The sequence below is a fragment of the Vibrio sp. 378 genome (assembly GCF_033339435.1).
Window position 1 is genome coordinate 115343 of record NZ_JAWOUO010000002.1, and the last position, 115343, is coordinate 230685.

General features: G+C 44.3%; 107 protein-coding genes and 1 pseudogene (1 of these 108 cut by a window edge). 51 read left to right on the forward strand and 57 right to left on the reverse strand.

The annotated features are described in order from the left end of the window. Positions 1–133 precede the first annotated feature (133 nt). A complete protein-coding gene (locus R7Q48_RS03910; protein ID WP_005375388.1) occupies positions 134–427 on the forward strand; it encodes an ArsR/SmtB family transcription factor in 294 nt (97 codons plus the stop codon). Between the two features lie 108 nt (positions 428–535). On the opposite strand, the gene R7Q48_RS03915 is transcribed toward R7Q48_RS03910, so the two are convergent. After that, positions 536–1885, reverse strand: coding sequence for an alpha-amylase family protein (locus R7Q48_RS03915; protein WP_213885932.1), 1350 nt, complete (start codon positions 1883–1885; stop codon positions 536–538). Positions 1886–2405: 520 nt separating this feature from the next. Here R7Q48_RS03915 and R7Q48_RS03920 point away from each other — a divergent pair. Continuing rightward, on the forward strand, positions 2406–2762 hold the full coding sequence (locus R7Q48_RS03920) for a MerR family transcriptional regulator (RefSeq protein WP_005375386.1): 357 nt from the start codon (positions 2406–2408) through the stop codon (positions 2760–2762). Between the two features lie 58 nt (positions 2763–2820). Continuing rightward, a complete protein-coding gene (locus R7Q48_RS03925) occupies positions 2821–3198 on the forward strand; it encodes a carboxymuconolactone decarboxylase family protein (protein WP_005375385.1) in 378 nt (125 codons plus the stop codon). 77 nt (positions 3199–3275) lie between these two features. Here R7Q48_RS03925 and R7Q48_RS03930 read toward each other — a convergent pair whose 3' ends face one another. Next, on the reverse strand, positions 3276–3506 hold the full coding sequence (locus tag R7Q48_RS03930) for a PAS factor family protein (RefSeq protein ID WP_005375384.1): 231 nt from the start codon (positions 3504–3506) through the stop codon (positions 3276–3278). A 282-nt stretch (positions 3507–3788) separates the two neighbouring features. Next, positions 3789–6215 carry a M9 family metallopeptidase gene (locus R7Q48_RS03935; protein WP_085569320.1) on the reverse strand — a complete coding sequence of 809 codons (2427 nt, stop codon included), beginning with the start codon at positions 6213–6215 and terminating at the stop codon, positions 3789–3791. A gap of 448 nt (positions 6216–6663) precedes the next feature. On the opposite strand from R7Q48_RS03935, the gene R7Q48_RS03940 reads away from it, so the two are divergent. After that, a complete protein-coding gene (locus R7Q48_RS03940) occupies positions 6664–7641 on the forward strand; it encodes a hypothetical protein (RefSeq protein WP_005385090.1) in 978 nt (325 codons plus the stop codon). Between the two features lie 31 nt (positions 7642–7672). On the opposite strand, the gene accD is transcribed toward R7Q48_RS03940, so the two are convergent. Then, on the reverse strand, positions 7673–8536 hold the full coding sequence (accD, locus tag R7Q48_RS03945; RefSeq protein ID WP_005385089.1) for an acetyl-CoA carboxylase, carboxyltransferase subunit beta: 864 nt from the start codon (positions 8534–8536) through the stop codon (positions 7673–7675). A 141-nt stretch (positions 8537–8677) separates the two neighbouring features. Between accD and R7Q48_RS03950 the strand changes: the two genes are divergently transcribed. Further along, on the forward strand, positions 8678–9577 hold the full coding sequence (locus R7Q48_RS03950; RefSeq protein WP_005385088.1) for a LysR family transcriptional regulator: 900 nt from the start codon (positions 8678–8680) through the stop codon (positions 9575–9577). A gap of 148 nt (positions 9578–9725) precedes the next feature. Here R7Q48_RS03950 and R7Q48_RS03955 read toward each other — a convergent pair whose 3' ends face one another. Both R7Q48_RS03955 and R7Q48_RS03960 read right to left on the reverse strand, forming a co-directional pair. Then, on the reverse strand, positions 9726–11285 hold the full coding sequence (locus R7Q48_RS03955) for a methyl-accepting chemotaxis protein (protein WP_031778895.1): 1560 nt from the start codon (positions 11283–11285) through the stop codon (positions 9726–9728). A 549-nt stretch (positions 11286–11834) separates the two neighbouring features. Continuing rightward, positions 11835–12911, reverse strand: a complete 1077-nt coding sequence (locus tag R7Q48_RS03960; RefSeq protein WP_005385086.1) for a nickel/cobalt efflux protein RcnA — start codon at positions 12909–12911, stop codon at positions 11835–11837. Positions 12912–13046: 135 nt separating this feature from the next. Here R7Q48_RS03960 and rcnR point away from each other — a divergent pair, with 135 nt between their 5' ends. After that, positions 13047–13319 (forward strand): Ni(II)/Co(II)-binding transcriptional repressor RcnR, encoded by a 273-nt coding sequence (rcnR, locus tag R7Q48_RS03965; protein ID WP_031780939.1) that lies wholly within the window; start codon positions 13047–13049, stop codon positions 13317–13319. Between the two features lie 266 nt (positions 13320–13585). On the opposite strand, the gene R7Q48_RS03970 is transcribed toward rcnR, so the two are convergent. From R7Q48_RS03970 to ltnD, 6 genes are all read right to left on the reverse strand, one after another. After that, the gene (locus R7Q48_RS03970) at positions 13586–15079 is read right to left on the reverse strand and encodes a GntP family permease (protein ID WP_318132175.1); all 1494 of its coding nucleotides are present in this window, start codon (positions 15077–15079) and stop codon (positions 13586–13588) included. Beyond that, the gene (gene denD / locus R7Q48_RS03975; RefSeq protein WP_017635260.1) at positions 15079–16038 is read right to left on the reverse strand and encodes a D-erythronate dehydrogenase; all 960 of its coding nucleotides are present in this window, start codon (positions 16036–16038) and stop codon (positions 15079–15081) included. Before denD ends, R7Q48_RS03970 begins: the two co-directional genes overlap by 1 nt. A 61-nt stretch (positions 16039–16099) precedes the next feature. Then, positions 16100–16876, reverse strand: a complete 777-nt coding sequence (gene otnI, locus R7Q48_RS03980; RefSeq protein WP_005385080.1) for a 2-oxo-tetronate isomerase — start codon at positions 16874–16876, stop codon at positions 16100–16102. Beyond that, positions 16876–17523, reverse strand: coding sequence for an aldolase (locus R7Q48_RS03985; protein WP_005385078.1), 648 nt, complete (start codon positions 17521–17523; stop codon positions 16876–16878). Before R7Q48_RS03985 ends, otnI begins: the two co-directional genes overlap by 1 nt. 11 nt (positions 17524–17534) lie before the next feature. Then, positions 17535–18791: a 3-oxo-tetronate kinase gene (otnK, locus tag R7Q48_RS03990; protein WP_031780938.1), complete on the reverse strand. Its 1257-nt coding sequence runs from the start codon at positions 18789–18791 to the stop codon at positions 17535–17537. Between the two features lie 25 nt (positions 18792–18816). After that, positions 18817–19725, reverse strand: coding sequence for an L-threonate dehydrogenase (ltnD, locus tag R7Q48_RS03995; protein ID WP_005375356.1), 909 nt, complete (start codon positions 19723–19725; stop codon positions 18817–18819). 274 nt (positions 19726–19999) lie between these two features. Between ltnD and R7Q48_RS04000 the strand changes: the two genes are divergently transcribed. Beyond that, positions 20000–20758: a DeoR/GlpR family DNA-binding transcription regulator gene (locus R7Q48_RS04000; RefSeq protein WP_005375354.1), complete on the forward strand. Its 759-nt coding sequence runs from the start codon at positions 20000–20002 to the stop codon at positions 20756–20758. Positions 20759–20935: 177 nt separating this feature from the next. Here R7Q48_RS04000 and R7Q48_RS04005 read toward each other — a convergent pair whose 3' ends face one another. The 6 genes from R7Q48_RS04005 to ppiC form a co-directional block, all read right to left on the reverse strand. After that, positions 20936–22690 (reverse strand): ABC transporter permease subunit, encoded by a 1755-nt coding sequence (locus tag R7Q48_RS04005; protein WP_395233907.1) that lies wholly within the window; start codon positions 22688–22690, stop codon positions 20936–20938. 4 nt (positions 22691–22694) lie between these two features. Next, positions 22695–24209 (reverse strand): ABC transporter substrate-binding protein, encoded by a 1515-nt coding sequence (locus tag R7Q48_RS04010; protein ID WP_005441857.1) that lies wholly within the window; start codon positions 24207–24209, stop codon positions 22695–22697. Next, positions 24199–25047, reverse strand: a complete 849-nt coding sequence (locus R7Q48_RS04015) for an ABC transporter ATP-binding protein (RefSeq protein WP_256902603.1) — start codon at positions 25045–25047, stop codon at positions 24199–24201. The genes R7Q48_RS04010 and R7Q48_RS04015 overlap by 11 nt, the downstream gene beginning before the upstream one ends. A 20-nt stretch (positions 25048–25067) precedes the next feature. Continuing rightward, entirely contained in the window at positions 25068–25829 is a 762-nt protein-coding gene (locus R7Q48_RS04020; RefSeq protein ID WP_256902806.1) for an ATP-binding cassette domain-containing protein, read from the reverse strand. Between the two features lie 172 nt (positions 25830–26001). Next, positions 26002–27306 carry an MATE family efflux transporter gene (locus tag R7Q48_RS04025; RefSeq protein ID WP_017821233.1) on the reverse strand — a complete coding sequence of 435 codons (1305 nt, stop codon included), beginning with the start codon at positions 27304–27306 and terminating at the stop codon, positions 26002–26004. Positions 27307–27649: 343 nt separating this feature from the next. Continuing rightward, a complete protein-coding gene (gene ppiC / locus R7Q48_RS04030) occupies positions 27650–27928 on the reverse strand; it encodes a peptidylprolyl isomerase PpiC (RefSeq protein WP_318132177.1) in 279 nt (92 codons plus the stop codon). A 278-nt stretch (positions 27929–28206) separates the two neighbouring features. On the opposite strand from ppiC, the gene R7Q48_RS04035 reads away from it, so the two are divergent. After that, positions 28207–29121, forward strand: a complete 915-nt coding sequence (locus R7Q48_RS04035) for a chemotaxis protein (protein ID WP_033906782.1) — start codon at positions 28207–28209, stop codon at positions 29119–29121. Positions 29122–29201: 80 nt separating this feature from the next. Here the strand turns inward: R7Q48_RS04035 and R7Q48_RS04040 are convergent, their stop codons facing one another. The 4 genes from R7Q48_RS04040 to hutW all read right to left on the reverse strand — a co-directional run bounded on the left by R7Q48_RS04040 (position 29202) and on the right by hutW (position 32329). Further along, positions 29202–29738: an ATP:cob(I)alamin adenosyltransferase gene (locus R7Q48_RS04040; protein WP_005375333.1), complete on the reverse strand. Its 537-nt coding sequence runs from the start codon at positions 29736–29738 to the stop codon at positions 29202–29204. Positions 29739–29835: 97 nt separating this feature from the next. Further along, entirely contained in the window at positions 29836–30366 is a 531-nt protein-coding gene (gene hutZ / locus R7Q48_RS04045; RefSeq protein ID WP_017635270.1) for a heme utilization protein HutZ, read from the reverse strand. A gap of 56 nt (positions 30367–30422) precedes the next feature. After that, positions 30423–30926: a heme utilization cystosolic carrier protein HutX gene (gene hutX, locus R7Q48_RS04050; RefSeq protein WP_318132178.1), complete on the reverse strand. Its 504-nt coding sequence runs from the start codon at positions 30924–30926 to the stop codon at positions 30423–30425. A 32-nt stretch (positions 30927–30958) separates the two neighbouring features. Further along, positions 30959–32329 (reverse strand): heme anaerobic degradation radical SAM methyltransferase ChuW/HutW, encoded by a 1371-nt coding sequence (hutW, locus tag R7Q48_RS04055; protein ID WP_115386759.1) that lies wholly within the window; start codon positions 32327–32329, stop codon positions 30959–30961. Between the two features lie 160 nt (positions 32330–32489). Between hutW and R7Q48_RS04060 the strand changes: the two genes are divergently transcribed. Genes R7Q48_RS04060 through R7Q48_RS04085 form a run of 6 tightly spaced genes read left to right on the forward strand, consistent with a single transcriptional unit; the run spans position 32490 to position 37071 of the window. Next, entirely contained in the window at positions 32490–33236 is a 747-nt protein-coding gene (locus tag R7Q48_RS04060; RefSeq protein ID WP_064354554.1) for an energy transducer TonB, read from the forward strand. Then, entirely contained in the window at positions 33236–33934 is a 699-nt protein-coding gene (locus R7Q48_RS04065) for a MotA/TolQ/ExbB proton channel family protein (protein ID WP_017821236.1), read from the forward strand. Before R7Q48_RS04060 ends, R7Q48_RS04065 begins: the two co-directional genes overlap by 1 nt. Beyond that, positions 33931–34344: an ExbD/TolR family protein gene (locus R7Q48_RS04070; protein ID WP_005375322.1), complete on the forward strand. Its 414-nt coding sequence runs from the start codon at positions 33931–33933 to the stop codon at positions 34342–34344. Before R7Q48_RS04065 ends, R7Q48_RS04070 begins: the two co-directional genes overlap by 4 nt. A gap of 28 nt (positions 34345–34372) precedes the next feature. After that, entirely contained in the window at positions 34373–35242 is an 870-nt protein-coding gene (locus R7Q48_RS04075; protein WP_213893295.1) for a hemin ABC transporter substrate-binding protein, read from the forward strand. Positions 35243–35251: 9 nt separating this feature from the next. Continuing rightward, complete coding sequence (locus R7Q48_RS04080; RefSeq protein ID WP_005375318.1) at positions 35252–36289, forward strand: FecCD family ABC transporter permease; 1038 nt, start codon at positions 35252–35254, stop codon at positions 36287–36289. Continuing rightward, positions 36289–37071 (forward strand): heme ABC transporter ATP-binding protein, encoded by a 783-nt coding sequence (locus R7Q48_RS04085; RefSeq protein WP_053303821.1) that lies wholly within the window; start codon positions 36289–36291, stop codon positions 37069–37071. The genes R7Q48_RS04080 and R7Q48_RS04085 overlap by 1 nt, the downstream gene beginning before the upstream one ends. 112 nt (positions 37072–37183) lie before the next feature. Here the strand turns inward: R7Q48_RS04085 and R7Q48_RS04090 are convergent, their stop codons facing one another. Beyond that, on the reverse strand, positions 37184–37645 hold the full coding sequence (locus R7Q48_RS04090) for a TetR/AcrR family transcriptional regulator (protein ID WP_005385033.1): 462 nt from the start codon (positions 37643–37645) through the stop codon (positions 37184–37186). A gap of 607 nt (positions 37646–38252) precedes the next feature. Between R7Q48_RS04090 and R7Q48_RS04095 the strand changes: the two genes are divergently transcribed. Beyond that, positions 38253–38552, forward strand: coding sequence for a YfcZ/YiiS family protein (locus tag R7Q48_RS04095; protein ID WP_005375307.1), 300 nt, complete (start codon positions 38253–38255; stop codon positions 38550–38552). Positions 38553–38640: 88 nt separating this feature from the next. On the opposite strand, the gene R7Q48_RS04100 is transcribed toward R7Q48_RS04095, so the two are convergent. After that, positions 38641–38913, reverse strand: coding sequence for a YnjH family protein (locus tag R7Q48_RS04100; protein ID WP_005375306.1), 273 nt, complete (start codon positions 38911–38913; stop codon positions 38641–38643). 319 nt (positions 38914–39232) lie between these two features. On the opposite strand from R7Q48_RS04100, the gene R7Q48_RS04105 reads away from it, so the two are divergent. Next, entirely contained in the window at positions 39233–39832 is a 600-nt protein-coding gene (locus R7Q48_RS04105) for a hypothetical protein (RefSeq protein ID WP_005375305.1), read from the forward strand. Positions 39833–39905: 73 nt separating this feature from the next. Here R7Q48_RS04105 and R7Q48_RS04110 read toward each other — a convergent pair whose 3' ends face one another. Next, positions 39906–41015, reverse strand: a complete 1110-nt coding sequence (locus tag R7Q48_RS04110) for a 1-acyl-sn-glycerol-3-phosphate acyltransferase (protein ID WP_005375304.1) — start codon at positions 41013–41015, stop codon at positions 39906–39908. A 191-nt stretch (positions 41016–41206) separates the two neighbouring features. Here R7Q48_RS04110 and R7Q48_RS04115 point away from each other — a divergent pair, with 191 nt between their 5' ends. Next, a complete protein-coding gene (locus R7Q48_RS04115) occupies positions 41207–41815 on the forward strand; it encodes an AraC family transcriptional regulator (RefSeq protein ID WP_256902600.1) in 609 nt (202 codons plus the stop codon). 117 nt (positions 41816–41932) lie between these two features. On the opposite strand, the gene R7Q48_RS04120 is transcribed toward R7Q48_RS04115, so the two are convergent. After that, positions 41933–42415 (reverse strand): hypothetical protein, encoded by a 483-nt coding sequence (locus R7Q48_RS04120; RefSeq protein ID WP_017635276.1) that lies wholly within the window; start codon positions 42413–42415, stop codon positions 41933–41935. A 14-nt stretch (positions 42416–42429) separates the two neighbouring features. Continuing rightward, on the reverse strand, positions 42430–42963 hold the full coding sequence (locus R7Q48_RS04125; RefSeq protein WP_065275432.1) for a nicotinate-nicotinamide nucleotide adenylyltransferase: 534 nt from the start codon (positions 42961–42963) through the stop codon (positions 42430–42432). 178 nt (positions 42964–43141) lie between these two features. Between R7Q48_RS04125 and nadE the strand changes: the two genes are divergently transcribed. Further along, positions 43142–43972 carry an ammonia-dependent NAD(+) synthetase gene (gene nadE, locus R7Q48_RS04130; protein ID WP_005385021.1) on the forward strand — a complete coding sequence of 277 codons (831 nt, stop codon included), beginning with the start codon at positions 43142–43144 and terminating at the stop codon, positions 43970–43972. A gap of 100 nt (positions 43973–44072) precedes the next feature. On the opposite strand, the gene R7Q48_RS04135 is transcribed toward nadE, so the two are convergent. Then, entirely contained in the window at positions 44073–45890 is a 1818-nt protein-coding gene (locus tag R7Q48_RS04135) for a hybrid-cluster NAD(P)-dependent oxidoreductase (RefSeq protein WP_256902599.1), read from the reverse strand. A 267-nt stretch (positions 45891–46157) separates the two neighbouring features. Between R7Q48_RS04135 and R7Q48_RS04140 the strand changes: the two genes are divergently transcribed. Continuing rightward, complete coding sequence (locus R7Q48_RS04140) at positions 46158–46322, forward strand: YqaE/Pmp3 family membrane protein (protein WP_005375297.1); 165 nt, start codon at positions 46158–46160, stop codon at positions 46320–46322. Between the two features lie 155 nt (positions 46323–46477). Then, on the forward strand, positions 46478–47506 hold the full coding sequence (gene pyrC, locus R7Q48_RS04145) for a dihydroorotase (RefSeq protein WP_256902598.1): 1029 nt from the start codon (positions 46478–46480) through the stop codon (positions 47504–47506). Between the two features lie 95 nt (positions 47507–47601). Here pyrC and R7Q48_RS04150 read toward each other — a convergent pair whose 3' ends face one another. Beyond that, positions 47602–48507, reverse strand: a complete 906-nt coding sequence (locus R7Q48_RS04150; RefSeq protein ID WP_025768513.1) for a DUF808 domain-containing protein — start codon at positions 48505–48507, stop codon at positions 47602–47604. A gap of 172 nt (positions 48508–48679) precedes the next feature. Here R7Q48_RS04150 and R7Q48_RS04155 point away from each other — a divergent pair, with 172 nt between their 5' ends. Continuing rightward, complete coding sequence (locus tag R7Q48_RS04155) at positions 48680–49597, forward strand: M14 family metallocarboxypeptidase (protein ID WP_213897554.1); 918 nt, start codon at positions 48680–48682, stop codon at positions 49595–49597. On the opposite strand, the gene R7Q48_RS04160 is transcribed toward R7Q48_RS04155, so the two are convergent. After that, the gene (locus tag R7Q48_RS04160; RefSeq protein ID WP_005385013.1) at positions 49592–50380 is read right to left on the reverse strand and encodes an AraC family transcriptional regulator; all 789 of its coding nucleotides are present in this window, start codon (positions 50378–50380) and stop codon (positions 49592–49594) included. The genes R7Q48_RS04155 and R7Q48_RS04160 overlap by 6 nt on opposite strands. 98 nt (positions 50381–50478) lie before the next feature. On the opposite strand from R7Q48_RS04160, the gene R7Q48_RS04165 reads away from it, so the two are divergent. The 3 genes from R7Q48_RS04165 (at position 50479) to R7Q48_RS04175 (ending at position 52432) form a co-directional block, all read left to right on the forward strand. Continuing rightward, complete coding sequence (locus R7Q48_RS04165; RefSeq protein WP_149191610.1) at positions 50479–51384, forward strand: DMT family transporter; 906 nt, start codon at positions 50479–50481, stop codon at positions 51382–51384. A gap of 145 nt (positions 51385–51529) precedes the next feature. Next, the gene (locus R7Q48_RS04170; RefSeq protein WP_005375279.1) at positions 51530–52015 is read left to right on the forward strand and encodes an acyl-CoA thioesterase; all 486 of its coding nucleotides are present in this window, start codon (positions 51530–51532) and stop codon (positions 52013–52015) included. 171 nt (positions 52016–52186) lie between these two features. Continuing rightward, the gene (locus R7Q48_RS04175; protein WP_005375277.1) at positions 52187–52432 is read left to right on the forward strand and encodes a hypothetical protein; all 246 of its coding nucleotides are present in this window, start codon (positions 52187–52189) and stop codon (positions 52430–52432) included. Between the two features lie 367 nt (positions 52433–52799). On the opposite strand, the gene malG is transcribed toward R7Q48_RS04175, so the two are convergent. The 3 genes from malG to malE form a co-directional block, all read right to left on the reverse strand. Next, positions 52800–53690: a maltose ABC transporter permease MalG gene (gene malG / locus R7Q48_RS04180; protein ID WP_005375275.1), complete on the reverse strand. Its 891-nt coding sequence runs from the start codon at positions 53688–53690 to the stop codon at positions 52800–52802. A 12-nt stretch (positions 53691–53702) separates the two neighbouring features. Beyond that, on the reverse strand, positions 53703–55277 hold the full coding sequence (gene malF, locus R7Q48_RS04185; RefSeq protein ID WP_005375273.1) for a maltose ABC transporter permease MalF: 1575 nt from the start codon (positions 55275–55277) through the stop codon (positions 53703–53705). 79 nt (positions 55278–55356) lie between these two features. Then, positions 55357–56535: a maltose/maltodextrin ABC transporter substrate-binding protein MalE gene (malE, locus tag R7Q48_RS04190; protein ID WP_005375272.1), complete on the reverse strand. Its 1179-nt coding sequence runs from the start codon at positions 56533–56535 to the stop codon at positions 55357–55359. Between the two features lie 672 nt (positions 56536–57207). Between malE and malK the strand changes: the two genes are divergently transcribed. The 17 genes from malK (at position 57208) to R7Q48_RS04275 (ending at position 75342) form a co-directional block, all read left to right on the forward strand. Continuing rightward, entirely contained in the window at positions 57208–58326 is a 1119-nt protein-coding gene (gene malK / locus R7Q48_RS04195; RefSeq protein WP_005375271.1) for a maltose/maltodextrin ABC transporter ATP-binding protein MalK, read from the forward strand. 422 nt (positions 58327–58748) lie between these two features. Continuing rightward, a complete protein-coding gene (locus R7Q48_RS04200) occupies positions 58749–60149 on the forward strand; it encodes an undecaprenyl-phosphate glucose phosphotransferase (RefSeq protein ID WP_213893292.1) in 1401 nt (466 codons plus the stop codon). Positions 60150–60159: 10 nt separating this feature from the next. Beyond that, on the forward strand, positions 60160–61365 hold the full coding sequence (locus R7Q48_RS04205) for an outer membrane beta-barrel protein (RefSeq protein WP_054701816.1): 1206 nt from the start codon (positions 60160–60162) through the stop codon (positions 61363–61365). A gap of 12 nt (positions 61366–61377) precedes the next feature. Next, entirely contained in the window at positions 61378–61911 is a 534-nt protein-coding gene (locus R7Q48_RS04210; RefSeq protein ID WP_005375265.1) for a polysaccharide biosynthesis/export family protein, read from the forward strand. Between the two features lie 15 nt (positions 61912–61926). Next, positions 61927–64107, forward strand: a complete 2181-nt coding sequence (locus tag R7Q48_RS04215; RefSeq protein ID WP_005385847.1) for a GumC family protein — start codon at positions 61927–61929, stop codon at positions 64105–64107. Continuing rightward, positions 64085–64894, forward strand: coding sequence for a putative capsular polysaccharide synthesis family protein (locus R7Q48_RS04220; protein ID WP_005375261.1), 810 nt, complete (start codon positions 64085–64087; stop codon positions 64892–64894). Before R7Q48_RS04215 ends, R7Q48_RS04220 begins: the two co-directional genes overlap by 23 nt. Positions 64895–64896: 2 nt before the next feature. Next, positions 64897–65949, forward strand: a complete 1053-nt coding sequence (locus R7Q48_RS04225) for a glycosyltransferase (RefSeq protein ID WP_186585139.1) — start codon at positions 64897–64899, stop codon at positions 65947–65949. Then, a complete protein-coding gene (locus tag R7Q48_RS04230) occupies positions 65915–67162 on the forward strand; it encodes an O-antigen ligase family protein (protein ID WP_186585137.1) in 1248 nt (415 codons plus the stop codon). The genes R7Q48_RS04225 and R7Q48_RS04230 overlap by 35 nt, the downstream gene beginning before the upstream one ends. A gap of 15 nt (positions 67163–67177) precedes the next feature. Beyond that, the gene (locus R7Q48_RS04235) at positions 67178–68011 is read left to right on the forward strand and encodes a putative capsular polysaccharide synthesis family protein (RefSeq protein WP_005375258.1); all 834 of its coding nucleotides are present in this window, start codon (positions 67178–67180) and stop codon (positions 68009–68011) included. Beyond that, positions 68008–69039 (forward strand): glycosyltransferase family 4 protein, encoded by a 1032-nt coding sequence (locus R7Q48_RS04240; protein ID WP_017821257.1) that lies wholly within the window; start codon positions 68008–68010, stop codon positions 69037–69039. Before R7Q48_RS04235 ends, R7Q48_RS04240 begins: the two co-directional genes overlap by 4 nt. Before the next feature lie 8 nt (positions 69040–69047). Next, positions 69048–70355, forward strand: coding sequence for an oligosaccharide flippase family protein (locus R7Q48_RS04245; protein ID WP_213893291.1), 1308 nt, complete (start codon positions 69048–69050; stop codon positions 70353–70355). Between the two features lie 2 nt (positions 70356–70357). Continuing rightward, positions 70358–70753: a VanZ family protein gene (locus R7Q48_RS04250; RefSeq protein WP_318132179.1), complete on the forward strand. Its 396-nt coding sequence runs from the start codon at positions 70358–70360 to the stop codon at positions 70751–70753. Positions 70754–70820: 67 nt separating this feature from the next. Further along, positions 70821–71141, forward strand: a complete 321-nt coding sequence (gene yqfB / locus R7Q48_RS04255) for a N(4)-acetylcytidine aminohydrolase (protein WP_005385855.1) — start codon at positions 70821–70823, stop codon at positions 71139–71141. 50 nt (positions 71142–71191) lie between these two features. Beyond that, positions 71192–71791, forward strand: a complete 600-nt coding sequence (locus tag R7Q48_RS04260; protein ID WP_005385858.1) for a TetR/AcrR family transcriptional regulator — start codon at positions 71192–71194, stop codon at positions 71789–71791. A gap of 151 nt (positions 71792–71942) precedes the next feature. Then, positions 71943–72977, forward strand: coding sequence for an NADP-dependent oxidoreductase (locus R7Q48_RS04265; RefSeq protein ID WP_017821259.1), 1035 nt, complete (start codon positions 71943–71945; stop codon positions 72975–72977). Positions 72978–72991: 14 nt separating this feature from the next. Then, positions 72992–73609, forward strand: coding sequence for a glutathione S-transferase family protein (locus tag R7Q48_RS04270; protein WP_005375238.1), 618 nt, complete (start codon positions 72992–72994; stop codon positions 73607–73609). 293 nt (positions 73610–73902) lie between these two features. Continuing rightward, positions 73903–75342 carry a catalase gene (locus R7Q48_RS04275; RefSeq protein ID WP_017821260.1) on the forward strand — a complete coding sequence of 480 codons (1440 nt, stop codon included), beginning with the start codon at positions 73903–73905 and terminating at the stop codon, positions 75340–75342. A gap of 195 nt (positions 75343–75537) precedes the next feature. Here the strand turns inward: R7Q48_RS04275 and R7Q48_RS04280 are convergent, their stop codons facing one another. The 4 genes from R7Q48_RS04280 to norV all read right to left on the reverse strand — a co-directional run bounded on the left by R7Q48_RS04280 (position 75538) and on the right by norV (position 79643). Further along, complete coding sequence (locus tag R7Q48_RS04280) at positions 75538–76416, reverse strand: NAD(P)-dependent oxidoreductase (RefSeq protein WP_017821261.1); 879 nt, start codon at positions 76414–76416, stop codon at positions 75538–75540. Between the two features lie 184 nt (positions 76417–76600). Continuing rightward, positions 76601–76939, reverse strand: a complete 339-nt coding sequence (locus R7Q48_RS04285) for a DUF1971 domain-containing protein (RefSeq protein WP_033906755.1) — start codon at positions 76937–76939, stop codon at positions 76601–76603. 41 nt (positions 76940–76980) lie between these two features. Continuing rightward, positions 76981–78129 (reverse strand): NADH:flavorubredoxin reductase NorW, encoded by a 1149-nt coding sequence (norW, locus tag R7Q48_RS04290; RefSeq protein WP_033906754.1) that lies wholly within the window; start codon positions 78127–78129, stop codon positions 76981–76983. A gap of 8 nt (positions 78130–78137) precedes the next feature. Further along, positions 78138–79643, reverse strand: a complete 1506-nt coding sequence (gene norV, locus R7Q48_RS04295) for an anaerobic nitric oxide reductase flavorubredoxin (RefSeq protein ID WP_167415893.1) — start codon at positions 79641–79643, stop codon at positions 78138–78140. Between the two features lie 190 nt (positions 79644–79833). Here norV and norR point away from each other — a divergent pair, with 190 nt between their 5' ends. From norR to azu, 4 genes are all read left to right on the forward strand, one after another. Continuing rightward, positions 79834–81366, forward strand: a complete 1533-nt coding sequence (gene norR / locus R7Q48_RS04300) for a nitric oxide reductase transcriptional regulator NorR (protein WP_167415892.1) — start codon at positions 79834–79836, stop codon at positions 81364–81366. Positions 81367–81764: 398 nt separating this feature from the next. Continuing rightward, positions 81765–82283 carry a hypothetical protein gene (locus R7Q48_RS04305; RefSeq protein ID WP_005375218.1) on the forward strand — a complete coding sequence of 173 codons (519 nt, stop codon included), beginning with the start codon at positions 81765–81767 and terminating at the stop codon, positions 82281–82283. A 267-nt stretch (positions 82284–82550) separates the two neighbouring features. Next, complete coding sequence (locus tag R7Q48_RS04310; RefSeq protein ID WP_005385872.1) at positions 82551–83201, forward strand: HAD family hydrolase; 651 nt, start codon at positions 82551–82553, stop codon at positions 83199–83201. A 335-nt stretch (positions 83202–83536) separates the two neighbouring features. Then, positions 83537–83989 (forward strand): azurin, encoded by a 453-nt coding sequence (azu, locus tag R7Q48_RS04315; RefSeq protein ID WP_005375211.1) that lies wholly within the window; start codon positions 83537–83539, stop codon positions 83987–83989. A gap of 226 nt (positions 83990–84215) precedes the next feature. On the opposite strand, the gene R7Q48_RS04320 is transcribed toward azu, so the two are convergent. The 6 genes and pseudogenes from R7Q48_RS04320 to R7Q48_RS04345 all read right to left on the reverse strand — a co-directional run bounded on the left by R7Q48_RS04320 (position 84216) and on the right by R7Q48_RS04345 (position 90093). Next, a complete protein-coding gene (locus R7Q48_RS04320; protein ID WP_033906751.1) occupies positions 84216–84566 on the reverse strand; it encodes an ethanolamine utilization protein EutQ in 351 nt (116 codons plus the stop codon). Beyond that, on the reverse strand, positions 84563–85879 hold the full coding sequence (locus R7Q48_RS04325) for an NAD(P)/FAD-dependent oxidoreductase (RefSeq protein WP_005385877.1): 1317 nt from the start codon (positions 85877–85879) through the stop codon (positions 84563–84565). The genes R7Q48_RS04320 and R7Q48_RS04325 overlap by 4 nt, the downstream gene beginning before the upstream one ends. 12 nt (positions 85880–85891) lie before the next feature. After that, positions 85892–87175 carry an NAD(P)/FAD-dependent oxidoreductase gene (locus R7Q48_RS04330; protein ID WP_225452563.1) on the reverse strand — a complete coding sequence of 428 codons (1284 nt, stop codon included), beginning with the start codon at positions 87173–87175 and terminating at the stop codon, positions 85892–85894. After that, positions 87164–87325: pseudogene (locus R7Q48_RS04335) on the reverse strand (rubredoxin); the annotation flags it as partial. The pseudogene R7Q48_RS04335 and the gene R7Q48_RS04330, both read right to left, overlap by 12 nt. Positions 87326–87467: 142 nt before the next feature. Further along, entirely contained in the window at positions 87468–88904 is a 1437-nt protein-coding gene (locus R7Q48_RS04340) for an aldehyde dehydrogenase family protein (RefSeq protein WP_053303840.1), read from the reverse strand. Between the two features lies 1 nt (position 88905). Continuing rightward, a complete protein-coding gene (locus R7Q48_RS04345) occupies positions 88906–90093 on the reverse strand; it encodes an aromatic ring-hydroxylating oxygenase subunit alpha (RefSeq protein ID WP_053307899.1) in 1188 nt (395 codons plus the stop codon). A gap of 319 nt (positions 90094–90412) precedes the next feature. On the opposite strand from R7Q48_RS04345, the gene R7Q48_RS04350 reads away from it, so the two are divergent. Further along, positions 90413–92149, forward strand: coding sequence for a BCCT family transporter (locus R7Q48_RS04350; RefSeq protein ID WP_021035854.1), 1737 nt, complete (start codon positions 90413–90415; stop codon positions 92147–92149). Positions 92150–92241: 92 nt separating this feature from the next. Here R7Q48_RS04350 and R7Q48_RS04355 read toward each other — a convergent pair whose 3' ends face one another. From R7Q48_RS04355 to R7Q48_RS04380, 6 genes are all read right to left on the reverse strand, one after another. Continuing rightward, the gene (locus R7Q48_RS04355; RefSeq protein WP_005392445.1) at positions 92242–93168 is read right to left on the reverse strand and encodes a LysR substrate-binding domain-containing protein; all 927 of its coding nucleotides are present in this window, start codon (positions 93166–93168) and stop codon (positions 92242–92244) included. A 247-nt stretch (positions 93169–93415) separates the two neighbouring features. After that, the gene (locus R7Q48_RS04360; RefSeq protein ID WP_318132180.1) at positions 93416–94780 is read right to left on the reverse strand and encodes a TrkH family potassium uptake protein; all 1365 of its coding nucleotides are present in this window, start codon (positions 94778–94780) and stop codon (positions 93416–93418) included. A gap of 1 nt (position 94781) precedes the next feature. Continuing rightward, on the reverse strand, positions 94782–95435 hold the full coding sequence (locus tag R7Q48_RS04365; protein WP_169628844.1) for a potassium channel family protein: 654 nt from the start codon (positions 95433–95435) through the stop codon (positions 94782–94784). Between the two features lie 151 nt (positions 95436–95586). Continuing rightward, positions 95587–96285 (reverse strand): response regulator transcription factor, encoded by a 699-nt coding sequence (locus R7Q48_RS04370; RefSeq protein WP_169628843.1) that lies wholly within the window; start codon positions 96283–96285, stop codon positions 95587–95589. Next, entirely contained in the window at positions 96282–97316 is a 1035-nt protein-coding gene (locus R7Q48_RS04375; RefSeq protein WP_169628842.1) for a DUF4118 domain-containing protein, read from the reverse strand. The genes R7Q48_RS04370 and R7Q48_RS04375 overlap by 4 nt, the downstream gene beginning before the upstream one ends. A 237-nt stretch (positions 97317–97553) precedes the next feature. Then, positions 97554–99407, reverse strand: coding sequence for an ABC transporter ATP-binding protein (locus R7Q48_RS04380; RefSeq protein WP_042521744.1), 1854 nt, complete (start codon positions 99405–99407; stop codon positions 97554–97556). 145 nt (positions 99408–99552) lie between these two features. Here R7Q48_RS04380 and R7Q48_RS04385 point away from each other — a divergent pair, with 145 nt between their 5' ends. From R7Q48_RS04385 to fhuB, 4 genes are read left to right on the forward strand one after another with little or no spacing between them, the layout of a single operon-like run. After that, the gene (locus R7Q48_RS04385; protein WP_130545786.1) at positions 99553–101655 is read left to right on the forward strand and encodes a TonB-dependent siderophore receptor; all 2103 of its coding nucleotides are present in this window, start codon (positions 99553–99555) and stop codon (positions 101653–101655) included. A 51-nt stretch (positions 101656–101706) separates the two neighbouring features. Further along, positions 101707–102492, forward strand: coding sequence for an ABC transporter ATP-binding protein (locus R7Q48_RS04390; RefSeq protein ID WP_005375174.1), 786 nt, complete (start codon positions 101707–101709; stop codon positions 102490–102492). Beyond that, on the forward strand, positions 102483–103412 hold the full coding sequence (locus R7Q48_RS04395) for an iron-siderophore ABC transporter substrate-binding protein (RefSeq protein ID WP_170897555.1): 930 nt from the start codon (positions 102483–102485) through the stop codon (positions 103410–103412). The genes R7Q48_RS04390 and R7Q48_RS04395 overlap by 10 nt, the downstream gene beginning before the upstream one ends. Beyond that, the gene (gene fhuB, locus R7Q48_RS04400) at positions 103409–105376 is read left to right on the forward strand and encodes a Fe(3+)-hydroxamate ABC transporter permease FhuB (protein ID WP_256902591.1); all 1968 of its coding nucleotides are present in this window, start codon (positions 103409–103411) and stop codon (positions 105374–105376) included. The genes R7Q48_RS04395 and fhuB overlap by 4 nt, the downstream gene beginning before the upstream one ends. 95 nt (positions 105377–105471) lie before the next feature. Here fhuB and R7Q48_RS04405 read toward each other — a convergent pair whose 3' ends face one another. From R7Q48_RS04405 to R7Q48_RS04440, 8 genes are all read right to left on the reverse strand, one after another. Further along, a complete protein-coding gene (locus R7Q48_RS04405) occupies positions 105472–106320 on the reverse strand; it encodes a mechanosensitive ion channel family protein (protein WP_005375171.1) in 849 nt (282 codons plus the stop codon). A gap of 95 nt (positions 106321–106415) precedes the next feature. Next, positions 106416–107756, reverse strand: coding sequence for an HlyD family type I secretion periplasmic adaptor subunit (locus tag R7Q48_RS04410; protein ID WP_005383906.1), 1341 nt, complete (start codon positions 107754–107756; stop codon positions 106416–106418). Continuing rightward, the gene (locus R7Q48_RS04415; RefSeq protein WP_025768544.1) at positions 107731–109449 is read right to left on the reverse strand and encodes a type I secretion system permease/ATPase; all 1719 of its coding nucleotides are present in this window, start codon (positions 109447–109449) and stop codon (positions 107731–107733) included. The genes R7Q48_RS04410 and R7Q48_RS04415 overlap by 26 nt, the downstream gene beginning before the upstream one ends. Before the next feature lie 152 nt (positions 109450–109601). Then, positions 109602–110192 carry a calcium-binding protein gene (locus tag R7Q48_RS04420; protein WP_005375168.1) on the reverse strand — a complete coding sequence of 197 codons (591 nt, stop codon included), beginning with the start codon at positions 110190–110192 and terminating at the stop codon, positions 109602–109604. A 206-nt stretch (positions 110193–110398) separates the two neighbouring features. Continuing rightward, positions 110399–111055 carry a LuxR C-terminal-related transcriptional regulator gene (locus R7Q48_RS04425; protein WP_031777174.1) on the reverse strand — a complete coding sequence of 219 codons (657 nt, stop codon included), beginning with the start codon at positions 111053–111055 and terminating at the stop codon, positions 110399–110401. Between the two features lie 228 nt (positions 111056–111283). After that, complete coding sequence (locus R7Q48_RS04430; protein WP_025768545.1) at positions 111284–111952, reverse strand: LuxR C-terminal-related transcriptional regulator; 669 nt, start codon at positions 111950–111952, stop codon at positions 111284–111286. Between the two features lie 246 nt (positions 111953–112198). Next, a complete protein-coding gene (locus R7Q48_RS04435; RefSeq protein WP_005375165.1) occupies positions 112199–112399 on the reverse strand; it encodes a restriction endonuclease subunit S in 201 nt (66 codons plus the stop codon). A 56-nt stretch (positions 112400–112455) separates the two neighbouring features. Continuing rightward, on the reverse strand, positions 112456–114372 hold the full coding sequence (locus R7Q48_RS04440) for a methyl-accepting chemotaxis protein (protein ID WP_053303850.1): 1917 nt from the start codon (positions 114370–114372) through the stop codon (positions 112456–112458). 310 nt (positions 114373–114682) lie between these two features. On the opposite strand from R7Q48_RS04440, the gene R7Q48_RS04445 reads away from it, so the two are divergent. Next, positions 114683–115343 carry the 5' portion of an AAA family ATPase gene (locus R7Q48_RS04445; protein ID WP_025768547.1) on the forward strand. 296 nt of this gene lie beyond the right edge of the window, so 661 of the gene's 957 nt are visible here — the first part of the coding sequence; it begins with the start codon at positions 114683–114685; its stop codon lies beyond the right edge, outside the window.

Below are 115343 nucleotides of genomic sequence, written 5' to 3' on the forward strand. Positions count from 1 at the left end.
TGTTGTCATGAAGGCATGAGCCAGTATGAATCTCATCTGATTTAAACTGTTCTGAGATCGTAATAGTTGGCATTTACCGAGACTTTCCCTATTATCGAAACAAAATTACTGTGGTCATTCTTTAGAGGTCAGTATGGAGCTTGAAGCCGTTGCTAAAGCACTAAAAGAGTTAGGGCATCCGACTCGTTTAAGTATTTACAAAGAAGTCGTCAAAGCGGGATACAAAGGTATCGCGGTAGGCGGCGTACAAGAAAAGCTTGGCATTCCAGCATCCACTCTCTCTCATCATATCTCGAGCCTTGCTTCAGCTGGTCTTCTCACCCAGCGCCGCGAGGGTAGAACCCTTTTTTGTGTTGCAGAGTATCAGTGCTTAGATGACGTAATTGGTTTTTTAAAAGCAGAATGTTGCGTTAACGAGTGCTCATAAATTTCTAGCAAAAACGAGAGAGTTTGAGTTTCTATTGAACTTCAGCAGAACGTGAATGACGATGAAAAACATACACACCGAAGTTGCTAAGCTCGGTGTGTACATCTTCTAGTTCGCGACAAGTAACATCGACGACTTAGATGGTACGATTAACTTACCGTCAGTTGGAATGATTTGTTCTGTCATCAAATCAACCCAATTACCATCGATTTTTAATGTCAAAGACTGTTGACGCTGCGATTTATTAAGCACCACAATACCTTTGTCACCTCGCTTAAGTACGAGCATGTCATCGTTACCTTCAAGAACACTCATCGGCTCGCCATGCGTCATATTATGGAACTGGATCATTTTTGCCATTCTCGGATCGCTCCATGCACCTTGCCATCTTGGCTGACCATTTTTACCTTTAATACCGCTGGTGTTTAAGTCGGTATAAATCAACGGCACACCACCATCTCGGCCTAGAATATAGGCATAAGCTAACCATTCGTTTTCCTCGTCCATGATGAGATCAAGAAAGACATCATTGTTAGGAATATCATGTGTGATAGCAAATGTAATCGCACGACCGGGGGACAGAGCCTGACCAAAACAATAGGGATCAATCAGAGACTTGAAGCTGCCCTTTTTAGCAAACGCCTTAAACATGGTTGAGAACAAAGGGAAATCGTACGCACCTAGGCGAGTTTCCTGTAGATACGGCTCAAGAAACAGCTGATACTCTTCTTCCGTCGCACCGCCATCGGTAATAATTTCACCAAATATATGCACATCCCGCGTGATGTCGTCTGTCCAAACACGCTTAAGATGCTCTAACGTCATGTGTTTCGCAGCGTCAATACGAAAACCTTTCACACCAATAGCTTTCAGCGCCTTTAGGTACGCTCGTTGCTGCTCAACGACATGGTCACAAACACGAAGAGTTGGCAAGCCAGGGTCGGTTGGCCCACCTGTGATACGTCCATTTTGAACCTGCCACTTATCTTTCCAGTCTTTAATGCCGAATGCTTCAACAAAGTCCTCTTCATCAAAAAGTGGTTGAGATAGATCGCCAAACAACGCTAGCGACTGATATTTCTGTTTGTCGTTCTGGTATTCCTCCAAGACCTCTTGTCTTGGGTACTGAAGGTCTCTGCGAAGGTGGGCCTCATTTGCCATATGGTTAAACACTACGTCGGCATAAACCCACACACCAACTTGCTCCAGTTCACGAACCATATGAATAAAATCTTTGGTATCACCCAAGGCATTATCGATAACACGATAATCTTGTGGTTGATAACGCTGCCACCAGCGCTCATCGTGTGCGCTTTTCATTGGTGGCGAAACCAACACAGAGCCATAACCAAGCTTGCGGATTTCTTTTGCTCGTTGGGCAATGTCAGCATACTTCCAATCAAACGCATGTAAGATAACGTTTGCACCGAATGATTGTGTTTCCTGTGAGCCACTCATGTTGTTCTCCTGCTCGTTTCCACTCACGATTACTTGTTTGCATTTTTTTGTGAGTGAATTCAATAATCGAAATTATAAAAGCTATTCATCAGAGGCACTCACCCTTTTAGCACTAACTCAAGGCTGAAATCGAAGGCGTAGCGACTCATCCATTGCACAGCGATAAATCGTTCTGAGTGAATAACGGGCACACAACATACACCCCAAACAGCCCAGAACAAACCTAAGACATTGTTTTATTTAGCAAAAATATCAATCAAAAAAGATGCAACATAAGACCTACGTACGCCCTAAAATAGGCCCAAAGGATAAAAATAGCCAAGCCAACCCGTTGAGTAATCAATTGTTAATAAAACGAAACTGGCAGATGGATCACGTTTGGCGCGTTTCAAAAATCCAGTAAATCACCATACCTAGCGTTAAAAGACTAAAGATTTCTGTTTGTATCTGTCCCGAAATGACTTCAAAATGCGAAACTTAGCTTGTCTCTATGGGGTATGCTCTACCTTGGAGGATAATAATGAATATCAAAGAATTTTCTGACCTCGTCGGGCTATCTGCTCATACACTTCGATACTATGAAAAAATCGGTTTACTTAAACATGTCCATAGAAACGCGAGTGGACATCGAATGTATAGTTCGAAAGATCTAAACTGGATAAGCTTTGTTAAGCGTTTAAAAGAAACTGCAATGCCACTTGAAGAGATTCTAGAGTATGCCAAATTAAGGGAAGTCGGCTCTCAATCTGTACCACAACGTCAAGCCCTGTTAGAACAACACCAAGAAAACCTCAAACGCCACATTGAGCAACAGAAAAAGCACTTATCGGCTCTAGAAGAAAAAATTGCCTTGTATAAAAGCGGAAAAGTTCGTTGACTTAGAGTTAACTCTAACGATTAAGGTGTGTTTACGTTTATTCACTAGGAACATACCGATGGAACAATCACGCTTTAACAAAGGATTAGAACTACTCTCTCAAATTGATGGCGACGCTGGTCATAATGTCATCGAAACCTTACAAGATATTTGTCCAGATTTAGCTCAGTACACCATTGAGTATCCGTTTGGCGATATTTATGCTCGCCCGGGCTTAGACCTAAAATCGAGAGAAATCGCAACCGTCGCCGCGCTAACGGCAATGGGGAATTGCGCGCCGCAACTAAAAGTGCACTTAAATGCAGCGCTGAATGTAGGCTGTAGCGAGGATGAGATTAAAGAGATCATTTTGCAGATGTCCGTCTACGCAGGTTTTCCCGCGGCATTAAACGGCATGTTTGCATTCAAAGAAGTGCTAGCGGAAAGAGCAGAGTAATAACGACGTTGAAATCAATTTAACCGCAATTAAAAACGGCCCTTGGGGTTCGGGCCGTGATTAAAACAACGAGTGAATTAGCGCTCAGGAGTTTCAAGCAGTTTAACCGCGCAATCTACCGCGTTGTTAATGCCTTGACTGCTCTCCAACTTGCCTGAACTTGCAGGACCAAGGGCACAAGAATACAAAGCCAGCTGCTTATCGAACGGCAGATCCAACTGTTCATAGAGATTTTGTCGGATTCTTGCATGTTGTTCTGGTTCTTGGTTAGCAAGGCTAATCAACGTTTCATAAATAAGCGTTTTCATGTCTTTCCCTTTTCACTTTATTGCACGGGGTGCATATATATTGTATCCATTTGGGAAGCACAAATCAGAAGCTAGGTCACAGAACGCGTCGCTAAAAAAGTTTATGTGCGCGGTAAATTGCAATACAAACCTAAAGCCGTTTAGAAAAAGGGCAACTGATAACTCGATAAACCAGCCGATTAACTAGCATTCGCCGCTGTTTGTTTATAATCGTGTCCGATATAAACAAAAACGTCGCTGTATCAGCGACGTTTTATCTCGACTTTAGTTAATCGAACCTGTTTAGTTGAAGTGCACTAGCATTTCAACGTCATCGCCTTGCTCTGGAGCCTGAAGAGCGAAGTGCACGTACCCTGCTTCAGTAACAGGAATCGCAAGGTATTCATTGCTGCCTGCATAGTTGGACGCATACTCGTGCTGCTCTACTGTAGGCCAATGCTCCCTACTCGCGTATAGATCGACATTACCAGTTTGAGAGTGAGCCGTTAGCCATACACGAACCTCTTCAACACCTTCAGGCACATAAACTGCTGCATAACGCTGCTTGTGAACGGTAAGCATTTTGGCTTCACCAGACTCTAATACCACAGGTGCTAAATCATCTTGCACTTGGGTTGGCGGTGTTTGCGCTTCCACTTCTAACGCAGCCACAAGATTCACTGAGTCATAGCTATCACGTCCAGTTAAGCTGATGTAGTAACGACCCGCTTTAACGTAACCATCTTGCTCTGGTTCAAACACAATCTCTTCATTGCTGCCATCAGCATAATGACTCATTTCGAAATCATAGTAATGCGCGACTTTGTTGTAGCTCATGTAAAGATCCGCATCACCCGCACCCTCAATAGATACATTGAAGTTAACGGTGTTGGCTGGAACATCAACGTAGAACAGTTTTTCGCTGTATGCTTCGCCACTGAGCTGAAGGCTTTGGTTCGCCGTCAATTCAGTCACTTGTGCTTCAGGGCTTGTTGGTTCTGTTGGCTCTTCTGGGTCTGTATCAGGTTGCTCAGGTTCCACTTTTAATGTGTCCAACCAACGTTCAAACTCAGCATCGTATTGTTGACCTAAAGACGTCACCTGCTGTGCCCATTGTTCGAACTGGCCAGAGCGCGACAATGCCAACAAGCTTTCGACGTCTTGTGGATGATTTTCTAACATGAATCGAACAGCTAGATAACCCCAACGATAGATACGATTGGTATCGTGAGAGTACGTGGTATCAAACACAGTGGAAAGGCTCAGTTTACCATCTGCAATCAGCTCAATCGCAGCTTGGTAACCTTGCTTGTAATGCATGTATTCAGCAAAACCTTCTAGCCACCAAACAATATGACCATGAGCCAAGTTATCGCTGAACGAACCGTATTGGTTAAATCGTGCATCTAAATAGTGCGTGTATTCATGTTCTAGGTTCAAGATAGAGAGATCTTCACCATTCGCGTAGCGATAAGCGACGAAACGCGCAGTATTGTCCGCTTTTGAAGGGTCACCTTCTAGGTACTGACCACCGTTGTCCGTTGTATTACCAAATAGGAATGAAGAGTAATCAACGTAACTAGTGTTACTCGCGAATACCGCCACTTCAACACGATCATTCAAATCATCAGCGACAGGTTGATTACCCGTATTCGCAACTCGATGGAAGTCGGCTTCTTTTGCCGCTAGCACTTCACACGCTTTCGCTGCTTGAGCATCGGTCAGATCCTCAGAGCGAATAATGGCAGGTCCCTGACATTCAAAACGATTTGGCATTACACGTGCAGCTAAATCTTGCTTGGCTTGCTCAATATTCAGACCATTTAGGCCTTCTGGTGCGTAGTAGCTCATCATTTCAACGGCAGCAAGCCATAGTTTGTCATGCTCACTACCCAGTGGATAACGCTGCATCACCTGTTGCATTACTGCCAATGCTTTGCGTTTGGTCTCCTGATCTGGGCTCGCGAGCAAACGACCAGTTTCACGTAATGCATTGAAAACGATAAAGCTTGCATCCGTATCTAATGCCCAAGCATTATCAGATGCGAATTTCACCAACGTATCAATATGGTGTGTATTGTTTGCCATGTATCGGTAGAACGCATCGTTCGCCGCATGGCCTGCCATAGAGCGGAACAAGTTGTTTAAACCATCGACCCATTGCGTGTCCTGCGCGGTTTCACGATTAAAGTGCATCAACGCGGCCATCATGCTATCCATGGTCAGCGGCAACTGCTTAACGTTATCAACCATCAAAGTCAGGCTCTTCATTGCACCAACTTGTTCACGACCTTGATCCAAAGCATGAGGGTTGTTTAGGAATAGGTTCGTCGACTGAGCAAAACGCTGACTCAACGCTTGCGAAAACTCGGGTGTACCAGTACCAGCGTTGTAGCGAACGTAGTAGGCCGCTCGAATAAATTCGCCTAGGTTCTCTAGAATACGAGCTTGATCTGCTTCACCACGATAGCGAGCGATTTCTTGATCCAGCGCGACTTGGATACGGCTTAGGCTCGCTTCACTATAGATATCATTCAGCGTTTCTGAAGGTGCTGAAAACCAAGCGTGGTAGCAATCATACTCAGCACCAGAAACGGCAGTAGCCAGATCTCGCGATTGTTGTAAATCAGCAACAGCACACTGATTTTGTGCAAAAGAGAAGCCAGACACACTCGCTAGCATACAAGCAAGCGCCAAACGATGGCGCGGGAAAAAACGGATATGAGACATAACAACACTCATTGATTATTAACATACATTGAGTGGGGGTTTATATTCTTTACAGCTCAAACAGTGAAATCAGTGTCATAAAATTTATGAAACCGCTCCCAAAAATAGGTCTTTTACTCTAATTAAATGGGAGCAATCCCACTCCCAAAAAACTCACAATTATCAATAAAAACATTAATTTACCTTTTTCTAAATAACGACTTTATGAGGAAAATTGCCCTTAAACGCCCCCCTTAACTCTTCCAGATAGAGTTCACGACAATCAAAGGTTCTAAATTAAATTTTGATGCTTGATACCATCTATTTTTATTTGTGACTCATTCCCAATAAGTCATAGAGTGCATATCAAAAGGTTGGCATTAATGGTAAATTCTCCGCCAAATCAAACACATTTACTCCTCCAGTCATTGATGAGTGAATAAAGCAGATATTTGGCTAGGGATAATACATGTCACTTTGGGGATTTTTGGGAGCGGGGATTGCCTACTTCATGACAACGTTTGCCTTTGTTTTTGGCGGCATTTTTTGGTTATGTGCTGAAGGTAATACATTAAGAGAAACAAAGCGCCAATCATCAATAATGTCCGGGGTTATTGCTTGTACTATTGGAACTTGGGTGCTTGCTTTTGGTGTTTACGTTTACGGTTACTTTTGGGATAACTCTTCTCACTATTATTTTTATTTGCTCGCTCCATGGGGACTTGCCATTTTTGGGGTAAAACTTCGTAACCGCTGGGTTAAGCAATACGCGCGTGTAAAACACGCAAAAGAAGAACAGTGGCAAAAGCGCTGGCGAGAATTATTAGGGGAAGATACTGAAGAGCTTCAACCATATACACATGATTACGAGCTCTACTCGGGCATTTGGCAAGCCAATGAAGCGCTCCAAGAACAGTGTTTTGCAGCCCTTCCTCACGGGAAAGCAGTCTACGAGAGAGTGAAAGCCTTCCAAACGATGGCCTCCCCCGCTGGTGACATAAACAATCAAGTTTTGCTGAGTAAACTCGATCAACTAGAGGATGAAATCATTCAAGTTCTTGAGCAACACTCGCAAAAGAAAGTAAGCATTGAAACTGGCGCAGGTACTTTACACAAAGAGTCAAAACGCAATGTTTATCACCATGAGAATGGCCCAACAGAAGAGCAACTGTACGACTCAATCAACCTCCAACATGATTTGGATCGAGAGCTACGCAACATTATCTATGATCGGCTCGGTTACGATGGCGAAGATGAGTACTTTTTCCTCCAAGCGCCACTCGAAGAGCTTACCGAGAATGAAACCGCAATCAACTGGATGCTCTGGGGGTTAGTAAGCGACCATTTTGCTGTTGACCCATACCAAACGGCGTTGGATCTCAGCCTAATGAATGCGGAACCAAGATGGGGGCAAAATGAACGGTTTGTAATGATTACGGCTCAATAAACGCAAGTACTAAGTCTAACTTTAATATAACCTATTCTGAGACCACCCTCGCGTTGGTTAACTTAGCCAGTAAGCGGCCAACGCGATCGCGCATTTCACGTCTATCGACAATCATATCTAGCGCACCATGCGCTAGTAAAAATTCACTTCGCTGAAACTCGTCTGGTAACTTTTCACGTACCGTTTGCTCAATGACACGTCTTCCCGCAAAGCCAATACTTGCTTTAGGTTCACCAATATTGATGTCTCCTAACATGGCTAAACTCGCCGAGACGCCACCATAAGTTTGGTCCGTCAATACTGAGATATAGGGTAATCTGTGCTCAGATAAGTGGTTTAACGCGGCGCTGGTTTTTGACATTTGCATTAGTGCCACCAAAGACTCTTGCATGCGCGCCCCTCCGCAAGCGGAAAAACATACTAACCCAGATTTTGTATTAATTGCGCTTTCAATTGCTCGGACAAACTTCTCGCCAACCACTGCGCCCATCGAGCCTGCCATGAAAGAGAATTCGAATGCACACGCAACAACAGGCAGCCCCAATAACTTGCCCTGCATCACCACCAACGCATCTTTTTCTCCAGTCGTTTTCTGCGCTAAAGCAATTCGCTCTTTATATCGCTTTAAGTCTTTAAAACCCAAAATATCTTGTGGCTCCAACTCACTTGCCAACTCTTGTTGTGTTCCATGGTCCAGAAAAGAGATCAACCTTTGACGCGCAGCCATTCTCATGTGATATGAGCATTTAGGGCATACTTCCAAATTTTCTTTTAACGCGGCACGATAAAGTATTTGTTCACACTCAGGACACTTTGTCCAAACGCCCTCAGGGATAGACGCTTTGCGCGAACCTATTATATTTTTATTCTCAAATAACCGTTCTAACCAGCTCATAAATTCACCACTATTGATTACGTTCTAGCGCGATATCTCGTTGTTTGTTCGCTTAAACTTGTAAATAAAATTGTATGTAACTTAGTACAGGGATAAAGTGCGATATGCTGGCTTGATAATCCAATAAGATGGGATAATGAAATGTTTGATAACGTTGACCAAATCTGGTTAAAAAGTTTTCACTGTGTTTATGAGAACAACAGCTTTAAGCGAGCCGCTGAGTGTTTGAATATACCAACATCAAATGTCAGCCGACACATTGCCCTGCTTGAAGAAAAGTTAAACATTAGGTTGTTCAATAGAACAACAAGGCGAATGACGCCTACCGAGGCTGGAGAAGAGCTCTATAGCAGCACTCGTCCGTTATTGGAGCAACTCAACGCCGCACTAGAAACGGTAACGCGCCACTCACACACGGTAACAGGGGAACTGCGAATTCTTATGCCAGACACACCTGTACTGGCCAAAGCGGTTGTCACCTTTTGCACGCAATACCCGTCAATCTCTTTGTCTTGCGATACAACGCTAAACCCTAAAGATGATGTTATTGATAGCTTTGATGTCATTTTGAGTTTTCATAGAGGGACTTTGTCAGACAGTAACTGGGTGGCGAGAGAGATAAAACGCTGGCCCAGTGCCATTTTAGCCGCGCCTCAACTAATTGAGAAATACGCCACCCCTTACAAAATTACGGATCTAAGTCATGTTCCCTGCATCACGACGCTTACCGCAGTAAATGGTGCACCATGGGTATTCAGAAACCCTGTTGGGGGCCATATTACTCAAACTGTGCAATCTTCATTCAAAGTAAACAGCGGTCATCTCGCCAGATATGGCGCGTTATCAGGGCTTGGATACGCAATATTGCCAATTGAGTCATGCCAAAATGAGATCAAAAATGGTGAGCTAGAAATCGTCACTCTAGAGTACGAACCTGAGGATTTAGTGCTTTACGCCTTTTACTCGTCTAGAAAACATGTAGCTAAGAAAATATCTATGTTTGTTGAACATTTAAAGCAAAATGCGAAACTTAACGCTTAGCTAAGCTTTACTCAACTAATTTATCATATTTTGTTTTATCGTCTAGAAAGGACAGACACCGCTAAGCGATTTGAGACTCGATTTTTTCAAATAAAAAAGCCAGCAATTAACATTTACTGGCTTTTTATTAAAGAGGGTCAGTTGGCGTTTAGATTCTAAACGCTCCCACGTGACGATCGAGTGTTCGCGATAGCTCCGCGAGTTGTTGACTTGATGCTTCTAGTTGCTCACTCGCTGTTAGCGCACTTTTCACTGAGTGGCTGACGGTATCCATGTTCATATTAATTTCGTTTGCTACCGTTGATTGCTGTTCTGTTGCGGTTGCTACTTGAGTATTGATATCTGAAATAGTCGTCACTTGTGCAGCTATTGCTTCTAAAGCCTGTCGAGCTAACTCAGTTTCTGCCGTTCCTTCTTCAATAAGAGTCTTACTATTACTCATTGAATTCACCGCACTTTGAGCTTCAGTTTGTAGCTGGTGAATCATATTGTCAATTTCATCGGTAGAATGAGCCGTTTTAGTCGCTAGGTTGCGAACTTCATCAGCAACTACTGCAAAACCTCGGCCGGCATCACCAGCGCGTGCCGCTTCGATAGCCGCATTGAGAGCCAATAGATTGGTTTGCTCCGAAATACCTCTAATCACCTCTAGAATACTACCAATCGACTGAGTATTTTCAGCAAGACTCACGATAATGTTGGAAGTGCTGTTCATCTCGTTTTCAAGATTAGTCATCGCCGTTTTGGTTCTTTCTAGCGTCGTGTAGCCATCTTGCGCTTCATTACTTGCTGCACTCGCAGCATTTGCCGCTCCGGCAGCATTGGAGGCAATTTCATTGACCGTCGCAATCATTTCGTTCATGGATGTAACAACCAGCATGGTTTGCTCGTTCTGCTCTTGCCCTCTTGTGAGCGCTTGTTGAGATTGCCCACGCAAAGCGACAGCTGAACTATTAAGCTCCACACCAGTATTTACAACTTGTGTAATAATCTCATGTACTTTCCCAACAAAAACGTTGAAAGCAGAAGAAATTTGCGCGACTTCGTCATTACCTTTCGCTGGCAAACGAACGGTTAAGTCTCCGTCTCCTTTTGAGATGTCTTGTAGAGCGTCTTTAAGCGCAGAAAGCGGTCTCATCAGTTTATTTAGCAGAAGTGACAGAATCAAAACACACATAACGAAGATCGCCACCATAGAGATCAACTGGTAAGTAATAATTCCATTCGTCGCTTGGCTCACTTCGGTAATAGGAATACCAATATCAAAAGTACCGTATAACTGACCATCCACATAAATTGGTGCCATGATGTCAAACACCCATACTTTCTGGACATCGGCATACCACTTTGAGTACTGTTGAACACCTCTCGTCGCGCCTTCAACAGTATATTCATCGTTATAGGTTTTGTTCAGCTTGTGCTTATCACTGTGGGCTACTGCCGTTACGTTACGGTCAATTACAACGGCATAGCTCACGTCTGAACGTTGTTTCAGCCCCTCAACAAGCGATTGTAAATCTTGCATTGGATTGGCTGAGTTCTCCAAAATATAACTCGCATTTCCCGCTAGAAACTCAGCTTGAACTTGGGATTTGTTTAAGATGATGTCATCGATTTTCTGACTCGAAATTAGGTACGTTGATGCCATACTCGCCACGACAGCAATACCAAACATGGCGCAGACTGCTAATAAGATGATTCTTTTCATTATAATTGTCTCAATACAATTCAATTGATGCTCATTAATCGAGCGCTAAGCCTTTCTTCTCCAAAACCAACCAAACTGCATTTTGGGTCTGTTTGGCAGAGCAAGACATAACTTTATAACTATGTATCTGCTTGGTTCCCGATTACTTTAGACAGAAGGAAAAAAAGTCTTCAAAACGTCACATTTCTACGAGGTTTGGCGAAGGGACGAGTACGCAAAAGGAAACGTTTGCATAGTTAAATTTAACTATGCGACCAAATTGGTATCGAACATTAAAGAAAAGAGTTCTAATTAGCGTTTTGCCGTCGGGAGCGCTGTGGTCAGTGCTCCCGTTTTATCATTTAGTATCTCAGATTCAGATATTAGAGCCACAATTGCAGCGGTTGTAATCCGAGATGCTTGGTGAAGCGAGAATGACTTGGTTTGTAGATATGGCAGCGATGTCAGATCGAGTGATTCTCAATCAAGAATCGGCAGCAAAATATGCAAACCAAGGCATGAAGCCATTACCCATGCAAAAAGAAAGGAAAAGAATCTTTACCACAGAGTTTAACTCGTCAGCGATATGTATCCATGCATACCCATGTATAAACCAACTGCACTGATCAAGACGCCCGATAAGTAGGGAGCTCGACGTGCAACATCATTCAAACCGCTCCATTTAGATGTCGCTTTTTGCACGCCCACTGCTGCCACAACGCCAACAGCAACCAGAGTCAAGGCTAAGCCAATACTGAATGACACAACTAAAGTCGCACCAAGAGTCATTGCCTTAAGCTGCAAACAGATAAGCAAAACCGTTACCGCAGCAGGGCATGGAATCAAACCGCCCGTTAATCCAAACAGCAGAATTTGCCCATTCGTCACGTCTCGATTCTCAAAGCGCTTTTGAATGTCTAAAGCGTGAGCGCGCTCGTGAGCATCTTGATATTCCTTATCTTCGCTTTCTAAATGAGAACCAGGACGGAAATGCACATCAAAGTCATGGGTATGATCATGGTGCCCGATGATCAAAGTGACAGAAAGTCCATTAGAGACTTCAATGCAAGACGCCGATTCCAAGTATCCATCACGCTCTATAAAGTGATAGATATCAGAAGGTTGATAACCATCACTCGATACCGAAACCTTGATACCTTCAGCAGTTAAAGGTTTACCGCTGAGTGTTCGCAACTGGAAACGGTGATGCTCCCCTTCCTCTGTAATCGAAAGCGAAACATGCCCATGTCCTGTATCCACAACTTGCGTCGTCCAATCGCGAGCATGATCCTGAGCTTTGTTCCAAGCTCGCTCATCGCTCCATGTCCGCCAAAACATCCATACGCCGGTTGTCACGATAATGACCCCAGAGATAAGTTGCATCCATGGTTCAGCCGCTTCAGCGGTGAATTTCTGGCTAATATACATCCCGCCAACAGCGATTAACCATACAATTGCAGTGTGAGAAAGTGTGGCAGCTAAACCCAGCATCACGGCTTGTTTGACCGTTCCTTTCACAGCGACAATGAACGCCGCCATCATCGTTTTAGAGTGCCCAGGTTCTAAACCATGCAAAGCGCCAAGCAAAATGGCACTGGGAATAAAGAACCACCCATTACCTTGTTGTAGTAACGCGACAAAATCCATTGTTGTTCTCTGTTGTTGATTCTAATTTATCGCAAACTATACTCCCCCCTAGTATTAAATACTACCCCCCAGTATAAATTGAGTGCTACATTATCAGTTAGAATAACTCGGCCCGTAACTTAAAGAAGATAAGACATGTCGCATACAACCAGAGATCAAAAGAAGCTCAACACTCGAGTCAGTAAAATACAGGGTCAGGTGAATGGACTTAAAAAAATGCTGGAAGAAGAGCATGAATGCCAAGATGTGTTGCAGCAGATTGCCGCTATTCGGGGAGCAGTAAATGGTTTGATGCGAGAAGTAATTAAAGGTCACTTAATTGAGCACGTTGTACTTGAGGAAGACAAAACTCAACGTGAAAAAGATATGGAAGTCGTATTAAAAGTACTGGACTCTTATATAAAGTAACCCTACTTCGCTAGAGTAAAGTCACTAGGGTTAAACTCGAATAGATCCTTTATAGGTAATCGCTTACTAAGCGGGAAATAACAATTCCATTTCATATTGATTAAGTTGAAAATGGAACCTATATCGGTTCGAGTTAAATAGTTTATTTATAAGAACTAAAACGGCCCAAACATAGGGCCGTTCATATTATTAACAATCTCTAAACCATCTGATAAAAATACATGTTGTGATAGGCTTTTACTTTATGGAAGAGTACAAATAAACCTTTATACCTCTTGTAATTCGACGTGCTTAGCGCTGTAAGATTTTGTAAATGCGACACATCCCAAAAGTACAGCAAGTGGTAACACGGGATCAAAGATTGAACCATGAGATCCGAAGAATAAGTTAAGAATCATGACTAATGAACCACCAATAGCCCAAGCAATTGTTGTTGGAATAGTCCAAATAATGAGTTGTTTCTTAACCTCAGTCACCCCCATTAATCGATTAACAATATGGAATAGCGAGTCATTAAAGTAGCCAGCAAATAGAGATCCCATCGTAGCTGCCGTCGCTGCGAATAAAAGGTTAACGTCAGGAATATTTACTAAAACTGGGGCAGATATAGAAGCAGCGGTTATCATGGAGACTGTACCAGATCCCTGAATAATACGAACTAACGTCGCGATAATAAATGGAATCATAACCGCAGAAATAGGAAGCCCTGCAACTTGGTTAGCAATCTCTGCGCCCGCACCCGTTTCACGCAATACGGCACCTAACGCGCCACCAGCTCCTGTTACTAACAAAATGATGCCACAAGTGGAGATTCCTTGTTCCATCTTTTCATTCGCTTCTTCTTTGGTAAGGTTATTACCCAATGTGTAAACCGCTAATAACGTCGCTATTGATAGTGCAATAGTAGGGCTGCCGATAAAAGCGATAAATTGACCAAATGTTGTTGCAGTCAGCCCTTCGAAACCGAAAGTCCCCTCTAATAAACCCATCACTGATTTCGCAAGTATAAGTAAAATAGGGATAATAATTGGAGCGATAGATTTACTTAAAGATGGTAGGTCTTTCGCTTCTTTACTTGCAATGTACTCTTTGTGATCAGTAATCAGTTGCTCACTAGGCTTCGAGAAATGTTCGGTTGGAATGAATTCAGGAAACTGCTTTTCTAACCATCTTGCATACCAAACAATACCCATGACACAAGGCGCTGCGATCATCAAACCAAAACCTAACATGCTGGCAAGATCGACACCAAAGATACCAGCAACGCCCAAAGGCCCTGGAGTCGGCGGAATAGCGTGATGCGCTACGACCAAGCCGCCCGCCAGAGCAACCGTAAGCGTTAAAATCGAGCGATTGGACGTTTTTGACAAAGACTTCGCAATTGGATAAAGAATGATAAGCGCGCTATCCACAAAGATTGGGATGCTAACAATATAGCCAGTTACAGCAAGAGCGGCCTCTTCTTTCTTTTTTCCTAACCACTTTATAAAATTATAGGCAATACTTTCTCCTGCTCCAGAAGCCTCTAAAATAGCCCCCATCATAACGCCGAGACCGATGACAATCCCTATACCGCCTAATGTTCCACCAAATCCTTTGCTAACGGTCGCAATCGTGTCGTCAACACTTAACCCACCAATAATACCTGCGATACATGCCGCAATTAACATCGCAATTAACACATGTACTTTTGTACGTAATACAAGAAAAACAAGGACTGATACGGCTACTATTAGTCCAATTACTGAGGTTGGTAACATTAGACAATCTCCATATTGTTAACAGAAATAAATTGTTGTAATACATCCTTGAAATTACTGTCTGCTTTAAATCCAAGCTCCAGTTCTTTAGTACAATCAATTTTTTGTGGCCAACTACTCACAATACGATCAATACCCGCATCATGCTCATAAGTAATATAATTAGAAAGTTGTTTACCCATTAGAGTGTCCATTGTTTGAATCATCTCAGCTGGTGTAGTTTGAATACCAGGTAAATTAAGCGTTCTATAGGACAGATTATTTAACTGCTCATAAGGCATTAGCCCTGCATATTGAATATTGTCCACTACTCTAGACGGGCTCGATATCCAAAGTTTTAGCGTAGGGTCTACAGGACAATTTGATTCTTGAGCATTCAAAGGCTCACGAATAATTCCGCTTACGAAAGAGCTAGCGGCAAGGTTTGGTTTCCCAGGGCGAATACAAATAGTCGGTAAACGTACGGATACAGCTTTAACAAAGCCTTTACGGGCATAGTCGTTCACCAATAACTCACCTATAGCTTTTTGCGTCCCGTAGGATGACTGAGGATGAAGTGCTGTTATTGGTGTAATCGTTTCCGGAAGATCACCACCAAAGACAGCTAAAGATGAAGCAAACGTAAAACGAATATTAGGGTTTACTTTACGGCAACGCTCAAGCAATAACTGTGTGGTCGTCAGGTTTACAGCTACGCCTAAATCAAAATCTTGCTCAGCATGGCTCGATACAATTGCCGCTAAATGAAAAATGTGTGTCGTTTCGGCAGTAATAACTTGGTCTATATTTTCTCGCTTTGTCATATCCATGACTAAAGAAACGACTCGGTCATCAATGCCCTCTAAGCGCGACTTTTGAATGTCGACAATAGTAATACTTTCAGCTTTGTTTTCTTTTAGTAGTGATTTGGCAAGTAGGGTTCCGAGAAAACCCGCCCCTCCAGTTATGATAATATTCATAGTCACGACCCTTTGTTTTTGTAATTGGTTTCAAGTTATTTATGGATAGAAATTAAAATTGTTATAGGTATGGTTTAACCCAACTAAGGCCCAGCTGCGTGCTATGCCTTGGGTTGTATTCACAACCGATCCAGCCTTGGTAACCAGAGTCATCCAAAACATTGAATAGGTGTGGGTAATTCAGTTCGCCTTCCGATGGTTCGTGCCTTTCAGGCACAGAAGCAATTTGAATATGGCCTGTGTATGGCGCCACATCGCGAATCAACGTACTCAGATCACCGTCCATAATTTGTGCGTGATAGAGATCGAGCTGCAATTTCACGTTTGGACGAGCCACTTGTTTGATGAGTTCCACCGCTTCACGTTGATGTACAACAAAGTAGTTCGGTACATCACGATTGTTGAGTGGCTCAATCATCAGCTCAACACCATGTTCGGCAAACTTATCCGCTGCATAACGAATGTTTGAGATAAAGGTTTCAATATGCTGATCACGAGTGAAGCGTGAATCAACAATGCCAGACATAGCGTGAACCTTTTTACAGTTCAGTGCCTTGGCGTACATCAGCGCAGTCTCGACGCTCGTTTTAAATTCATCCTCACGCCCCGGAATAGCTGCAAAACCTCGTTCACCTGCATCCCAATCACCTGGAGGCATGTTGAATAACGCTTGCTCAAAACCAAACTGCTGTATCTTGCTTGCTAGTTCTTGCGCTTCGAATGCGTATGGGAAAAGGTATTCCACCGCTTTGAAGCCCGCTTGGTGTGCTTTTTCGAAACGATCTAGAAAAGGAACTTCTGTGAATAACATTGTCAGATTTGCCGCGAATTTAGCCATTACTTACCTCTCCCTTTTAGGTCTTGAATCTCAGTATCCGTTAAGTAGCGGATGTTGCTGTCTTTAAGAATGAACGCTAGCTTCGCTGTCTCTTCTAGCTCTTCTGCGTTATCCACTGCATCTTCAAAGTCCGTACCCGTGATCACTGGACCATGGTTCGCCAGGAGGAAAGCTCTGTAGTCACTAGCCCGCTGCGCAAGTTCTTCAGCAATCTGAGGGTCGCCCGGGCGCAGGTACGGAATCACTGGCAGTTCGCCAATGCGCATTACAAAGTAAGGTGTGAAAGCTTTGATGGCATTCTCGCGATCTAGACCTTCAAGACAAGAAAGCGCCGTCAAGTAAGTAGAATGCAGATGCACAATCGCATTACACTTTGAGTTATTTCGATAAATCGCCAGATGAAAAGCGACTTCTTTTGATGGCTTTTCACCAGAGATATGGTTGCCATCAATATCCACAACCGAAAGCTCTTCAGCAATCAAGCGGCCGAACGAGGAACCAGTTGGCGTTGCCAGAAAGTGTCCATTAGGCAGCTTTAGAGAAAGGTTGCCAGCGCCGCCAGTCGCATAGCCACGTTCAAACATAGAGCGAGCCATAGTGACCATTTGCTCTCGCAGTTGTTGTTCTGTCATCAATTCTTTATTCATCACAACCTCACCTATTCAAAAAACGACTGTGCTTTGGCAAAGAAGTGTTCATCGCCGAAGTTGCCCGATTTCAGAGCCAAAGAAAGCTCGCCTTCAAGTGACTTCACCCAAGGTACACCAGGTGCGATTTGAGGACCGATATGAAAACCTTTTACGGCTAGGCTTTGGGTTACAACCCCTGAGGTTTCCCCACCCGCAACGATGAAATTTTTCACACCGTGCTGCTGAAGTTTAACTGCAAGTTGGCTAAAGAACTGTTCAACCGCGTGACTTGAAGCATGCGCGCCAAACTCTTGTTGAATCGCTTTTAACGCCGTTGCATCTGCGGTTGCGTAAACCAGTGGTGCGAACTCGCTTTCGATGTTGGTCATGACCCAATCAAACACTTGATTTGAGTAGTCTTCTTCCGTCAGACACGCCTTCACATCAATAGCAAAGTGTGGCGCTTTTTCTTTGTAAACAGCGACCTGTTGGTTGGTCATGACAGAACAAGATCCAGATAACACAACGGTTGGTGCCTTTTTAGGGTTCCCCTCTTGCTTCGCATCACTTTGATCTTCAAGGTTCTCTATCCAGTTCTTAGCAATACCCGCAGCCAAACCAGAACCACCAGTTACCAGTTTTAGAGACTTCGCTGCTTGGCCAAGTGTGACGAGATGCTCTGCATTGAATGCATCAACCACTGCGTAGCGGTTGCCTTGTACTTTTAGCTCTTCAAAGCGCTCAATTACCGCTTTTGGACCTTGTTCAATTATTTGGAAGTTCACCAGGCCAGATTTGCCTTGAGATTGAGCATCCATCATACGAACTAGGCTTGAATCAGTCATTGGTGTCACAGGGTGATTACGCATACCTGAGTCGCTTAGCAAGTCTTGGAATACAAATAGATGGCCGTTGAAAACTGTGCGACCATTCACTGGTAATGATGGGCATACAATGGTGAACGCTTCACCTAGCTCTGCAAGCAGTGCATCCGTTACAGGACCAATGTTACCTTCTGCTGTGCTGTCAAACGTTGAGCAGTACTTGAAGTAAAACTGCTGACAGCCATTTGCTTGCAGCCACTTAAGCGCTGCTACTGAATCCTCGATTGCCTCATCTACAGGACAAGAGCGAGATTTAAGACTGATCACGACCGCATCTGCGTTTACATCAATCTCTTCTTTTGGAATACCGTTAAGCTGAACTGTGCGCATGCCGTTTTCTACAAGAAAACCTGCGATGTCTGTTGCGCCAGTAAAGTCGTCTGCGATAACGCCTAATAACATCATTTTTTCTCCGTTTTACGTGCGCTTATTTCTGTTTGTTTTCTACACCTGGAAGCTCAATACCATCAAAAATCTTGATAACGGCACTGTCGTCCTCCTGCCCAAAACCAGCATTGCTTGCACTCAAAAACATGTTTAGTGCTGTGCTTGATAGAGGAAGTGGAAATTTGAGATCTTTTGCTGTGTCCGATACGAGGTTTAAATCTTTCACAAAGATGTCGACCATAGATTTAGGGGAGTAGTCACCATCAACTACATGCTTCATGCGGTTCTCAAACATCCAAGAGTTACCCGCTGCATTCGTCACCACGTCGTACATCAGGTCAAGAGGAATGTTTGCACGTGCCGCTAATGCCATTGCTTCAGCACCAGCTGCGATATGAACACCTGCTAGCAATTGGTGGATAATCTTCACAGTTGCGCCTAGGCCAATCGCTTCACCGATGTTGTAGACTTTAGCTGCCGTTGCGTTGAGTACTGGTTCAAGTGCATCAAATGTGCTTTGCGCTCCCGACGCCATAATAGTCATCTCACCTAATTCTGCTTTTGCAGCACCACCAGATACCGGTGCATCAAGCATCACAAGATTGTGTTCTGCCAATTTCGCTTCAATTTGTTTTGCGTCTTCTGCTGAGATGGTTGCTGAAACCATTACTGGCGTATTCGGCTTAAGCGCTGTAGCAAGACCGGTTTTGAACAAGACCGTGTTAACTTGAGCTGCGTTCACAACAAGAACTAGAACCGAATCAAGCTTATCTGCAAACTCAACTGCATTTGTAGAAACAGCTTTTGCACCGAATGAACCTAACTCTTCAAGCGCTTGAGAATTTAAATCGAAACCATAGACATCTAGGCCTGCACGCACACATGACTTTGCGGCGCCCATTCCCATAGAGCCTAAACCGATAACACCTACAGATTGAACTTCACTCATAAAAACAATGCCTTCTGGTCTATTAAACTTTGTTAATTCTTGTTTGGTTGATGTGATTATATGTGAAGATTAATACTAAGACCTCGCTTTGAATCACATTTTTTCACACAAATTAACAATGTCGTGATATATACCTCTTTATGGGCAGAGATATTCCGAGCAGTTAACACAAGCGAAGGCTGTTCTTACAACGTTGAGAACATAATTCACAGATATTCACAACAAATGAAAAGATTGGTAGGATACTGAAAAACAAGAATATAGAAGTGAAACTATGATCCCAGCAGAACGTCAAAGAACCATATTATCCCTGTTATCACATCAAGAAGTGTTAAGCATTTCAGATTTAACCGACCACCTTGGCGTATCACATATGACCATTCGTCGTGATATCGTGAAGCTTGAATCCTCAGGTAAAGTCGTTTCTGTTTCTGGTGGAGTGCAACTCGCTCAAGCTCTACATTCCGAACTTTCCCATGATGCGAAGGTCGAGCAACAAGCGGATGAAAAGATTCAAATTGGTAAGCTGGCGGCTACGTTAATTGGTCAAGACGCTACGATTTACTTGGATGCGGGAACAACCTCTCTAGAAATCGCCCATCAAATAGCAAATCGTAATGATCTTTTAGTGATCACCAATGACTTCTCTATTGCTGCTTTCCTTATGACGCACAGTGAATGTGAGCTTTACCACACAGGGGGAAAAATTGACCGCGAGAACCAATCCACCATTGGTGGAAAAGTCGCAGAGTTCTTGAATGGGCTAAATATTGATATCGCCTTTATTTCGACTTCATCTTGGAGCTTGAAAGGCTTATCAACACCTAATGAAAATAAAGTTCTCGTTAAAAAAGCAATCATCAAGGCGGCACAAACCAATTATCTGATCTCAGACTCAACTAAATACGGTCAGATAGCGAGCTTTCATGCATTAGACATCGAGCAATTGGACGGAATTATTACCGATCGAAACCTATCCGAAGTGGTCACTCAAGAATTAACGGATAAAGGATTACGTGTGTATAAAGAGTAATACTACCTAAACATCTGAGTTCGCGTAACTTTTATACTCGTTAATTTATAGGTGCTTCCAATATACGTAGACCGTGCTGTGTACTTTCTGGCAGAAAACACATCCTTTTGTTTTCTAAATTACCAAATTACTGATTACATCTGGATATGGAAGCTCACTTCGCTTTATCGCTGCTCGTCACTTGTCATCAAAAGTCAAATTCACCGCAATTGCCATCAAAACTAAGCCTGAGATTGGTAGCAAGACACCCAATGGTGAGCGCTCTATGTAAGGCAAGTTTTCAGCAATCAATAAGCCCCACTCAGGTTCTGGCGGCTTAACGCCAAGTCCGATAAAACTCAGAGACGTCAGGCTGAGCGTAATGTATGGCAAACGCAGAAACGCGTGACGAATCAATGGCGGCAGCACATAAGGCAACAAGTAGTAACGAAGTACTCGCCACTGACTGGTTCCCCAAATGGGCGCAAGATGCGTGTAAGGCAGCGCTTTGGCTTCCATCAACAAGCTCGCACAGTGCGCCGCTAATGGTGCCCATGACACCATAACAATCGCAATCAAGGCACTGTTTGGGTTCATTCCCGTTAGACCAGCGATCAGCAGACCCGCCACAATGTATGGCACACCTTTGGTGATCTCAATTAAGCCTTGGCTATAACGAGTCACAAAGCCGAGCAGCAAACCAATCACCAAACTTAGGAACGTCGCGATGATGCCCATTTTGATTGTCGACATCATACCCCCGCCAACACGAGCAAGCAGATCTCGCCCGACCGCATCGGCACCAAACGGGGCTGCTAAGCTTGGCGATTCAAGGCGAGTAAATTGGATGGTGTAAGGATCGCGCATTAACGCCCATCCCGCACAACCAATCAGCAAGGCAAAGATTGTGGCACTGACGATGCGTTTGGTAGTGCTTTGGGTAAAACGGAACGTACTGTGACTGCTGATCAACTTGCCACTTGTGACACTGTGTCCGAGTAACCAGCGTTGCAATAAAATACTCGCACTGCTGATCAATATCGAGAACACCAGTAACACCAACAAGCCACCTTGCAGCATCGGCAGATCTTGTGACTTCGCTGCACCTAAGATTAGTCGTCCGATGCCCGGAATGGAAAACACTTGTTCCACAGCAACCGCGCCGCCGGTTAAACCAATCACCGTCATTGCGATTTGAGGAATCAAGTTACTAACGGCACGCCACAAGGCAAAGCGTAAGATTTGAAACTTACTGACGTTTGCCGATAGCCAAGTGATCACCCAAGGCTCATCTAATACTCGCTTGAGGCTGTCATTGAGCAAGCGCCCGAACAAACCAGCAGCAGGCAATGCCATTGCCAAACTTGGTAGCCAGAGGTTTTGCACGCCTTGCCAACCATAAGGCGGGAACCAGCCCAACCAAATGGAAAACACCATGATCAGCAACGAAGCAATCACGTATTCAGGCAGTGAGACCAACACCGAACTGAGCGTGTCATGATGTTTGTCTAAACGATTCTGTTGCCAACGACGCACAGTGTAAAGGACGCTCGCCATACACATTACAAATGCCATACCTAACGCTGTAAGCATCAGTAATAGCGACGTTTTTGCGGTTTGTTGAACGCTCTCCATCACGGATGCGCCGCTCACCCAAGAGACACCTAAGTCTCCTTGCATGGCAAGCGTCAGCCAATCCCACAATCGCTCAGCAGCGCTGCGGTCAAGTTGAAGATCTTCTCGAATTGCTTGCAGAGCTTCTGCCGTCAGCAATTGTTGAGCACCCGCACGAGCACGGAGGATTGATTGGCTTGGGTCGATACCGGCAATATCCGGCATCAAACCCACCAACACAACCACTACCCCGAGTGACAGGAAGCGCGACAAAAAACGCGTAAACCATTCAGGCATACAAGCGCTCCAACGAGAGCGCATGTTGGCAACAGACGACATCGAGTTAGTTCACCTCAGTAAACTGGTCGATCAGGCGACGCTCACGTGGGTCACGTTGTGCATTCTTCACGCGATCACTCTCACCTTGGATTACACGCTCGTGAAGCAGTGGAATCACAGCGTATTGCTCAAGGATTTTGCTTTCTGCTTCGATGATCGCTTGTTGGCGTTTCTCACCCAACGGCTGACGATCAGCGTGTTTCAATGCTGCGTCCACTTCTTCAGAGCAGAACTGACCTAGGTTGTAAGAACCTTTACAGCTAAAGTCACTTTGCATGTACGCCACTGGGTCACCAGAATCCAACACCGTTGCACGTGACAACAAGAACGCATCGAACTTACCTGCTAGTGCATCGTTTTCGATTTGTGCGTATTCACGAACGTCTAGTTCAACCACAAAGCCAGCCGCTTCAAGTTGTTGCTTTAATAGCACCGCTACTTCTGGCAACTCAGCACGGTCGGTAAACGTACCAATGGTGATCTTCTCACCGTTCGCGTGGCGCATTTCCATGGTTTCCATACGAGGGTTCGCATCACGAATTGGTTGAGCCCATGCCAATGCAGGACCTAACAAACCTTTCGCTGAATCGGCGTGGTTCTCGTAAACCGTTTTGATGATTTGCTCACGGTTAACCGCTTGAGCCGCTGCTTTACGCAAACCGAACTGGCTAAACACATCTGATTTATTGTTTAGGTAAAGCGTGTTGGTACGTGGCATTGCGACTTCGTGCAGCTGTGAAGATTCCATCATCGCGATTTGCGAAACAGGAACCGCTTCAACGACATCCGCCTCACCGGTACGTAGTGCAGCAGCACGAGCAAAACCGTTTGGTACGTATTCAGCAAAGATACTGTCTACTTTTGCTTTTTCGCCCCAGTAACCGTCAAAACGCTTCAGTTTCGCGCTGGTTGTACCGTTGATTTCTGTCAGAACGAATGGACCGGTACCCGCATTGATTGGCACAACGCGACCATTTTCTTGATATGCAGCACCAGAAAGGATCGCTAGCTGTGGGCTAGATAGACGGCTTGGCAACAGTGGATCATTAAAGGTCGTTTTGATTTCAACAGTGAAGTCGTCCAGTGCGCGAACTTGCCATTCGATACCATCCAAAATACGTGGCTTAGGTGCGGCATCTAATGCTTTTTGTAGAGAGTTCACAACCGCGTTGGCATCAAGGTCAGAACCATCGTGGAATTTCACGCCCTTACGTACCGTAAATTGCCACGTCATCGGGTCAACTTGTTCCCATTCCGTTGCCAGCATAGGCTCTGCTACCGACTGATCGTTTAGGTTTACCAACGTTTCTGCCGTGCTCCAACGTGATAGTTTGAACGCGTCATCTGAAAGTGGTGACAAACCTGTGCGTGGTGGCTGCATCATGGCAACGCGAATTTCCGTTGCTTGCGGTGCAGCTGCTTTTTCCGCTTCTGGCTTGCTTTCGCCAGAGTCAAAACAACCCGTCAGCAATGCGCTTAAAGCCAGCGACAAAGCTAACTTGGGAGTACTAAGGTGCATAAGAAACCTCTCCAATGGTTTTTGTGAATTCATTACTTTTGTGTTGAGCACTCATCAAGGCTCTCGTGATCAAGTGCGATGGGTTATTTGTCACGTTCTGTGCTGTGCCGTGCTCGACAACGCGTCCTTTGTCTAACACTAGGATTTCATCGCATAGGGTTTGTGCCGCATCGAGGTCATGTGTCACCAAAATCAGGCGCATCTGACAACTCTTTTGAATGCCTGCCAACAAGTCGAGAATCTGTTTACGACTGACGGGATCTAGGCTGCTGGTTGGCTCATCGGCAACCAACACACAAGGCTCGACAATCAAAGCTCTGGCGATAGCCACACGTTGCGCTTGCCCAACTGATAATTGCTGCGGGTTGCGATCCAGCAATGTGAGATCCAAACCGACATCCGCCAAGACCTTTTCCACCTTCTCATTGAGCTCTTGCGTCAAACCAATGTTGCTTAGCGGCTCCAGTAAGATCTGGCGAACGGTGTAATAAGGATTCAAGCTCGATTGCGGCTCTTGCGGAATCAGTTGAATGTGCTGACACAACTCTTGTCGCTGCTTAGCCGAGCTACGCGATAGCGGATAACCACACACATACACTTCACCAGATGTAGGTTTACGAAGACCAAACAGAAGCTCAATCAAAGTCGATTTACCCGCACCAGAAGGACCAACAATCGCAATGTTCTTTGTGTCGATGGAAAGATCCAATTGTTCGAGCGCTTTAAACGGTTTGCCCCCCAACCAACTTGGTTTGGAGTAATAGTGAACACTGGCTTGCTCAAAGCGAACTTCCGCCGATTTAGGCTGCGTGTGCCCACTCAAGTTGTGCTTAGTCAAAATAGGCTCCAGAGATGAGGTTAAGGCAGCAGTTGCGCAAGTTGTTGGCAGAAAGGATGCGAACTTTGCTGAATGGCTTGCCACGGTGCGCCATAAGCCACCATGGTGTTGTCCGCAATCACCAAGACTTTGTCACATGCCAAAGCCGCAGACAGATCGTGCGTGATCAACAAACCACTGATGTTGCGTTGCTGAACACTGCTGCGGAACAACTCAAGGATCTCCGCTTCGGTGATTGGATCGAGCGCACTGGTGGGCTCATCTGCGATGATCAAGTTGGCACTACCAAGCAACGCAATCGCAATACAAATACGCTGGCGCTGACCACCAGATAGCTGGCTTGGATGCTGCGCTAATGCTGCTTTTGGATCCGCAAATCCGAGCTGAGACAACAAGGCCGTCACCGTATCTCGGTTTGCTGAAGACAAGCGCGTTTTGTTGCCCGTCAATGCCAAACACAGTTGTTGTTCGACAGACGCCAATGGGTTCAGCGCTTTAAGTGCATCTTGGAAAATGACCGCGGGACGCTGTGATTGACTCCGTTGCAGCATGACAGTTTGTGCGACTTCACTGCTGTTAAGCTGGATACTTCCGTCTACCCAAATATCAGACGGCAAAAAACCTGCGACCGCTTTCGACAACATGGATTTACCAATGCCGGAAGGTCCCATAATGGCAAGAACTTCACCTTGAAACAGCTCAAAAGAAATGTCTTTGAAGAGTGTGCGCTCTGAGTCTGTAAGGCTGAGATTATTAACGGAGAGTATTGGTCGAGAAATCACGGCATCAAAATAAATGTAATAATATAACATCACAAATAATATCATGCGGGTTAAAGCAAGGAAACCAGTCGGAGGGGTTATTTCATCACCTTTTTCAGATTTATCAACAAGGGCAGATGGCTCCACCCTTGTTATAAGAACATCTAAATTAGGTCGTTTGTGACAGTGTGAATTACTGACACTTTTGTTTGACTTGTTCGAGGTATGGGAACAAGAAGACAAAGCGCCCAACGTAGAACAGAGTGAATGCCAGCCATAAACCGTGGTTGCCCCAATATTGCACCGCAATAAATTGAGTCACTAAGAACAACACCATGGTTAGAAAGGTAGAGTTACGCACTGGTCGCGTCGTCCCTGTACCGGTAAAGATGCCGTAAAACGTAAGACCAAAACCAGCAACCAACGGGAATGCCAATAACCAAGGGCTCATGTCTAGATACAGTTCAACAAGGTTTGGCAAGGTGGTAAACAACATCACCACTTGGTGTTTGAACAGCACTAACAGCAAGGTCAAGACAACAACGAACGCCGCGGTCCATTGCGTGTTTAGCTTAATCACGTTATCAAGCAATGTCGTATTCTTCTGGCCTACCGCTTTACCTGCAAAGACGCTCGACGCGTTCGCTACACCGTCGAACATGTAGCTGACGATAAAGGTCACTTGCATCATGATTGCGTTCGCAGCAAGCACATCAGAACCAAGCTGAGAGCCTACACGCGCCATCATGTTGAAGAACACCAATAGACACACAGTACGAAGCAGCAGATCCATATTGGAAGACGCAATGACTTTGAGAGCTTTACGCGTCATTTTTGCGGTCTGAATGTGATCAAACAGCGGGAAGCGACAGGTTTTCAACACCAGCACCGCACCAATAACAAACGTCGAGATTTGCGCGATAAGTGTCGCCACCGCAACACCAGCAATGCCCATATCAAAGTACAACACAAATACGATATCCAGCACGATGTTCAGAACATTACCAAACACTTGCGTGAACAAGGTTTCTTTGGCTTTCGCCTGCCCCATCAACCAACCAATCACGGTGTAGTTCAGCAGTACAAACGGCGCACCAAAGATCATGATATCGAAGTAAGTCTTAGCGTTTTCGGCCACGACTGCATCAGGGGAGATAATCAGCTCTGCCCCCATCCAAATCACGGACTGCAACGCAATGAAAATCAAGCCAAGGCAGAGCGAAAGCACGAAAGGACGCAATAAGCTACTCGCTTGATCCTCTGGGCTATTTTTACCTAATGCGATTGCACTTTGCCCGGTAGTACTGACGCGGAAGAAGCCAAACAGCCAATACAAGGTATTCATGATGACGGTGCCGATCGCTACACCACCAATCATCTCAGCCACACCGAGTTTACCGATCACCGCGGTGTCCACCGCCCCCAACAATGGTTGGGTAACAGTAGAAACAATGAAAGGAAATGCGATTTTAAAATAGTCTTTATGAGTCAGGGACATCTTAAATTATGAACGGGGTTAATTTTTATAAGGTCGCTATCATATGCGAATGGCGCCCGAACATGAACCAAAGTTCGCCAGCAAGGAATAGCATTGATAATTGATACAACCAGCAAACGTATTCTCATACCAAAGCTTGAAATAGGATAACGACTTATGAGAAAAGCCAAGTTAACTGCATATAAATGAGTTTCTAGTTTGGAAAGATTAGCGTTTGGTGGGGCATGGCAGATCAGAATGTATCTGCCATGTCATAACGGTAGTGATTGGTTAAAAGAGACCGTACAGATGATATTTAATGCTTGTGGGTTTCATCTGACAATGTTTAGGTCGATACCAAGCCTTATGTTCTGTAAAGCACCTTTACAACATGCCAACCGAACTTGGTTTTAACTAGATGCGGCGTTAACACTTCGCCAGAAAAGCACACTTTGTCGAATTGAGGTACCATTTGACCACGGCGGAATTCACCAAGGTCACCACCGCGTTTGCCTGACGGGCAAGTTGAATACTTCTTCGCTAATGTCTGAAACTTTGCGCCTTTTTTCAGTTGCTTGATTATGTCTTCCGCTTGCTCTTTGTGCTTCACAAGAAGATGTAATGCGGCTGCTGTATTTGCCATTGATCTATCTCTCACTATTCTGGTCGCGCAAGTGTACCCAATCCTTTTTAACAGACCAAACATTTCTTAATAATAGCTCAGCGGTAAAGGCCCCAATACACGAGGAATATAAAATCGTCTACATAATGAGTTTAAAATACAAACAAGTTTTGCTCAGTTAATCACTATGTCTTTAAAAGATTGTCTAAAAAGCTCACATTTGTCTCTCCGATGGTTGAAGCCTTCGTCTGATAAGATTAGATTAGACACAATTCGGTGGTGTTTATAAGGTTATTTTCATGGCAAAAGTCATTAGCAAAGCGAATCAATCTCAGGGCATGTTGATGTTTAAGCTCACCCTGCAACAGAGTTTCGCTATCGGTACGCTAAAAGTCCGTGAAATCGTCCCGTACATGCCAACGACAAAGATCCCTTACTCGCATCATCACGTCATTGGAACCGTTACGATACGTAACTTAACAGTACCAGTGATCGATATGTCAGCGGCTGTTGGCTTTCGTCCTATAAGTGAAGAAGAATATAAAAGCTGCTACTTGATCGTGACAGATTGCTTGCGAACCGTGGTAGCTTTTATGGTTCGTAGTATAGAGAAGATCATTGAGTGCGATTGGAAAGCTATTGAAACGCCACCTCCGAGCGCTGGAAAAAATATTTTCGTGACTGGAATTACTCGCTACGAGGACAAAACTGTTCAAATGCTGGATGTGGAGCTGCTACTTTCCAAAATTTATCCGCAGTACGAGAATTCAAAGATCCCAATGCTGACAGATATTGAGCGAGAACGCCTAAAAGCACTCAGTATTCTATTGGTGGATGACTCTTCCATCGCTCGTAAACAGCTGTGTGACGCACTCGATAGCATCAATATTGGGTATCAAATCTGTAAAAATGGTTTAGATGCATTGGAACTGATGAAAAGTGACGCTGCGGCTCATCGCCCAATTGATATTCTGGTCAGCGATATTGAAATGCCCGGATTAGACGGTTATGAATTAGCATTTGAAGTTCAGAATAATTCCTCTCTGAACCATTCATACCGCATTTTACATACATCGTTATCGAGCGAAATCTGTGTAGACAGAGCTCACCAAGTTGGCGCGCATGAGGCACTTGAGAAATTCAATGCAGGAGAACTAATCGAAGCGATGCTTCGCGGAGCAAAAGAGCTAGAAGCCAAAGCTATGACTTCTTAACTCTTATTGGACGAGTTGATTTGAGAATATAATGCAGTACTTGTCCTATCCCTGATGCTCACATCCGCTAATTTCTCAGCTCACTTCTTTGGCATCGCGTAACTACGAGAAACGAATTCCGTCTCTTTGACTTGGTGAGCATGATTAATATAAGAAGCTAGGCTGTAAAGTACATTCGCTAATAAGTTCGCGTAACGAAACAAAATAGGTGCGGGCTGCTTCTTACCTGTATGTTCAACGGCAACTAATGCTCGTACCGTTTTTTTAGCTTGGCAACGGCACAAATGCAATTGACTGGCTGCCGGGTGCCCTCCGGGTAGAACAAAGCCTTTGAAGCCGCCATCAATACGTTGCTTGAGCAAAGCATAATCGGCCTTTAACTCTTCAACTTCCGTCTCTGTAATCGCTAATTTTCCGCGAACCGAACCATTTAGATGATAAACATTAGGCTGCATTCTTGTCAGTATATCGCGGCTAAACTCGTCCAACTCCATAGCGAGAACAAGGCCAATACGACTACAAAGTTCATCTGCTGTAATTTCAAAGTCACAAACCGGACTGTCCTCGTAAATAAACGGATAGCAAATCTCGCTCAATTCCTTGCTTACAGGTTTCATGCTTTTGTTCCAATATAAAAAAGGGAGTCAGTATAACCTAACTCCCTTTAAACGTTCATTATGCCAAATGATCGACATTCATATGATCGGTTTACAATCAGGCACTTTCGACTTTCTTGTGACCTTCTTGAAGGTGAACAAAATCGACTAAATCATCACCAGACACTTGATACGCCTGACCAAAACCTTTAACAAATAGCCCCGATTCTGGCTTTAAGTTGAACAAAACGAAATCCTCTAGCTGGCTTAGACCATCAATAATCTCACCAAAACGCTCTTTCATTTGTTCAACAACTTGTTGCCACATCTCTGTGTCTCGCTCAACTACATTTGCTACCGCATCAAAAGTTAAGCGCTTACGAGCAAACAGCTGCTTTGAAGACTCTTCATCTTCGATCATCATCAATGAAACATTTGGATTTTCTAAAAGGTTACGGGCATGACGAGCGATTTTAGAAATGAGAACGAAATAACCTTCCTGGTTTTGGACATAAGGCGCGTAGCTTACATTCGGGCGACCTTCTGCATCGACAGTTGCAAGCTGAAGTGTACGGCGCTCCTGACGAAACTCTTTGATCTCTGGCCCTAAACGACCTTGCAAACGCTCTTGTTTAACTTGTTGATCCATATTGATACCTGACTTTACTAATTAGTATTCGAGTTAAGCCTCGATTATGTTTGTGATTACTTTTTTAATTCGGCTTGTAGGGCGCGAAATGAGGTTACTTGCTCTTCAATCAACTCGCGCTTTTCGTTACGGCCTAAATAAACCTTGAAAATATTGCTTCCGCACTCCGAGAAAAAACCAAAATAGTGACTCTCTCTACCCATAAACGGTTTACTGACTAATGCGACATTTTTAACGTTATCTAATTTAAGGTGGCCGTGTAGTTCACCTTCTCTACCCATTAAATTGTAATAGCCACGCGCCACTTTTCCTTTTGGAAACGGCGCTTTAACTTCAAAGATAGAACCAAAAGAGTGGACGATGGTCGTCACCGGGCCAAAACCAACCAAACTTTCTAGGATGCTTTGCGCTTGCTCTCCTGGTGCAATAGCCACCATTTCCTGAGGTAGAGCCGCAACAACCTCAAACTCGGAAATGCCAAGACGCTCTGCCATCGCAGCTGGCAATAATTGTGGTTCTTGCTCTAGTAATACTTCAACTTGTTGCTTGATTGGTTCCATTGTGTCTTCCGTTTTTGTTCAATTTGTTTTCATTAATTATTGGATGCTTTCGGTACGGTTTCGTTCATCTCTGATGTGAGTACCTGAATACAACTTTGAGCCAATGACACTGCCCAGAAGCTGCCTGCAAGAGTAAGGACTGCGCTACGTTCATGTAGTTGTACTAAGCCTTTCGCTTGCCACACTTTAAATAGAGGCAATAAAAACCCGAACGCGCCCTCTCCCATAAATGATGGAAGTTGATTTGCTTGAACAATGCCACAGTCAAACGCAGATTTGAGTGCAGAAAAAAGCGGTTCTAGAGGGCTTTGCTTCATCATCATCGCGATGGTGCTTTGACCTTCGTTGACCGCTTTAATATAGGTCTCTAGTGTGCGGTGTTGCATCATCCCGTAGCCACCGATATTACCTCCAGCACCACAGCCAATTGGCAATACCTCTGCATAAGTCTTGGCTAAACTATTGTATAAACTACGCTCGCGGTTATCGATTGCCCAATGGTTCACGCTAAGTTGCTTCATATGGTGTTTGGCCATAAAGTTCACACCGAGCTCGTACATTCCCGCTTTTTCTGGTGTGGTCGCAGGTGGCGGGATTTTTCCCTTTTCTACGAGGTTGAGCATGGGAGCGGACCCACCAACCACTAACTGATACAAATCCAGTCCGTGTGCACCAGTCGAGAGGAAATCATTTAAATCTTGCTCTAACACTTCTTTGGTTTGATAAGGTAAGCCATAGAGTAAATCGATAATGACCGGAATTTTGTCTTCTTTGGCGATCTCGCTCACTCGTTTGAGGACATCTTCCCTATCATCTAAACGTTTTGCGCTGCGGCGCACTTGTGTATTAAAACTTTGCACACCAAAAGAGAAACGATTAAAACCACCCTCTAAAGCGCCTTGATACAACTCATCAGAAAAACGATTGATGCGACCTTCTAAGGTGATTTCGCAGTCTGCAGCCAAAGGAAAGTGGTCTCGGATAGCCTGGCCTAACACACGAACCTGTACTGGAGATAAATCCGTTGGCGTTCCGCCCCCGATATATACGGCGTGAAAAATACCATTTTGTGTCCAAGGTAATGCCGCTTTCTCTCTAAGCTCCTGCATTAATGCTTCAAAGTACTCATCAACCAGTGTGCGACTTGCAGCATTTTGAAAGAAGTTACAAAAAGTGCAACGAACGCGACAAAACGGAACATGAATATAAAGACAGCGTTTATTGGTCGCTTTAATTGAGTTAGCCGTAATACTCGAAAAAATCGCCTGTTGTTGAGACGAGGGCACAGGTACGCTCGCTCCCCCGGCATGTGCAGAATGCTTCTTAACAAAAGCAAATCGCAATGGATCAGGACTATCACTGCCCAACACTGATTCATCAAGCTTATCGATATCGACGCTCATATATACTCGCTTAACTCCCATCATGTAAGGGATGGAAGCTGATCTTAAAAATTCTGCAAGAATCATAATTTGAGCGTAATGATAATGCAATTGATAATTGATCTTATTTCCATTGTAAGTAATAATCTGCCCAAGTTTTCATAGTTTCCCGAGATATTCCGTGAACGTACAAAGATATGTCATTGCAGGAGGTGCTTCCCTTGCCATCCATGCCGCACTTCTTTTTGTTTCTCAAGAGACAAAGGTGTTCGCGATGCCGGCTGGAAACCCAGCAAGTTCGGTAAGTCTAAATCTTGTGTCTGCTCCTCCCGCTGTCGAAAAATCTACACCAGAAAATGTAGCACCACCAAAAGAGCAGCAGCCTCAAGACCAACCTGAACCAGAAAAGAAGATTGTAAAAAAACAGGTCGTCAAGAAAGACGCTGTTAAGAAGAAGGTAGTAGAGAAAAAACCTGAACCGGTTAAACAATCTAAACCTAAAGCGGTCGAGCCCACCAAAACCGTAACAAAGCAAAAGGTTCAGCCCGAAGCGAAACCAAAGAAAAAAACGGAACCAGTGAAGAAAGAGACGGTAGCTCAACAATCCGCACCTGCGAGCCAATCCAAAGGGGCAACGTCTCAGCCTGTCTTGGTCGACAAACCAACGTTTGTGAGTCAACCAACACAACCCCGTTACCCAAGGTCTGCACAAAGACGCGGTATTGAAGGTGTAGCCTTGTATGAGATATGGCTAGATGAGAATGGTAACCAGATTAAACAGGTTTTGATTGAGTCTTCCGGCACAGAGTCGCTAGATGCCTCAGCACTTCGTGCGATCAAACAGTGGCAATTTACACCACATATTTCAGGTGGGCTAAAAGTCGCTCACCGAGTACAAGTACCTGTTCGTTTTAAGTTGGATGGATAATGGAACAACTACAAGAATTACAAACTCAATTTGGGCTGATGACATGGCCTTTGATCATTTGCTCAGCTCTAACCGTGATGATCATCGCCGAGCGATTATTCCATGTGTTAATTAGCCTTGGTGTAGGAAAGCGAGCCATTCGCCAAAAGCTCACAGGATTAGACCCAACAAATGGGAGCGAACTTGAAGCACTTGCTGAAGAGTTGTCGAATAAGCGGCCGCTTCTGTACCGTGGTGTTGCGATGTTGCTTGCTCATCATTCGTTTTCGAAATCTTTAAGAGAAGATGCCGCAGGTATTTGGCTGCAAGAAAAACGCCATCAGTTGCATTCCGGCCTTCGTTTGCTGACGCTGATTGGCGTCATCAGTCCTTTAATTGGCTTGCTTGGTACGGTACTTGGCCTAATTGACATGTTCAAAGGCATCGCGGTTTCAACGGGGAATATCACTCCGAATGATTTGGCTGACGGCCTAGGTCTTGCTATGCGCACCACTGCCGCGGGTCTCATTATCGCACTTCCTGCTATTTCAGGAGCGCAGATCATTGGTTTGTGGGCGGATCGTGTAATCGCCAAGCTTGAGCACACTTTAAACTACGTCAACTTATGGCTTGAAGGTATATCGTTACAGCATGTCTCGCCAGACCACTCAAAAGTAACACTGCGCTCTTCTGGGAAGATTGAGGCCGCAAGTCAATGATTAAAACACCACAAGAAAATAGTCGTAACGGTTTAACCCCCGATTTAACACCGCTGTTAGACATTATTTTTATCGTCATGGTTTTCCTGATGTTAACCGCAGCGGTCAAACTCGATTCATTAGACGTCAATTTACCGAGCACAGAATCTCAGGCTGTTGCAGATGTCGATAAGCAATCCATCACGGTAAATATTCTTAAAGACGAGCCTTACTGGGCTATTAACGGCAAGACATATATCGATTGGGACAACTTTACCCTCGCGCTGTTAGAAGAGAGTAAGTCAAGCGATAAACCGATTGTAATTGGAGCAGAAAAAACCGCGAATATTCAGTCGCTAGTACAACTTCTCGGTTTTTTACAAGAAAACGGAATTCAAGCAACTCAGTTACTCACTGAAGAGCCATCATAAAAATAAGTAAGATAGAGATCCTTTCAAAATGAAGAACACACGCATCACTATTCATGCTGTTGTCACGACAGCTATTTCCCTACTTGCGAGTAGTCAACTTTTTGCCAATGAAACGCCATCCTCAGAGCGCGTTGTTAGCGCAGGCAGCGCCGTCACTGAACTCTTGCTTGAACTCGACGCTAAAGATAGCTTGGTTGCTATCGACGTCACCAGTCAATTACCAAAAGAAATGGAACTGCCTAAAGTGGGCTACCATCGTCGTCTTTCAGCGGAGGGGTTGCTCGCCTTACGTCCGACAAAAGTCATTGGTTCTGATGAGATGGGGCCGAAAACAACATTGAACCAATTGAAATCGGCTGGCGTAGATGTAGAAATCGTTAATACTGATGCAAATGTCGAGGGCCTTTATCAACGTATTGATCAAATTGCGAACCTTATGGATCGCAAAGCTCAAGCTGAAAGCTTAAAGCAAGATGTCCAGGCGCAAGTACAAGCACTCAATGCAAACCAACCTGATCAAGCGAAGAAAAAGAAAGTGCTCTTTCTGCTGATCCATGAAGGGCGACCTGCAAATGTTGCGGGCTCACAAACGACACCCGATGCAATTATTCAACTCGCCGGCGGACAAAACCCAGCCGCTACACAACTCTCGTCTTACAAGCCTCTATCCACAGAAGCGATGGTAGAGATGCAGCCTGACGTGATTCTTGTTAGTGGTCGCAGCTATGAAACGTTGGGTGGTGCCGATGCAATTTTAAAAGCAATGCCGCTTCTTGCTGCAACACCCGCTGGAAAGAACAAAGACATCATAACGATTGATGGCCATGCTCTGGTAGGTGGTTTGGGCCTTAAAAGCCTTGCAGAAGCTAAACGCTTGAATGCACTGCTTTACCCATAGAGACATGACATGTTGTTAAGACGCATCCCCCTTTCAACGACGTTATCAGTGCTTAGTGGATTTTTAGCATTTATTGCTATCGCCTCTATTACCGTTGGCCCAATGAACATTAGCTTTGCTGACAGTTTGCGTAGCCTAACGGGAGGCAGTTCTGATCTCGCTCCTCACATTCAGTTGGTCATTAACGAAATCCGATTGCCTCGCACCATTTTGTGTATGTTCATCGGCGCCATTTTAGCAATTTGTGGTGTGGTTATGCAGGGCTTGTTCCGTAACCCATTAGCCGAGCCTGGTATCATTGGTGTGTCTGCTGGCGCTGCTCTTGGTGGTGCATTCGCTATTGTTGTATTTGCTGAATTTAGCCAAAACTATCCGCAACTAATGAACTTAGCGGCTCTGCCTCTTTTTGCTTTCCTTGGCGGTGCACTAACGACTATTCTCGTTTATAAACTCGGCACAAGTAAGTTTGGTACCTCAGTTACAATTATGTTGTTAGCCGGCGTTGCCATCAGTGCGCTCTCGGGTGCTGCGATTGGCTACATGAACTTTATCGCAGATGATCAGATGCTGCGAGACTTGACGCTTTGGTCGATGGGCTCATTAGCTGGTGCAAATTGGTCAGGGATTGCTCTATCTGCTGTAACACTCGTCATCCTATTACTCTGGTTCCAGAAGAAGTCGATGGCGCTGAATGCTCTGTTGTTAGGGGAATCAGAAGCAAGACACTTAGGAGTTCCGGTTCAAAAACTCAAACGTCAGCTTATTTTACTTTCTGCACTGGGTGTTGGTATTACGGTGAGCATCAGTGGTGCAATTGGCTTTATTGGGCTCGTGATTCCTCACTTAGGGCGCATGCTCGCTGGGCCTGACCATCGAACGCTATTACCAATATCTGCCTTAATGGGAGCACTGCTTCTTACTGCCGCAGATATGTTTGCTCGTGTTGCCGTGGCACCAGCTGAATTACCAGTTGGAATCGTGACCGCATTGATTGGCGCGCCCTTTTTCATCTACTTATTGTTCCAGCAAAAAGGGAAGATTTTGTAATGAACCAGATCGTTTTATCGGGGAAAAACATTTCGATGACGTATGGCAACCGTGTGGTGCTCAATGACATCAACATTGATATCCGAGCTGGTGAAGTGACCGCCCTACTCGGCCCCAATGGCGCAGGTAAAAGTACTTTGCTCAAGCTTCTATGCGGTGAGATCTCTTCGAATCATCACATCACCTACTTCGGTAAACAAAAGCATGATTGGGAGCCTGAAAAAAGCGCCAAACATATTGCAATGCTCCCGCAGCACAGCACCTTAACCTTCCCATTTCTAGCCAGAGAAGTAGTAGAGCTGGGGGCAATACCGCTATCACTGTCCAATAAAGAAACCACTAAACTGGCTTTACATTACATGGAACAAACCGACGTATTGCATTTAGCAGAAAGCCTGTACCCGTCTTTATCTGGTGGAGAAAAGCAACGACTGCATCTAGCACGAGTGATGACACAACTACATCAATCTGGCGAAAAACGAATCTTAATGCTTGATGAACCTACCTCAGCGTTGGATCTCGCCCACCAACACAACACGTTAAAGATTGCTCGTGAAACGGCAAAAGCACAAAACGCAGCGGTGGTTGTGGTGTTACATGACTTGAATCTAGCCTCTCAGTACGCAGACCGCCTTGTACTCTTGCATAACGGGAAACTAGTTTGTGATGACACGCCATGGAATGCACTAACGTCAGAGCGCATTGAGCAAGTTTATGGCTATCGATCTATTGTGACAAAACATCCGACGCTAGACTTCCCTCAAGTGCATGCCGCGGCATAAAGCGTATCTCCTCTAAGCCGTCTCTAAAACACTTCGATACGACAAAGGCCCGCAATATGAGAGTTGCGGGCCTTTGCTTTGATAGTGGCAGAATTTGGTGCTTTAAAGGCTATTACTTGCTCATTTGGATCAATGATCGACCAATCAACCACTCAAGCTCTTTGTCACCACCCGCACCAAACTGGCTTTCAACCATTTTGTATAAGCGGTCAATACCATTAGCAGCAAATTCTTGCGCATTTTCAGCGGTGACAATGTGATGGAATAGCAGTCGTAAAATCGCGAGAAACTCAGCATCTTCCAGCGCTTTAATCCAACTTTGTGAAAATGCATTTAATCCTTTATCAAACTCTAAGTGTTCAATAAACATTTTAAAGATACGGCCATCCAGTGCGGCGGTGAAGTCCGTTTTCTTAGGGAAGTGATGGCTAATACCGGTACGCGATATACCTGTCTGCTGGCTTAGCGTCGTGTACGACATTTTGTCGTAACCTAATCTGAGTAGCTGATCAATAACGGCATCCATGATCTTTTGGATAGTGATTTCGGTATCTTCTTTACTACGCTTTGGCATATTTTAAGCTCTTCTCTTTGTAAATCCATCTAACTCACTATTAAATGAGGCCAGAATGAAATCATTCTTAGCATTATACCCGGCTCGCCGATGCGGTTCGATTAGCGAAAACCTAGAAATCAGGTTGCTAAGCGCTGCACTTGAAAGCGCTTTGGGTATATGTATTGCGACTATTTAATATCATGTCGAGTTCCAAACCATAACGTCTTTACACTGCGTAATGTGTAATTTTCAGTTATGTTTTTGTCAATACATGCTACTCAAAATAAGGCGAAAAGTTAGTCTCATCAAAACCTTGCGCCAATTATTCATCGAAACTATTCAAAGACCAAGAATGATAATTATTAAAAATAATCAATCAAGAAATAGTCTTATAAATTAACCATTAGTTCAACTGGACTGAGCAAAATCTCGTCACTATGTTCGTTAATTGATTTTAAATGTTGATATATATCACATTAACGTTCTTGATGATTTAGTAATCCAATCTTTAACCCTTACTTAACAAGTGCCTATTCTGTTCCTTTTTTACGCAAAAGTCGTCATTTTTGTAGATACAGATCAAATACCTGATAGAATACCCTTAGTATTTACAAGAGGATTCGTTATGAGTGTCGAATTAGAAAAAAACCAAGTATGTGAGGCCTGCGGCTGTGCTGGCGAGATAGGCTTTATCATCAAAGAAGGTGACGAAGTTGCCGACGTAACGGTTTTCGCACAGACAAAAACAGAGCTAGAGTCTGAACTACAAAAATACATCGAGCTCGCTAAATCAGTATGTGCTGATGTTGAATACAATGTTTCAGAAATAACCGAAGAATCGAACCAAGCGACGGCTCGATTCAAATTTGAAGTAAGTGCTGAAAAACTTATCTTTGAATTAAAAACTCGCTCACTCGCGCGTTAATGAAAAAAGCGAGCATGATGCTCGCTTTTTATTTTTCCAATCTCTTAATCTTAAACCGCTCTAAATGAAACAGACAACTTCGGCGCGTTTATTTGTCTTTTTTGAACACGACCCACTTTAACGAGCCATTGGTTTCAAAATCGTTCTCAGCGGTACACATCAGTAATACGCCTTCAACATTAATCACGGCCCCTGTGGTGTAGGCTTTATCATCGTAGTAACAGATACGCTGACCTACCTTACCGTCAGCAACTATTAGCGCTTTGTTTTCTGGTGTACTGTATGATTTAGCAAAAACGGAACCCGACAGCAGTACTGCAAAAACACCAGCGGTAAAAATAGATACACTTTTTAACTTCATGAAAATCTCCCTCAAACCTCAATAATACTAACAAGGACCCTTGTGAAGTTCTTGGAAGAATCTCATATTATTCAAATATCTACTGATATTTTTCTCACCTCTACGCTTGAATCTGCTTCACATTCAATCATTTAATTTATCTCATTTTAGTAAGCTTGAAGTTACTTAGCGCAGTAAAGAAGCGCACACTTTTAACGTGTATCTCTAATTTGAATATTTAAGTTATGAATCAAAAACTGTGAGCAAAAAATGCATAATAGGTTTATTTAAGTATAAGATAAGCACCTGTCGATCTCGGTATTTAACTAACTCTTTGACTATGCGTTTTGTTTCCCTATGCCTTACTTCAATCCTGCTCTGCTCGTCTCCTTTGGCATATGAGCTAGATTACTATTCTAAGTTTGGTCACATCGATAATTACGGCAATCTTGATCTTAGAAACAAGCCTTACACCCAACTACCCTCTGGCCTAGTGGTAAAGGGCAACTTAAACATCTCACAAACCCCTATCAAAACCTTGCCTAAAGGGCTTGATGTTGAAGGCAGTCTGGAAGCAACTAACAGCGCACTCAAAGTTATTCGCTCAGGAACAAAGATAAAAGGCTATGCAAACCTACTAGGTAGTAAGATCGAAAACTGGCCTAAAGGCATCAAACTAGGCGGTTACCTAAATCTGACAGATACACCGCTAAAAGCGCTTCCAGCTAAACTTCGAGTAAAAGGTGATCTAAGTGTTATTCGCACTCCCATTTCTGATCTTCCTGAAGGATTGGTGGTTGATGGTAATCTTTATATTGGAGGATCAGCGCTGAAAGTATTTCCAGACACAATGACGGTGAAAGGGAATATCTATTTAGGTGGTAACAGGATCACAAAATGGCCCAGCAATTTAACCCTTGGTGGCGCCGTCGCACCTTAAAGAGCAGATAAACAAAAGCCCCGGCAGACCGAGGCTTTAAGGCATTCTGAATCAACGAGTTCAGTGACGAAAGTTACTCTTGGTTATTCACAGGATTAGCATAGCTCGCCACCAAATAAGGTCTTGCTCCTTCAGGTAGCTGATCCAACTTATCCGCGAGATGACGCTTAACCGCTTCCGTAATGATGCTCGAATCTTCATGCCCAGCAGCTAACAAGTTGATTGGGTACAACTTGTAGTTGTTGTGAATTTGGCGGTCGATTTCACCAGCAAGAGATTCCGGCGTTTCAAACTCTTGCTCAATCACATCACCAAACGCAACATGTACACGGCCTTTATAGCCAACGATACCTTGAATGATGCTTTCGATATCTTCAAATTCGCCTTTTTCATAGCGGCCATTTTCTGCTTTTTCGTACAGCTCTTTTGCTTTGGCAATGTCACATGGATCATTTTCATAGGCAATCGAGACAGGAACGATTTTCAGAGAACGCGTGTACTCACCAAAGCTGATCTTTTGTTTACGACCTTCAACATGGAACATTTTTAAAATCGCAGGATCAGTAAAGTCGTTTCCATCTTTAGCACGGCCTTCCTTTTGGGCAATCCAAATTGAATTGCCAGTATCAAGCGAATGTTTGATATAGCTTGACAGTTGTCCCAATGCTTTCATCATTTCTCTAGGCGCTTTAGCAGAGCGCTTAACGATGAAGCTCTTATTGAGTCGCATCAATTCTGTCGCACATGGCTTCTTCAGCAGGTTATCGCCAATCGCTATACGAACTGTACGGTGCCCACTTTGGTACAAGCCATAGTTTACGAGCGCAGGGTCCATCGCAATATCACGGTGGTTAGAAACGAATAGGTATGACGTGTTTTTATCCAGCTTATCCAAACCAGAAAAAGTGACGCCATCCGTTGTCTTATTCAATGTATCTTTCAGATACTTCTTCACTTCAATCTGAATAGCTTCGACAGAATCAAGCTTGCTCCACTTGGCTTTCAGGTAGATGCGCAGGATCGGGCTCATTAGCGTTTTGAACCATGCTGCTTTATTAGCAAAGCGATGTTCTAGGATAGCAGTGATAAATTCATCATCTTGGATTAGACGATCCAGCGCTGCTGGAATTTCTTCGTCGTTGTAAGGACGAATTTCAATATAAGGATCGATATTGGCTGTCATTGTTCATTACATATCAAAAAAAGCTGGCACATTTTACGCATAGTTTTGCTGACAAGCAGCATTTCAACCCATACTTTTAACATGGTCATACCAGTTAAGCCACCATTTATCATGCTAAAAAATTCTCTCAGCAGGTTGGAATCGTATGGGTTTAACGTTACCCTTAGCGCCAAAAAACACTGGTACTCATAATGAACTACGCAATTGAATTTCACGACGCTAAATACCCCTTTCTTGATGCAGCTGCGCGTAAAAAAGCACTGAAGCACAGTCTACTATCTGTCATCGAAGGGTTAGCCGTCATTAAATTGGGTAAGCAGGAGTATGCCATTGAACCAGGCCAATATTTTTGGATTCCTCAAGGATGTTTGAGCTCCCTCACCTTTTTACCTAATTCTCGTGTATATCGTTGTGATTTTTCTGTGCGTTTAAATGACGACTTCTCACAACAAGCGGGCTTTGTGAAGCCTTCACCGCTACTAAAAGCGCTCGTCGAGAAGCTAGCAACAACTGCCGAACGCTCGGATCTGCAAACCGATCTACTGACAGTAGTAAGACATGAAGTATTGACGCTGTCTCCTAAACTAGCGCACTCAACGTTAACGAGAACCATCAATCAATGGACTCCTGGCTGTGACATGAATATTTCTAAAGAGCTTTGCTTGGTACTAACACTACGTGAAGCAAGAAAAATGAAACTGTCGGGGAAGAAGGAAGAGCAAATTGTTGACTCTCTTTTTGCTGGTAACACCGAAGAATATGAACAGCTTTGCTTTTTAGTCTTTGGAGAAGCGCTATAACTTGCTCTTCAACAAGCTACGTCTTCAGCATTACGGACACAGAAAGTAGAGATTCAAGTAAAAGCAAAAAGGGCGTACATTGATAATGTACGCCCTTTTTTCATTTGCTTGAGGTGTCTAGAAAGGTACCTCTATCTGCATCATCCAGTCAGCGTCATAATATTCGTGCCAACGATAATCAAACCGCATTCTTGGCTGTCCGTCGGATTTATCACCAAAACCAACGCTGAACATCAACCCGTGACTACGAAGCCACTCTTCTGTATCCATTTTACTCTCTTCGTCTCGAAGCTCTTCCGGCATCCAAAAACCAAGACCAAAGTAATTCTTTTCTAAGTTTTGAGTTAGAAGTGGGGTGTCTTCCGGCTTAATCGCCCACTCCTCCCAATAGTTTTCTGTTGGTCCTTCAAGCTTCGCTTCCGCTGCATACCAAATCAATGCTTCAGTACTTAACACGCCGATGGAATCTAAAATTTCTTCACAGATTGGAAGCGTGTTATCTTCAAACACCACGGAACGATCAGAAAAATAGTTACACGCGGAATGAGCTTGTGTCACCACAAGCAGCGCACATGCACTAAATAAAACGACTCTGACCATGAAAATCTGACCTCTCAGTTCCCAGACAATGTTTCTCTGTATAAGCCTTTACTAAGTAATAAATCACGTACGGAAGGTGTTGTATAGGCGCCGATCTCTTCACCCTCGGCCAATGCTTTGCGAATATCCGTGCTTCTGACTTTTACTTTTTCAGGACATGCCATAACAGTCCAACGTTCCGTAATCTCTTCAGCTCTACTAAATTTAGCAAATTTGAAGAAATTATCAGGACCAATGACAAAAGTTATATCGGCAGTTGGGTAGATTTCTTGAATTTTTTCTAACAACGCATAGGTCGTCACACTTTGTCCAGGTTGGTATAAAGCTTGCTCTGCATCAGAACGCTGAACATTAGAAAGCCCCATATCCTTGATGAACACATCAACCATTTTGCACCGAGTTGGGTAATCAAGCATGTTCTTGCCCCAAGCGTGTGCAATGCTTGGCTCAAGTAGCACAAGATCAAAGTGGCTCAAAGACTCAATAACACTTTTATGCCCTAAACTAGGTGGGTTAAATGCACTACCAAAAATGGCGATTTTTTTCATATCCGGTGATTACCTGGTTGAAGAGAGTTTTCTAATCTGATGATTTCGGTATGATACTACTAATCTTTACAGCTTTTGACCCTAAAGTCGCGTTTAATGAGCCTCAACTGTATGGTTTATCACCATTTGAGCAAATGCGCTTTAGAGTCTGAAATATTTGCAGGAAAAGGAACCCTAAATGGAACAATCCATCCGTGACGAAATGCGCGTACTCCCTTCAATTGATCCGCATTTTGAAATTGAACGCCGTGTCGCTTTTATTAAGCGTAAATTGCAAGAAGCGGGCTGTAAGTCTCTTGTTCTTGGCATCAGCGGTGGCGTTGACTCAACGACATGTGGTCGTTTAGCTCAGTTGGCTGTAGACCAACTAAACGAAGAAGCGGGCAACAATAGCTACCAATTTATCGCAGTTCGCCTGCCTTACGGGGAGCAAAAAGATGAAGATGAGGCTCAGCTCGCTCTGTCTTTTATCCAGCCAACCCATTCTGTATCGGTGAACATCAAAGCAGGTGTTGACGGGCTTCATTCAGCTTCTCACGTTGCATTAGAAGGCACAGATCTTCTACCAACTGATGCAGCAAAAGTCGACTTCGTAAAAGGCAATGTAAAAGCGCGTGCTCGCATGGTTGCTCAATACGAGATCGCGGGCTACGTAGGCGGCCTTGTTCTTGGTACTGATCACTCAGCAGAAAACATCACTGGTTTCTACACTAAATTTGGTGATGGCGCTTGTGACATGGCACCATTGTTCGGATTAAGTAAGCGCCAAGTTCGTGAAGTGGCTGCTACATTGGGTGCACCTGAGCAACTAGTGAAGAAAGTGCCAACAGCAGACTTAGAAGAGCTTGCTCCACAAAAAGCAGATGAAGATGCCCTACGCCTAACTTACGAGCAAATCGACGACTTCTTAGAGGGCAAACCTGTTCCACAGCAAGTGAGTGACCGTCTGGTAGCGATTTACAAAGCAACGCAGCACAAACGCCAGCCAATCCCGACAATTTACGACTAAGCGATATTTTCAGCTCTCTTTAAAACTCAAAACGCTGCTAAAAATAGCAGCGTTTTTTTGTCTAGGAACAGTTTTTGTCGAAGGACAAAATTGCTCTCGCCTAGTTGGTTACTGTTACGTCCGTCTCTGGCACAGCACAACACGCCAATACGGTTCCCATTGCACGTTCCTCATCAGTCAGCGCGGGCACGTCCGGATGATGAACTTGCCCCGACGTAAGCTGAACTTTACAGGCACCACATAAGCCTGCACGACAGCTATTGCTGATGACCTTCCCAGCATCTTCGAGCTGATCTAACAACGTTTTTTGGTTGTTGCCTACGACTTTAGTTCCATTAAAGTCAATAGCGAGACTTTTCTCTGGCTTTGACGTAAGAGAAGAAACTCCAAACGCTTCTTGATGGTAGTTTTCCTCTGGCAGCCCTTTTCTTAGTAGAAGACTTTTCGCTTTCTCCATAAAACCATCAGGACCACACACAAACACTTGGCGCTGTTCAACATCTTTTATTTGCTTAATGTGTGACAAACTTAAACGCCCTTTTAACCCAAACCAATCAACGGCAGGCTGCGTCAAGCAGATTTTCACTTCTAACCCCGGGTGCTCACGCTTTAACTGCTCCAACTCTGAGCGACAAGGAATATCATTTTCGGTGCGACATTGATGGTAGAAAACCACATTATCCAACTGATTGTGATCCGCTAAGTAACGCACCATTGATAACATTGGTGTTACTCCGCTACCCGCAGAGAGTAACAGCAGAGGCTGCGCTTCATGCGTTTTAAGGTGGAACTGACCGTCAGGTTGTTCTGCCTCTAAAACATCACCGACTTGTAAGTTGTCTAAGAGTGAGTTAGAGACTCTTCCACCCGCGATACGCTTTACAGAAATAGCATAACGACCCGGGCGAGAAGGACTGGATGATAAGGTATAGCGTCGACCCACTTTCTTACCATCAATATTCACCTCTATTGGCAGGTGTTGTCCTGGCAAGTAATTAGGCAACGAACCTTTGTTTGGCTCTAACCATAAGGTCACAAAGTCTTGGGCAATTTCTTCACGCTCAACACATGTAAGCTTCATGCGCACTGGCGAGTTATCTGCGTAAAACTCCGGCTCTTTGTACTCCAATACTTCAACTTTATCGCCTTGACGAATAATGCCTTCATTTCGCGCGACAAGATTCTGGCCAAAGAACACACCACCGACATCGTTTGCACGGAACTGTTGCAAGGTTTTGAGCGGCTCTTTGCTCTCACGGAATGTGCCTCTTTGGGTATTCACCGTAGTCAGGATACAGCGCTCGCAAGGTTTGAGAGACTCAAACTCTACCTCACCGATTCGTATGCGCTTCCATGAATCTTCTTCAAATGGCTTAGTATCAGAGACAACTAAGTTAGTACGAAACTGATCCATTGAGTGTAGCTCTGAACTTCTTCGGTTCAGCTCATCAAGTGAAGCTTGGCTGATCACTAAAACCGGATAACCATCAGCAAAACTGACGTTTTGACCTAGCTTTTCACGGACACGATTCGATTGCTCACCACTAAACAACAACTCAACGCGCTGCCCCAACACACGACTAAACCAGTCATCTGCATCATCTGTCGTGGTATAGGCAGTAAACGTATCTTTCCAAACCGTTGCAGGTGTCTCCTGCATTTTGAAATCTTGGTAACGGATTTTAAGTGGCTCCATACCCAAACTACTAAACACCACTCCATCGGACAATAAGGCAGACTTAATGGTTACCATTTGCGGATACTTTCGCGCAGTGATCATCGAGCCATCAGCTTTCGCAATCATAAAGCGACGATCGAAGCTCAATCCTTGCTTCTCAACCCATACGGACGACAGCGATAATCCGCCAACTGACTTAACCGGAAAAACATTAATTTGGGATAAAACGGGTTGCGACATAGCCTTCTTCCTACGGGTGTTTTTTATTTGTTGCGGTATTGTATACTCAAATCACATTAAGTTGCAGAGTCTGCTGCCTCTTCATCCATTTCAACTTTCTCGAAACCATATTCTTATAAATTTGGTTTTAGTGACAAGTATTTACTACACTCAATATTCGCGTTTTTTAACACCGTTCTGACCAAATACCGTTTGATAAAGTGTGATACGACACACATAATTCACCCAAGTTATCACTACTCCCATTTATCGATTTGGAGCTTAATTATGGATACAAGAAAACTGGTTCTGATTTTGTTATGTATCTTTCTTCCGCCTGTCGCGGTGTTTATGGAGAAAGGTCTAAATAAAGACTTTTTGATTAATCTAATATTGACGTGTTTCTTCTTTCTACCAGGTACGATCCACGCGCTTTGGTTAACAATGAAGTAACCACTTACACTCTCACTCTTTATAAAATTGAAAAATGGGATGAAATATGAGGGCAATTCCTCTATCATCCTGTCGCCTAAGCGCAAGCGTTTGCTCAAAAGCAAATACGGCGCTTAGGCTCCAATCAGACAACTTTTCAATGGTGGGAGCAATTAATGACAACACTGACTATCACTCGTCCTGACGACTGGCACGTTCACTTACGCGATGGGGAAGTTCTTAAAGACACCGTTCGCGACATCAGCCGCTACAATGGCCGTGCGCTGATTATGCCAAATACCGTCCCACCTGTTACTACAACTGAGCTCGCCCTAGCCTACCGTGACCGAATTATTAAAGAGCAACATGGCGAACAGTTTGAGCCTTTAATGGCGCTTTACCTTACAGATAACACGACACCAGACGAAATACGTAAGGCTAAAGCAACCGGACACATTGTTGCTGCCAAGCTCTATCCTGCTGGCGCCACAACAAACTCAGATTCCGGTGTGACCAATGCGAAAAACATTTATCACGTTTTAGAAGCAATGGAAGAAGTCGGAATGTTACTTCTAGTTCATGGCGAAGTAACACATCACGATATTGATATCTTCGACCGAGAGAAAGAATTCCTTGATACTGTCCTCGCTCCTATCGTCAATGACTTCCCTAATCTTAAAATCGTTCTAGAACATATCACCACCGCCGACGCAGCAAACTTCGTTAACAACGCCTCAGACAACGTAGCGGCTACCATCACTGCCCACCATCTTCTTTTCAACCGTAACCACATGCTTGTGGGTGGTATTAAACCTCATTTCTACTGTTTGCCAATTCTTAAGCGCGGAACCCACCAGCAAGCGCTGATCGAAGCAGCAACTAGTGGTAGCAAGAAGTTTTTCCTAGGTACAGACTCAGCGCCACATGCGAAAGGGGCAAAAGAATCGGCTTGCGGTTGTGCTGGTTCTTACACTGCACACGCAGCGCTAGAGCTTTATGCAGAAGTCTTCGAAAAAGAAGGCAAGTTGGAAAACTTGGAAGCTTTCGCAAGCTTCAACGGTCCTGATTTTTACGGCATTGCACGTAACACAGATACAGTAACGTTAGAAAAATCCGCTTGGGATGTGCCAGAAACGATGCCATTTGGCAATGATATCGTTGTGCCTATTCGAGCAAATGAACAGATCGAGTGGAAAGTGAAGTAAGTACTTTACTGACGTTTCACCCATAAAACAGGGTCATGCTTTTTGTAAAAAGAAGTCATGACCCTTGTTATTATCGTCTCATGTTTTAGATGTGATTATTGACCACGAAGCTTTTCAACCATCGTCCATACCGCAACCACAACCAACCCCGCCACAAAGCCGATAATACCGTTCAGTAAAATAGGCAAAATGGCTGTAGCAACCGAATGACCACTAAAGTTCATAATAATCGGCTCTACAAAGTGATGAATGGCTGGCACGTTGTGCACCACAATTCCTCCACCCACCAAAAACATCGCAGCAGTTCCTACAATGGTTAACAACTTCATCAACTTTGGTGCAAAAGCGACCAAGGCCCCTCCGACTTTCGCCACCCAACCTTTACCGTTTGAGCGACTTTCAAGGTAAAGGCCTAAATCATCTAGCTTCACAATCCCAGCGACTAGTCCATAAACTCCAACCGTCATAATCACTGCAATTAAACTGACAACTAAAATTTGCGTAACAAGACTGGCTCCTGTCACGGTACCTAACGCAATCACGATGATTTCTGCTGAAAGGATAAAGTCTGTCCGAATCGCACCAGAAACTTTACGCTTTTCATACTCTTCTATCGACTCGCCAGTATTAACTAGCTCATCTTCTTCTTCGTGCGGATGCGAGTGAGGAAACACTTTCTCAAGTACTTTCTCTGCCCCTTCAAAGCAGAGAAATAAGCCGCCAATTAGCAATAATGGCATGATAAGCCATGGAATAATCGCGCTAATAAGTAAAGCTGAAGGAACTAAAATCAATTTATTTTTGAATGAGCCTTTTGCAACCGCCCAAACCACTGGAATCTCTCGCTCAGATGCAACACCAGACACTTGTTGAGCGTTTAACGCTAGATCATCTCCCAACACACCTGCGGTTTTCTTTGCCGCCATTTTTGACATTAAGGCGACATCATCAAGCACCGTGGCAATATCGTCCAACAGTGTGAGTAAACTTGCTCCAGCCATTTTTTGTCTCTTATATGAAATTGAGTAAGTAACAAAATGTAACACCAATGAATCACTCATCAAAGTGATGATTTTGCAAAGAATACCACCCCAAATGGTGTTTTATATTGCCGTAAAGATAAGACAGGTCTAGTCTTGTGATACCTTTCAGCAGTCAAAAGAAAAAGTATAGATGAAAAGTGGATACATTTACCCGATCGGTACTCCTGGCCAACCTTGGAACGAAGAAGAACGTAAAGCTTGGTTAGCAACGCAAGAAGTAAAACGTAGCTACCAAGATGAAGTCGTCAGTAAAATCGATGCCCTACGCGAGCGTTTTGATGTTGAACAATATGGTGCGCTCTCATACAACGAGGCACGCTTCCCTCTGTTTTGTATCAAAACACACAATTGGGATTCAACTAAACCTGTTGTGTTGGTCACAGGCGGCGTGCACGGTTACGAAACCAGCGGTGTACATGGCGCATTAAAGTTTGTAGAAACAGAAGCAGAGCGCTATGCAGAGCATTTCAATATTGTCGTTGCACCCTGCGTAAGCCCTTGGGGTTACGAGGTGATCAACCGCTGGAATCCAAACGCGATTGATCCAAACCGCTCTTTCTATAAGGATAGCCCTGCCGAAGAGTCCGCTAACCTCATAAAGCTAGTTGCAACTTTAGGCGATGTGTTAATGCACATTGATCTACATGAAACGACAGATTCTGACGAAACTGAGTTCCGTCCAGCCTTAGCTGCTCGTGATGGTATTGAGTACATTGAAGGTATGATCCCAGATGGCTTTTACACGGTGGGAGATAGTGAAAACCCTCAGCCTGACTTCCAAAAAGCGGTCATTGAGTCAGTTGCAAAAGTGACTCACATTGCACCAGCAGATGAAAACGGCGAAATCATTGGTTCACCCGTCGTACAGTTTGGCGTTATCAACTACCCAATGGTAAAACTGGGCCTGTGTGGCGGCGTAACAAATTGCGTTTACGGCACGACAACGGAAGTGTACCCAGACAGCCCAACGGTGACCGACGAAGAATGTAACGATGCACAGGTTGCAGCCGTGGTGGGTGGTTTGAATTACATAATAGCTCAGCTATAACAATCGATTCTTGTATTGCTCCGGTGTCATGCCGGAGTATTTCTTGAACATCGCGATAAAAGGGCTAGCTTGGTTATAACCTAACGTCAGAGCGACTTCTTTTACGGTCTGCCCTTTACGCAGCAACTCCATAGAATGCAAATAACGTACACGTAAGCGCCACTCAGTAAAGCTCATTCCTAATTCACTCTGGCAATGTCTCGCTAACGTGCGTTCTGTGGTATGCACTTTTGCCGCCCACTCCGCCAAACTGATCTCATCCGTCGGCGATTCTTCTACTGCTTTTAAAATCGGTTCAAGATACTTATTGTCGGTAGTCGGTAAAAAGTGATGTTCGACTTCTTGCTTTGCAAGCTGGTCCAATAACACTTGTACCAAGCGCTTGTCTTCATCAGTTTGCGCCACGTTAATGTCTCGCTGACGAAAGTCCTCAATAATAGATGACACGATTGGAGTCACTTTGATCAAGCTCGTTTTGGTAGGAAAATGCGCTGTCAATTCAGGGGCAATGTTCAAAGAACAATATTCGATTGGCTTACGGTTGTAGCTAGTGTGACGAATTCCGGCGGGAACCCAAATAGCAAGATGTGGAGGTGCTAGAAATCTTGTGTCTTCTGCATCCATCTCCAGAATCCCACCGCTGATCAGTTGCACTTGCCCCCAAGGGTGGCTATGAATTCGTGTTTCTGTATTAGAGAGAAACGCTTCGAAATTCATAAATACATCTGATGGCGCACGATCGATTGATAAGGAGGGGTGAAGATTTCTGGCGCTCTTTTTCAAAATTGTCTTCCTATCGCTTACGATGTCTTTTAAGAGATACTTTTTATTATAAAGACCTGCCAGACTAGCGCCATCAATAATTGTGCTATAGGGTTCTCATGATTTATTTACTTCCGTTTTTCACCGTTATGATTTGGGGTGGTAACTCAATTGTGAACAAGATGGCTGCGAGCGCCATTGAACCAAGTGCGATGAGTTTCTACCGTTGGTTTGTCGCAATGGTACTCCTAACGCCATTTTGCCTGCCTGCAATCATCAAACAACGACACATTATTCGACCTTACTTAGCTAAGTTGGCGTTTCTTGCGTTACTTGGTATGGTTCTCAACCAGTCACTTGGATACTATGCCGGTTTAACAACAACGGCCTCTAATATGGCTCTGATCACCTCTTTAGTTCCTTTGCTCAGTGTGTTTTTAAGTGTCCCATTACTCGGTAAATCTATATCAATGTTAAGTATCGTCGGTGGTGTCATTTCGCTCGGCGGCTTGGCATTTATGCTTGGTCACGGTGATATCACTTACTTTTTACATCAAGACTTAACGCAAGGTGACAGCTTAATGCTCGTTGCTGCCATGGTATACGCGGCTTATTGTGTTCTGCTAAAACGCTGGAAAATGCCATTCAGTAGTTTAACTCTGGTTTACATGCAGGGCTTCTTTTCTGTTTTGATGCTCACACCACTTTGGCTCTCTAGTGAGCAACTGTTACCAAGCCAAGATGCGCTACCATTAATCGCTTATGCTGGTATTGCTGCTTCCATTTTCGCGCCGCTAATGTGGGTCAAAGCGATTGATTCAATTGGTGCTGATTCAAGTGCTATGTTCATGAACCTAATGCCTGTGGTTTCCGTCATACTTGCTTCAACACTAATTGGTGAGAAAATTTACGCTTACCACATTATTGGTGGGTTGTTAGTCATCTCTGGCGTTATCCTGTCGCAAGTAAAAGTAAGACAGAGAAAACCATTATCCAATTCTGAGATTGCCTCTACCGCCAATTAACATCTACACCCCAAGCCACAGAACTACGCTGTGGCTTGTCACTTCCAGCGTTCGAATAAAAGTTAAAATTTTGTTTCATTCGCTATTCCCGAAAATTCATCTTGCTGCTAAATTGGGAAAACAATAACCCATCAAGGAAAGACAGATGAGCAGTGGTCAAAGAGACATTACCCTTCGCTTTTTAGCAGAACCCAGCGACGTAAATTTTGGCGGAAAAGTGCACGGCGGCGCCGTAATGAAATGGATCGACTTGGCAGCGTACGCCTGCTCTGCAGCGTGGAGTGGTAAATATTGCATTACCGCATATGCTGGCGGCATTCGGTTTGTTGCGCCGATTCATGTCGGCAACTTAGTCGAAGTTAGCGCGAAAGTCATTTATACCGGACGAAGCTCAATGCACATTGCGATTGACGTGCAAGCCAGTGATCCAAAGCAAATGAAAAACAGACTCACCACTCACTGTATCGTTATCATGGTTGCTGTAGATGAAAACGGAAAACCAACCGATGTACCGAAATGGATTCCAGAGTCAGATGAAGACAAAGCCTTAGAGCAATCCGCGATCCGTCTTATGAACATGCGTAAAGAGATTGGGGAAGAAATGGAAGCACACGTTAAATATCTCAAGTAACTGGCATCCGTTAAGAACACTATTAAGTACCTCAACGTTACCCAGACCCAGAGTGTGGAGCAACATCATGGTTTTGCCATTTGTTTCACGCTCGCCCTTCTCTGTCATAAATCCTTCACCTAGCTTTGCTTAAATCCATCCATTATTTTAGAGTTGGATAGAGTTTGGATCTTGAGACTAAAAGAAACGACCTTAAGTGAAGAGACGTTGACCAATTTAAAAGCGGTCGAGTACCAGTGGGTGAGAACCATGTACGTCGAGGGGTATAACGAAACAGAAATTAATCATTACATTCAAACTTGCTTTGGCGGTGACGTTACCTTTGCTAATCTATTTCGTCGCGTCGCACTGCAGCAAGAAAGTTTGTACACGCTGCTTCAATACGTTGGATGCGCACCTTCCAGCCGAGAGTTTTAATCTCTTCCTTCCCTACCTCAATTTAGCTTTTTACTAAGCTCTAGTTATTTATGTGAAGTGCTACGCAGGGCGTTATTCAAGCCCTGTGTAATCCATTGCAAAGCCGCTAATCTCTATCTACTTATTGCACAATTGCCTTTAACAGGCATAAAAAAACCTGAGTCTAAACTCAGGTTATGGTTACAAAAACTGTTAGTGATTGAATCGTAAGGAACTAAGCTAACAGCCAGCTATGCGTAACGCCAATAAAAGCCAAGATATTACTGATCGGCGGCCAAACCAAAATTGTAATATCCGTGCTAAGTATAAGGGCGACCATGTGGTCGCCCTTTTCTAGTTATTCTTATCAATCTCAGACCACAAGAGATTATCCTTTCACACCACCAGCGGTTAGACCACCAACCAACCAGCGCTGCGCAAGTAAGAATACGGCAGTGATTGGCACTGCTGAAAGTACAGCAGCTGCGGCAAAGTCACCCCACAAGTAGTTTTGTGGATATAGGTATTGCTGCATACCCACTGCAAGTGTGTACGAGTCTACATCAGAAAGCAGTAGTGACGCTACAGGAACTTCACCAATTACCATGATGAACGACAATATGAAGACTACCGCTAGGATTGGCACAGACAGTGGCAGCAATACCAAACGGAATGCTTGCCATGGTGTAGCACCATCAAGAGCCGCCGCTTCTTCTAGAGACGAGTCAATACTTTCGAAGTAGCCTTTAATGGTCCAAACGTGCAGTGCGATACCACCTAAGTAAGCGAAGATCAGACCGCCATGCGTGTTCAGACCAAGGAAAGGAATGTACTGACCCAGTTTGTCGAACAACGCGTACAGAGCAACCAGTGCCAACACCGCAGGGAACATCTGGAAGATCATCATCGCTTTAAGAATGGTGTTCTTACCTTTGAACTTCATACGAGCAAACGCGTAAGCCGATGTGGTTGATAGCGCCACGATTAGGATTGCAGAAATACCACCCACTTTTACCGAGTTCCACAACCATGTCATTACTGGGAATGGTGGCGGTGTAACTGTACCGTCTGGATTAGTCACCGAGAAACCTAATGCCAATTTCCAGTGATCAAGTGTTGGGTTGTCTGGGATCAGGCTACCCGTTGCAAAGTTACCTTCACGGAATGAAATCGCGATGATCATCAGTAAAGGGAAAATAATCAGTGCCAAGAATGCCCACATTGCAATATGAGTAGCCCAAACACGATACTTTAATGACTTACCTTGTACCATTGCCATTGTAATTTCTCCTTAGTCCTGAGCTACTTTAGTTACGCGTAGGTTGATAAGTGCCAATGCGCCAACCAATAGGAAGATAAGCGTTGCTACCGCACTTGCTAGACCGAAGTCTTGACCGCCAGCACCTTCGAATGCGATTCGGTAGGTGTAACTTACTAGAAGGTCGGTGTAACCCGCAGGCTCTGATGTACCAATCATGTTTGGACCACCGCCAGTCAACAACTGGATAAGTACGAAGTTGTTGAAGTTAAATGCAAAACTCGCGATCAACAATGGTGTTAATGGCTTCAACATCATTGGTAGTGTGATACGTGTAAAGTTCGTGACAAAGTTCGCACCATCAATTGCTGATGCTTCATATAAATCGTCTGGAATCGCTTTTAGTAAGCCCATACACAAAATCATCATGTAAGGGAAACCAAGCCAAGTGTTCACAATTAAGATCATGGTTTTCGCCATGAACGGATCAGAGAACCAAGCCGGGCTAATGCCGAACAAGCCTTCCAACAACATGTTGATCTCACCAAAGCTTTGGTTAAACAAACCTTTAAAGATCAAGATAGAAATAAACGCCGGAACTGCATAAGGCAGGATTAGCAACAAACGGTAAACTGAGCGACCTTTAAGTGCTTCCCACTGAACCACACTGGCAAGGACAAGACCAATAACAAGCGTAAACAATACGGTTAGCGCAGAGAAAACAATGGTCCAGATAAAGATACTGATAAACGGCTCTTTGATACCATCATCTTTCCAAACACGCTCAAAATTGTGGGTACCAATGTTCACCACGAAACCTGGTGACACTGTGCTACCAACAAATTGACCGTTTTCATCGACAGGCTGGTAGTAACCTACTTCCATATTTGGACGTAGCGTTTCTTCAGTCCGGTTGTTGTAAAGCGTTTCACCATCTTCTTGCAATGTGTACAAAGGTACAACTGCAGCAAATTTGCGCAGCCCACTCATGCGGATATCATCACCACTTGGCAAATGTAAATCGACACTGCTCAACGCACTGCGGTTCTTAACAATCGCCTTGATTGATTCTTTTTCACCCGTTACTTCTTCAATTGGTGAAAGATCAAACTCCGATGCTGAAAGGTTATCAAGCTGAAAAGTCGGGCTTGCAAGTAGCTCACCATCTTTTTCAACCACAAGTTGATGGCCTTGCTCCGTTTTATACAAAGTGAACGGGTAGCTATCACCACTTTGGTAAGTTCGGTCCAAAAGTACGTTCTGAGCGCGATCAAAAGAGAGTTGGTTCTTCGCGCTATAGTTGGTAAACGCCAAACCTATGGTGTACGCCAAAGGGAAAAGAATGAAAAGGATCATCCCTGCTATACCAGGGTAGATGTAACGGTGTGCGTACGTCTTTTTACTACCAAAGATGAACAACGCTAAAGCGGTAAGAATGAGCGTAAGTAGTGCAAACGCAATCTCACCGCGAGAATACATAAGGATTGTTGCGTAGCCATTGATGATGCCGACTGTGCCTAAAAGTGACCATTTCATGAACACTTTTTTGCTGCTCGGAAGGCTGGCTTCTGGTGCTGTCATAGCATTTGTACCTTGAACTGACTGCATAGGGAACCTGCTAGCGAATATAGAATAAATATAGAAAAGTAAGGAGGAGTTGCCTCCTCCTTAAAAAGGTCTTACTTAATTATTTAGTCATTTGTTTTTCTGCATCTGCAAGAGCTGCATCGACAGTTTGACGACCGTCAACTACGTTGATGATTGCGTTCTTAGCCGCACCCCAGAATGCGTTCATTTGAGGGATATTTGGCATGATTTCGCCGTTCATCGCATTGTCCATTGTTGCTGCGATACGAGTATCTGAATCTAGCTCACGTTGGAACGAGTTAAGCGCTACCGCACCTAGAGGCTTATCGTTGTTAACCATACGTAGGCCGTCGTTTGTTAGTAGGTAGTTCTCAATGAACTCAACCGCTAGGTCCTTGTTTGGAGACGCAGTGCTGATACCAGCCGTTAGAACACCAACGAATGGCTTAGAAGATTGACCTTGGAACTTAGGTAGCGTAGTCACGCCGTAGTTAACGCCAGACTTCTCAATGTTGCCCCAAGACCATGGACCGTTGATCGTCATCGCTGTTTTGCCTTGGTTGAACGCAGACTCAGACACTGAGTAATCCATATCCGCAGAGATTACGCCTTTGTCAACTAAGCCTTTTACGAAGCTCATTGCGTCTTTAACGCCTTCTTTCGCGATACCTGCGTCTTTAACATCGTAACCTTCAGAAGTGTATTTAAACGCGTAGCCGCCATCAGCCGCCATTAATGGCCAAGTGAAGTACGGTTCTTTTAGGTTCCACATGATTGCAGACTTGCCGTCTTTTTTAAGTTTTGCATCTAATGCTGCAACCTCTTCCCAAGACTTTGGTGGGTTTGGAACTAGGTCTTTGTTGTAGATTAGAGATAGAGACTCAACCGCAACTGGATAGCCGATCAATTTACCGTCGTAACGTACTGCATCCCAAGCGAAATCAACGATACCTTCTTGAATATTCTTAGAAGGTTTAATTTCTGCTAGCAGGCCAGCTTCTGCGTAACCACCGAAACGGTCGTGAGCCCAGAATACGATATCAGGACCGTCGCCAGTCGCTGCAGTTTGAGGGAATTTGTCTTGAAGGCCATCTGGGTGAGCCACAGTCACTTTAATGCCTGTGTCTTCTTCAAATTTCTTACCAACTTCAGCAAGGCCGTTGTAGCCTTTATCACCGTTGATCCAGATAGTAAGTTGTCCTTCTTCGATGGCAGCATTAGCACCAAAAGAACCCAAAGCAACAAGAGTACCTAGTGCTACAGCGCTTAACTTTTTCATGTTCGTATCCTTTTTATATTTTTGATGTAGGGCTAGTCCATTGAGGTTCAGCCGTATTTCGACATATATCATCTGAAATAATCCAATATGTCTCATCCTCCTAATCCCTACGCCCTTACAATTATGACGTATTTTCGTGATCTAAATCGCCAAGGGTAAGAGACTCAAATCACAAAATGGATAGTTCCTGTGATCGGTTTCAACTTTAGGTGGTGCAATAATGTGATTTCCGACCAACTGCTTTCTTCCTCCTCCTTTTTTACTCCTCCCTTTCTACTCCCCCTACAATTATTTCTATTAGGAGGATGTCGCACTACGCACAATCTTAGAAACTGCAGTCATCCAAGAGTGGATGGTAAGAACCCTTTCCCAGCAGTGCCTACGTATTAGGAAAAAGATTTGCTGGTTTTGCATTGCCAGACGAGTGGAATGTCATTATTAGTGTTGTTTGTGGTAATTATTTCACGGGGGAGACAATACGAATAATGTGGGGGAGAGAAACTCGTACTTGGCTATGATGGGTAGCACTTCTATTCAGGACATTTTATTGAAGTGCTACCCTACTTTTCTTACCAACCGCAAGAACTTACCGATTCCTACTGTTACTGCTCGCTAGATAATTCATATAATGATGAGCGGTGAATAATAAAAAATTGATCGAGGACGAGCTACATGGCGAGTGTCACGTTAAAAAATGTTTGTAAAGCGTATGGCGACGTACTGATTTCTAAGAACGTAGACCTAACAATCAACGAAGGTGAATTTGTTGTTTTTGTAGGTCCATCAGGTTGTGGTAAATCTACCCTTTTACGTTGTATTGCCGGTCTTGAAGACATTACTTCAGGTGATTTGTATATTGGTGACCAGCGCATGAATGACGTCGAACCATCCAAACGTGGTGTTGGTATGGTATTCCAGTCTTACGCTCTTTACCCGCACCTTAACTTATATGACAACATGTCATTTGGCTTGAAACTAGCAAAAGCAGACAAAGCAGAAATCGACAAGCGTGTTGAACAAGCAGCAGAAATCCTACAACTAGGCCACTTGCTTGAGCGCCAACCAAAAGCACTTTCTGGTGGACAGCGTCAACGTGTGGCGATTGGCCGAACATTGGTATCGCAGCCAAATGTATTCCTTCTAGACGAGCCACTATCAAACTTGGATGCGGCACTGCGTGTAAACATGCGTGCACAAATTACTAAGCTACAACGCCAACTTGGTTGTACCATGATCTACGTAACGCACGATCAGGTAGAAGCGATGACAATGGCAGATAAAATCGTTGTACTAGACGGCGGTTATGTATCGCAAGTTGGTAAGCCGCTTGAGCTTTACCATTACCCACAAAACCGCTTTGTAGCTGGCTTTATCGGTTCTCCGAAAATGAACTTCATGAGCGTATTCATTGATGAAGTAGAAGCAGAGCGCGTCAAAGTTCAACTATCTAACGGCGTATCTTTCTGGATTCCGGTGGATGGTACAACAGTTAACCGCGGCGACCGAATGTCTTTAGGCATTCGCCCTGAGCACCTATTATCCGCTTCTGAAGCTGATGCAAGTATTCACGGTGAAGTGATGATTGTTGAGAAGCTAGGTAACGAAACTCAAGTATACCTAAACCTAGAAGGTGCGGACGCCGACGTTATTTTCCGTCAGCCGGACACGCTTGCAGTCGACACTGGCGATAAAATCGAGATCGGTATTCCAGCTCATCGTTGTCACCTGTTCCACAGTGATGGTCGCGCATGCCGCCGCCTATACAAAGAAAACGGCGTAGAAGTCGAATAGTTCATTCGTCCTTACTCAAAAAAATCCCTCTCAAGTGAGAGGGATTTTTTTATCTTAATAAATATCAGCAATTCGATACTAAATCATTAATCGTTAACGAATCAAATCACCCGTTTCTTCTACCCTCACATAAACCATTGTCTTTGTACTGATACTTCATTTTTAATACTTTTCCTCATTCCTCATAAGTAAGTACCAGCTTTTTCCTAACCCGCCAAACTTAGCCAAAGGGCTAAATATCATTCTTATTTCCACTTACCTCAACAAAGCAAATTTTTACACTTATCAACGAAATTACACGTGACAAAAAACTCAGCAGCATTCCACAGAATGCTCTGTGCACTAACTACTAATAACGTTCACGACACGGCAATTGGGGAAGACACCCAAGGGCGGTAGCGTGTCAGAAGGGAAACTGAGTCATGAAACAAAAAGGACTTATCCGCTCTCATGAGATGGAGTTCGCTTTTTTATATCGCATCTCAGATCTTGCTGTCATCGTCTCTTTTATGCTGCTTTTAGTGTTCAAAGACATGAATACTGCGATGGGGAAAGATTACGTCATATTGGCTTTCGTTGGAGGCATCTCCTTTCTATTTATGGCAGAAAGCGGCAATCTGTATCGCTCTTGGCGAACCAGTTCGTTTAAAGAGCAGATGTTTATTGTCTGTGTTGCTTGGGCGGTGACTTCTGCACTTATCTTTATTGTGCTGTATTTTTCTAAAGTCCATACCTTATTTGATAACACAATTTTAGTGCTGTGGTTTGCGATTACGCCCGCTCTGCTTTTGGCATGGCGAGTAACATTCCGTACCGGATTAGCCTATTTGAGAAGAAAAGGATTCAACACTCGCACTGCGATCATCATCGGCCAAACTCCTCACGGCATTACCCTAGCTAACGAAATTCAAAACCACACAGAACACGGCGTGCTTTTTGATGGCTTTTACGACGAACGATCTTCCGACAGATTGCCAAATTCTGATTATCCTATTAAAGGAGCTGTTGACCACGCCCTTGAGCGAGCTAAAAAAGGGGAAGTAGATTACGTCTATATCGCGATGCCAATGCACGCAAAAGAGCGCATTGCGTCACTTCTTAACCAATTCTCAGATACCACCGCAAATACGTATCTGATTCCCGACTTCTTCACTTATAACCTTTTACATTCTCGTTGGGCGCAGATCGGCCAAGTTCAAACACTAAGTGTCTTTGATACACCTTTTGCTGGAATTTCTTCTTGGGTAAAACGGTTTGAAGACATCTTGTTTTCGAGCATTATTTTGGTCTTAATCGCCCCTATTCTATTCGTCATTGCGATTGGCATTAAGGCAACGTCTAAAGGCCCTGTCATCTTTAAACAACATCGGTACGGTCTTGATGGACGCAAGATTGAAGTCTGGAAGTTCCGTTCAATGACAACCATGGATCAAGGTTCCAACGTGAAACAGGCGACAAAGAACGATCCTCGTATTACGCCTTTTGGCGGATTTCTACGTCGCACCTCTTTGGACGAACTACCTCAATTTATCAATGTACTGCAAGGGACCATGTCTATTGTCGGCCCACGCCCTCATGCCGTGGCACACAATGAAGAATACCGTCAGATCGTGGATCGCTACATGCTACGTCACAAAGTAAAACCAGGCATTACTGGCTGGGCGCAGATTAATGGTTATCGCGGCGAAACCGACACCTTAGAGAAAATGGAAAAGAGAGTCGAGTTTGATTTGGATTACATCCACCATTGGTCGGTTTGGATGGACATCAAAATCATCTTTATGACCGTTTTCAAAGGCTTCACTGGTGCTAACGCGTACTAAGGTTGAGATTATGAAGAAACTGACAATGGCAATAGCATTAAGTCTGTTTTCTACTGACTTGCTCGCAGAACCGATGGCTTACCAAACCGAGTCTGGTATAGAGTTGATTCCCCTCGTAAAAACTTTCTACGAGGGAGATGACAACATCAATAAAGCGGAAAAATCCGGCAATGTAGAATCGGTCAATATTTGGGGTATAGAACCAAGCTTACTAGCACGTATAGAACGGAATCGCTATCGCGCAGATATTTTATATAAGTTAAAAGCTGGCTTTTCATCTGACGATCGCAACGACTTCGACGACCACACTTTTCAGTTTTCCAACTTTTTCGAATTTAATCATCGTCATCGTTTAGTGGTTGATTACCGTTTTCGCGCCCAGCATGAAGTTCGAGGAGAAGATATTACCGAAGGTAATGGTAGCGCAATCGACTCACCAATAGAGTTCAACCGTAACGATGTAAAAACCAACTATGTCTTTGGATCTAACGGTGCCAAAGGCAGACTCGAATTCGGTTTAGGCTACAGTGATAAAACCTATCAAAACTATCGTGACGGCTTGCCTGGTCGCCCAAACGCTAAAACTAAATACAACGATTTTCGAGCTCCCAATGCACATTTGGAGTTCTATTTAAGAGCGACGCCAAGAACCTATTGGTTAGTCGGAACAAACCAAATCATAACCGAGTATCAGCACCGAAATTCTGCGCAGCCATCGAAAGATAACAACACCAGTTTCTATTACACCGGTGCCGAATGGGAAGTTACAGGAAAAACCAAAGGCATCGCTCGACTCGGTTATCAAATCAAAGATTTTGACAGCGCTCAACGAGAGACATTTAAAGGCTTTAGTTGGGATATCGGCTTTGAATGGTTGCCTCAAGAACAAACTCTAGTCAGCGTGAAAACCACTCAGGCGGCGGTTAACCCCGATCAAGATGGCGATTACAACCTACAAACTCGTTACCGACTGAACCTGAAGCACGATTGGAATAGTTACCTTGCAACTCGCTTAGGTGCTGTTTATCAACAAGATGATTACACAGGAATTTCCAGAAACGACGATCGGTACACTCTATCTTTTGGTATCGATTATCAGATCAAACGTTGGATACAGCTGCAAGCCGATTGGCAATACCAAGATAAAAACTCTAGCCGATCGGGTTATAGCTTCGAACAAAACATTTGGACTTTAAGCGCACAGTTTTCTCTGTAAAAAGGATTATTAATGAAGGCATTCATCAAATTCATGAGTGTAGCGTTGTTGCTATTTAGCACTTTGGTCAACGCTGACTCAAACGAGGAAGATTACTTACTCGATACTGGCGATACCATTTCCGTGCAGGTCTATGGTGAAGAAGATCTTACGATTAAAAATATTCTAATAACGTCAGATGGCTATTTTGATTACCCCTACCTTGGTCGAATTAAAGCAATCAAAAAAACACCGAAACAACTCAAGTACGAAATAGAAACGGGCTTAAAAGGCGATTATCTCATCAATCCAAAAGTGATGGTCACCATCAATAATTTTCGTCTGTTTTACGTTAATGGCGAAGTCCGGAAACCAGGTGGATTTGAGTACCGTCCAGGGTTAACCATAGAGAAGGCCATCGCTCTAGCAGGCGGCTTGACCGACAGAGCCTCACGCAAAGGCATTAACCTAACCAAGCATAAAACGGGTCAAACGATGGAAGGGGTCAGTATGCACCGCAACGTTGAACCTGGTGACATTGTATTTATTGACCAGAGCTTCTTTTAAGTGACAGGGAATCAAATGAACGGGACTCATCCAAATAATCTCCAGATGAACAAAGTAGAACTGATTCGTTTTGGCCATCACTTCAAAGCGATTAAAAAGAATTGGCTAAGCATCGCAGCATTCACGCTTCTGTTCTCATTAACTTGTACTTGGTATATCTACTCCAAAGCATCGATATACCAAGCTACAGCTACGCTACTCATCCAAGAGGAGCAAAAAAGCGCCCTTTCAATCGAGGAAGTATATGGCGTCGACACGACAAAAAAAGAGTACTTTCAAACGCAAATCGCCATTTTAAAATCGAATCATATTGCAGATAAGGTCATTAGAGAGTTGAACCTCACCCAATTACCTGAATTCACAAGCTCAGGGGGGTTAAATAAAAAAATCGACCAAATAAAGTCGATTCCTTTTGTTCAAGACCTACTGAATGTGGCACCAAGCCCAAAAGAAACCGCCCAGTTTTCAGAGTCCTATTATCAGGCACTTCAAGCTTTCAGAAGTAAACTCGATATTGAGCCAGTACGTAACACCCAATTAGTCAGAATTCGCTTTCGTTCTACCGATCCTAAGCTTGCGACGACAATCGCCAACGCGGTCGGCCAAGCCTACATTGACGCAAATTTTGAAGCCAAATTGGTCGTTACACAAAATGCGGCTACTTGGTTGACAAATAACTCTCAAAAATTGGAGGAGCGATTACGTAACTCGGAGCAAGCGCTGCAAGAATTCTTGTTAAAAGAAGGGTTGATCGATATCAACGGTATTGATGAAATTTACGCAAATGAGCTAGAAGAACTCACTCGCAAGCTGAATATCGCTGTTAATAAGCGTATTGAAGCGCAGACGTTAATCCAACTGTTACGACGTAAATCTTCGCAAAGTTTAGACAGCTTGTTGTCAATTGATGAATTCGCTAATCAAGCGCAAATCCGCGATCTAAAATTGTCGGAAGCACAGGCAGCCAAAAATCTCTCTGAACTGGCACAGCGCTACGGACCTAAGCATGATCGAATGATTCAGGCGAAAGCACAGCTTGCTGAAATTCAATCAAGAACCCAGCAACTCATTCGTGACATTTCCTTCAGTAAGCAACAAGACCTTCTTGCTGCAAAAGCGCAAGAGGACATGCTTCGAGCAGAGCTCGATAACAAAAAGTCAGACTTCCAATCGTTAGGGTCACAAAAAGCGCGTTACGAACAGTTAAAACGCGAGGTTGAATCCAATAAGGCACTCTATGAAGCGTTCTTAAATCGTGAGAAAGAGACCAACGCCACCAGCGACTACAAGAATGTCACTGCTCGCTTTACTGATAAAGCCATCATCCCTCTATTCCCGGTGGCACCACAACGAATCAAACTGGTACTAATTGCCACCTTTTTTGGCTTTGCCATTGCTTGCGCTCTGGTCATCATCTTAGAAACGATGCGAGAAGTTATCCGAAGCACAGCCGATGTGCAGGAAAAACTTGGTGTTACGTGTTTAGGTGTGATTCCTATGGTCAAAAAACGCAATTTGCGTAAAAACGGCGTCAGTTATACCGCGTATTTAGATGATGAAGAAAAGCTATTTAGTGAAGCTTGCCGCTCCGTCAGAACCTCGCTTCTGCTCAGATTAACCAACACGAAGCAAAAGATATTGCCCTTTACCTCTGCTATTCCAGAAGAAGGAAAAACATCGACCAGTATCAATATGGCGGTGTCGTTTTCAAAAATGGAAAAGGTGTTGATCATCGACTGCGATTTACGTCGACCTTCCATCGCAAAGCGATTCGGTATTGCTGAATCAAGCCCTGGCTTAACGCATATCCTGACGATGGATACGCCAATCAAAGATTGTGTTACACATATAAAAGAAGCCAACTTAGATGTATTATCGGCCGGCCTAATTCCGCCAAACCCACAGGAATTACTGGCTTCTGATCGCTTTAAAAAGTTGCTCGAACATTTTCAAAATAAGTATGACCGGATCATTATCGATACGCCGCCCCTACTGTCAGTGAGTGACGCACTTATTCTTGGTCAATATGCCAATGGTCTGATTACCGTCATTCGCTCAGAATCAACAAAATCATCACTGGTTAACCTTGCGTTATCTAAACAAATACAACACTCAGTTCCATCTCTTGGCGTCTTAATCACACAAGCCAAGGCCAAGGAAGGAGAGACGCTCTATGTCCAGAAATACGCCTACTAACGTAAACCTATCTTGGTACCAAACCTTGAAAAGCCAAGAACAACCGGTATTGATCTATCAAATGGGCAAAGTAGGTTCGAGTGCATTAGAGCATTCCATTCCTAACTCGATTCACTTGCACGACCTTATGACCGTCGATGCGCAAAAACAAATATCCCCCGTTAGAGCGCAATTGCATAAGCCTCAGATCAATGCGTTAAAGCGACGACTAAAGCGTATAACGATGAGCCATATGTTAAAGCGCAAGAAAAAAGTTCGAATCATCTCGCTAGTGCGTGAACCAATCGGACGAAATGTCTCAATGTTCTTTCAAGCACTTCCTTTTTGGATGGCGGACAAATATCTAAAGGATGACAGCGCAATACGTACCGAACGACCGCAATTACTCCAAGAAGCATTTGATAAGCACATGAATCATCAATATGCGCTGCAGTGGTTTGACAACGAGATCAAACAACTAACAGGGATTGATGTGTTTAACGAGTCTTTTAATCACGAAGTAGGCTATCAAACATACCATAACAATAACTTCTCGCTGTTGGTCATTCGAAGTGACAAGCTAACAAAGGCTAACTCCGCAGTTGAAGACTTTTTAGGTTACCCCGTGGATGTTGTTTATGAAAATCAATCAGACAACAAATGGTACTCGCCACTAATGAAAGAATTCAAAACGCAATTTCAACCTACACCCGAGTACGTTGAAGAAATGCTGAATTCTAAATTGACGAAGCACTTTTTCTCAAATGCAGAAATCACCGACCTTAAACAGCAATATCTGACCAATTAATCATGAAAACCAAGATTCTACATATTATCAATGATCTTTCTCAGAACGGCGGTGCTCAGAAGTTCTTAGTCGACCTTGTTTTAGAACATAAGCCTGAATACGAAATCAAAATTTTGGTCTTGTGTGATGAAAATGATTACTTACCAATGCTATCCGCCCAAGGGATAGAGTGTTTTAACTGGCGCACTTTGTCATTGAGTGAGAAATTCTCTTTGCTGCGTTGGCCGGATGTCGTTCACGGGCACCTCTACCCTTCCATTTACCTAGCGCTATTGGCGGTAGGTAAAAAACGAATCCAGACTGAGCACTGTTCTTATAACCGTCGACGTGACTATCCGCTGTTTAAGTTCATGGAATACGTCTTGTATTGGGGCCACGACTTGACGGTCAGTATTAGTGAAAAAGTACAAGATGAACTGGTGAAGTTCATGCCTCGCTACCAACACAAATATCACGTGGTGCACAATGGCGTTGATTTAAAAAGGTTTTCTATGACGCCAAGATTCGCCAGCCACCTAATCGACAAACCAGTTATCAAGATTGGAATGGTGGGCCGACTTCACCAACATAAAGATCATGAAACGCTTATCCAAGCACTTATCCATTTACCAAGACGATACGAACTCCACCTTGCGGGAGATGGAGAAAAAAAATCGTCACTGCAAGAATTGGCAACAAAAATCAACGTCGCGCAACGTGTTCACTTTCATGGCGTAGTTTCAGACGTTCCAGCCTTTTTGAACGACATGGATATTTACGTGCAATCGTCGCTCGTCGAAGGCTTTGGTTTGGCGGCGGTTGAGGCAATGGCAGCAGGCTTACCCGTACTATCGTCGGACGTACCTGGTTTGGATGACGTCACCGGACGTGCCGAATATTTATTTCAAGTTGGTAACGCCACTGAACTGAGCCAAAAAGTGCTCCAGCTGTGTGAAAGTGTTGAGCGGTACGACGCTGCAAGTCAATACTCAGTCAATAGGGCCTCTCTCTACACCATCGATAAATTTCGTGAAGGTTACTATGGAATCTACCAGCAGCTTTGCGCCAACAAATAGTTCCGTGCCATCGAGCCATCGCGCCTCATTGCTTGCAGCATGCCTATTAGCATTGTTCTTTATTCCTATGAAGTTTCGTGCTGGAGGAATAGCGCTAGCCCCATCTGACATCGCAAGCCTTTTGTCTATTGGTTTTACTGCATTAGTGGTATTGGAAGGAAAAGCTGAAAAACTCATGCATCCCTGTATAGGGTTCCTCGTATTGTTCACTGGGTATGTGTTCATAAATGGTCTGCTAAATCGCGTCCCTTTAATGCCGCTAGTTATAGAAACTGTGCAATGGTTAGCGATTTTGTGCCTACTGAGCCTAATGTACGCCTATGGCGTGTTTGATGACGAACGGGTAATGGTTTATTTCACGTATCTGTTGTTTTTCATCTGTACGCTCGTTGCCTTATGGCACTTTGCTCAGGGTTATCAAAGCGGGTTTAAGTTACTCGGGGTAAGTAAATACGGGTTCGGTGTACTGTGCTCACTACTGTACCTTTATCGAGATAAAATTCGCGCTTTTCACCTTTTGATGCTCGTAGCTTTAGTATTACTGGTGTTGTCACAAGAAAGAAAAGCGCTACTTGGTTTTTGTCTGCTTTTCTTCTTTGACCAACTGCTCGTAAAAAACTTAATGAGAAAATCGCTCAGCGAAACGTACACGTGGGCGATTTTATTAGCCTTGAGCTTCATTGTGTTTACTGCCGTCACAACCACACTCTACGTTGGGTTTGAAACGCTAGCAGACACATTGGAAATAACCCAAGAAGACGTCTTATTTGCCAACCAAAGTGAAGCCCGCTGGGTATCGAATCTTCATAGAAAACTTTTACTTGCCAATGGGCTAGATATTTTACTTCAACACCCAGTGCTAGGTGTCGGCGCGAAAATGTTACCCAACTTTATGATCAGTTACTTTAACTATGATGAGCTGGCGATCTACACCCACAACTTTGTGTTAGATACCGCAATTGAATACGGATTGCTTGGTATCGGTCTGCTGTTTGGTGGTTATTTTCTTTTTATTCGCTTTTGCTTCCGTAGTCTTAATGAAAACAGAAAAAGCCTATTACTTGCGATATACGCCCTCATCATGGTGTTTTTCGTTGCGGTAAACACCACCATAATTTTAATACTCTTATTACCCGTCATGATCAGCATGAGCAACGACTCAAGGGCCATTGCTCATACTTTTCCGGTAAACCATCACCACGAATATGAATAATCAAGGATAGGATAGATGAAGTATTCAATCTCTCGACAATTTGAAAAGAACCGAGAACTCCAAGCTGATAATTTTGTTTTAGTTTACCAAATGGGCAAAGTTGGCTCCTCATCAATTGAGCACACGCTAGGGGAGAAAAATATCCCGAGCTATCACATCCACACCTTTGATGATCACGAAGAATTTCACATGTATCACAATAAAAAAGACGTGAGTAAATTCTTCGACTTCCGAAACCGCGCACTCTATCGCTTAGTGCTCAAGCAGCGAAAACGTATCTTACAAAAACGCGAGCAGATTAAAATCGTTACGCTGGTCCGCGATCCAATCGCAACTGTCTTTTCTCGTTTCTTTCAAGACCTCCATTTGCAATTTATCGAAGGCAAAAAGAATGATGCAATTCACCGAGATATGGAAGTCACGTATCAGCACCTCGAGCATTGCTTTGATAACTATATCAATCTCAACTATTTTGCGGACTGGTTCGACAACGAGTTAAAGCGTAATTTCAATATCGATGTGATGCGCCAAGAGCTGGACAACACTCAACCTTTCTTCACATTCCAGAACGATCAGGCCAACGTCATGCTAATCAAGTGCGAACAGCTCAGTTCTCTTGATAAAGAAATCGGTGAGTTTCTTGAGTTGCAAGACTTCGTGCTGAAAAACAGCAACGAAGCGAAAAACAAGTGGTACTCCAATATCCACCAACACTTTAAGAATCACTACGACTTCTCAAAACTGTTCTATATGTACGATCTTCCCTTGTATCGCCACGTTTATTCAGAGCAAGAGCGTGATGCTTTTAAACACAAATGGATGCAAACACCAGGGACAAAATCATCATGAAGAAAGTGCTCCATGTTACAGAAGCATTTGGAGGTGGCGTTCAAACCGCCCTCTATAGTTATGTTCACTCATCCAGAGACGAGCCTTATCAGCATTTCTTGCTAGCCAGAGCCCGAGAAAACGACTTGACCAATGAGAACAACCACCACATTTTCGTACAGACAAAGTGGGTAGAAGGCGGCTTGCTTCAATTTATTCGCGATGCAAACCACATGATTGCATCACTTGGTCCCGACGTCGTGCATTTGCACTCGAGTAAAGCAGGATTTCTCGGCCGATTTCTAAAGCTTGGCAAGGCACGCTTGGTTTACACACCGCACTGTTATGCCTTCGAACGTGAAGATATCTCAGAGCTTGCACGCCAGATCTATAAAGCACTAGAGAAAGTAAAACTGAGCAAAATTGATGTGGTTGCAGGCTGTAGCCAACGAGAGTGTGACCTAGCCATTAGCATTGGTGCGAAACGTGCCGAACTGCTCAACAACTACGTGTCTTATCAAAGTGAAGATCGTATAGAGCGAAACAAGCAAGAAGCGCTGAAGCTCGTTGTACTTGGTCGTGTCGCGCCCCAAAAAGATCCTCAGTTTCTTATCAGCACATTGCAGTTCCTTAATCGGTATGCGCTTAACCGCCCGATAGAGATCACATGGATAGGTGGCGGTGACCACGTACTCGAACAGAAATTACGCACTGAAAATGTGGATGTAACGGGCATGCTGCCTCGCGATGAGGTAGTTGAAAAGCTCAAGGGTTCAGACCTTTATCTACATACTGCAGCATGGGAAGGGATGCCGTTAACCATTCTAGAAGCATCCAAGTTACATCTTCCTATGGTTATTCGGACCATCGGCGCAACCAAAGATCTCAACTACCCGTTTTTAGCGCTCACACCTGAAGAAATGGCCAAGCAGATCGCGCATTGTGTCAATCATTATGAAGAGATCGATTTTCGCCAATATACAGCAGAATTAAACGATGCCTTCAGTGAAGAAAAACAGCGCCTCGCACTCAATAAACTTTACGGTTAAATGCCCCTATGTTTCACACTGTTCAACAAAAATTACTGTTGATGCCCAGCGGTAAAAAAAGCTTGTTATCTACTGGATTAAAAACCGCAATCACGCGTGTGTTGAGTGCGCTATTTGCTTTTTTACTGACTCTGATTGTATCGAAGACCAGTGACGCTTCGACGGCCGGTCAATTTTTCTTTTTATTCAACCTAGTCTCGCTACTCGCCATCGTTTCTCAGCTAGGTTTTGATGTCTCGTTAGTTCGTTACAATGCGATCGCTTTTAATAACAAAGAGAAGCTTGAACAAAGCCAAAACTATAAAACCGCACTTTATCGAAGTATGGCATTTTGCTTGCTCGCCATAGGCGTTTTGTTGGCAGGGTTTAATCTGTTTCCAGAACAGCTAAACCAGACTCAATCACCAATGTATGCGATTACTTTATGCTTGCTTTGCATACCTTTCTTGGTGCTTGCGCAAACCAACAGTCGGGTGCTTCAAGCATGTAGAAAAGTCGTATCATCTCTGTTTGCGTTGCAGCTTGGGGTAAGCATGTTGATGGTCATTTTTGTCTTTGCCCTAGACTATATCGGTCAGCAAAATATCAACAATCTAATGACCGCACTGCTTTTAGCGAGCATAGGTGTCGCGGTCATATCTAGTGCCAATTGGCTTGGCTCAGATCAATATCAAACATCGGCTTTCGTACCAAACAAAAAAATGGTCTCTTCTGCCAAGCAAGTCTGGGTTGGCAGTATCTTCACGAATGTTCTTCAATGGGGAAGCCTTGTTATTACGGGCTTTTTTATCTCAACAGCGGAACTCGGTTTGTTAGCCGCAGCCCAACGTACATCACTACTGATTGGCTTTGTGCTGATTACCATTAACTTTGTGGTCGCCCCGATGTTTGCCTCTCTCTACAAAGAGCGTCAAATGCTCAAACTGCAGAACCTGAGCCGCTTGGCGTGCCGAGCCAATGTTGGTTTAGCGATTGTACCCGTAATTATTTGCACCCTCTTCCCCGAGTTTGTAATGCAGTTTTTTGGTGAGGAGTTTCTCGCCGCGGCGCCACTATTAGTCGTCCTTTCTCTGGGGCAGTTAGTCAATGTTGCGACTGGTTCAGTAGGGTTTTTATTATTAATGAGCGGTCATGAGAGAACCATGAAATACATTACAATTTCCTCCGGTACGGTGTCCATCTGCCTACTTGTTACGCTTTGCCAAATGTTTGGGGTGATTGGTGCAGCGTGGGCAATGGCAATTGGCATGGCTATCCAGAATTTAGCTGCACTGTACTTTGTAAAACGTTACTTAGGCTTCTTTCCAATAGGTTAATTATGGCTTTAATACTGGCACGCACGAGTTTTGTTTTAGTCCTGATGCTAACCGCTTCACTCTCTTTGTGGAAAAGCTCTGATCTACACCATACTGCTTACCTGCAAATGGAAACCTACTTAGGCGGATCGAGTACGCTTCACTTTACTTTCAGTTTATTGATCGGCTTTTTATCGGTCTTCACGTTCCCTTCTCTGGTGAGCTCGAATAAAACCGACGTTTTTGGGATTCGTCTTTTGCTACTGCTGTTGGCTATCGTTTCAATGGAAGAAATGAGCCAACTTTTTATTCCAAATCGATCATTTAGTTTTGATGATCTCAGCACCAACTGGATAGGCGTTATCTCAGGTTACTTTAGTGCCAAGTTAATTCGCCTCATCCGCGCTCGATCGTTCTAGTAAGACAGGAATCTCTGGGGTATTTGGGTATATAATTACGCCAAACAACCAGACTAACGAGTACATCATGCCATCTCATCCAACCAAGATTACTTTTTTTGAATTCTTAACCCCGTTGATCACGTCAGGCAAAAAGACGATAACGATTCGAGATGAATCAGAAAGCCATTACGTACCCAATACAGAAGTCGAAGTTTTTACCTTAGAAACGGATCGTAAAGTCTGCGATATCAAGATACGTTCTGTAGAACCACTTCACTTTGAAGATATTAATGAGTTTCATGCAGAACAAGAAGCCATCGAACTACCAAAACTCAAGCAGTTAATTCGAGAAATCTACCCAAATACCGACACGCTCTTTGTTATTGAGTATGAGCTGATTAAATAACCCACAACAAATACTAGACGACTGGTCTAATTCATTCTATAGTACACTTCATGAACGCAAAGACGAATGACACACGCCAACATATTCTCGACGTCGGATACGAGTTGATCGTAAACCGAGGGTTCACGAGTGTTGGTCTTTCAGAGCTATTAAAAAAGGCCGCAGTGCCAAAAGGCTCGTTTTATCATTACTTCAAATCCAAAGAACAATTTGGTGAAGCGATGATTCAAGACTACTTTACTAAGTATTTTGAGCGTTTAAACGCACGCTTTACCAATACTGAACTGAGTGGCTACCAACGCCTAATGAGCTATTTCGAAGAAATGGTCAAAGTAGAAGACGACGTGTGTAATGCGAACAAATGTTTATTGGTTAAGTTAAGTGCAGAAGTCTCCGATCTCTCTGAGTCAATGCGCTTGGCATTACGCCAAGGAGCAGACAAAACCATTCAAGCGATAGCGGATTGCATTGACATCGGCATTCAAGATGGCTCAATCCCCAATGGTGACAGTGCGTTATTAGCAAGGCAGATATACTACCTTTGGAATGGCGCTAGCTTGCTGAACAAACTTTATCAAGATCAGGCAGCATTGACGCAAAGTCTGACCTATACTCAACACTTACTGCAGAATACGCGCACTTGCCCATAACGGGCGGCGTGGAAGCAGAATGAACACCCTACACACGTTTCACTGTCAGAAAAAGCGTCAGTGTTAACACAGTAAACCTTCCCGCTTTACATAAGCGGGATATTTTGAAATAAATACTAGACGACCGGTCTAATCAACAAGTGAGATAGATATGACTAACGCAACAAATCGCAGAATAGTACTCGCGTCACGTCCCCATGGTGCACCGACACAAGAAAACTTTCGTTTAGAAGAGGTAACGAAACCGACTCCGAAAGAGGGTGAAATGCTATTGAGAACGGTTTATTTATCTCTAGATCCATACATGCGTGGTCGCATGAGTGATGCCGAATCATACGCTGACCCTGTTGCAATTGATGACGTAATGGTCGGTGGTACAGTTTGTCAGGTAGAAGCATCAAACCACCCAGATTACGAAGCAGGTGAATGGGTTCTTGCCTACACTGTTGGCTGGCAAGACTACGCTATCTCAACTGGTGAGATGGTCATTAAACTTGGTAAAGAACCGCAAAACCCTTCTTACGCGTTAGGCGTTGCAGGTATGCCAGGATTTACCGCGTACATGGGTTTACTCGACATTGGTCAGCCAAAACCAGGGGAAACCATCGTGGTAGCAGCTGCTACGGGGCCTGTAGGCGCAACAGTTGGTCAAATTGGTAAAATCAAAGGTTGCCGAGTTGTTGGTATAGCAGGCGGAGAAGAAAAATGCCGTTACGCTAAAGAGGTGCTTGGTTTCGATGAGTGTATTGATCACAGAGCTGAAGACTTTGCAGAACAACTGAAAAATGCCTGTGACAAAGGTATCGATGTTTACTTCGAAAACGTAGGTGGCAAAGTATTCGAGGCTGTAATGCCACTTCTGAATACAAATGCGCGTATCCCACTTTGTGGTTTGATTTCTCAGTACAACGCGACAGAGCTGCCTGAAGGTACCGACCATCTTCCATTACTAATGGGTAAGCTCCTGACCAAACGAATCAAGGTGCAAGGCTTCATCATTTTTGATGATTACGGACATCGTTACGGTGAATTTGCGCAAGATATTAATCAATGGTTGGCAGAAGGAAAGATCCAATACCGCGAACATCTAGTACAAGGACTGGATAATGCGCCAGAAGCATTCATCGGTCTGTTGGAAGGTAAGAATTTCGGCAAGCTTGTAGTACAGATTAACGACCCATTATAAAAAGGGATATGTAAATGATTAAACTTCACCACCTCAATCAGTCTCGTTCAAAGCGCATCATTTGGTTACTTGAAGAGCTAGATGTAAATTACGAGATTGTACCCTATGTCCGTGATTCCGTGACCTTCATGGCACCGCCAGAACTAAAAAGTGTTCACCCATTAGGAAAGTCACCTGTTCTTGAAGATAACGGCGAGATTATCATTGAGTCAGGTGCAATGACCGAATATTTGATTGAGAAATACAGTGACGGAGCCTTTGCTCCTGAGCGTGGTACAAAAGCACACACAGAATATTTGCAATGGATGCACTTTGCAGAAAGCTCTGCAATTTTACCTATGCTGCTAAAAATCTTCGTAAGCAAAGAGCCAAATGAAACTCAGTTTTTATCAGGCTATGCCGACAAGGAAGCAATGAATGTACTAGGCTACTTCGAGCAATCCTTAGAAGGCAAAACTTACCTAGTAGAAGAGCGGCTGACTGGCGCAGACATCATGATGTCTTTCATTGTCGAATTGGTTCAAAAGTTTGGTTTAGTTAATCACTTCCCTAATATTGAACGTTATGGGAAACAGCTCGCGACACACCCAGCATTTGCAAAAGCTGAACAACTTGAAGTGAAGTACTCTTAATTACTTCCCCCCTTTCGCCCCTTTGATGACACGTAAAACTTCATTTAAGGGGCGATATTACTAGCATCGCAGGCACGCTAACTGGATAGCGCTCCCCCCCCCAGTCAATCGCTTTCGAGAACGTCGATTGTTATGTCAATCAAGCTAATGTAGTAAATTTCTGATTCTAATATAGTTTCGACCATAGTCACCATCTATTGAATTGATAAGCAATATCAGTTTTCTCCTCCAGCTTTTCCGTAATAACCTCCTCTACAGTTTCTAAGGTATTGAGCCCTGGAGGGGGAAGAAAAATGACAAACAAGAAATTGACTACAGCAGCAGGTTGCCCTGTCGCACATAACCAAAACGTTATGACTGCAGGTCCTCGTGGCCCTCAACTATTACAAGACGTTTGGTTCCTTGAAAAATTGGCACACTTTGACCGCGAAGTGATCCCTGAGCGTCGTATGCACGCAAAAGGTTCTGGTGCTTACGGTACGTTCACAGTAACGCACGACATCACAAAATACACTCGCGCTAAAATCTTCTCTGACATCGGAAAAAAAACAGAACTATTCGCTCGCTTCACTACTGTAGCTGGTGAGCGCGGTGCAGCAGACGCAGAACGTGACATCCGTGGTTTCGCACTAAAATTCTACACTGAAGAAGGTAACTGGGACTTGGTTGGTAACAACACACCAGTATTCTTCCTACGTGACCCACTAAAATTCCCAGACCTAAACCACGCAGTAAAACGCGACCCTCGCACTAACATGCGTAGCTCTACCAACAACTGGGATTTCTGGACGTCATTACCTGAAGCATTCCACCAAGTGACTATCGTAATGAGTGACCGTGGTATCCCTGCTTCTTACCGTCATATGCATGGTTTTGGTAGCCACACATTCAGCTTCATCAACGCAGAAAACGAGCGTTACTGGGTAAAATTCCACTTCAAAACTCAGCAAGGCATCAAAAACCTAACTGACCAAGAAGCAGAAGCGATCGTAGGTAAAGACCGCGAAAGCCATCACCGTGACCTTTACGAAGCGATTGAGCGTCAAGACTTCCCTAAATGGAAGATGTACGTACAGATCATGCCTGAGCTAGAAGCGGATGAAGTCAACTTCAACCCATTCGACCTAACACGTGTATGGTCTCAAAAAGATTACCCACTGATCCCAGTTGGTGAGTTCGAACTGAACCGTAATCCAGAAAACTTCTACGCAGAAGTTGAGCAATCAGCGTTCAACCCAGCAGCAGTCGTACCTGGTATCGGCTTCTCTCCAGATAAAATGCTACAAGGTCGTCTGTTCGCTTACGGCGATGCTCAGCGTTACCGTCTAGGTGTGAACCACCATCAAATACCAGTGAACGCACCTCGTTGCCCTGTTCACAGCTACCACCGCGATGGCGCAATGCGCGTTGATGGCAACTTTGGTTCAACACTAGGTTACGAGCCAAACTACAAACAAGAATGGGCAGAGCAACCAGATTACTCTGAGCCACCTCTACGCATCAACGGCAACGCTGATCACTACGATCACCGTGTAGACGAAGACTACTTCAGCCAAGCGGGTGACCTATTCCGTCTGATGAGTGAAGAGCAACGTCAAACTCTGTTCGACAACACAGCTCGCGCAATGGACGGTGTGCCAGAGTTCATCCAACAGCGCCACGTTCAACACGCATACCAAGCGGACGAAGCGTACGGCAAAGGTCTTGAAATTGCACTAGGCTTAAACAAGTAAGCGAACGCTGCAATCATTACACTGTGTGATTTAAAGACGAAAAAAAGGAGGTGCTCTACAGCACCTCCTGATTTCAAATCACTAATCCTTAATCACAAGTCACAAAACATGCTCAAGGTGATTCATTATGATTAACTTAGATTTCTTTAAGCTCTTTGATACCAAAGAACTGTTTATCTATTACTGATTCATCAACTACTGATTTTTAGCTACCGCTTTGATCAGTACTGATGTATCCATGCGACCTAAACCATCACGTTGAAGGTCTGCGTATTGCTCATCCACCTTCTTAGTCAGTGGAAGTTCTAGACCCACTCGCTCAGCTTCTTGCAGACAGAAACCTAAGTCTTTGCGCATCCAATCAATAGCGAAGCCAAAATCGAACTTGTCTTCAGCCATCGTATTTGCGCGGTTTTCCATCTGCCAAGAACCTGCAGCGCCATGCTTAAGTGTTTCTACAACTTGAGCAATGTCCAAGCCTGATTTTTGTGCTAGCAACAAAGCTTCACTCAGACCTTGTAAAACGCCTCCAATACAGATTTGGTTTACCATCTTACAGCGTTGACCCTGACCGTTTTCACCCAGTAGCGTCATCTGCTTCGCGTACACATCCATCGCCGGAGACACACGGTCAAAAATGCTTTGTTCACCACCACACATGATGGTTAGAACACCATTTTCTGCGCCCGCTTGACCACCAGAAACTGGCGCATCAATAAAGTGATTACCGTACTTAACACACGCTTCAGCCAGCTCAACCGCTAGGTCTGCAGAAGTGGTCGTGTGATCGACTAGCACTGCGTCCGCTTTCAAGCCGACCAGAATGCCCTCTTCACCGTAAACAACGCTACGAACGTCATCATCATTACCCACACAGGTAAAAACGATGTCACAGCCTTCCGCCGCTTCACGTGGTGTTTCACAAGCTACGCCTTGGTATTCTTCAGCCCATTTGTCTGCTTTCGCTTTTGTGCGGTTGTATACTTTGGTTTCAAAGCCCGCTTTACTTAGGTAACCAGCCATTGGGTATCCCATCACACCCAGACCAATAAATGCTACTCGTTGTTTTTCCATTGCACGCTTCCCTTAGTTCACCTGACTGAAATGTTTCGTAACATGCTACTAAAGAATTGAAATCATTACTCGTGATTTCTCTTTCCACGGTCTCGATGATCCAGTGTTTCAGTTCGTTTATTGCGCCTTCTACACCCCTTTACTTGACGATTAGCATAACAGTCAAAGCACTTAAAAAGGTTTACTACTGCTTAGCATGGAACATCGCTTGCCCACTCTTGTCCTTATTCGACCAGAAATTGATGTTGAACTGAGCATCATCGCTCATCTCAATGCGGTGCCAGTACTGCGGTGGACTTGTAGCAAACTGGCTTGCATTAATCACCACCACTACTTCTGCTTCTGTGACATTTTCATCAGCAAAGCCGTAGTAAGTCACTTGCCCTTCCATGACGCACAGTTGTCCAAACACTCCCTCAGCGGTATTGTGATGAGTCAGTAGCGCTGGTGGCACATTGTCTTTAGTGAAGAAAGGTGTTGAACGTTGAACAGTCCAGTCTTTAGGAATTCGTAGATGCGACATAATGAACCCTCTCTAATTACAATTCTTTTCGTTTAAATCGGTTAAGCCTGACCGGCTTGAGACAACTCTCGAAGTAATGGAAATGCTTGCGTAACTTGTTCTCCCGTCACAACGAAGCCCATGAGTCGGCTATTTTCATCTTCTGCTTTCGCGGCAATGCCAGTTTGAGAAATCTGCACGCTCCAGTTCGTCACCGAACTAAAATCGCCTGCCAATTGAATTGGGTAGCTCGGCGTTTTCACCTTTACCATCATAGGCGGTAGTTTCAACTCTGCTTCTTGCTCCAGTAGTTGTTTCCCTAAAACATTGGCACTTAGCACGATCGGTTGGAGATACGGCATCATTCGACCTTGGATCTCAGCGCAATCGCCTAATGCAAATACATTGGCTGCTGATGTCTGTAATCGAGCATCCACCTCGATGCCTTTATTGATACTCAACCCACAAGCCTTCGCTAACCAAGTGTTAGCACGTAAACCCGCCGCTGAAATCACTACATCAGCTTCGATTGCCTTACCTTTGCTCAAGCTTGCCACCAGCGAATCATCCGAGTGATTGATCGCGACAACTCCAGTCTCCAAAGCAAGTTGAATACCTTGCTGCTTAAGTTGATTTTCAAGCGGCAATGCGACGAATTCAGGAATCAAGTTAGCGAGCAAACGGGGATTTGGCTCAACCACCGTAACTGCTTTACCACTGGTTGCGAGATCCATGGCGATCTCGACGCCGATCAAACCACCACCCATTACTAGAATTCGTTTCGCACGGCTAATTTGCTCTTCCGCTAATTGATATTCTTGTAGCGAGTTTAGCGTCATCACCTCAGGTGCTGCATCGCCAGATATTGGTGGCACAAAGGCTTTCGCGCCTGTCGCAAGCACCAGTTTGGAGTAAGGATAGGTTTGGCCGTTGGCGACCACTTGCTGAGCTTGCACGTCGACATGCTCAATCATGGTATGGGCGAACAGTTCGATGTTGTGTTCCTGTGCGAACGCCTCACCACTTTTAACTACCAAGTCTTGGGCGGTTTGCTTGTTGCTGAATACATGACTCAAATCAGGCTTGTTGTATTCCGCGCCATCATCAGCAGTAAACACTTGCAGCGGAATATGTGCGTCCATTCGACGCACTGTTTTCACCAATTGGTAAGCCGCAAAGCCGCTACCAATAATCACAATAGGTGCTTGCATATTCCCTCCTAACCGTTGTATTCAACGAAAACGTCTTTACCCAAGTGACATTCTGGGCACAAGAAGTAATCTGGCACTTCAGACCATGCCGTACCCGGTTCAACGCCTTGATTAGGCTCACCTTTAGCTGGGTCGTACACCCAATTACAAACTGTACACACCATGCATTGACAATCTGCGGGATGCGCCTCGGTACTAGGGTTGCTAGGAGCAGCAACTTCTTCTACCGCTTGTGTTGTCGTTGGCGCAGCGGGTTGTGATTGAACTTGTGGTGCAGACGCAGCAATCGCCGGAGAAGTAACAGAACTTTTCAGGTAATGTCTTGCCCACAATTTCGCGATGTTCTGACCATGTTCGCGACATTCACGCATCGCTTTACCATCTGGTCGCCATTTAGTTTTCAAACTCACCGCGGTTTCAAAACCTGCATCAGTCAATCGAGCATGGATACGATCCACCGCGCCACCATTCCACCCGTAGCTACCGAATGCAGCGGCCTTTTTCGCTTTAAAGCGCAGACCGGTAATTTCTTCTAGCATGCCAGCGATCTTCGGCATCATGACGTTATTCATGGTAGACGAACCAACCAAGATGCCTTTTGAGCGGAATACATTGGCGAGAATTTCATTCTTATCATGCTTAGAGACATTAAAGACTTTGACCGCCACGCCAGGGTCGACATCGTGAATGCCTTGCGCGATTGCATCGGCCATCATTCGGGTGTTGTTTGACATAGAATCGTAGAAAATCGTAATGCGATCTTCTTGATAATTGTCTGCCCATGCTAAGTATTGCTCGATGATTTGAACTGGATTATCGCGCCATACAATACCGTGTGACGTAGCGATCATATCGACAGGCAAATTGAAACTCAGCACTTCTTTGATTTTTGCGGTTACCAAGCTGCTGAATGGCGTTAGGATGTTTGAGTAGTAACGCAAACACTGTTCCATCAACTCATTTTGATCCACTTCATCATTGAACAGACGTTCATCGCAGTAGTGCTGACCAAATGCGTCATTGCTGAATAACACTGCATCGCCAGTTAGGTAAGTCATCATACTGTCCGGCCAATGCAGCATCGGCGCTTCCACGAAGACCAATTGCTTACCGTTACCAATATCAATGCTATCGCCCGTTTTTACGGTTTTGAAGTTCCACTCAGGATGGTGATGATGACCCACAATCGAATCAATCGCCGCTTCTGTACAGTAAATTGGCGTGTTCGGAATCTTCTCCATCAATGCCGACAATGCGCCTGAGTGATCTTCTTCAGCATGGTTTACCACGATAAAGTCGATAGACTTAAGGTCGATTTCCATTTCTAAATTTTGGATGAATTGTTGACTGAATCGGTGATCGACCGTATCAATCAATACGGTTTTCTCTTCACGAATTAGATAACTGTTGTAGCTGGTACCTTTTGTCATTTTGTATTCTGTACCGTGGAAGTCTTGAACTTCCCAATCGCGTTGACCTACCCAGTGGATGTTGTTTTTTACGTGAATTGTCATAATTACTACCTTGAATGACGAGATAAACAAAAATAATTTCTTCTTGTATTGCACTGGGCGTGCCAACTTTTAATTGCTATATATTTCAATATCTTAATTAAAACCCAACTTCAATGGCTGTCATTTAGACACAGTTGAAAATTGTCATTTAGACACTACAATAGTCATATTGACACAATCGGTATTGGCTATGACTTCTTTAATCGCGCAATGGCTACACATCACGCAAGACCTTAACTCGGCGCTCACTCAACAGGCTCGCTTTGACACGTTATTAACCACAATTCGAGAGGTATTGAAGTGTGACTCTTCTGCCCTTCTTTTTTATGAAGACCAGCACTTTAAACCTTTAGCGATCAATGGATTGGCGAAAGAGGTCCTTGGACGCCGTTTCTCCATTGAGCAGCACCCAAGATTAGAAGCCATTGCCCGAGCAGGCGATATCGTGCGCTTTCCCTCCGACAGCGACTTACCTGATCCATACGATGGCTTGATTCCAAACCACGATGACAAACTGCATGTCCATTCCTGCATTGGTTTACCTCTGCTGATCGACGATCAACTGATTGGTGCCATTACGATTGACGCCTTCGACCCCAATCAATTTGATGGGCTACGCAACCAAGAGTTACGTTTTGTCAGCGCGTTGGCAGCAGGTGGCCTACACACTGCACTCCTACTAGAACAGCTAGAGACACAAGCGAGCCTGCCACGCGACTCTTACGCCGAGAAACGCACCTTAAGTAATGAAATCATTGGTAACTCTGTGGGCATGAAAAATCTTCAAGAGCAGATTGATGCAGTCGCCGATACTGAATTGTCTGTGCTAGTGATGGGAGAAACGGGCGTGGGTAAAGAGTTGGTTGCGAGCGCTATTCACCATCGCTCTAGTCGCTCTAGCAATACTTTGGTTTACCTCAACTGTGCGGCGCTGCCGGAATCAGTCGCGGAAAGCGAGTTGTTCGGCCATATCAAAGGGGCTTTTACAGGCGCAATCAGTAATCGAAAGGGTAAGTTCGAACAAGCCGACGGCGGCACACTGTTTTTGGATGAAGTCGGGGAACTGTCGTTAGAGCTGCAAGCCAAGTTACTTCGAGCCCTTCAATACGGCGACATCCAACGTGTGGGTGATGACCGCCATATTCGAGTCAACACACGCATTGTCGCCGCCACCAATCGTATATTGCATGAAGAAGTGACTGCTGGTCGCTTCCGAGCCGACTTATATCACCGCCTAAGCGTCTTCCCGCTTCATGTTCCACCTCTTCGTGAACGTGAAGACGATGTGGTGTTGTTAGCGGGCTTTTTCGCCGAACGCTTAAGAAGCAAATTGGGATTGAACAGCATTCGTTTGTCTCCCACTTTGGTGCAGGCACTCAAAGACTATTCATGGCCAGGCAACGTGCGAGAGCTTGAACATGTCATTAAACGTGCTGGTGTTTTGGCAAAGGCGCGTACTCACGCCATGGACATTGAGTTAGTTGAGCAAGATTTTGATATTCGAACGCCGAATCAGAACATCAAGAACGTTGAAAAAACGGAACAAAAATCTCGGCTTGAGCTACCAGAAGGCGGATTAAAGCCTGCCACAGACGCCTTCCAAAAAGCGATGATTGTTCGAGCTCTGGAAAAAAACCAAGGCAACTGGGCAGCAACGGCACGTCAGCTTGAATTAGATAACGGCAATTTGCACCGATTAGCAAAACGGCTGGGGATAAAATAGACACTAACGAATATCACCTAATATGGCATATTCATCGCCAAATAAAGAGCCGATGCCCAACCGCTCACTCAGCCCACTATAAGTAGTGAGCTGAGTGCTCAGATAGAATAGCCACCTAAGTTTGACGGTATTTTCTTCTAAATTTTATTGTCTTGAACCACCTCACAGATTTAATAACCCTTAACAATAAACACAATAATAGTTAAGGTATTTTTATGAGCCAGATCTAATAAAATTAAATATATAGTATTTATTTTAAGAATCTAAACTTTCAAAGTTCATCATAATAAATACAACCTCTATGTATACACTTTACCTTCAAAAAACATCAAAATATAATCCCTTCGATAAAAACACTTAAATGAATTTAACTGTATAAAAGTGAGGAGAATAAAAATATGGGATATGGGGCGACAGTATATTCATTAGATACTGAAAAGGTTTTTAACGTACTAAAGAATGAGCGTAATCCAGAGCTAGAAAAAGCCATCATGGAAAGGTGTCAAGACTCCTTTAAAGTGATTAATGAAATGCTGGAAAGTAGTGGCGAAAGCATCCGAGCTGAAGAGCTTCTTATGCAAATGTTGTCTGAAGAGATAAAATACAGTCACTTGGGTTACGCCTATGCTTACTTGCTTGAAGCTATATGTAAGATAACTGGTTATTACTTATCCAATAACTCTTGGTATCCTTGCGATGTAAACGATTTCTGCGATATTCCATTCACTAATACCGATTATCCTATAAAATTCCCATTCCCTGACGATTTCCCTGTTGTTTTTATGATAAAAAATCAAGATATTCACCAAGATAACGTTGACTTCGGAGGCTTATCAGAGCAACAAATATCTGAAGTCAAGAGCTGGTACACTCATGCAGTCGTAAACAATCGTGATTTGGTATTATTTTATTATTAATTTTAACTATTAATAAATTATCCAATAGTTAAAATAACAATAGAATATTAATAAAACTCTAGCTTATATTAAGATAGAGTTTTATCTATTTAACTGAATTTTATAATTTTAAAAACATTATATTTCACACCTAATTTATAGACTCTGTGTATAGTGTGTTCAGAGGCAATGTGAACTCATAGGATCAAAATCAAGTTCTAATTTTTAGAAGAAAAACCGATCTGCTTGTGTCAAAATGCGCCATCCCAACCAAAAAGTCTTAATGTAATGAACTACCAAGCTGCTATTTTTGATATGGATGGTTTGCTCCTTGATACTGAGCGCGTCTGTATGCATATTTTCCAAGAAGCATGTGAAGCCCAGAACCTACCCTTCTATAAAGATGTTTACCTTTCAATCATTGGTCGCAATGCAGCGGGCATTGAAGTGATTTTTCGTAAAGCTTATGGGGATGATCTTGACCGCTTACACCAAGAGTGGCGCGACCGTTACGACGCTGTGGTTAAGCACCAAGCGATACCGGTAAAAGAAGGGGTGATTGAGCTGCTTGAGTGGTTGAAAGGCCAAGGGTTGCCAATTGCAGTCGCCACTTCTACAGCAAAAGAAGTGGCACAGAAGAAGTTGGAGTTAGCGGGCCTAAGCAAGTATTTCGACAACTTAACGACAGGCTGTGAAGTGTCACACGGCAAACCTGATCCAGAGATCTACCTGCTTGCAGCAAGTCGTCTAAGCGTAGATCCAACCAAATGTCTCGCCTTTGAAGATTCAAATAATGGCGTACGTGCTGCGGTAGCAGCGAACATGATCACTTATCAAATTCCTGATCTGGTTGAGCCTTGTGACGAAATAAAGCAATTAGGCCATACTGTCGCACCTTCACTGCATGATGTGTTGCACACGTTAAAACAAACTCGCTAGGTTTACTTGTCGTCTGTTCTCTAGAAGCTCAGCAATTTAGCTGAGCTTCTTTCTCGAAACCTCTCCAATACCGTAAAACCAAACAATTCTTCCACCCGTTTAGCGAGATTATTTTCACCTTAACTCTGGCTAATCACGACTTTTGATTTAACTCACGCAATCGCATGAAATAAGGCATTTGAGTGATCAAATAGCGGAACTGACCAGTACAAGCTTGCAACAAAACGTCAATATACCGATTGAAGCACGTTTTTGGAGTGAAAATTGGCTGATAATGAGAACTATTGGATAAGATCAATCCAAGTCAGCCTAAAATACAAAATGGAGAGTGTTATATGTCTTTACGTTTATTAGCAACAACCTTCGCATTAGTAGGAATGAGCTTTGGTGCCCAAGCCAGTGCCGAGTGTGAAGTGTCATTAGATGCTAACGATATGATGCAGTTTTCTACTAAAACATTGAGCGTACCAGCCACTTGTAAAGAGGTAAAACTGACGCTGAACCACACAGGTAAGATGCCAGCGCAATCGATGGGTCACAACGTGGTCATATCTGACACTGCCAACCTACAAGCAGTCGGTACTGACGGCATGGCAGCTGGAGCAGAAAATAACTACGTAAAACCAAATGATGATCGCGTCTACGCTCACACAAAAGTAATTGGTGGCGGTGAAAGCACCAGCATTACGTTCAGTACTGAGAAAATGAAAGCCGGCGGTGACTATTCATTCTTCTGTTCGTTCCCGGGTCACTGGGCAATCATGCAGGGTAAATTTGAGCTAAAATAAAAGATTTAGCCAAGCCAAAAGAAGACTCATTATAGGGAAGCCAAGGCTTCCCTTTTTGATAGATAAAATAGCAATTGAGAAAGGTCTAACACGTCTGGAAACGTGACCAAGAAACATAGCAAGTATGAAACCCTTGCTCCATTGAGATTAAGTTCTTTTGCGAAAAGTTATGGTTAAAAATCAGATTTTTATTTTGCCTTTCCGAAAAACAACTAAATGATAAAAGTCATTTAATACCATGTAACTCTTTCCAGTTTCCTGGATGAACCACATAGCCGAACAGAGCATGCCCACCATAAACCAATTCAGTCCCTTCCGGTATCCACAGCATCTGACCTGGGTGCACAAAATGTGTTTCACCATTTGCGGTCAGCTCGAAACAGCCTTCAATCACGAAAATAACCTCATCATAAAGCACTGTCCAAGCCACTTTAGCGCCTTCCCATTTAGCAAAGCCTACGCCTATGTTTGGTGAAATTTCTGGGCTTAACGCCCTGGCAACATACGCCATTCCTGGCGTATCACCACGAACATTGAAATCTAGACTTTTACTATCAACAAGTTTGACTGGCTTCATAATTCACTCCGGCTTTGCCATTTTGCTAATTGGATACGCGTTTTTACTCCCAAACCTAAAAAAGGCTCTGGCGGATTCAAACAAGGCATTCCTGTCACTTGCTGTATGTCATCCAATGATTTAGATGTCGCACCAACGACATAGTCAGCTAACAGTGTTCCAGAAATGGTTCCCCACGCAGCACCAACACCATTGTCACAAGCGCTGGCATAAACACCTTCATCTAATTGACCGAAAAAGTTAGTAAAGTTACGAGAGATTGCATACACCCCACCCCATGTGTGAGTAAATGGTACGTCGGCCAGCTCGGGATAACGCGCCAGAAAGACCTGACGATGATCGTCGCGAATTTGTTCTCTGACTTTATCGTTCATGCTTGAGCCATATTTCGGCACGTGTTTGTAAGTATTGCGGATCAAAATACGTCGATCGGCGGTCATACGTAACGTCGTTCCCGCATGATCAGCTGGAGTTAACCCCCAATTCAGCTCACCTCCGTATCGTTGCATTTCTGCGTCGGTTAATGGACGCGTCCAGCTTGCAAACGTCATCACTGGAAGTAGTCTGTTTTTAAGATAACCAAACTCCCGAGTAAAAATGCTGGTCCCAAGCAGCAGTTCAGGGGTTTCAACAGAGCCACTATCTCCATGTAATACCCAGCAACCGTTTTCTTTACTGAGCTTGCGGATTGGCGAGTTCTCTAACACCTCGACGTTCTCTGGAAGGCTTTCCCCTAGCCCACGCACCAAAGCAGCAGGTTGCATTAAATAACCACCTGGCGTGTAAATTGCGCGGCTGTAGTAGTTTGTTCCCAAGACTTTCGCCAGCTCACTGCCATTAACATGGAAGTATGGTTCGCCAAGGTCTTTCATTAGGTGCTCAAAGTGATCGAGATACGCTTCACCGCGCGCCCCTACGGCTCCTTGATATTTGCCCTTTGCTGACCACTGACAAGAAATACTGTGCTTCGACACTAAAGTGTTTAGCTGAGCAATCGCAGAACGGTTGAGTGATAATAACTTTTGCTTGTGCTCAGGGTCGGGATGCTCAAGTGAAAACTTATGAGGCAAATCGATAACAAAGCCCGAATTTCTTCCTGAAGCCCCTTGGCCGATACGTTGCGCATCAATCAGTATAATTCGTGCATTAGGCATAAGTTCAGCTAAACGTCTTGCCATAGCTAGGCCTGCGAAACCGGCACCTAACACGGCATAGTCAGCACTTTGTTTACCTTTTAACGCCGATTTTTCTGGAATACTTGGCAACGCATGGTACCAACCACACGTCACGTCATCATTGGGTAAATGAATCATCTTTTTTCTCCGCTACGCTGCTGACAGTTTCAATGACAATTGATCTAGCCAAGGGCCGCGTAATGACTGTACTTTTCTTCCTAGCAACGCAAAACCGAGCATTGCTCCTTCTGGTGAATAAAACGCAGCGGTCAATTCATCTGCTTGGTTCTCGATGTACCATTGTCCCTGTTCTTCAGCGGCTACCGGGAAAATCGTGAGTGGAAGAATCGGCGTTTTTACAATCACTGGAGTTGGTGTTAACGAGATAGGGGCGACATCGCCTAGCAAGCTTTTCGCTACAGAAGGGATCATTTGATTAATCGGCGCAATATAGGGCTGCCACCCGTGATCAGTTTCAACACAATCACCTAGCGAGTAAATATTCTCATCACTCGTCTGGCCGAATTGATTCACTTTAATGCCCCGGCCTACTTCAAGCCCCGCGCGCTCAGCCAGAGAAACATTTGGCTTGAGTCCAACCGCGCTTAGCACTAGGTCTGCTTCAATCTGCTTGCCACTGTTTAGATGCAAAACCGCGCTTGATTCGGACCTTGGCTCGATTCTGGCGATACTGTCTTGTAGAGCCCATTGCACGCCTCGATCGGCAAGTGCGCTTTGTAATGATTCACCCAACTGTTGCGGGATCAAACGCTCCATTGGCCATTGACCCAACCCGATAACTGTTACTTCATAACCGCTTTCGATCAGATCATTTGCGAACTCACAGCCAATTAAGCCATCACCTAGGATCGCGATGCGCTTTTTGTCTTGCAGCTCCGCTCTGAAACGGCGGTAATCAACTAAGTCGTTCACACTCATAACCCAAGAGCGATCGCCCTCAATTGGGATTTCAATCGGTGATGCACCTGTTGCCAGTACCAAGCGGCTGTAGGCGTATTTACCGATGGAGGTATGTAACGTTGAATTGGCACGATCGATCTGTTCAACACGGGTATGCGGGTAAACTCGGATATTGAGACGGCTTTCCCACTCCAACGCGCTCTCACTTTGTAGCGCGTCGCCGTCTTTATTCATGACCAGTGCATTAGACAATGCTGGTTTGCTGTACAAAGCGCCATCATCAGCGGTAAAGACAGTGATCGGAACCGTCTCAGATTGCGCTCTAAGTGCCGCCGCCAACTGGTAACCACTGTGGCCACTACCGATGATAACGATAGGGTCATTTGAGAATACAGGTTGAGTAACTTCAGATGGAAGAGGCTGAGCAGTATTTGGCTGAACAGACGCTTCTACCGACGCCGAAGACACCGCTGCAACCTCTTCTAGTGGCGCATCGTCGGTGATTTCGATCATTTCAAAATCGGCCTTACCCACTAAACAGTCAGGACATAACCAGTCATCCGGTACATCTTCCCATGCTGTTCCTGGTGCAATACCATCGGATGGCCAACCTTGTGCTTCATCATAGATTAAGCCGCAAATAATACAGAGCCACTTTCTCATCACTTATACTCCAACTACCTTGTTCAGAATTTCCGTGTTTACAAACCGCTGTCAGATTTGTTGTGATTCCATCAACCTCGCCCTAGCTTGTGGTCTGAAATCCAAGCCGGTACGAGGTGATGAAAATACAGTTACACGGTAGCTATACGTTGCTGTCTTGCTGCAAACGAATGGCAATATTGCGTGTCTGGACGTAGCTATAAATCGCTTCTTGTCCTTTTTCTCGCCCAAACCCGGACAAGCCCACGCCACCAAATGGTGTTTCGATGCCACCAGCAAACCATTCATTGATGAACACTTGTCCACCACGCAGTTGCTGTGCCACACGCAATGTTTGGTTTAGGCTTTCACCAAAGACACCAGCGACCAGGCCAAAATCGGTGCCATTCGCGATTTCAACGGCCTCTTGCTCGGTTTCAAACGGTGTAATTACCAGTACAGGGCCAAACACTTCTTCTTGAGCAATACGCATATCTGGTGAGGCTTCAATCACCGTCGGTGCCACAAAGTAACCCGACAAATCAGGGGCGTAGCCACCCGTTAGGATGTTCGCGCCGTCGGCTTTTGCTTGTTCTATCATTTCAAGCACGCGCGCTTGTTGATCAGCCGATACCAACGGTGTGATGTCCGGCTGGCTTTCGCCTTGGCCAATGGTTAGGCTTTTTGCCATTTCCACAACCGCCGCTTTTACTTCTTCATAACGCTCTTTTTGAATCAGCAAACGAGACATTGCCGAACAAACTTGACCAGCGTTAAAGAAAATACCGACCTGAACGCTTTTCAAAAGTGTTTCGAGGCTCGCATCTTTCAGCGCGATAGCAGCCGATTTACCACCCAGCTCCATCACCGATGGAGTAGCGCGTTGCGCTGAATCTTGCAGGATGCGTTGGCCAGTTGGAACAGAACCCGTAAAGACAATTTGATCGACCTCTTGGTGCTGCACCAAATGACTGCCAACGACTGAGCCTTTGCCACATAGCAAGTTAATCGTGCCTTTTGGGAAGCCCGCTTTTTCAATCGCTTTAATCAACAACGTCATGGCAAGTGGAGAAATCTCTGGCGATTTGATCACCACTGCGTTACCTGCGGCTAATGCAGGTGCCAATGAGCGTGCACAAATAGAGACAGGGAAATTCCACGGCACAATCTGCACTGACACGCCAAACGGCACATATTGAGTGAAGTCGACATAGTCTTTACCCAACGGAATTGACGTGCCTTCCAGCTTGTCGGCCATGCCAGCGTAGTATTCGAAGTAACGTGCCGACTCTAAAAACTCATCTTTGGCATCTTGCAAAGATTTCCCATTTTCACGACAGGCAACTAACCCACCTTCATCAACCATTTCACGAATAGCTGCGGCGGCTTTTAACATCCACTCGGTTCTGACGGCGGGACGAACGTCCGAAAGAAGACCTTGATAGACCACTCGACGTGCCGCTGCCATTGCGCGATCGGCATCGGTGATAGTGGCTTCTGCAATCGTCGCATACGCTTCGGCTGTGCCAGGGTTCATGACGGTCAGCGCTTGCTCTGAATCGCACCACTCACCATCAATATAATTAAGGTAATGCATCATATTACTGCTCCAGTGCCGCTTTCACTTGCTTTGCCAACCAGGTTTGGAAGAAATGCGTCGGAACATCCATTTCTGGTGAGAACACACCACCACCAAAGCCAGGTGAGTAACGACCTTCCTGCATGCCCTCGACCGCTCCAATATCTTCGCCGAATACGACTCGCCATGACTCAACGGTAGCAGTACGGCACGCAGCGAACTCATCTTTCGTTGCTTCATCACCCACATAGAAAACACGTAGGTGCTCAACACTCTTATTCGCAGTGATTGGTTCAATCATCATCGCAAAGGCATGATCGGCTTGAATACCAAGCAACACGTTTGGAAAGAGTGCAACGTATTCTGCATGACGCAGTTTATCTTCTGGCCAGCTTGGAAATTTAGGTAAGTGTGTTCCTGCAGTATCAGAGAGGTTGTATGCGAGACTACCTTGGCCAGCAAAACGCTCTGCAAACATGATGTTGTAGTGATCCTCTAGGCGAGAATAACTATTCAAACTCGGATGCACCCAAGGTAAGTGGTAAGCTTCACAGTAGTTTTCTACGGCAAGCTTCCAGTTACTTTTCACTTCTATCTCTAGGTTGCCACCCATGTTCACGCGGCGAAGAAGCCCTAATCCTTCTTCACCTAAGAATTGCTGCCAACGTTGCTCTAGCGGCGCGATATGCTCTTCAAAGCTTTCTGCATTGCCCGATAAGTTGACGAACACCATGTCCATCCAAACGGCTGAACGAAGTGGCTTAAGGCCATGCTTTTCACACTTAAATCGATCATCTTTATGTTTTGCGATACCACCAATGTGTGGTGTGCCTTTTAGATTGCCGTCAAGATCGTACGTCCATGAATGGTAAGGACAGCGAATCATGCCTTGAACTTCGCCTGCCTCATGAACCAGCTTCATACCACGATGACTACATACGTTGTGGAAAACTTGGACTTCACCTTGGCGATTTCTCATCATGAGTAGTGGAAGATTCATGAAATCAAGTGGCATCACATAACCATTTTTAAGCAGGTCTGATGCAAAACCAATACATACCCAAGTGTTACCAAACACCTGATCACGCTCAAAAGTAAAATACTCTTCGCTGGTGTAGGCCTGATTCGGCATTCCTGTTGCTTCACTGATTGGGTTCAGTACATTATCAACAAGTTCAACAGGAATAATGGTTTGGTTGACATTGCTCATATTCTTATCTCCGAGAGTCGAGTTGCATCCAGTGCGTACAACATCGTGTTGTGTTAGTGGAGATAATTGTGATTAACAACCCGGCAACAAACAAACGACTTTTTCGCCGGGCTTGGATGAGTTTTTGTCATTCATGCATTGATCTCGAACAAAAAAATAACCTTTTAATTAACAATGATCTTCTTGTCATGATTAATACTCATTAACCGATGAGTATTAATCAGTTGAAACACAAAAGCCCTCTCTCTACTCTCTTTCAAAAATTAACAATAACGCAACAAACAATAACGTTAAAACAAACGCACTGTGAGGGATGCCTATGAGAGCAACATCTGGGATATTGAAAGGACTCAATCCGACTGTGACAATCGCATCAAAGATCGTCGTTATCGGTTTTGTACTTTTCTGCGCCATTCTCGCCAATCAAGCGGGCCAATACTTCGAAACGATTTCCGGCATTTTGCTACAGAATATGAAGTGGTTTTACATCGGACTTGTTTCACTCGTTGTCGGTTTTCTTCTTTACCTTATGGTTAGTCGATATGGGCATATTCGTTTGAGTAAAGATGACGAAAAACCAGAGTTTAGTTATTTGTCTTGGGTATCCATGCTTTTTTCCGGAGGCATGGGGATAGGCTTAATTTTCTGGTCGGTCGCCGAACCGATGTGGCATTACGCTGACAACCCATTTACTCAAGGCCTGACCAATGAAGCCGCAACAACATCAATGAAACTGACATTCTTTCACTGGGGTCTACATCCTTGGTCTGTCTTTATCATTGTTGCACTCGCATTAGCTTACTTTTCCTACCGTAAAGATCTGCCTTTTACCCTACGCTCTATCTTGTACCCTTTGATTGGTGATCGTATTTATGGGCCTATCGGACACACGGTTGATATCCTAACAGTCGCGGTGACTGCTTTCGGTATCTCTCAAACCTTGGGGATGGGAGTTATCCAAATAAACTCTGGTTTGAATCAAGCCTTTGGTCTAGATATTAGTTTGGGGATTCAACTCTTTATTATCGTTTCCCTTTGTACTTGTGCGGTTGCGTCGGTGCTATCTGGTGTAGGAAAAGGTATTCGCCGTTTATCAGAATGGAACATGCTGCTCTCACTCGCACTCGTGCTAGTCGTACTTTACATTGGTCCAACTCGCTATATCTTAAATACGCTACTCGAAAGTACGGGGCTTTATGCACAAAACATTGTCGGTATGAGCTTATGGAGCGATGCACAGAATGACTCTGGCTGGCAAAACTGGTGGACGGCTTATTACTGGCCTTGGTGGATGACTTGGGCACCTTTCGTTGGCATGTTTGTGGCTCGTATCTCTAAAGGACGCACAATACGTGAACTTATCGGTGGCGCATTAATCGTACCTACGCTAATCACGTTTTTATGGATTTCAGTATTTGGTGGTGCAGCGTTGAAGGTAGAGCAAGACGCTCGTGTTGCTCATCAAGAGCAAGTCACTGCGGCACAAGAAGCCAAACAGACACCACCTGCGGATTTTTCTGGCGGCCCGATTCTTGAAGCGACTAAAGCTGATACGACACGCGCTTTGTTTACGCTATTCGACAACCTAGATACAGGTATGTTTGGTAAACTCCTTAGCGTGCTTGCGTGTTTATTACTCGGTACTTATTTCATTACCTCCGCTGACTCAGGTACCTTAGTTCTATGTACCCTCGATGCCGCTGGACACAGTGAGCCTCCTACGTCTATACGCGTATTGTGGGGAATCATGATCGCTGCCATTGCGGGAGTGCTTCTATATGCAGGAGGGTTAAAAGCAATGCAAACGGCCTCCATTATTGCCGGTTTCCCTATCGCGATTTTTATCGCGGTGATGAGCTTAACGCTGTTCCATAGTATTCGACGCGAACCTAAGCCATGGGCAATGCTTCCTGAGCATGTTCACCCAGAGCAAGAGAAACTTGATGGTCCTGTTGAACCGCTTGTTGAAAGCAAAACTGTGGCTTCCGAGCCTATCGCTTCAAGATCCTCGCTGAAAGATGATTCCACACTTAATCAGGGACCAGTACTAAGTTAGTGCGTCGTTTCATCAATCAATTAAAAAAGCGGGAACTGATATTCCCGCTTTTTTAACATTACCAAACTCTGTTATTTTCTCTGCTTATTGATTTAAGCTAAGCCTCGATCACCTACCTCATCTGGCAACTGATGCAAAAGCCATTCTCTAAAACGTTTGACGCTGGCTGGGATTAAACCTCTATTTTTAGGTTCAAGCATAGAAAAATTGGAAGGTGTTGAAAGCACGTGTTCGACTGGCCTAACCAAAGCGCCGCTTTGTAAATAGTCGTCCACTAATGAGCCCCAGGCTAACGCGATGCCCTGACCATTAATTGCCGCTTGTAACAGCATTGGATAGTTATTGATGTTCATGCGATTACGAGGCGAAATATTTGGCAATCCTACACTCGCAAACCACTGCTCCCAATTCACCCAATCTCTTTGAGACTCTTCCAGATAGAGTAACGTTTTATTGAAGATTTCTTCTGGCTCACTAGGCTGGCCGATTTTCTCTAGATAAAGCGGGCTACACACAGGGAATACTTCTTCTGAGAATAGCGTTGTCACGTCCATTTCCGCAGGTGGAGTGCGACAATAAAACAAGGCGATATCGCAATCTAATCGGCGTAAGTCCAACACATTATCTGAGGCCAATATCCTTATATCGATGTCATCATGTTCATTTTGAAATTGGGCAACCTTAGGCAACAACCACAAGGCTGCCATTGCATTTGTCGTCGCAACCGTGATCTTTTGTTCGCCCTGCCACTTCTTCACTTCACCCGTGATTTGAGCAATATCGAGCAAAGATTGGCTGACAGCTTGATAATATTGAAGACCTGTAGGCGTTAAATTAATGCTTCGATTGGCTCGCGTGAACATAGCCTTGCCTAAGTATTCTTCTAATTGTCTAATTTGGCGACTGATAGCACCTTGGGTCACGTTTAGCTCGTCAGCGGCTAACGTAAAACTCAAGTGCCGCGCCGACGCTTCAAACGCAACGAGGCTATTTAAAGGAGGGAGGGGTTTGATTTTCATGTATCTTCCAGTAAGGCAGTATTGTAATTATTTTTATTCCCGGCAATCTTATGTTGCACGTGGATAATGCCATTCTGGACAACACCTCAAAAACGACAATTTATAAATGATAAAAAATAGAGATGAATCATAAATTGTTGTGAGAGAGACTGCCGTATACAGTTTCGTGGCTACAACGAGCACAAAAAGAGGAGCAGTTACTCCTCTTTTGCCTAGCCTTTTGCTCACTTTCTTCGAGTTAGCCCATCTACCCTATTGCCAGTTTAGTACTCGCGTAACGCGCTTTTTTCTTTCTTGGACTGGCTAAGAAGTACGCTAATGTAAGAGGCCCTAATCGTCCCATAAACATCATGAAGATGATCACTAACTCACCTGGTTCGGACAAACTGCCCGTTAAGCCTCGCGATAACCCAACCGTACCCAGTGCCGAGACCGCTTCGAACGTAATATCTAACATAGACGCTTTCTCTGTCAGTAACAGCGTGAATATGGCAAACCAAGTCACCCCCACCGAGATCAGAGTCAGCGCCAATGCCTTGCTGATGGTCTCTTTGGGAATCTCGCGTTGAAAGGCATAGGTTGCTTCATCGCGACGCAAATAGCTGTAAGTTGCCAAGACCAATACCATAAATGTCACAACTTTAATGCCACTTGCCGTACTCAATGATCCACCGCCGATAAACATCAACACCAGAATGATCGCCGTTGTGGCATCTTCCAACTGATCGATAGCTAAAGTGTTGAACCCTGCCGTTCTTGGCGTCACCGCTTGAAACCACGATGCCCACCATTTCCCTGCTTCGCTCAACGGGGCAAGCGTGTTGGGGTTATCATATTCAATCAGATAAATCGCGATAAGTGCCACCACGTTAATGATCATCGTGCCTAAGATCATCATTCGACTGTAAACGGTGAGTCGATGCCAACGGCGATTGCGTTTTAAGTCAATCCAAACCGAGAAGCCTAAACCACCAATAATGAACAAACTGGTAATGGTGAAGTTAACGACCGGGTCGTCCACGTAAGGCATTAAGCTATCGGCACTCAACGCAAAACCTGCATTGTTAAACGCACTGATGGTGTAGAAGAAACCATGGAACAAACTGGTTTCCCAGCCCAGCTCTTCACTCCAATAAACGCTCAAAATAGTGAAACCAATAAGTTCAACGAGCAGAGCGAACATCAATACAGATTTAGCAGTGGCAATGAGTGTCGATGAGTCAGTTTGGTTGAACGCCTCTCTCGCGACGGCTCGCTCCAAAAAGCCAATTTTTCCGCCCAGAGCCAGCAAGGTCACGATGGCAAACGTCATTAAACCTAGGCCACCACATTGAATCAGGAAAGCAATAACCACTTGCCCAAAAGGCGTAAACGCCGTGCCCGTGTCCACCACAACTAATCCCGTCACCGTAATGGCCGATGTTGCTGTAAACAGGCTTTGAATCCAAGTGATGGGCTCTGTGGTGGCAATCGGCAGTTTGAGTAAGACCGTGCCGAGCATGATCAAGCACGCAAAGCTGAGGCTAAGTATTAATGGCGGTGCGCCCAACAATTTTTTGCCCGCTTTGGGTTTTCGCTCGATGGGGATAATAGAGGGATGCCACAAAACCATGTTACACCAACCTTGGAGCGACGTATTTCAGCTCAGCGCGACTACCACAAAGCAACAGCGTGTCGAACTCATTAAGCACAAACTCATCATTGATATTGGTGTAGACGGCTTCTTCGCGCTTCACCAAGATAGGCTGAATGTTGTAACTGCCTCGGCTGATCAACTTAGAAAGCGGCATATCGTGCAGATTGGATTTAACGTGGATTTCCACCACATACAAACCATGACCCATTTCCAAATAGTTGTTCACCATCGGATAGTTGAGTGCCTGCGCGACTCTTACGCCCATCTCCTCTTCCGGATGAATAATGCGTTGTACGCCAAGCTTAGACACGATGGTGTGGTGCGCTTTGGTGCTCGCTTTGACCCAAATGGATTTCACACCCAGATTTTTCAGCGCCAGCGTACACAACAAACTGGCTTGCATGTCTTCGCCAATCGCCACCAACACCACATCACTGTTCGCTAGCGCTAACTCTCTGAGTGCACCTTCGTCTGTTGCGTCACATATGACCGCTTGCGTTAACTCTTCGACGTATTTTTCGACGATTTTCGGGTCGCTATCCACCCCCGTTACGGTGTGTCCAAGATGAATAAGTTCTAAGCTGGCGGCAACGCCAAATCGCCCTAGACCAATTACTGTAAAGTGAGCCATATCAATACCTAACTGTGTTTTATGTATAGAACATGCTAATGCGTTAAGGGCTAGACTGATTTTCCGTCACGGAAAATAGGCAACACGAATCCTGTTCGAGTGCCGATAACCAGCACTAAACCTTGGCATTAACGTTGATTAAATTTGGAATTTAGTAGTGCTTGGACGTCTCAAGCACTAAACGATAACCCAGCCCCGGCTCGGTTTTTAATAGCCGCTGTTCGTCAGCACTATCGTTCAGTTTTTTGCGTAGTTGACTCACTAACACACGTAAGTAGTGAGTGTCTTCGACATGACTTTTTCCCCAAATCACCGCTAGCAAATGAGTTTGCTCAATGAGTTTTCCCGGCTTGAGAATCAACTGTTCAATGAAAGAAAACTCTTTCTTGGTGAGTGGAATTTCCCTCTGATCCAACCAAAATTGGTGAGTACTTTTGATGATTTTGACTCGGCCAGCCACCAGCTCATCAGCGACGGTTTGCTCATCCACCAAATCTCGAACCAGCACTTTGATGCGCGCGATGAGCTCTTTTACGCCAAAAGGCTTGCTCAAGTAATCATTCGCGCCCGCTTCTAAAAGGCGGATTTTTTCCTCTTCTTGATCGCGAGCTGTCAGCACTAGCACTGGCGTTTTATAGGTCTGACGAAGCGTAGTGAGAAACTCCGCCCCATCGCCGTCGGGCAAGCCTAAATCTAGCAGAATGACGTGCGGCGAATGCGCTTCGAAACACGCTTTGGCTTCTGAAATGGTACTCGCGCCAATGTAATCAAACCCTTCAGCAGACAGCGAAATTCGAATAAAGGTATGAATGCGAGGCTCATCGTCCACGACTAAAACTTTGTAACTCACGCCTGCTCTGCTCCTTGATTGAGTGGAAGTCGAATGCGGATCAGCGTCCCTTCTGATACTGGCATAGATTGAATATATCCTTGGTGTGCGGTGATGATGCCTTTGGCAACCGCGAGTCCCATTCCGGTGCCTGAATCGGCCGATTTGTTGTTCACACCGGAATAGAAAAGGCTGAATATTTTTTCCGCATCTTCAGCTTTGATGCCAATCCCCATGTCCCGAACATCAATCACGCACGACGAACCCTGCTTAGAAAGTGAAACCTCAACAGATTCATTCTCTGGTGAAAATCGCATGGCATTATCCAACACATTAAAAATCGCTTGTTCGATTAGCGAACGACTTACTGATAAATAACCAACGGAATCATCCATATTCATGGAAACTTTCTCGGTGTAATTCGGCAAACGAGAAACCGCATCCCGCACAATATCTGCAATCAGCTCATCTTTTTTGGTAATTTTTAATGTGCCATGCTGGAGCTTAGTCGCCTGTAAAAGGTTCTCGATATATTGGTGCAAACGGTGGCTTTCTGAAGTCGCACTGTCGAGCAATTCTTTGCGCTCTAAGTCATTGAGCTTGGGCATGTACTCGTTGAGTGTGGTCAGTGTTCCAATAATGGTTGCTAGCGGCGTGCGTAGATCATGGGACACCGATAGCAGGATGCTGTTTTGCAGCTTGGTTTGTTTTAACTCTCCCTGCTGCCGACGATAAAGATCCGCAAAGGTGCTGGTGATAAAAGCCACCACCATAAACACGACTAAATTAAAAATGTCTTCCGGACGAAACATCTGCAAAGAGTAACGAGGTGTCGTAAAAAAGAAGTTGAAGCTCAGCGCTTCGATCACCGCCGCCGCATAAGCGAATCGCGAGTTGCATTGAAACGCCACTACCACGACAGCTAACTGTAAAATCAGCAGGACTGCGGCTGTAGAGCCAAACAGTTGGTCTAACAACCATGAGACGACAACCGCGCCAACAATCACGGTAGTAGAAAAGAGAAAGGTGTTATCTCGCCATTGAACAAACATAAAATACATCAACCAAAATTCGATGTAGAAAACTTTAGCAAAAGCCCATTCGGAGTTCGCGTAAAAAAAGCGTAAAAAATTCAATAACGACAGTGAGTTATAAACATAATCATCATTAAGTTGGCCTAACTCAATGAATAATCACAAGTTAACGTTGCCCATTAACGCCTACTTACTCGGTATAAACGACAGACACAAAAAAGAGGAGCATTTGCTCCTCTTTCGTGTAGCGTCATATTAGATGACTTGTAGTTGAGCATCACCTTGCTCAGACAAAAAGCCGCCGGTTTGATGCTTCCACAGCTGAGCGTAAACACCACCCAATTGCAGCAGCTCGTAATGCGATCCTTGCTCAATGATTTTGCCGTCATCCATTACAATCAAACGATCCATCGCGGCAATCGTTGATAAACGGTGAGCAATCGCAATCACTGTTTTTCCTTCCATCAGAACTTCAAGGTTTTCTTGAATTGCCGATTCTACTTCTGAATCAAGTGCAGACGTTGCTTCATCCATGATCAAAATTGGCGCGTTTTTCAGCAGCACGCGAGCAATCGCCACACGTTGACGCTGACCACCAGACAGCTTCACACCGCGTTCACCCACTTCAACGTCATAGCCAACGTTACCTTGCTCGTCTCGTAGAGATTGAATGAAATCATGAGCATGTGCTTTCTCAGCAGCTGCGATAACGGCATCCATTGAAGCATCTGGATCACCGTAAAGAATGTTCTCTTTAATTGAACGATGCAGCAAAGAGGTGTCTTGCGTGATCATACCGATGTGTTGGCGAAGAGACTCTTGTTCAACTTGAGAAATGTCCTGTCCATCAATACAAATCTTACCGCTATTTACGTCGTAAAAGCGCAGCAACAAGTTGACCAACGTGGATTTACCTGCCCCAGAGCGACCGACAATGCCGACTTTTTCGCCCGGTTTGATAGTCAGATTCAAGTTCTCAAATACTGCCTTCTCATCACTGTAGTTAAAACCTACGTGATCAAAGCAGATCTCACCTTGGGAGATTTGCAAAGGCTTAGCATTTGGTACATCTTTCACTTCAACATCGTTTGAAATCGTATTGATGCCGTCCACTACCGTGCCAATGTTTTCAAACAGCGCACTAACTTCCCACATGATCCACTTCGACATACCTTGTACGCGCAATGCAATACTGATGGCAATCGCAATAGCACCAATTGTTACAGCGTGATCTAGCCATAGATAAACCGAAATGGCACTAATAGACATCAGCAGCAAATAGTTGATGGCATCCACACTAAACAGTAAACAAGTCACCATGCGCATTTGGCGGTAAACCGTCACCAAAAATTGCTTCATGCTGCTTTCTGCGTATTCCAACTCTCGTTGCGAGTGCGCGAATAGCTTTACGGTAGATATGTTGGTGTAAGAATCGACAATGCGCCCAGTCATTACAGAACGAGCATCCGCTTGCTCTGTCGCTACTTGTTTCATTTTAGGGATAAAGTAGAACTGGATAACCGCGTACATTCCTATCCAAATCACAATAGGCAACATTAGCAAACCATCGGCTTCGCCCATCATCCAGAGCATCGAAAGAAAATAAACGCTGATATAAACCAGTACATCCACCAGCTTCATGACCGTTTCTCGTACCGCTAACGCACTTTGCATCACTTTGGTCGCAACTCGGCCTGCAAAGTCACGCTGGAAAAATCCAACCGCTTGTTTTAGCAAGTAACGGTGAATCAACCAACGGATAGACATCGGGTAGTTACCCAATAACGTTTGGTGCATCACCATTGAGTGGACAAAACCGAGAGCTGGCATCACAACCGCCACTAAGAACAGCATCATTAGCATGCGATCACCCTGGTCTTGCCAGAATGTTGCGCGATCTTGATTAGAGAGAATATCGACGAGCTCGCCCATATAACGCAACAGCGTCACCTCTGTAATGGCAATAAGCGCACTGAACACAGCCATAACGAGTAAAGGGGCTTCAAAGCCACGAGTGTAAAAACGACAAAAGCCAAATAGCGTCTTCGGTGGCTTTTCGGTTTCCATCTGGGGAAAGGGTTGGGTCAGTTTTTCAAACCAATTGAACATAACAATGACTTTAGGTACCGCGAATGAATTTGCGAACGTTTTACTATCTTTTGATACAAAAGTCAGTAAAATACCGAAACAAAAGCTCAAATGATAATAATTACAATTAAGCTTAGCGTTAATCATAATTATCGGGAATAGATTTATGCAAAAGAATAACTCACTGACCATCGCTATCCGCAACGCGTTGGTTTGTGCTTTAGCACCTACAGCAGTGGTTGCATTCACAGCACAAGCTCAAGAAGACGTCGTACAAGATGACGTGATTGCCATGGAGACCATAACGGTCACCGCGCAAGCACTTAAAGTAGAAACCCCGGCAGCAGAAACGCCTCGCAGCGTATCTATCATTTCTGAAGATGAACTTCGTGTTCGTGCACCGAAAAAACTAGATGAAGCATTACGCTACACGTCTGGTGTAACCGCTCAGCCTTATGGCGCAGACAACGACACTGATTGGTTCAAAGTTCGTGGATTTGATGCAGCGACTTACCTAAACGGCAACCGCCTATTCCGCGATGGTTACTACACATGGTTGGTCGAACCTTACGGCCTAGAAAGTGTAGAAGTCGTTAAAGGCCCATCGGCTATTCTGTTTGGTGAATCGGCACCAGGCGGTATCGTGAATGCGGTGCAGAAAAAACCAACGTTTACGCCTCAAGGCGAAGTAAAAGTCGAAGTTGGCAACAACCAACACCAATCCGTAGGTTTTGACATTGCTGACGAAGCAAACGACGCAGGCACTGTGCGCTATCGTTTGGTTGGCTTGATGACAAGCCAAGATGGTGAACTGGACGGCACAAACAACGAGCGTTTCTACCTAGCGCCAAGTGTCGAGTTCGACATTTCTGACCGTACAATGTTGACCGTTTTGGCAACTTACCTTCATGATGACGGTGTACCAACTAACCCATTCTTCCCGGCAGCAGGTACTCTGATTGGTTCTAACTTTGGCAAAATCGATCCTTCGACTAACCTTGGTCAACCAAACTACGATAAATACGAACGCACGCAGTTTTCTCTGGGTTACTTACTAGAGCACGACATCAATGACACGTGGTCACTCTCGCAAAACCTCAACTACGGTTCGAATGAGTTGTACTTGCGCAGCTCTTACGCGTTCTCAAACAACGATCCAGCGAAAGAAGAATTAACGCAAGGCATCGTATTCCGTGACGGAAAAAACCAGAGCATCACGTTCGATAACAATGCTGTCGGCAACTGGATGACAGACAACGCAGAGCACACAGTGCTTATCGGTATGGATCTGCAATTCCACAAAACCGATGGCGACGAGCAAGACAACTATGCATTTGGCACTATCAACCCGTGGAACCCAGTTTACGGCAACTTCACCCCTCTTGATCCTGCCAACAACGTGAAACGTGAGATTGAGAAATCTCAAGCAAGTCTCTATTCACAATACCAATTGAAACTGCATGAACAGTGGATTGGTAACATAGGTGCTCGTTACGACTGGGTGAAAACAGAAAACTCTGGCAAAGGCGCTACCGTTGATCAAAGTGAATCTCGTGATGATGGTCAGCTCTCTCTAAGTGCGGGTGTGATGTACCTTGCAAACAATGGCCTGTCACCTTACGTAAACTACTCTCAGTCGTTTGAAGTGATCAGCACTATTGATGCGGCAACCAATGAACTTTACAAACCGCTGGAAGGCGAGCAAGTAGAAGTGGGTGTAAAGTATGAGCCAAGCTTTATGGATGGCTTTATCAACCTTGCATGGTTCGACATCACGCAAAAGAACGCGTTGGTCACTAACCCATCAACATGGATTGCGACACAAACAGGTGAAGTGACATCTCAAGGTATTGAGCTAGAAAGCACGGCGCAGCTAACCGACGATCTAAAACTGATGGCAAGCTACACCTACACTAAAGCGAAAACAGATGAGAGCTTTGGCCAAGGTAAAAAACAAGCCGCACTTATTCCTGAGCATCAAGCGTCTGCATGGGTAGACTACAGCGCCTACAGCCTGATTCCAGGCCTCAATATCGGTACTGGTGTGCGCTACGTAGGTGAGTCAAAAGATAACCCTAAGAGCTCGAACCTAACGGTTCCTTCTGTCACTCTTTGGGATGCGTCAGTCACTTACGACATCACTTCACAGTGGCAAGCACAGCTAAACGTGAACAACATCCTAGATAAAGAGTTTGTTTCAGGTTGCGATTACTGGTGTTACTACGGCCAGTCTCGCTCTGTTATGCTAAACGCAAACTACCGCTGGTAATTGTACTTCTACTCCCCTCTATTGAGGGGAGTTTTCTCCTAAGAGCCATCCATGTTTCAACTGTCTAATATTGAGATCGTGCGAGGTGGACGTCAGATCCTCGGCATCGAACAACTTAACATCCCAACAAATGAGCTAACGGTCGTTTTAGGCCATAACGGTTCAGGTAAGTCGACACTGGTGAACCTGCTTTCTGGTCAAATGTCGCCAGATAAAGGCACGGTAACACTAAACGATACTTCCCTTTCATCACTTAAAACCAAAGAGTTGGCAAAACAGATCGCCTATTTGCCACAAAAGCTGCCCTCTTCGGCTGGTTTAACGGTAGAAGAGCTAGTGCGCTTAGGTCGCTTTCCGTGGCGTGGGGCACTTGGTCGTTGGAAAACCGAAGACAAACAGATCATCACGCAGGCTATGGAACGAACAGGAGTTACACCTTTTGCTCAAGCTTTGGCGGATGACTTATCGGGCGGCGAGCGCCAACGCGCTTGGGTGTCTATGCTACTGGCTCAACAATCGCCAATTTTAATTCTCGATGAGCCAACCTCGGCGCTCGATGTTCACCATCAGTTTCAACTAATGGCGCTGCTGGCAGAACTGAATCGAACCGAGAATGTAGGCATTATCGTGATCCTGCACGATCTGAACTTAGCACTGCGCTACGCCACCCACATTGTTGCGCTCAAAAAAGGTAAGATTGCCTTTGAAGGCAACGCCGACATGTTGTTAGACGAGGCACGCCTTTCTAAACTATATGAGTCACCAATTAAGCTGATTGAACACCCAAGCCCGGCTAACACATTAGCGAGCCAAAAGGTGGCTGTTGTATGCGCATAATAGCTCGTTTACTTACTGTGGTTACACAATCTGCTTTTCTCCTCGCATTTTTTATGACCAATGCACATGCAGTCATCACCGTTACCGATGAATATGGTGAGCATAGTTTTGAGCAAGCGCCTCAACGCGTTGTTGCCTTAAACTGGGACATCTTAGAACAAGTTTTGGCGCTAAACGTAGAACCAATCGCAGCCCCAAATTTACCAGGCTACCGCCAATGGGTCGTCAATCCAACCGCACCAGAGTCAATTGAAGATATTGGGACCCGAGCAGAACCCAACTTAGAAAAAATAGCCAGTTTGAAACCAGATGTCATCCTTGCTGCGTCTCCACAGCAAGACTTGATTCCGTTACTCAAACAAATTGCTCCGGTAATCTATTTACCTAATTTTTCTGAAAATGAGGCCGCAGCTGAAACGGCCATTCGTCACTTTCGTACGCTCGGCAAGCTATTCAATAAAGAGGCACTTGCTGAACAGAAATTGGCAGAATTAGATGCTTCATTTGCGCAGATGCGCCAGCGAATTCGCCACTATTACTCTGCTCCACTCAGCGTTCTTGTGATGCGATTTTCAACTCCGAATACTGTATTACTTGCAACCGAAAACTCCACCACTGACTACGTGGTTAGAAAACTGGGATTACAGGCTCCAATTAAAGAGGACCCACGTGCGTGGGGAGTAAAGCAAGATCGAATCAATCGGCTTCAGAGCCTTCAAAACAGCTACGTTCTCTACGTACAACCTTTCCCAGGAGAACGAAAACTGAAAGAGTCGCCACTTTGGCAAGCGATGCCGTTTGTGAAAAAGCAGCGGGTAAATTCAGTCAGAGCAGTGTGGGCGTATGGCGGTGCCATGTCTTTGCAATACACCGCTGAAGCGATTACCGACAGTCTAATAGAGTTGGCACCAGAACAATGAGAACGAAACATTATATTGGTTATCTGGCGCTGATTACGTTACTTAGCGTCTTTAGCCTACAAATTGATACTAATTTATCACTTTTCGAACAATGGCAATTATTAACAAAACCAGAGGTAGCAACCGAGTTTCGTGACGTATTCTTTACGCAAGCGCAGCTTCCTAGGTTAAGTATGACCCTGCTTGTTGGTGCCATGCTTGGTCTCACCGGCAGCTTAATGCAGCAATTAACGCAGAATAACCTCACCTCGCCGTTGACTCTTGGCACCTCTTCTGGTGCTTGGCTTGCATTAGTCGTGGTAAACATTTGGTTCGTCGATTGGGTCGCCGATTACTCTGCATTAGCCGCAATGGTTGGGGCTTTAGTGGCGTTTGGCCTGATCGTATCAATTGCCGGTGTGCGCAACATGACAGGTTTGCCGCTGGTCGTTTCGGGGATGGTGATCAATATCTTGCTCGGTTCTATCGCCACAGCCATTATTATTTTAAACGCCCAGTTCGCACAGAATATTTTTATGTGGGGAGCCGGAGACCTTTCTCAATACAGCTGGGATTGGTTTGAGTGGTTATTGCCTCGCAGCGCTATCGCAATCGTAATTTTGATCGTCGCACCACGTATTCTGACCTTAATGAAACTAGGACAAGAAGGCGCAGCAGCCCGAGGCTTAGCGGTATTACCCGCGTTTGGTGCATTAATGGTGATGGGTATTTGGCTGGTATCTGCCTCAATCACCGCAGTTGGTATTATCAGCTTCATCGGATTACTGACACCCAATATTGCCAGAGCGATGGGGGCAAGAACACCGCGCGACGAATTGATCAGCAGCATGCTTTTGGGCGCAATGCTACTAATCATCACAGACTCTGCCGCTATCTCGCTGAGCTTATGGTTAGAGGAAACCATTCCTAGCGGCGTAGCGGCTGCAGCTATTGGCGCTCCCGCTTTAATTTGGTTTACTCGTAAAAAGCTGACGGCAACCGATCAACTTAACCTTTCAATGAGCCAAGGAAAAACGGCGCTTTCTAAACGCGCGGTATGCAGCATTGCGCTATTCAGTATGGTTGGGATTCTAGCTTACTCATTCGTTACCCATGGTATAAACGGAATTCAATGGTCTGTGCCAGGTGAGTTCCAATGGCAATTGCGTTGGCCGCGAATGTTAACCGCACTTTCTGTCGGTATTGCGCTATCCGTTGCCGGAATCATTTTGCAACGCATTGTTTATAACCCTCTGGCAAGTCCCGATATTCTCGGTGTGTCTTCCGGAGCCACGTTTGCCATTATTACGACAGGAGTCATCGCTGGGTCGCTTCTCTCCGCATTTAGCTGGGGTATCGCTTTTTTCGGAAGTATGTCCGTATTGATGTTATTGCTGATTATCGGTAAACGAAGCCATTTTAATCCATCTAACTTCGTGTTGTCCGGCATCGCACTAACGGCACTATTAGAAGCCCTCGTTCAATTTTCGCTAGCTCAAGGCTCAGGTGACAGTTACAAAATTTTATTGTGGCTAACTGGTTCTATTTATCGAGTCACAGCCGACACCGCACTGATGCTATGTTTGGCCATAATAGTTCTGCTTGCCGCTGTATTCTCGATTTCTCGTTGGCTAACACTAATTTCCATCGGGCGACAATTCTCAAATGCACGAGGGCTTAACCCTACCGTAGCCAATACGCTTATGCTCACCATCGTTGCTTTGTTATGCGCCTTTTCTACCGCTACAGTTGGTCCAATATCTTTTGTTGGCTTGGTCGCTCCCCATATGGCGATGATGTTAGGAGCAAGAAAAGTGAAAGAGCAACTGTGTGTCGGTGCCTTAATTGGCGCAACCCTAATGTTGTGGGCAGATTGGCTAGGACAAATCGCTATTTATCCAAGTCAGGTCGCAGCTGGCACGTTGGTCGCTATTACAGGCAGCACTTACTTCCTATTTTTAATGCTGAAGAGTAAATTCAGCTAAGTTGGGAATATTGTTACAGCCTAAAAATACGCTAAGAAAAACAAACCCCGCTATTTTGATAGCGGGGTTTGAAATTAAAGGCGAAGTACGATGCTCTATTCTTCTCGCACTACAGGAAAACGCTGCTCATAAAGTTCCATAAAGTCCTTACGAATTAAGTGCTCTAAGTGGTTCGCTTTATCGGTTGGGCAGAAAATCATCACGTGCAGAATTTGTTCACCATTAATGTTGCTAGAAATATGCATATGTGGCTCAGAACCAGGAAGGTCAACACCGGCATGTTTTTCAATCATCGCATTGTAACGATGTGCAACATCAGCAAAGTAACTGCAATGTTCTTCAATTTTATCAGTTAAAATCGGTAGCAGTGGATACAAATTGACGAAGTCTTTCACCACTACAGAAAAGTTGTGGTAAACGTACCGCTTCATGAAGTTGAGGTTCTTTACTGGATAGGTAAAGAACATACTATTAGGCAATGTCGCTGTTTTGCCGGTGTAATGATATTGCCCATGATGCAGGTCGATCTCTTGAATCACCGTCGCCATCATATTGTGCTCAATCACTTCACCGCATAACTTCCCGACCTCAATCCAGTCCCCAACGCGAAAAGAACGTGAACTTGCTCTTTGAATCGAACCCGTAAAACACAAAATGATTTCTTTCGATGCCACTACAATGGCAACGGCAATCGCCGTTACACTCAGAGCAAACTCGTTAATTTCTGATTGCCATAAAATAAATAAAATCAGTAATGTAACAGCAAAGGTGCCATTTTTAGTTCTGGACATCCAACTACGCTGATCTTCTGAGAGAAAAGCGTGATCACCACGAATCATCGATAAAATTGCACGACGAATTAACCACATAATCGCAAAGATCAGTGCGGTAAAAATCAATTTATGAGTGAGAAGAAAATCGACAACTAACTGCACTTTCTCCATTCCACGGCTCCCTCGAATAAAAATACGGCCCAGTAACAGCTAACGATAACAAATTATTTTGTCTGTTGTCCGTGCTCACTCAAGTCTTTTTGAAATTACTCCTCTCTGAAGGCGCGATTCATGCTTTCTGTAATTGGCTTTATTAGGTAGCTCAATGGCGTTCGTGGCTCAGATAAAATAAGCACTTCGGCATTCATACCTGAGGTTAAACGATGTTTTGTCACATCTTCCGGTGAAATTGCAATTCTAGCGAGATAAAAATCTTCTTGGTTTTCTTGCGAGAGCTTATCGGCAGAAATCGTCAGCACTGTACCGTCTAAAGGTGCCAACGTCCGTGCATTCAGAGCGGTCAGACGAACATGCGCTTGCTGGCCTGGATTCACTAAATCAATATCCTGAGGATTAACACGAGCCTCGACTAACAACTTATCGTCTTGCGGGACCAGTTCTAGTAACGTTTCACCCGACCCAATCACACCTTTTTCGGTAAACACTTGCATGTTGACTACGCGACCAGAAATAGGTGCGTTGATCGTTGTTCTTGCGACAATATCTTGAGCGGAGCGATATTCTTCCCGAATTGCGACAATTTCCGTTTTGGTATTTCGTAGTTCCTCGACAATCTCATTCAGCCTTTCAAGCTTCAACTCTTCAATTTGCGCTAGGTTCTCATCTAACCTTTTTCTAACGGTGAGCGATTGCCTGTCTAACTGGCTTAAGGTACTTCTCACCTCCGCTGCTAAGCGCTTGAGTTGAAGTAAAGTAGATTTTCCCGAGAAACCTTTTTGCACCAAGGCTTGGTTGCTGTCTATTTCTTCAGCAATAAAGTTGAGTCGTTCCGTCTCAATCACTTTGGTTTGCTGAAGGTTTTCAAGCTCTAAATTTGCTCCAGAAATACTCTGCTCAATGATACTCAGTTTACTATCAAAGAATCGCTTTCTCGCTTCAAAGATCTTGTTTTGAACCAGTTGTGCTTCTTGTACGATATCGACACGGGGAATGCTTTCAAGATCATCAGACCATACAATCGTTGGAAGCTCGTCAAGCTCCGCACTTAAACGGTTTTCCTTTGCTAGAGTATGGATAAAACGACCACTTAACGAGTCCAACTTAGCCATAGCTTGACGCTTAGAAAGTTGAATTAATAACTGACCTTTTTCGACTAAATCCCCCTCCTGTACATATAGCTTTTCAATAATACCGCCTTCTAAATGCTGAATTTCTTGTCGCTTAGTGAGAACTGACAAATCACCATAAGCAATCGCTGCACTTTCTAATTTGGCTGTTGCAGCCCAGTAGCCAAGACCTCCAAGAAAAACACTTAAGGTCACCACACCAAGTAAAATTGGTTTTCGAAAGCTTAGTCTCGCTTTGGGGCTAAAACGATATACGATCTCGGTAGAACTCTGATTAACGGTTGGCAGTTGATTGCTCATTTCTTACCCTTGGGATATCTGTTCTTTCTTCGCCCATCAAACGTTTTAATACTTCATCTTTAGCGCCGTATAACTTGACTCGGCCGTCAGCCAAATACAACAGCCTATCCATTTGTCGTAACGTACTCGGATTGTGGGCAATGACGATAATCGTTGTACTCTGTGCTTTTAAATGGGCAATCAAACGTTGATACGCAGCCTCTCCCTCACCATCGAGGTTGGCATTCGCTTCATCGAAAATCACAATAGATGGGTCGCCATAAACGGCTCTTGCAAGAGCGATTCTCTGCCTTTCCCCCCCAGATAAACCACGGCCATTTTCACCAATAATGCAATCATAGCCTTTGTTTTTCTTGAGTATTAATTCATGACATCCTGCTAGTTGCGCCGCCTTGATGACTTTAGCGGGGTCTTCTTCTTTAAAGCGCGCGATGTTCTCTCGAATTGTGCCAGGAAATAACTCCACCTCTTGAGCGAGATACCCAAAATGCACGCCGCGATCTTCAGATGCCCATACGGAGACTTCCATACCATCAAGAGTCACTTTACCCGCTAATGGCTTAACCGTACCTAATAGCAGCCGAGCAAACGTCGATTTACCCGTACCAGAAGGGCCAATCACCCCAACAGCAACACCCGGAGGAATCGATAAGCTGAGCGATGAGAGCACTGGTTCAGTTGCTCCAGGGTGGCGATAGGCCAGTCCGGAAAGCTCATAGTGTCCTTTTGGTTTAGGCAGTGGCATATCTGATTCATCTTGGCGCACGATCGCATCGATTTCTTTCAACCTTTTATAGGCGCCTTTAGCAGACATCGCGCTTCGCCACGTGCCTATCGCCTGCTCCATCGGCGATAATGCCCGACTCATTAATATGGAGCTCGCGATCATCGCCCCTGCCGTTATCTCATGTTGGATAACTAACCATGCACCACCTCCCAGTAAAAATATCTGTAATGAGCCACGCACAAACTTAGAAAAGTTAGCCATGTAGATAGACTTACCTGCAACTCGCTCTTCAAGCACATTCACTTCGCTCACGCGCGACTGCCACTTCTCTAAAAATGCATTCATCATCCCCATTGCGAGAATTGAATTGGAGTTTTGCGTGGCTAATTCTGCGTTGTTGATATGAGAAATCGCTCTGACTTCGCTCTCTTGCATTGTTTTACGCGTCATTAGCTCATTAAGTAGACCTAGGCTAAACAATACGATAGATCCAAGTAACGCGATGTGACCTAATATCGGGTGCAATAAATACACAAATAAAATAAACAGCGGTGTCCAGGGCGCATCCAACAGTGGGTAAGGTGCTTGACTGCTCAAAAAGCTTTTGATGTTCTGAATGTCTCTCAGAGTTTGCGAGGTATAACTCTTCCCGGTATGTGATTGATATTGAATCGTGCGCTTGAGCATGAAAGCGGAGAGTTTTGTGTCCATCCAATAACCAAAAGATTTACTCATTTGTGCTCGTGCAATGTCGATGATGGACATGGTTAACAACGCGACAATTACGATGACAGTGAGCAAGAATAAAGTATCGGTTGAGTAGGAAGATATCACTCGGTTGTACACTTGAAGCATGTACAACGGAATCGAGAGAACCAATAAGTTGATAAAAAGGCTAAAAACGATCAGCAAGCCCGCAAGCGTGCATAGTTTTTGTTTCACTTCTTTGAAAACCGTTTTTTGCACGACTACTTCCGTTTAACGTGAAAATTGTAGGCGCCAGAAATACTAGCGCCTAGCTTAAGGTAACCTCAAATCGCTCTAGAGTGTCCGATTAGTTCACCTCAGCATGGCAGAGCCACGCAAACTAATTCACATCCAGAGTTATTTTCAGTCGTTTAGATTACGAACAGATCAGCACCATAGGTGTTGATGTCAGTTTCAGTCACGCCAATAAGTTTCACTGTTAGATCAGCCCCATCGGTAAACACTGCATTCCCAACTGCATCGTAGCTAAAGCTTAAATCACCAAAGTCTGTGACAGAGTCGCTAATGATGTGCAAAGAGTCTTCACCAATGGTGAAATCAACAACTTTGGCTTCGCCATGGCCACCAAACTTATCCGTGAACACAAACTTATCGCCATTGCTGCCGCCAACTAAAACGTTGTCACCAGAACCAGCAACAAGAATATCTTCACCGACACCACCATTTAATTTATTGTCACCCAGCAAACCCAACAGCAAGTCATTACCGGTACCACCGCCGAGGTAGTCGTTTCCTGTACCAGCCCTAAGGATGTCATCTCCAGCACCACCAGTTAGGCGATCGTCGCCGTCGCCGCCGATCACATAATCATTACCGCCACCGCCAACAAACGAGTCATTACCACCAAAACCGATAAACAAATCATCGCCGCCATCGAAATCAGCAAATTGGTTATTTACACCTGCATCGCCTAAATACGTGTCATTGTCACTTGCGCTCATTTTTATTCCCTCTTAGCTTATTAATTGAATAGACCTTCTGTTCCACGTCTGACTAGATTCGTCACGACATGAGAAGTCTAATAGTCAACTGAATAGGAATAAGTTTGAATATGGGATGATATTTCAGACTGACATTTTAATAATAAATATAAAATTTAGTACTTTATAGAGTATTTTCTTTTTATTACAGCAAGTTAATACTAGTACTACAGGTTTCTCTTAGCCCAACTTGTAGCTTGCGTACGGTTCTTTACTTCTAACTTTCTAAAAATATTGTATAGATGTGATTTAATAGTATGCTCGCTGATAAATAAAGAATCAGCGATTTCCATATTTGAACCACCTTCTTTCAACATTTTTAAAACCTGAACTTCACGCCGAGTAAGCTCAACCTCAATAGCAGGTTCGATAATGCTATTTACTTCTCTGCCTCGATAATAATTTACTAGCTGATCAAGTAATCTTCGAGACAGCCAATTATCCCCTTTTATTATTGCTTTTAATCCCTGACAAACCTTGTCCATTGAATCTCCTGGACCAAATATACCTTTTACATGAGGCCAAGAAGCGAGTTCTTCTGTGTCTAAGTCATAACCTAGATTAAGCATTATAGTTCCTAGCACTTTATTACTATCTTTTAAATAAACTAAAGTTTCGGAAGGAATCTCAACTGAAAAATCAACAAGCAAAAAGTAGCGTTCCGGAATGAGTTCATGATAACTAGGGTTTTTAGTATCAATGATCGTTATTTTAGTTTCTGTATTTTTAGAAAGCATTTCCTTAAAGTTTTCACTCTGTAAACTTTGTTGAGTGAGCATTAGGATTTCAGGCTTTTCCATATACTGTTCCATAATGTTTCTCATACTTTCAGTGACTTAACATTCTTAAATTAGTAGTTAATCGTCAGCACTTAGTTTGATATGTAAGTGCTAGTTCACAGAGTAAAGTTATTTGCTACTTTTTTAAATTCTAAAGTTATTAAAAAGAGAACCAAAAAAAGTGTTTCTCATAAAAGAAACACTTTTAACACATTCAGGTCACAGAAATTATTAAGAGTTTACTAAATTAGGCAACCTAATATTGCAATAGCATTACACCGTTAACGAGTTGTCTGAAATATTTTCCTTTGCCCAAATAAGTGCTTGAACTCTATTTTTCACATCAATCTTCTTGAAAATATTATGTAAATGCGTTTTTACCGTATTCTCGCTGACAAATAATTGTTCGGCGATTTGTTGATTGGACGCCCCCATGGAAAGAAAGGTAATTATTTGTTGCTCTCGTTTGGTCAGAATAGCCGAAACATTCTTATTTATAGGTTTGCAATGTCGACGAAGGTAAGTAATGTACTGCTGAGAAAACTTACGGCTGAACCACATATCTCCTTGAAGCACCTTACCAATACCAACTTGCAACGTTTTTATATCATCAGAGGTATAGAAAATACCGGCCAAAGTACGCCAAGCAAAGAGGTCTTCTGTCGATATGGATTGCTCACAATTAATTAAGATTTCAAGCGTGTTTTTCTGCTTGGCCGCTTTAAACTCCGCATAACGGCGAAAAATTTCATCCGTGATCACGCTGCAATCAACAATAATGGCTGATGCAAGAGATTCATGTAACACTCCGTGAATCAGATTATCTGGCGTGATTAGAGCAACACTAATACCGAGTTTGGTCTCCAATACATCTTTCAACAGAGATGACTGTAGACTTCCCTCCGTAATTAAAATAACGTTTCTTTTTTTTTGCTGCTCCATCCTGATCGCATTCCCTTGGTCGTTTTTATTGAAATACGCAATAGATTTAGATAGAGCGGTAGTATTGTCAAGTATGAAAATCACTAGTACTAATTAATAACTCATTGAAGTGTCAATAATTTTTAAGTGGCAAGTATATGAGAGGTATTAGCATTTTTCAGACATTAAAAAAGGGAGTATAAACTCCCTTTTTGTGTTTGAGCAGGTGATTTAATCACGCACGTTAGAGGCAAAACACCACCTAACTTAGTGGATTGGAACTGCGTTTTTTTGGTTAAACTTACCAAAGTGTTGTTCTAACACTTCTGGCGTCAGCTTACCTTCCGCTTCCAGCTTTTTCAGCTCAGCGACGATCGCTTTTTGCTCTTCTAGCGACGGCAGTTTTACTTCTGGCTCCTGAGCGGTTTCTTGAGAAATTTGCTCTAGTTCTTTTTCGAAGTCATTCATAGTACTTACCTAAAATTAATGATTGAACTTTTAAACTTCGCCTATTCTATCCAACTCTATAACTTGAAGCTACCAACCATCTTGTCTAAACGAGAAGAGAGCGCTTGAAGATCGCGACTTGCATCCGCCAACTCTTCTGCTGTCGCGGTTGTCATTTCATTTATCGCGTTGATTTCTTCGATATTTTGATTAATGGTATGCACCACCGTGGATTGCTCTTCCGTCGCCGTTGCAACTTGTGTATTACGATCAGAGATGTCGGTGATTCGTTCAGAAATACTGATTAATACCTCGACTGCTTCATCGGTAGAAGTAACCCCTTCTATGGTGACCGCTTTGCCCGCTTCCATAGCATTTACCGCGTCTTGTGCGTCACTTTGAAGCTGATTGATCATGCGCTGAATCTCTTCTGTAGAATCAGCCGTGCGTGAAGCTAGGTTTCTTACCTCATCAGCAACAACCGCAAAACCACGTCCCTGCTCACCAGCACGAGCAGCCTCAATTGCAGCGTTTAGCGCAAGTAAATTCGTTTGCTCAGAGATGTCACGAATTACACCCAGAATCGAGCCAATATCTTTGGTTGTCGATGCCAACTGCGTAACAACAATATTGGTTGTTTCAACATCATCGGCTAGGCGGCTGATCACCTCTTTTGCTTTCATCACAACTTCTCGACCAGTTTGAGTGTTATCTGAAGCCTGATTTGCCGTATCAGCAGCGGTAGCAGCGTTCGATGCAATTTCACTGATGGTCGCACCCATTTGGTTGATAGCTGCAACTACTTGAATGGTTTGATCACGCTGCTCTTGGCTGTTGTCGTGTGTGGATGTTGCTTTCGTTGACACACTTTCTGCCGCTTGACTTAATGAGCCACTGGTTAAAGCAACCTCTTTCATCGTGGCATGAATCTTCTCAATAAATCCATTAAAGCCTTTTGAAAGCTGAGCAATTTCATCATTACCCTTAATTTCAATACGCTGCGCCAAATCGCCTTCACCTTGCCCAAGGTCGGTAAAACGATCGGCAATCAGTCGGATTGGTTTCGTAATGCTGTTTGCCAACCATACGCCCATGAGGATGAATACAACGGCAACAATGATGGTCGTAAACAGCATTTTTTTAGCTGTCGCATTCAGGTCTGCGAATACTTCATCAACGGGAACCACGCCAATAACAAACCAGTTCATCGAAGGAACATACAAACTAGAAACAAAAGTATCCTGCCCTTCAAACTCCACATTAATTAGGTTGAAGCTATTTTTGTTCAACAGCGCACTTGCGTCACTACCAAATAGTTTAGTGATAGAAGTTTGGTTCTTACCTTGTTGGCGGTGTATTTGAATCTGGCCTTGTTCATTAGTGAGGAACACGTAACCCGTATCTTCAATTTTAAACCCATTGAGCAAAGCAACCATGTCTCCCATAGATTTAGAGAGACCTGACATTGATGTACCATTAAGATCTTGGAAATTGGCAAACATTTTCACTTCGCCATTTGCCTCTTGGAACACACTCACGGACGTTTCTTGACCAGACGACGTAAATCCAAAGAACCAAGCATCTTGCGTTCGGTTAAGTTGACGTAAGAATCCGTTTTGATTCCAGTAATATGCCGTTTGACGATTCGCTACCGACGCATCATTAAGACCATACTGTGATTTAACGTTATTGAGCTGCTGAACCAACTGAACTTCTACTGACGGATCACGGTCTGTATTAGATAGGGCTTCAACAATAAATTCGTTTGTAGCCAGCTGTTTTGCCGCTTGTTGCATTTCGACAACTTCGCGGTCAATTTCGGTATTGATTTGCTGCAACATCGCAGGTAGCTCGATGTCAATAAGACGATGGCTCAATACATCTCTCGCATGACGCTGAGCCATAACACCAACAATGATTGTTGATGCTAGAACAGCAAACGTAATGCCAAGTACAACCTTCTGTTTGATGCTCAAGGAATGAAGTTTCAACATATTCGGACCTTTTAAAAGAATCACTTGTTATTGGCCCCACAAGGGGAATCAGGTGCATATCTCATGACACGCACACCACGGAATCTTTATCGGCTCATATGTACAAAACTAGAGGCATTTCTCATTATATTATGAAAAATAAATGTAACACACTGTCAAATAAGCACTTTCAGAGATAGCACGTACTTGCAATTCTCTGTAGCGTCCCAATATTGAAAAGATAAATTGCAATAGAGCGTTGGAACTTTTTTCACATGGAAAATGACCAATACTCAACACGAAAATCACATGGATACCGAGAGTCCAAAGCATGCATAAATCTAACTTCGAAACTCTTCAGCAATACTTAGAGTCGCAGATCATCGGACAGCAAGATCTGGTAAAGCAACTGCTTGTTGCGCTTCTTGCGGATGGGCATATTTTAGTTGAAGGCCCTCCTGGGTTAGCAAAAACCCGTGCAGTAAAATCACTCTCAGACTGTGTTGAAGGCGACTTCCACCGCATTCAGTTCACCCCTGATTTGCTGCCAGCCGATTTAACCGGCACCGATATCTTCCGTCCCGAAACCGGAGAATTCACTTTCCAATCAGGTCCTATCTTCAACTCGCTTATTCTTGCGGATGAGATAAACCGTGCACCAGCCAAAGTACAAGCGGCAATGCTTGAAGCAATGGCAGAGAAACAAGTCACAGCAGGTCGTCATACCTACCCGCTGCCAGAGTTGTTTTTGGTTATGGCAACTCAAAACCCGATAGAGCAAGAAGGGACCTACCCCCTTCCTGAAGCGCAGCTAGACCGCTTTTTATTGCATTTAGAAGTGGAATACCCAGATGCGGAGCATGAGCTATCTATCTTGCGTATTAACCGCGGAGAAGCAAAAGGCGAAGCAAAGGTTGAACGCCCAATGTTAAGCCAACAAGATATATTCACCGCACGTAAAGAAGTGTTGGATATTCATATGGCGGAAACGA

Excerpts from the sequence above, each read along its gene's own strand:
- R7Q48_RS03910 (WP_005375388.1), top strand. The coding sequence starts at position 134 with ATGGAGCTTGAAGCCGTTGCTAAAGCACTAAAAGAGTTAGGGCATCCG.
- R7Q48_RS03915 (WP_213885932.1), bottom strand. The coding sequence starts at position 1,885 with ATGAGTGGCTCACAGGAAACACAATCATTCGGTGCAAACGTTATCTTA.
- R7Q48_RS03920 (WP_005375386.1), top strand. The coding sequence starts at position 2,406 with ATGAATATCAAAGAATTTTCTGACCTCGTCGGGCTATCTGCTCATACA.
- R7Q48_RS03925 (WP_005375385.1), top strand. The coding sequence starts at position 2,821 with ATGGAACAATCACGCTTTAACAAAGGATTAGAACTACTCTCTCAAATT.
- R7Q48_RS03930 (WP_005375384.1), bottom strand. The coding sequence starts at position 3,506 with ATGAAAACGCTTATTTATGAAACGTTGATTAGCCTTGCTAACCAAGAA.
- R7Q48_RS03935 (WP_085569320.1), bottom strand. The coding sequence starts at position 6,215 with ATGTCTCATATCCGTTTTTTCCCGCGCCATCGTTTGGCGCTTGCTTGT.
- R7Q48_RS03940 (WP_005385090.1), top strand. The coding sequence starts at position 6,664 with ATGTCACTTTGGGGATTTTTGGGAGCGGGGATTGCCTACTTCATGACA.
- accD (WP_005385089.1), bottom strand. The coding sequence starts at position 8,536 with ATGAGCTGGTTAGAACGGTTATTTGAGAATAAAAATATAATAGGTTCG.
- R7Q48_RS03950 (WP_005385088.1), top strand. The coding sequence starts at position 8,678 with ATGTTTGATAACGTTGACCAAATCTGGTTAAAAAGTTTTCACTGTGTT.
- R7Q48_RS03955 (WP_031778895.1), bottom strand. The coding sequence starts at position 11,285 with ATGAAAAGAATCATCTTATTAGCAGTCTGCGCCATGTTTGGTATTGCT.
- R7Q48_RS03960 (WP_005385086.1), bottom strand. The coding sequence starts at position 12,911 with ATGGATTTTGTCGCGTTACTACAACAAGGTAATGGGTGGTTCTTTATT.
- rcnR (WP_031780939.1), top strand. The coding sequence starts at position 13,047 with ATGTCGCATACAACCAGAGATCAAAAGAAGCTCAACACTCGAGTCAGT.
- R7Q48_RS03970 (WP_318132175.1), bottom strand. The coding sequence starts at position 15,079 with ATGTTACCAACCTCAGTAATTGGACTAATAGTAGCCGTATCAGTCCTT.
- denD (WP_017635260.1), bottom strand. The coding sequence starts at position 16,038 with ATGAATATTATCATAACTGGAGGGGCGGGTTTTCTCGGAACCCTACTT.
- otnI (WP_005385080.1), bottom strand. The coding sequence starts at position 16,876 with ATGGCTAAATTCGCGGCAAATCTGACAATGTTATTCACAGAAGTTCCT.
- R7Q48_RS03985 (WP_005385078.1), bottom strand. The coding sequence starts at position 17,523 with ATGAATAAAGAATTGATGACAGAACAACAACTGCGAGAGCAAATGGTC.
- otnK (WP_031780938.1), bottom strand. The coding sequence starts at position 18,791 with ATGTTATTAGGCGTTATCGCAGACGACTTTACTGGCGCAACAGACATC.
- ltnD (WP_005375356.1), bottom strand. The coding sequence starts at position 19,725 with ATGAGTGAAGTTCAATCTGTAGGTGTTATCGGTTTAGGCTCTATGGGA.
- R7Q48_RS04000 (WP_005375354.1), top strand. The coding sequence starts at position 20,000 with ATGATCCCAGCAGAACGTCAAAGAACCATATTATCCCTGTTATCACAT.
- R7Q48_RS04005 (WP_395233907.1), bottom strand. The coding sequence starts at position 22,690 with ATGTCGTCTGTTGCCAACATGCGCTCTCGTTGGAGCGCTTGTATGCCT.
- R7Q48_RS04010 (WP_005441857.1), bottom strand. The coding sequence starts at position 24,209 with ATGCACCTTAGTACTCCCAAGTTAGCTTTGTCGCTGGCTTTAAGCGCA.
- R7Q48_RS04025 (WP_017821233.1), bottom strand. The coding sequence starts at position 27,306 with ATGTCCCTGACTCATAAAGACTATTTTAAAATCGCATTTCCTTTCATT.
- ppiC (WP_318132177.1), bottom strand. The coding sequence starts at position 27,928 with ATGGCAAATACAGCAGCCGCATTACATCTTCTTGTGAAGCACAAAGAG.
- R7Q48_RS04035 (WP_033906782.1), top strand. The coding sequence starts at position 28,207 with ATGGCAAAAGTCATTAGCAAAGCGAATCAATCTCAGGGCATGTTGATG.
- R7Q48_RS04040 (WP_005375333.1), bottom strand. The coding sequence starts at position 29,738 with ATGAAACCTGTAAGCAAGGAATTGAGCGAGATTTGCTATCCGTTTATT.
- hutZ (WP_017635270.1), bottom strand. The coding sequence starts at position 30,366 with ATGGATCAACAAGTTAAACAAGAGCGTTTGCAAGGTCGTTTAGGGCCA.
- hutX (WP_318132178.1), bottom strand. The coding sequence starts at position 30,926 with ATGGAACCAATCAAGCAACAAGTTGAAGTATTACTAGAGCAAGAACCA.
- hutW (WP_115386759.1), bottom strand. The coding sequence starts at position 32,329 with ATGAGCGTCGATATCGATAAGCTTGATGAATCAGTGTTGGGCAGTGAT.
- R7Q48_RS04065 (WP_017821236.1), top strand. The coding sequence starts at position 33,236 with ATGGAACAACTACAAGAATTACAAACTCAATTTGGGCTGATGACATGG.
- R7Q48_RS04070 (WP_005375322.1), top strand. The coding sequence starts at position 33,931 with ATGATTAAAACACCACAAGAAAATAGTCGTAACGGTTTAACCCCCGAT.
- R7Q48_RS04075 (WP_213893295.1), top strand. The coding sequence starts at position 34,373 with ATGAAGAACACACGCATCACTATTCATGCTGTTGTCACGACAGCTATT.
- R7Q48_RS04080 (WP_005375318.1), top strand. The coding sequence starts at position 35,252 with ATGTTGTTAAGACGCATCCCCCTTTCAACGACGTTATCAGTGCTTAGT.
- R7Q48_RS04085 (WP_053303821.1), top strand. The coding sequence starts at position 36,289 with ATGAACCAGATCGTTTTATCGGGGAAAAACATTTCGATGACGTATGGC.
- R7Q48_RS04090 (WP_005385033.1), bottom strand. The coding sequence starts at position 37,645 with ATGCCAAAGCGTAGTAAAGAAGATACCGAAATCACTATCCAAAAGATC.
- R7Q48_RS04095 (WP_005375307.1), top strand. The coding sequence starts at position 38,253 with ATGAGTGTCGAATTAGAAAAAAACCAAGTATGTGAGGCCTGCGGCTGT.
- R7Q48_RS04100 (WP_005375306.1), bottom strand. The coding sequence starts at position 38,913 with ATGAAGTTAAAAAGTGTATCTATTTTTACCGCTGGTGTTTTTGCAGTA.
- R7Q48_RS04105 (WP_005375305.1), top strand. The coding sequence starts at position 39,233 with ATGCGTTTTGTTTCCCTATGCCTTACTTCAATCCTGCTCTGCTCGTCT.
- R7Q48_RS04110 (WP_005375304.1), bottom strand. The coding sequence starts at position 41,015 with ATGACAGCCAATATCGATCCTTATATTGAAATTCGTCCTTACAACGAC.
- R7Q48_RS04115 (WP_256902600.1), top strand. The coding sequence starts at position 41,207 with ATGAACTACGCAATTGAATTTCACGACGCTAAATACCCCTTTCTTGAT.
- R7Q48_RS04120 (WP_017635276.1), bottom strand. The coding sequence starts at position 42,415 with ATGGTCAGAGTCGTTTTATTTAGTGCATGTGCGCTGCTTGTGGTGACA.
- R7Q48_RS04125 (WP_065275432.1), bottom strand. The coding sequence starts at position 42,963 with ATGAAAAAAATCGCCATTTTTGGTAGTGCATTTAACCCACCTAGTTTA.
- nadE (WP_005385021.1), top strand. The coding sequence starts at position 43,142 with ATGGAACAATCCATCCGTGACGAAATGCGCGTACTCCCTTCAATTGAT.
- R7Q48_RS04135 (WP_256902599.1), bottom strand. The coding sequence starts at position 45,890 with ATGTCGCAACCCGTTTTATCCCAAATTAATGTTTTTCCGGTTAAGTCA.
- R7Q48_RS04140 (WP_005375297.1), top strand. The coding sequence starts at position 46,158 with ATGGATACAAGAAAACTGGTTCTGATTTTGTTATGTATCTTTCTTCCG.
- pyrC (WP_256902598.1), top strand. The coding sequence starts at position 46,478 with ATGACAACACTGACTATCACTCGTCCTGACGACTGGCACGTTCACTTA.
- R7Q48_RS04150 (WP_025768513.1), bottom strand. The coding sequence starts at position 48,507 with ATGGCTGGAGCAAGTTTACTCACACTGTTGGACGATATTGCCACGGTG.
- R7Q48_RS04155 (WP_213897554.1), top strand. The coding sequence starts at position 48,680 with ATGAAAAGTGGATACATTTACCCGATCGGTACTCCTGGCCAACCTTGG.
- R7Q48_RS04165 (WP_149191610.1), top strand. The coding sequence starts at position 50,479 with ATGATTTATTTACTTCCGTTTTTCACCGTTATGATTTGGGGTGGTAAC.
- R7Q48_RS04170 (WP_005375279.1), top strand. The coding sequence starts at position 51,530 with ATGAGCAGTGGTCAAAGAGACATTACCCTTCGCTTTTTAGCAGAACCC.
- malG (WP_005375275.1), bottom strand. The coding sequence starts at position 53,690 with ATGGCAATGGTACAAGGTAAGTCATTAAAGTATCGTGTTTGGGCTACT.
- malF (WP_005375273.1), bottom strand. The coding sequence starts at position 55,277 with ATGCAGTCAGTTCAAGGTACAAATGCTATGACAGCACCAGAAGCCAGC.
- malE (WP_005375272.1), bottom strand. The coding sequence starts at position 56,535 with ATGAAAAAGTTAAGCGCTGTAGCACTAGGTACTCTTGTTGCTTTGGGT.
- malK (WP_005375271.1), top strand. The coding sequence starts at position 57,208 with ATGGCGAGTGTCACGTTAAAAAATGTTTGTAAAGCGTATGGCGACGTA.
- R7Q48_RS04200 (WP_213893292.1), top strand. The coding sequence starts at position 58,749 with ATGAAACAAAAAGGACTTATCCGCTCTCATGAGATGGAGTTCGCTTTT.
- R7Q48_RS04205 (WP_054701816.1), top strand. The coding sequence starts at position 60,160 with ATGAAGAAACTGACAATGGCAATAGCATTAAGTCTGTTTTCTACTGAC.
- R7Q48_RS04210 (WP_005375265.1), top strand. The coding sequence starts at position 61,378 with ATGAAGGCATTCATCAAATTCATGAGTGTAGCGTTGTTGCTATTTAGC.
- R7Q48_RS04215 (WP_005385847.1), top strand. The coding sequence starts at position 61,927 with ATGAACGGGACTCATCCAAATAATCTCCAGATGAACAAAGTAGAACTG.
- R7Q48_RS04220 (WP_005375261.1), top strand. The coding sequence starts at position 64,085 with ATGTCCAGAAATACGCCTACTAACGTAAACCTATCTTGGTACCAAACC.
- R7Q48_RS04225 (WP_186585139.1), top strand. The coding sequence starts at position 64,897 with ATGAAAACCAAGATTCTACATATTATCAATGATCTTTCTCAGAACGGC.
- R7Q48_RS04230 (WP_186585137.1), top strand. The coding sequence starts at position 65,915 with ATGGAATCTACCAGCAGCTTTGCGCCAACAAATAGTTCCGTGCCATCG.
- R7Q48_RS04235 (WP_005375258.1), top strand. The coding sequence starts at position 67,178 with ATGAAGTATTCAATCTCTCGACAATTTGAAAAGAACCGAGAACTCCAA.
- R7Q48_RS04240 (WP_017821257.1), top strand. The coding sequence starts at position 68,008 with ATGAAGAAAGTGCTCCATGTTACAGAAGCATTTGGAGGTGGCGTTCAA.
- R7Q48_RS04245 (WP_213893291.1), top strand. The coding sequence starts at position 69,048 with ATGTTTCACACTGTTCAACAAAAATTACTGTTGATGCCCAGCGGTAAA.
- R7Q48_RS04250 (WP_318132179.1), top strand. The coding sequence starts at position 70,358 with ATGGCTTTAATACTGGCACGCACGAGTTTTGTTTTAGTCCTGATGCTA.
- yqfB (WP_005385855.1), top strand. The coding sequence starts at position 70,821 with ATGCCATCTCATCCAACCAAGATTACTTTTTTTGAATTCTTAACCCCG.
- R7Q48_RS04260 (WP_005385858.1), top strand. The coding sequence starts at position 71,192 with ATGAACGCAAAGACGAATGACACACGCCAACATATTCTCGACGTCGGA.
- R7Q48_RS04265 (WP_017821259.1), top strand. The coding sequence starts at position 71,943 with ATGACTAACGCAACAAATCGCAGAATAGTACTCGCGTCACGTCCCCAT.
- R7Q48_RS04270 (WP_005375238.1), top strand. The coding sequence starts at position 72,992 with ATGATTAAACTTCACCACCTCAATCAGTCTCGTTCAAAGCGCATCATT.
- R7Q48_RS04275 (WP_017821260.1), top strand. The coding sequence starts at position 73,903 with ATGACAAACAAGAAATTGACTACAGCAGCAGGTTGCCCTGTCGCACAT.
- R7Q48_RS04280 (WP_017821261.1), bottom strand. The coding sequence starts at position 76,416 with ATGGAAAAACAACGAGTAGCATTTATTGGTCTGGGTGTGATGGGATAC.
- R7Q48_RS04285 (WP_033906755.1), bottom strand. The coding sequence starts at position 76,939 with ATGTCGCATCTACGAATTCCTAAAGACTGGACTGTTCAACGTTCAACA.
- norW (WP_033906754.1), bottom strand. The coding sequence starts at position 78,129 with ATGCAAGCACCTATTGTGATTATTGGTAGCGGCTTTGCGGCTTACCAA.
- norV (WP_167415893.1), bottom strand. The coding sequence starts at position 79,643 with ATGACAATTCACGTAAAAAACAACATCCACTGGGTAGGTCAACGCGAT.
- norR (WP_167415892.1), top strand. The coding sequence starts at position 79,834 with ATGACTTCTTTAATCGCGCAATGGCTACACATCACGCAAGACCTTAAC.
- R7Q48_RS04305 (WP_005375218.1), top strand. The coding sequence starts at position 81,765 with ATGGGATATGGGGCGACAGTATATTCATTAGATACTGAAAAGGTTTTT.
- R7Q48_RS04310 (WP_005385872.1), top strand. The coding sequence starts at position 82,551 with ATGAACTACCAAGCTGCTATTTTTGATATGGATGGTTTGCTCCTTGAT.
- azu (WP_005375211.1), top strand. The coding sequence starts at position 83,537 with ATGTCTTTACGTTTATTAGCAACAACCTTCGCATTAGTAGGAATGAGC.
- R7Q48_RS04320 (WP_033906751.1), bottom strand. The coding sequence starts at position 84,566 with ATGAAGCCAGTCAAACTTGTTGATAGTAAAAGTCTAGATTTCAATGTT.
- R7Q48_RS04325 (WP_005385877.1), bottom strand. The coding sequence starts at position 85,879 with ATGATTCATTTACCCAATGATGACGTGACGTGTGGTTGGTACCATGCG.
- R7Q48_RS04330 (WP_225452563.1), bottom strand. The coding sequence starts at position 87,175 with ATGATCGAAATCACCGACGATGCGCCACTAGAAGAGGTTGCAGCGGTG.
- R7Q48_RS04340 (WP_053303840.1), bottom strand. The coding sequence starts at position 88,904 with ATGATGCATTACCTTAATTATATTGATGGTGAGTGGTGCGATTCAGAG.
- R7Q48_RS04345 (WP_053307899.1), bottom strand. The coding sequence starts at position 90,093 with ATGAGCAATGTCAACCAAACCATTATTCCTGTTGAACTTGTTGATAAT.
- R7Q48_RS04350 (WP_021035854.1), top strand. The coding sequence starts at position 90,413 with ATGAGAGCAACATCTGGGATATTGAAAGGACTCAATCCGACTGTGACA.
- R7Q48_RS04355 (WP_005392445.1), bottom strand. The coding sequence starts at position 93,168 with ATGAAAATCAAACCCCTCCCTCCTTTAAATAGCCTCGTTGCGTTTGAA.
- R7Q48_RS04360 (WP_318132180.1), bottom strand. The coding sequence starts at position 94,780 with ATGGTTTTGTGGCATCCCTCTATTATCCCCATCGAGCGAAAACCCAAA.
- R7Q48_RS04365 (WP_169628844.1), bottom strand. The coding sequence starts at position 95,435 with ATGGCTCACTTTACAGTAATTGGTCTAGGGCGATTTGGCGTTGCCGCC.
- R7Q48_RS04375 (WP_169628842.1), bottom strand. The coding sequence starts at position 97,316 with ATGTTTGTTCAATGGCGAGATAACACCTTTCTCTTTTCTACTACCGTG.
- R7Q48_RS04380 (WP_042521744.1), bottom strand. The coding sequence starts at position 99,407 with ATGTTCAATTGGTTTGAAAAACTGACCCAACCCTTTCCCCAGATGGAA.
- R7Q48_RS04385 (WP_130545786.1), top strand. The coding sequence starts at position 99,553 with ATGCAAAAGAATAACTCACTGACCATCGCTATCCGCAACGCGTTGGTT.
- R7Q48_RS04390 (WP_005375174.1), top strand. The coding sequence starts at position 101,707 with ATGTTTCAACTGTCTAATATTGAGATCGTGCGAGGTGGACGTCAGATC.
- R7Q48_RS04395 (WP_170897555.1), top strand. The coding sequence starts at position 102,483 with ATGCGCATAATAGCTCGTTTACTTACTGTGGTTACACAATCTGCTTTT.
- fhuB (WP_256902591.1), top strand. The coding sequence starts at position 103,409 with ATGAGAACGAAACATTATATTGGTTATCTGGCGCTGATTACGTTACTT.
- R7Q48_RS04405 (WP_005375171.1), bottom strand. The coding sequence starts at position 106,320 with ATGGAGAAAGTGCAGTTAGTTGTCGATTTTCTTCTCACTCATAAATTG.
- R7Q48_RS04410 (WP_005383906.1), bottom strand. The coding sequence starts at position 107,756 with ATGAGCAATCAACTGCCAACCGTTAATCAGAGTTCTACCGAGATCGTA.
- R7Q48_RS04420 (WP_005375168.1), bottom strand. The coding sequence starts at position 110,192 with ATGAGCGCAAGTGACAATGACACGTATTTAGGCGATGCAGGTGTAAAT.
- R7Q48_RS04425 (WP_031777174.1), bottom strand. The coding sequence starts at position 111,055 with ATGAGAAACATTATGGAACAGTATATGGAAAAGCCTGAAATCCTAATG.
- R7Q48_RS04430 (WP_025768545.1), bottom strand. The coding sequence starts at position 111,952 with ATGGAGCAGCAAAAAAAAAGAAACGTTATTTTAATTACGGAGGGAAGT.
- R7Q48_RS04435 (WP_005375165.1), bottom strand. The coding sequence starts at position 112,399 with ATGAATGACTTCGAAAAAGAACTAGAGCAAATTTCTCAAGAAACCGCT.
- R7Q48_RS04440 (WP_053303850.1), bottom strand. The coding sequence starts at position 114,372 with ATGTTGAAACTTCATTCCTTGAGCATCAAACAGAAGGTTGTACTTGGC.